Annotated in this window: 104 protein-coding genes, 1 pseudogene and 3 riboswitches (1 of these 108 running past the window's edge); of the genes and pseudogenes, 88 read left to right on the forward strand and 17 right to left on the reverse strand. The window is 29.7% G+C overall.

Annotated elements, in window-relative coordinates; genetic code table 11:
- The 13 genes from metG to AB4Y15_RS00405 all read left to right on the forward strand — a co-directional run.
- Positions 1-126, forward strand: the 3' portion of a protein-coding gene (metG, locus tag AB4Y15_RS00345; RefSeq protein ID WP_427337721.1) for a methionine--tRNA ligase. The gene continues 1821 nt to the left of window position 1, outside the view; 126 of the gene's 1947 nt are visible here — the last part of the coding sequence; the start codon falls outside the window, past its left edge; it ends in the stop codon at positions 124-126.
- Between the two features lie 66 nt (positions 127-192).
- Positions 193-960: a TatD family hydrolase gene (locus AB4Y15_RS00350; RefSeq protein ID WP_427337722.1), complete on the forward strand. Its 768-nt coding sequence runs from the start codon at positions 193-195 to the stop codon at positions 958-960.
- Positions 961-1154: 194 nt separating this feature from the next.
- A complete protein-coding gene (locus AB4Y15_RS00355) occupies positions 1155-2507 on the forward strand; it encodes a hypothetical protein (RefSeq protein ID WP_427337723.1) in 1353 nt (450 codons plus the stop codon).
- 216 nt (positions 2508-2723) lie between these two features.
- Positions 2724-3605 carry a peptidoglycan-binding domain-containing protein gene (locus AB4Y15_RS00360; RefSeq protein WP_427337724.1) on the forward strand — a complete coding sequence of 294 codons (882 nt, stop codon included), beginning with the start codon at positions 2724-2726 and terminating at the stop codon, positions 3603-3605.
- A gap of 90 nt (positions 3606-3695) precedes the next feature.
- Positions 3696-4178: a hypothetical protein gene (locus tag AB4Y15_RS00365; protein ID WP_427337725.1), complete on the forward strand. Its 483-nt coding sequence runs from the start codon at positions 3696-3698 to the stop codon at positions 4176-4178.
- Positions 4179-4274: 96 nt separating this feature from the next.
- A complete protein-coding gene (locus AB4Y15_RS00370; protein WP_427337726.1) occupies positions 4275-4607 on the forward strand; it encodes a hypothetical protein in 333 nt (110 codons plus the stop codon).
- 242 nt (positions 4608-4849) lie between these two features.
- Positions 4850-5875 carry a resuscitation-promoting factor gene (locus AB4Y15_RS00375; RefSeq protein ID WP_427337728.1) on the forward strand — a complete coding sequence of 342 codons (1026 nt, stop codon included), beginning with the start codon at positions 4850-4852 and terminating at the stop codon, positions 5873-5875.
- 161 nt (positions 5876-6036) lie between these two features.
- A complete protein-coding gene (gene rnmV / locus AB4Y15_RS00380) occupies positions 6037-6573 on the forward strand; it encodes a ribonuclease M5 (RefSeq protein ID WP_427337729.1) in 537 nt (178 codons plus the stop codon).
- On the forward strand, positions 6574-7443 hold the full coding sequence (rsmA, locus tag AB4Y15_RS00385) for a 16S rRNA (adenine(1518)-N(6)/adenine(1519)-N(6))-dimethyltransferase RsmA (RefSeq protein ID WP_427337730.1): 870 nt from the start codon (positions 6574-6576) through the stop codon (positions 7441-7443).
- A 61-nt stretch (positions 7444-7504) separates the two neighbouring features.
- Positions 7505-8761: a DUF7922 domain-containing protein gene (locus AB4Y15_RS00390; protein WP_427337731.1), complete on the forward strand. Its 1257-nt coding sequence runs from the start codon at positions 7505-7507 to the stop codon at positions 8759-8761.
- Positions 8762-8861: 100 nt separating this feature from the next.
- The gene (locus tag AB4Y15_RS00395) at positions 8862-9239 is read left to right on the forward strand and encodes an ArsR/SmtB family transcription factor (protein WP_427337732.1); all 378 of its coding nucleotides are present in this window, start codon (positions 8862-8864) and stop codon (positions 9237-9239) included.
- Positions 9240-9423: 184 nt separating this feature from the next.
- Positions 9424-9648 (forward strand): glutaredoxin family protein, encoded by a 225-nt coding sequence (locus AB4Y15_RS00400; protein WP_427337733.1) that lies wholly within the window; start codon positions 9424-9426, stop codon positions 9646-9648.
- Between the two features lie 164 nt (positions 9649-9812).
- The gene (locus AB4Y15_RS00405; protein WP_427337735.1) at positions 9813-10040 is read left to right on the forward strand and encodes a glutaredoxin family protein; all 228 of its coding nucleotides are present in this window, start codon (positions 9813-9815) and stop codon (positions 10038-10040) included.
- A gap of 36 nt (positions 10041-10076) precedes the next feature.
- Here AB4Y15_RS00405 and AB4Y15_RS00410 read toward each other — a convergent pair whose 3' ends face one another.
- Complete coding sequence (locus AB4Y15_RS00410; protein ID WP_427337736.1) at positions 10077-10262, reverse strand: DUF1858 domain-containing protein; 186 nt, start codon at positions 10260-10262, stop codon at positions 10077-10079.
- Between the two features lie 261 nt (positions 10263-10523).
- Here AB4Y15_RS00410 and AB4Y15_RS00415 point away from each other — a divergent pair, with 261 nt between their 5' ends.
- On the forward strand, positions 10524-10889 hold the full coding sequence (locus AB4Y15_RS00415) for a phage holin family protein (RefSeq protein ID WP_427337738.1): 366 nt from the start codon (positions 10524-10526) through the stop codon (positions 10887-10889).
- 33 nt (positions 10890-10922) lie between these two features.
- On the opposite strand, the gene AB4Y15_RS00420 is transcribed toward AB4Y15_RS00415, so the two are convergent.
- Positions 10923-11189: a DUF1657 domain-containing protein gene (locus AB4Y15_RS00420; RefSeq protein WP_427337739.1), complete on the reverse strand. Its 267-nt coding sequence runs from the start codon at positions 11187-11189 to the stop codon at positions 10923-10925.
- A gap of 219 nt (positions 11190-11408) precedes the next feature.
- Entirely contained in the window at positions 11409-12011 is a 603-nt protein-coding gene (locus AB4Y15_RS00425; RefSeq protein ID WP_427337740.1) for a hypothetical protein, read from the reverse strand.
- Positions 12012-12191: 180 nt separating this feature from the next.
- On the opposite strand from AB4Y15_RS00425, the gene AB4Y15_RS00430 reads away from it, so the two are divergent.
- The 6 genes from AB4Y15_RS00430 to AB4Y15_RS00455 all read left to right on the forward strand — a co-directional run bounded on the left by AB4Y15_RS00430 (position 12192) and on the right by AB4Y15_RS00455 (position 17531).
- Positions 12192-12869: a response regulator transcription factor gene (locus tag AB4Y15_RS00430; RefSeq protein ID WP_427337742.1), complete on the forward strand. Its 678-nt coding sequence runs from the start codon at positions 12192-12194 to the stop codon at positions 12867-12869.
- Positions 12866-14362 carry a sensor histidine kinase gene (locus tag AB4Y15_RS00435; protein WP_427337743.1) on the forward strand — a complete coding sequence of 499 codons (1497 nt, stop codon included), beginning with the start codon at positions 12866-12868 and terminating at the stop codon, positions 14360-14362. The genes AB4Y15_RS00430 and AB4Y15_RS00435 overlap by 4 nt, the downstream gene beginning before the upstream one ends.
- A 100-nt stretch (positions 14363-14462) precedes the next feature.
- On the forward strand, positions 14463-15431 hold the full coding sequence (locus AB4Y15_RS00440; protein ID WP_427337744.1) for a cation diffusion facilitator family transporter: 969 nt from the start codon (positions 14463-14465) through the stop codon (positions 15429-15431).
- 62 nt (positions 15432-15493) lie between these two features.
- A complete protein-coding gene (locus AB4Y15_RS00445) occupies positions 15494-16180 on the forward strand; it encodes a cytochrome c biogenesis CcdA family protein (protein ID WP_427337746.1) in 687 nt (228 codons plus the stop codon).
- Positions 16181-16201: 21 nt separating this feature from the next.
- Positions 16202-16786 carry a TlpA disulfide reductase family protein gene (locus AB4Y15_RS00450; RefSeq protein ID WP_427337747.1) on the forward strand — a complete coding sequence of 195 codons (585 nt, stop codon included), beginning with the start codon at positions 16202-16204 and terminating at the stop codon, positions 16784-16786.
- A 4-nt stretch (positions 16787-16790) separates the two neighbouring features.
- Entirely contained in the window at positions 16791-17531 is a 741-nt protein-coding gene (locus tag AB4Y15_RS00455) for a prolipoprotein diacylglyceryl transferase family protein (protein WP_427337748.1), read from the forward strand.
- A 603-nt stretch (positions 17532-18134) separates the two neighbouring features.
- Here the strand turns inward: AB4Y15_RS00455 and AB4Y15_RS00460 are convergent.
- The gene (locus AB4Y15_RS00460) at positions 18135-18698 is read right to left on the reverse strand and encodes a hypothetical protein (RefSeq protein ID WP_427337749.1); all 564 of its coding nucleotides are present in this window, start codon (positions 18696-18698) and stop codon (positions 18135-18137) included.
- A gap of 236 nt (positions 18699-18934) precedes the next feature.
- Here AB4Y15_RS00460 and AB4Y15_RS00465 point away from each other — a divergent pair.
- The 6 genes and pseudogenes from AB4Y15_RS00465 to AB4Y15_RS00490 all read left to right on the forward strand — a co-directional run.
- Positions 18935-19273, forward strand: a pseudogene (locus tag AB4Y15_RS00465) (heavy-metal-associated domain-containing protein); the annotation flags it as partial.
- Positions 19274-19414: 141 nt separating this feature from the next.
- Positions 19415-21256, forward strand: a complete 1842-nt coding sequence (locus AB4Y15_RS00470; protein ID WP_427338130.1) for a copper-translocating P-type ATPase — start codon at positions 19415-19417, stop codon at positions 21254-21256.
- A gap of 127 nt (positions 21257-21383) precedes the next feature.
- Positions 21384-21593 (forward strand): heavy-metal-associated domain-containing protein, encoded by a 210-nt coding sequence (locus tag AB4Y15_RS00475; protein ID WP_427337750.1) that lies wholly within the window; start codon positions 21384-21386, stop codon positions 21591-21593.
- A 16-nt stretch (positions 21594-21609) separates the two neighbouring features.
- Complete coding sequence (locus AB4Y15_RS00480) at positions 21610-21873, forward strand: metal-sensing transcriptional repressor (RefSeq protein ID WP_427337751.1); 264 nt, start codon at positions 21610-21612, stop codon at positions 21871-21873.
- Between the two features lie 130 nt (positions 21874-22003).
- Positions 22004-22161, forward strand: a riboswitch (M-box (ykoK) riboswitch).
- A gap of 220 nt (positions 22162-22381) precedes the next feature.
- Positions 22382-23716, forward strand: coding sequence for a magnesium transporter (mgtE, locus tag AB4Y15_RS00485; RefSeq protein WP_427337752.1), 1335 nt, complete (start codon positions 22382-22384; stop codon positions 23714-23716).
- Between the two features lie 139 nt (positions 23717-23855).
- Complete coding sequence (locus AB4Y15_RS00490; protein WP_427338132.1) at positions 23856-25313, forward strand: aminotransferase class I/II-fold pyridoxal phosphate-dependent enzyme; 1458 nt, start codon at positions 23856-23858, stop codon at positions 25311-25313.
- Positions 25314-25402: 89 nt separating this feature from the next.
- Here AB4Y15_RS00490 and AB4Y15_RS00495 read toward each other — a convergent pair whose 3' ends face one another.
- A complete protein-coding gene (locus tag AB4Y15_RS00495) occupies positions 25403-27202 on the reverse strand; it encodes a heme NO-binding domain-containing protein (RefSeq protein ID WP_427337753.1) in 1800 nt (599 codons plus the stop codon).
- Positions 27203-27396: 194 nt separating this feature from the next.
- Here AB4Y15_RS00495 and AB4Y15_RS00500 point away from each other — a divergent pair, with 194 nt between their 5' ends.
- Positions 27397-28836 (forward strand): N-acetylmuramoyl-L-alanine amidase, encoded by a 1440-nt coding sequence (locus tag AB4Y15_RS00500; RefSeq protein WP_427337754.1) that lies wholly within the window; start codon positions 27397-27399, stop codon positions 28834-28836.
- Positions 28837-28958: 122 nt separating this feature from the next.
- Positions 28959-29243: a Veg family protein gene (locus AB4Y15_RS00505; protein ID WP_427337755.1), complete on the forward strand. Its 285-nt coding sequence runs from the start codon at positions 28959-28961 to the stop codon at positions 29241-29243.
- A gap of 170 nt (positions 29244-29413) precedes the next feature.
- Here AB4Y15_RS00505 and AB4Y15_RS00510 read toward each other — a convergent pair whose 3' ends face one another.
- Positions 29414-29920: a hypothetical protein gene (locus AB4Y15_RS00510; protein WP_427337756.1), complete on the reverse strand. Its 507-nt coding sequence runs from the start codon at positions 29918-29920 to the stop codon at positions 29414-29416.
- Positions 29921-29937: 17 nt separating this feature from the next.
- Positions 29938-30495 (reverse strand): zinc metalloprotease, encoded by a 558-nt coding sequence (locus tag AB4Y15_RS00515; protein ID WP_427337757.1) that lies wholly within the window; start codon positions 30493-30495, stop codon positions 29938-29940.
- A gap of 902 nt (positions 30496-31397) precedes the next feature.
- Between AB4Y15_RS00515 and AB4Y15_RS00520 the strand changes: the two genes are divergently transcribed.
- Positions 31398-32201 (forward strand): L,D-transpeptidase family protein, encoded by an 804-nt coding sequence (locus tag AB4Y15_RS00520; RefSeq protein WP_427337758.1) that lies wholly within the window; start codon positions 31398-31400, stop codon positions 32199-32201.
- Between the two features lie 80 nt (positions 32202-32281).
- Here the strand turns inward: AB4Y15_RS00520 and AB4Y15_RS00525 are convergent, their stop codons facing one another.
- A complete protein-coding gene (locus AB4Y15_RS00525) occupies positions 32282-32773 on the reverse strand; it encodes a hypothetical protein (RefSeq protein WP_427337759.1) in 492 nt (163 codons plus the stop codon).
- Positions 32774-32976: 203 nt separating this feature from the next.
- Between AB4Y15_RS00525 and AB4Y15_RS00530 the strand changes: the two genes are divergently transcribed.
- From AB4Y15_RS00530 to AB4Y15_RS00545, 4 genes are read left to right on the forward strand one after another with little or no spacing between them, the layout of a single operon-like run.
- Entirely contained in the window at positions 32977-33507 is a 531-nt protein-coding gene (locus tag AB4Y15_RS00530; RefSeq protein ID WP_427337760.1) for a signal peptidase I, read from the forward strand.
- Between the two features lie 3 nt (positions 33508-33510).
- Entirely contained in the window at positions 33511-34047 is a 537-nt protein-coding gene (locus tag AB4Y15_RS00535; protein WP_427337762.1) for a TasA family protein, read from the forward strand.
- 55 nt (positions 34048-34102) lie between these two features.
- Positions 34103-35344 (forward strand): S-layer homology domain-containing protein, encoded by a 1242-nt coding sequence (locus AB4Y15_RS00540; RefSeq protein WP_427337764.1) that lies wholly within the window; start codon positions 34103-34105, stop codon positions 35342-35344.
- 48 nt (positions 35345-35392) lie between these two features.
- The gene (locus tag AB4Y15_RS00545; RefSeq protein ID WP_427337766.1) at positions 35393-36043 is read left to right on the forward strand and encodes a hypothetical protein; all 651 of its coding nucleotides are present in this window, start codon (positions 35393-35395) and stop codon (positions 36041-36043) included.
- Positions 36044-36092: 49 nt separating this feature from the next.
- Here the strand turns inward: AB4Y15_RS00545 and AB4Y15_RS00550 are convergent, their stop codons facing one another.
- Entirely contained in the window at positions 36093-37628 is a 1536-nt protein-coding gene (locus tag AB4Y15_RS00550) for a Na+/H+ antiporter NhaC family protein (protein ID WP_427337768.1), read from the reverse strand.
- Between the two features lie 226 nt (positions 37629-37854).
- Positions 37855-38038: riboswitch (Lysine riboswitch) on the reverse strand.
- A 371-nt stretch (positions 38039-38409) separates the two neighbouring features.
- Between AB4Y15_RS00550 and AB4Y15_RS00555 the strand changes: the two genes are divergently transcribed.
- The 9 genes from AB4Y15_RS00555 to AB4Y15_RS00595 all read left to right on the forward strand — a co-directional run bounded on the left by AB4Y15_RS00555 (position 38410) and on the right by AB4Y15_RS00595 (position 47507).
- Positions 38410-38949, forward strand: a complete 540-nt coding sequence (locus AB4Y15_RS00555; protein WP_427337769.1) for a helix-turn-helix domain-containing protein — start codon at positions 38410-38412, stop codon at positions 38947-38949.
- A 43-nt stretch (positions 38950-38992) separates the two neighbouring features.
- The gene (gene speD, locus AB4Y15_RS00560; protein ID WP_427337771.1) at positions 38993-39421 is read left to right on the forward strand and encodes an adenosylmethionine decarboxylase; all 429 of its coding nucleotides are present in this window, start codon (positions 38993-38995) and stop codon (positions 39419-39421) included.
- A 348-nt stretch (positions 39422-39769) separates the two neighbouring features.
- A complete protein-coding gene (speE, locus tag AB4Y15_RS00565) occupies positions 39770-40642 on the forward strand; it encodes a polyamine aminopropyltransferase (RefSeq protein ID WP_427338133.1) in 873 nt (290 codons plus the stop codon).
- The gene (gene speB, locus AB4Y15_RS00570) at positions 40632-41483 is read left to right on the forward strand and encodes an agmatinase (RefSeq protein ID WP_427337773.1); all 852 of its coding nucleotides are present in this window, start codon (positions 40632-40634) and stop codon (positions 41481-41483) included. Before speE ends, speB begins: the two co-directional genes overlap by 11 nt.
- A 311-nt stretch (positions 41484-41794) precedes the next feature.
- Positions 41795-42979, forward strand: a complete 1185-nt coding sequence (locus tag AB4Y15_RS00575; RefSeq protein ID WP_427337775.1) for a dicarboxylate/amino acid:cation symporter — start codon at positions 41795-41797, stop codon at positions 42977-42979.
- A 554-nt stretch (positions 42980-43533) separates the two neighbouring features.
- Positions 43534-45108, forward strand: a complete 1575-nt coding sequence (locus AB4Y15_RS00580) for a DUF3794 and LysM peptidoglycan-binding domain-containing protein (RefSeq protein WP_427337777.1) — start codon at positions 43534-43536, stop codon at positions 45106-45108.
- Positions 45109-45199: 91 nt separating this feature from the next.
- Positions 45200-46051, forward strand: a complete 852-nt coding sequence (gene ispE / locus AB4Y15_RS00585; protein ID WP_427337779.1) for a 4-(cytidine 5'-diphospho)-2-C-methyl-D-erythritol kinase — start codon at positions 45200-45202, stop codon at positions 46049-46051.
- 13 nt (positions 46052-46064) lie between these two features.
- On the forward strand, positions 46065-46766 hold the full coding sequence (locus AB4Y15_RS00590) for a GntR family transcriptional regulator (protein ID WP_427337781.1): 702 nt from the start codon (positions 46065-46067) through the stop codon (positions 46764-46766).
- 3 nt (positions 46767-46769) lie between these two features.
- Complete coding sequence (locus AB4Y15_RS00595) at positions 46770-47507, forward strand: nucleotidyltransferase family protein (protein WP_427337783.1); 738 nt, start codon at positions 46770-46772, stop codon at positions 47505-47507.
- Positions 47508-47890: 383 nt separating this feature from the next.
- Here AB4Y15_RS00595 and AB4Y15_RS00600 read toward each other — a convergent pair whose 3' ends face one another.
- From AB4Y15_RS00600 to ribD, 5 genes are read right to left on the reverse strand one after another with little or no spacing between them, the layout of a single operon-like run.
- Positions 47891-48136, reverse strand: a complete 246-nt coding sequence (locus AB4Y15_RS00600) for a hypothetical protein (protein WP_427337785.1) — start codon at positions 48134-48136, stop codon at positions 47891-47893.
- Between the two features lie 2 nt (positions 48137-48138).
- Complete coding sequence (ribH, locus tag AB4Y15_RS00605; RefSeq protein WP_427337787.1) at positions 48139-48612, reverse strand: 6,7-dimethyl-8-ribityllumazine synthase; 474 nt, start codon at positions 48610-48612, stop codon at positions 48139-48141.
- Position 48613: 1 nt separating this feature from the next.
- Positions 48614-49828, reverse strand: a complete 1215-nt coding sequence (locus tag AB4Y15_RS00610; RefSeq protein ID WP_427337788.1) for a bifunctional 3,4-dihydroxy-2-butanone-4-phosphate synthase/GTP cyclohydrolase II — start codon at positions 49826-49828, stop codon at positions 48614-48616.
- A 13-nt stretch (positions 49829-49841) separates the two neighbouring features.
- On the reverse strand, positions 49842-50501 hold the full coding sequence (locus AB4Y15_RS00615; RefSeq protein ID WP_427337789.1) for a riboflavin synthase: 660 nt from the start codon (positions 50499-50501) through the stop codon (positions 49842-49844).
- Entirely contained in the window at positions 50494-51600 is a 1107-nt protein-coding gene (gene ribD, locus AB4Y15_RS00620) for a bifunctional diaminohydroxyphosphoribosylaminopyrimidine deaminase/5-amino-6-(5-phosphoribosylamino)uracil reductase RibD (protein ID WP_427337791.1), read from the reverse strand. Before ribD ends, AB4Y15_RS00615 begins: the two co-directional genes overlap by 8 nt.
- Positions 51601-51688: 88 nt before the next feature.
- Positions 51689-51806: riboswitch (FMN riboswitch) on the reverse strand.
- A gap of 179 nt (positions 51807-51985) precedes the next feature.
- Between ribD and AB4Y15_RS00625 the strand changes: the two genes are divergently transcribed.
- From AB4Y15_RS00625 to kamE, 24 genes are all read left to right on the forward strand, one after another.
- Positions 51986-52549 carry a biotin transporter BioY gene (locus AB4Y15_RS00625; RefSeq protein ID WP_427337793.1) on the forward strand — a complete coding sequence of 188 codons (564 nt, stop codon included), beginning with the start codon at positions 51986-51988 and terminating at the stop codon, positions 52547-52549.
- A gap of 17 nt (positions 52550-52566) precedes the next feature.
- Positions 52567-53556 (forward strand): biotin synthase BioB, encoded by a 990-nt coding sequence (bioB, locus tag AB4Y15_RS00630; RefSeq protein WP_427337794.1) that lies wholly within the window; start codon positions 52567-52569, stop codon positions 53554-53556.
- Positions 53557-53558: 2 nt separating this feature from the next.
- Positions 53559-54287, forward strand: coding sequence for a dethiobiotin synthase (gene bioD, locus AB4Y15_RS00635; protein ID WP_427337796.1), 729 nt, complete (start codon positions 53559-53561; stop codon positions 54285-54287).
- A 1-nt stretch (position 54288) separates the two neighbouring features.
- Positions 54289-55635: an adenosylmethionine--8-amino-7-oxononanoate transaminase gene (gene bioA, locus AB4Y15_RS00640; protein ID WP_427337798.1), complete on the forward strand. Its 1347-nt coding sequence runs from the start codon at positions 54289-54291 to the stop codon at positions 55633-55635.
- A 90-nt stretch (positions 55636-55725) separates the two neighbouring features.
- Complete coding sequence (locus AB4Y15_RS00645; RefSeq protein ID WP_427337800.1) at positions 55726-55941, forward strand: CLC_0170 family protein; 216 nt, start codon at positions 55726-55728, stop codon at positions 55939-55941.
- A gap of 11 nt (positions 55942-55952) precedes the next feature.
- Entirely contained in the window at positions 55953-57503 is a 1551-nt protein-coding gene (locus tag AB4Y15_RS00650; RefSeq protein ID WP_427337802.1) for a spore germination protein, read from the forward strand.
- A gap of 22 nt (positions 57504-57525) precedes the next feature.
- A complete protein-coding gene (locus AB4Y15_RS00655; RefSeq protein ID WP_427337804.1) occupies positions 57526-58635 on the forward strand; it encodes a GerAB/ArcD/ProY family transporter in 1110 nt (369 codons plus the stop codon).
- The gene (locus AB4Y15_RS00660) at positions 58628-59776 is read left to right on the forward strand and encodes a Ger(x)C family spore germination protein (RefSeq protein WP_427337806.1); all 1149 of its coding nucleotides are present in this window, start codon (positions 58628-58630) and stop codon (positions 59774-59776) included. Before AB4Y15_RS00655 ends, AB4Y15_RS00660 begins: the two co-directional genes overlap by 8 nt.
- An 87-nt stretch (positions 59777-59863) precedes the next feature.
- Complete coding sequence (spoIIR, locus tag AB4Y15_RS00665) at positions 59864-60538, forward strand: stage II sporulation protein R (protein ID WP_427337808.1); 675 nt, start codon at positions 59864-59866, stop codon at positions 60536-60538.
- Positions 60539-60797: 259 nt separating this feature from the next.
- A complete protein-coding gene (gene sleB / locus AB4Y15_RS00670; protein WP_427337810.1) occupies positions 60798-61502 on the forward strand; it encodes a spore cortex-lytic enzyme in 705 nt (234 codons plus the stop codon).
- 17 nt (positions 61503-61519) lie between these two features.
- Positions 61520-62890, forward strand: coding sequence for a germination protein YpeB (gene ypeB / locus AB4Y15_RS00675; RefSeq protein WP_427337812.1), 1371 nt, complete (start codon positions 61520-61522; stop codon positions 62888-62890).
- Positions 62891-63014: 124 nt separating this feature from the next.
- Positions 63015-63188: a small, acid-soluble spore protein, alpha/beta type gene (locus AB4Y15_RS00680; protein ID WP_069650516.1), complete on the forward strand. Its 174-nt coding sequence runs from the start codon at positions 63015-63017 to the stop codon at positions 63186-63188.
- Between the two features lie 165 nt (positions 63189-63353).
- Positions 63354-64160 carry a glutamate racemase gene (murI, locus tag AB4Y15_RS00685; RefSeq protein WP_427337814.1) on the forward strand — a complete coding sequence of 269 codons (807 nt, stop codon included), beginning with the start codon at positions 63354-63356 and terminating at the stop codon, positions 64158-64160.
- A 14-nt stretch (positions 64161-64174) separates the two neighbouring features.
- Positions 64175-64591: a YwiB family protein gene (locus AB4Y15_RS00690; protein WP_427337816.1), complete on the forward strand. Its 417-nt coding sequence runs from the start codon at positions 64175-64177 to the stop codon at positions 64589-64591.
- 10 nt (positions 64592-64601) lie between these two features.
- Positions 64602-65723 (forward strand): DALR anticodon-binding domain-containing protein, encoded by a 1122-nt coding sequence (locus AB4Y15_RS00695; RefSeq protein WP_427337818.1) that lies wholly within the window; start codon positions 64602-64604, stop codon positions 65721-65723.
- Positions 65724-65737: 14 nt separating this feature from the next.
- Positions 65738-65902 (forward strand): XapX domain-containing protein, encoded by a 165-nt coding sequence (locus AB4Y15_RS00700; protein WP_427337820.1) that lies wholly within the window; start codon positions 65738-65740, stop codon positions 65900-65902.
- Between the two features lie 18 nt (positions 65903-65920).
- Positions 65921-66082, forward strand: a complete 162-nt coding sequence (locus AB4Y15_RS00705) for a DUF1427 family protein (RefSeq protein WP_427337821.1) — start codon at positions 65921-65923, stop codon at positions 66080-66082.
- A gap of 76 nt (positions 66083-66158) precedes the next feature.
- Positions 66159-67544, forward strand: a complete 1386-nt coding sequence (locus AB4Y15_RS00710) for a sigma-54 interaction domain-containing protein (protein WP_427337823.1) — start codon at positions 66159-66161, stop codon at positions 67542-67544.
- A gap of 232 nt (positions 67545-67776) precedes the next feature.
- Positions 67777-68814, forward strand: coding sequence for an L-erythro-3,5-diaminohexanoate dehydrogenase (gene kdd, locus AB4Y15_RS00715; RefSeq protein WP_427337824.1), 1038 nt, complete (start codon positions 67777-67779; stop codon positions 68812-68814).
- A 107-nt stretch (positions 68815-68921) separates the two neighbouring features.
- Entirely contained in the window at positions 68922-70184 is a 1263-nt protein-coding gene (gene kamA / locus AB4Y15_RS00720; protein ID WP_427337826.1) for a lysine 2,3-aminomutase, read from the forward strand.
- 178 nt (positions 70185-70362) lie between these two features.
- Positions 70363-71397, forward strand: a complete 1035-nt coding sequence (gene kamB / locus AB4Y15_RS00725; protein ID WP_427337828.1) for a lysine 5,6-aminomutase reactivase subunit KamB — start codon at positions 70363-70365, stop codon at positions 71395-71397.
- A 1-nt stretch (position 71398) separates the two neighbouring features.
- Entirely contained in the window at positions 71399-73033 is a 1635-nt protein-coding gene (gene kamC, locus AB4Y15_RS00730) for a lysine 5,6-aminomutase reactivase ATPase KamC (RefSeq protein ID WP_427337830.1), read from the forward strand.
- A 22-nt stretch (positions 73034-73055) separates the two neighbouring features.
- Positions 73056-74612: a lysine 5,6-aminomutase subunit alpha gene (kamD, locus tag AB4Y15_RS00735; protein WP_427337832.1), complete on the forward strand. Its 1557-nt coding sequence runs from the start codon at positions 73056-73058 to the stop codon at positions 74610-74612.
- Complete coding sequence (kamE, locus tag AB4Y15_RS00740; protein WP_427337833.1) at positions 74612-75367, forward strand: lysine 5,6-aminomutase subunit beta; 756 nt, start codon at positions 74612-74614, stop codon at positions 75365-75367. Before kamD ends, kamE begins: the two co-directional genes overlap by 1 nt.
- A gap of 72 nt (positions 75368-75439) precedes the next feature.
- Here kamE and AB4Y15_RS00745 read toward each other — a convergent pair whose 3' ends face one another.
- Entirely contained in the window at positions 75440-76321 is an 882-nt protein-coding gene (locus tag AB4Y15_RS00745; protein ID WP_427337834.1) for a hypothetical protein, read from the reverse strand.
- A 1057-nt stretch (positions 76322-77378) separates the two neighbouring features.
- On the opposite strand from AB4Y15_RS00745, the gene AB4Y15_RS00750 reads away from it, so the two are divergent.
- The 9 genes from AB4Y15_RS00750 to AB4Y15_RS00790 all read left to right on the forward strand — a co-directional run bounded on the left by AB4Y15_RS00750 (position 77379) and on the right by AB4Y15_RS00790 (position 83550).
- Positions 77379-78062 (forward strand): hypothetical protein, encoded by a 684-nt coding sequence (locus AB4Y15_RS00750; RefSeq protein WP_427337835.1) that lies wholly within the window; start codon positions 77379-77381, stop codon positions 78060-78062.
- A 304-nt stretch (positions 78063-78366) separates the two neighbouring features.
- Complete coding sequence (locus AB4Y15_RS00755) at positions 78367-79020, forward strand: hypothetical protein (RefSeq protein ID WP_427337836.1); 654 nt, start codon at positions 78367-78369, stop codon at positions 79018-79020.
- A 27-nt stretch (positions 79021-79047) separates the two neighbouring features.
- Positions 79048-79710, forward strand: coding sequence for a hypothetical protein (locus tag AB4Y15_RS00760; protein ID WP_427337837.1), 663 nt, complete (start codon positions 79048-79050; stop codon positions 79708-79710).
- A gap of 130 nt (positions 79711-79840) precedes the next feature.
- On the forward strand, positions 79841-81031 hold the full coding sequence (locus AB4Y15_RS00765) for a hypothetical protein (RefSeq protein ID WP_427337838.1): 1191 nt from the start codon (positions 79841-79843) through the stop codon (positions 81029-81031).
- Between the two features lie 87 nt (positions 81032-81118).
- A complete protein-coding gene (locus AB4Y15_RS00770) occupies positions 81119-81514 on the forward strand; it encodes a hypothetical protein (RefSeq protein WP_427337839.1) in 396 nt (131 codons plus the stop codon).
- A gap of 82 nt (positions 81515-81596) precedes the next feature.
- On the forward strand, positions 81597-81830 hold the full coding sequence (locus AB4Y15_RS00775) for a helix-turn-helix domain-containing protein (RefSeq protein WP_427337840.1): 234 nt from the start codon (positions 81597-81599) through the stop codon (positions 81828-81830).
- 205 nt (positions 81831-82035) lie between these two features.
- Positions 82036-82473: a type VII toxin-antitoxin system MntA family adenylyltransferase antitoxin gene (gene mntA, locus AB4Y15_RS00780; RefSeq protein ID WP_427337841.1), complete on the forward strand. Its 438-nt coding sequence runs from the start codon at positions 82036-82038 to the stop codon at positions 82471-82473.
- 80 nt (positions 82474-82553) lie between these two features.
- Complete coding sequence (gene hepT / locus AB4Y15_RS00785; RefSeq protein WP_427337842.1) at positions 82554-82955, forward strand: type VII toxin-antitoxin system HepT family RNase toxin; 402 nt, start codon at positions 82554-82556, stop codon at positions 82953-82955.
- Positions 82956-83127: 172 nt separating this feature from the next.
- On the forward strand, positions 83128-83550 hold the full coding sequence (locus AB4Y15_RS00790) for a hypothetical protein (protein ID WP_427337843.1): 423 nt from the start codon (positions 83128-83130) through the stop codon (positions 83548-83550).
- A gap of 129 nt (positions 83551-83679) precedes the next feature.
- On the opposite strand, the gene AB4Y15_RS00795 is transcribed toward AB4Y15_RS00790, so the two are convergent.
- On the reverse strand, positions 83680-84000 hold the full coding sequence (locus AB4Y15_RS00795; RefSeq protein WP_427337844.1) for a peptidoglycan-binding domain-containing protein: 321 nt from the start codon (positions 83998-84000) through the stop codon (positions 83680-83682).
- A 659-nt stretch (positions 84001-84659) separates the two neighbouring features.
- On the opposite strand from AB4Y15_RS00795, the gene AB4Y15_RS00800 reads away from it, so the two are divergent.
- Entirely contained in the window at positions 84660-85301 is a 642-nt protein-coding gene (locus AB4Y15_RS00800; RefSeq protein WP_427337845.1) for an MBL fold metallo-hydrolase, read from the forward strand.
- 135 nt (positions 85302-85436) lie between these two features.
- Here the strand turns inward: AB4Y15_RS00800 and AB4Y15_RS00805 are convergent, their stop codons facing one another.
- Positions 85437-86048, reverse strand: coding sequence for a hypothetical protein (locus AB4Y15_RS00805; RefSeq protein WP_427337846.1), 612 nt, complete (start codon positions 86046-86048; stop codon positions 85437-85439).
- A gap of 466 nt (positions 86049-86514) precedes the next feature.
- Here AB4Y15_RS00805 and AB4Y15_RS00810 point away from each other — a divergent pair, with 466 nt between their 5' ends.
- The 12 genes from AB4Y15_RS00810 to AB4Y15_RS00865 all read left to right on the forward strand — a co-directional run bounded on the left by AB4Y15_RS00810 (position 86515) and on the right by AB4Y15_RS00865 (position 115319).
- A complete protein-coding gene (locus AB4Y15_RS00810; RefSeq protein ID WP_427337848.1) occupies positions 86515-92763 on the forward strand; it encodes an IPT/TIG domain-containing protein in 6249 nt (2082 codons plus the stop codon).
- Positions 92764-92866: 103 nt separating this feature from the next.
- Complete coding sequence (locus AB4Y15_RS00815) at positions 92867-95548, forward strand: S-layer homology domain-containing protein (protein ID WP_427337850.1); 2682 nt, start codon at positions 92867-92869, stop codon at positions 95546-95548.
- A gap of 100 nt (positions 95549-95648) precedes the next feature.
- Complete coding sequence (locus AB4Y15_RS00820) at positions 95649-97148, forward strand: S-layer homology domain-containing protein (RefSeq protein ID WP_427337852.1); 1500 nt, start codon at positions 95649-95651, stop codon at positions 97146-97148.
- Between the two features lie 436 nt (positions 97149-97584).
- Positions 97585-98511: a protease complex subunit PrcB family protein gene (locus AB4Y15_RS00825; RefSeq protein ID WP_427337854.1), complete on the forward strand. Its 927-nt coding sequence runs from the start codon at positions 97585-97587 to the stop codon at positions 98509-98511.
- A gap of 270 nt (positions 98512-98781) precedes the next feature.
- On the forward strand, positions 98782-103155 hold the full coding sequence (locus tag AB4Y15_RS00830; RefSeq protein ID WP_427337855.1) for a S8 family serine peptidase: 4374 nt from the start codon (positions 98782-98784) through the stop codon (positions 103153-103155).
- A 274-nt stretch (positions 103156-103429) separates the two neighbouring features.
- The gene (locus tag AB4Y15_RS00835; RefSeq protein ID WP_427337856.1) at positions 103430-104848 is read left to right on the forward strand and encodes a S41 family peptidase; all 1419 of its coding nucleotides are present in this window, start codon (positions 103430-103432) and stop codon (positions 104846-104848) included.
- A gap of 341 nt (positions 104849-105189) precedes the next feature.
- Positions 105190-106791, forward strand: a complete 1602-nt coding sequence (gene pyrG / locus AB4Y15_RS00840; protein WP_427337858.1) for a CTP synthase — start codon at positions 105190-105192, stop codon at positions 106789-106791.
- A 487-nt stretch (positions 106792-107278) separates the two neighbouring features.
- Positions 107279-109786 carry an S-layer homology domain-containing protein gene (locus AB4Y15_RS00845; RefSeq protein WP_427337859.1) on the forward strand — a complete coding sequence of 836 codons (2508 nt, stop codon included), beginning with the start codon at positions 107279-107281 and terminating at the stop codon, positions 109784-109786.
- Between the two features lie 138 nt (positions 109787-109924).
- The gene (locus tag AB4Y15_RS00850) at positions 109925-111118 is read left to right on the forward strand and encodes a TolC family protein (protein ID WP_427337860.1); all 1194 of its coding nucleotides are present in this window, start codon (positions 109925-109927) and stop codon (positions 111116-111118) included.
- 65 nt (positions 111119-111183) lie between these two features.
- Positions 111184-113058 (forward strand): S-layer homology domain-containing protein, encoded by a 1875-nt coding sequence (locus AB4Y15_RS00855; protein WP_427337861.1) that lies wholly within the window; start codon positions 111184-111186, stop codon positions 113056-113058.
- Between the two features lie 77 nt (positions 113059-113135).
- Complete coding sequence (locus tag AB4Y15_RS00860) at positions 113136-114800, forward strand: S-layer homology domain-containing protein (RefSeq protein ID WP_427337862.1); 1665 nt, start codon at positions 113136-113138, stop codon at positions 114798-114800.
- 135 nt (positions 114801-114935) lie between these two features.
- Positions 114936-115319 carry a response regulator gene (locus AB4Y15_RS00865; RefSeq protein WP_427337863.1) on the forward strand — a complete coding sequence of 128 codons (384 nt, stop codon included), beginning with the start codon at positions 114936-114938 and terminating at the stop codon, positions 115317-115319.
- The last annotated feature ends 24 nt before the right edge of the window (positions 115320-115343 follow it).

Below are 115343 nucleotides of genomic sequence, written 5' to 3' on the forward strand. Positions count from 1 at the left end.
AATTTAAAACCAATTAAATTAAGAGGTATTGAGTCACACGGTATGGTTCTTGCTGCAAGTAAAGGTAAAAAGTTAACATTGGCAACTGTATTAGACGAAATAAAGAGTGGAGCAAGAGTTCAGTAATAATGTAAAATTGAAAATTTAAAATGTAAAATTATTTAGTGAAGAAAGATAATAGGGGAGAGAAATATGTTGATAGATAGTCATGCACATTTGGATGATAAAAGATTTGATAAAGACAGAGATAAAATTATTAAAAATTTAAAAGATAATGATGTGTCGATAGTCATAAATCCCGGTGCTGATTTAGCGTCGTCTGTAAAGGCTGTTGCTTTAGCAGAAGAATATGAAAATATTTATGCGGCAGTTGGCATACATCCTCACGATGCTAAAACTATGGATGAGGATACAATAGAGGTTTTAAAGTCATTATTAAAAAAAGATAAAGTTATAGCTGTAGGAGAAATAGGGTTAGATTATCATTATGACTTTTCACCAAGAGATATACAAAAAAAGTGGTTTAGAGAGCAGATTAAATTAGCAAAGGAATTTAATTTACCAATTATAGTACATGATAGAGAAGCACATAAAGATGTATATGACATATTGAAAGAAGAACAAGATGGTACATTAAGAGGTGTACTACATTGTTTTTCTGGTAGTGTAGAAATGGCAAAAGAATATATAAAAATGGGATTTTATATATCTTTTGCAGGGCCAGTTACTTTTAAAAATGCAAAAACTCCTAAAGAAGTGGTAAAGGCTATAGATATTAACAGAATACTGATAGAAACAGATTCGCCATATCTTACACCACATCCGCATAGAGGAAAGAGAAATGAACCTTTATATGTAAGATATGTTGCTGCAATGATTGCAGAATTAAAAGGGATGACTATTGAAGAAGTTGCGCGTATTACTGCTGAAAATACAAAGAGATTATTTAATATAAATTAAAAACGGCTTTTAGCCGTTTTTTTTTTGCTCTGTTGAATTGAAGTTTTAAAGTAATATTGTAGAACTTAAACATCATATTTAAAAGAAAGTAAATAAGTCAAAGTGAAATATTTACTTTTTTAAAACATTATGTTACAATAATGAAAAATTGTATAAATCTACTATTTATGAGAATTTATAAAAGGGGAGTTGTGATGATAAAGAAAAATAACAAAAAGACTATAAATCTTATTATTTTCATAATATTAATTATTTTAATCTTAACATCATGTTCTAATAGTAAGGAGTCTTTAAATGTGAAGATAAAAGGATCACAAGAAGAACAAAAAGAACAAGAAGATAAAATGCAAGATTTAGAAGAAGAGAAAAAGATTAGAGGTATAAAAAGCAGAGATGCAAAATATGTGGAAGAAAAACTATTAGATTATGAAATCAAGAAGATATCAGATATAGAGTTCTACAGTCTATGTGCATATAAGTTAGCATGTGAATTGGTAGGTGATGAGTTATGGTATATTGGATACGAAGAAGAAAAAGACAGATTAAGTATCGATTCAATAAATATTAAAACAGGAGAACACAAAGTGCATAAGGTAATATCAACTTCTTATGACAGAATATATTATGGAGGTGAAAATATTTGGTTTAGTTTAGATTTTAGTTTTTGTTTAGATGATTTAAGGGAAAGAGCAAAAGTACCTTTATTGAGATATAATCTGAAAGAAGGGAAATTTTATGAATATACAAAGAAAGAGTTGCTGAACGTATCTTATGCTACAGTATTTGAAGATGGTAGATATGCTTGGGTAGGGAGTGAAGGAGGCATTATAAAAATAGATTTAAAAAATAATTCTATTAAGACAGAAAATAAATATGGGAAATATGTAATGAGTATAATTGGTGATTCAGAACGTATATGGATTGGTTCAATAGGGTATGAAAAAGAAGGAGGAGTGAAAGAAATAGATAAAGATGGTAACATTATAGCAGTCTATAATAGATCTAATTTTCTAATAGATAATTTCGTTGTAGATTTAATTTTAGATAAACACGATAATCTCTGGATAAACTGGGGCGGAGAGGGATATGCAGGAGTAACTTGTCTAAATTTAAAGACAAAAGATAGTAAACATTTTATGGGATTTATAGATGAAAGATTTTCTCCAGAAAAGATGATTGATATTTTAGATGAATATAATGGTTTTTTGTGGATGGACGAAGAGGGAGTACTATGGGCTACGGCAATAGATAATAATGAGGATTTTAAAGATGATTTATGCTATTTTGACTATACAATTAACGATTGGAGAAGATACCATTTTGTACCTAGAGGTAGTAGTTACACCGCATCATCTTTTGGGGAGTATGCAATTATTGGTTGCGGTTGGAAGAATGGGGTAGTGTTATTTAATAAGCGTACCGAAGAATTTAACTGGATAAATAAAGACTGGGATGTAGGAAAGATTTTTAAGATAGGAGAGAAAGAATTTTTGCTACTTACAGATGAAGGCGTTATGAAGATAAAGTTTTTTGATAAGCATAATTAAATATTATTGAAGATAAAATGGTGGAATTGAGGTAACTTTATTCCACCATTTTTTTATGAAGTAAATTAAGTTTTGTTGAGTATATTTTTATAGATTTTATAAAAATTTTAAATTAATGGTTTATATTTTGATATGAAATTGGTTTATATATAGTGAGAGTGATTAACCGGTTAAAAACTCTCGATAAAATAAAAATAAAAAAAGGGAGATGATTTTATGGCTATTAGATTACAAAATGGTGTTCAACAAATAAGAAGTTTCAATTTTGAAAGTGATGAAGATGAATTTTATATTTACTTTGAAGAAGACGGAAGAGCAAACTTCTGGTCGTATCCTATTAAAGAGGATACAGATATAAAGATGTATTTGTATGAAGATTCAACACTTATAGAAATGGCAACTAATAGAAATAAAACTAATCGTAATGTCTTAATTGAAAATCGACGAGTAAAAGCCAATAAGAAGTATAAAATCAAATTAAAACATGTAGGCGGCCCTATTGGCGATTATAAAATTAAAGTTCGTCAGACATCAGTAGATAAAGGAAGCAGTAATGAAAAATTTGATTTAGGCATAAAAAGAATCTATTATAAATACACAGGCAATCCAGAAAATTATGGTAATGAACATGCAGTAATTTCAGATAGTTATAAAGAGGCAGAGAATGGAACAGTCTTTGAATTAGGAAGAGAAATAAAATTTAAAGTAGAAGTTAAAAATTATACAGATTTTAAAAAACCAAAATATAAAGTAGTAGTATACGATGAAGACAATAATTTGCTCGATTGTGATTTAAATGAGACTCCTAGTATAAGAGGAGATAAGATAAATAATGCATATTTATATGTAACCATAAAAGAACCTGGACGTCAGAAACTTAAGTTTGAGATCATACCAGAAGAGAGAGGTTGGGAAGATGAAGATAATAAGGATAATTGTATATATAGAGAATTTGTTTGGAAAGATAGCAGTGATATAAATACGGGAGATGATATAAAAGATGCGCAAACATGTTTACTAAAAATAGGATTTAATATAGGTAAAGTAGATGGTAAATGGGGTATTTTAAGTACTACTGCAACTAAAGCCTTCCAATAAATTAAAAAATTAAAAATAACAGGTAAACTCGATTCCGAAACATTAAGACTCTTAAGAGAATCCGTTAGGAATAAAGAGAAATTAGAATACTTGGCAGAAGAATATTATAGAACAGCAGAGAAATCGAAAGCAGGTTTTATCAGATTATTAGAATTTGGTATTGGATATCTAGTTATTAACAATCCTAATGGGAATGAGAGTTGGGGAACTCCAGATACAATTAGATCTTTAGTAGATGCTGCTAAGAAATGGGCTAAAAATAATAATATTTTACTTCAATATAATGATATTAGTTTGAAAGAAGGAGGCGGATTTCCACCACATAAAGGGCATAGAAGAGGAAGAGAGGTAGATATTAGACCTATTAGAAAAGATGGTAAAGTAGGCTCTATAAAAATTGGAGATTCGAATTACGATAGAGCTAAGACAGAAGAATTTATTAAAATACTTTTAAAAGATCCAAATGTTAGATTAATATATTTCAATGATGAAGAAATAAAAAATAAATATAAAGATAAAGTTAAAAAGAAAAAAGGGCACGATGATCACTTACATGTGGCATTTAAGAATTAGCAAGTTATATGAAATGAGAAAAGACCCCAGTAACGTAAATTTGCTCCTTTCATATAATGTTATTAGGCAATATTAATTGCATAAGGAGTTGATTAAATGAGAAGAGATTGTGATAAAGATTATCCAAAGGATAAAGACAAATGCCCAATGATGCCGATGCATCCGATGTATCCAATGTACCCAATGTACCCAATGTATCCGATGATGCCATATGGTGAAGGTAATCCAATGATGCCAATGTATCCTATGTACCCAATGTATCCAATGTATCCAATGTATCCAATGTATCCCCCAATGATGGATGAAGAAATGGACATGGAAGATATGGAAAAAATGTATCCAATGTATCCGATGTATCCAATGTACCCTATGTATCCAATGTATCCAATGATGCCAATGTGTCCGCATCGTATGATGCCTGGTATGTAGAAAATGTTATTAGGGTTAAATGCTAATAATTAGTATTTAGCCCTAATTTTTATGTTTAGGATAAATTACTACAGAAGTACAAGAATATAAGTGTATATTTGGGAAATAATAACTTTTAAGAAGCAAAAAATAGCAAAGAAATAGTAACATTTGGTTCTAAAGGTGTAAACATCTAATAAATTTGACAAAAAATAATATTTACAATACAATACATTAAAACTCTAAGTTTTGGAGGGGTTGAAATGAGTATAAATTTCATCAATAAGAAAATATTGCTATCATTTATTATATTATTAATTCCGCTGATAGTTATTTTGGGAATTTATAAAAGTAGCGTAAAAGAAGTCAGTGTTATTATAGATGGTAAGGAAATGCATTATAAAACTACAAAGGAAACAGTTGAAGAACTGTTTAACAAACTCAATATAGATTTGAATAAGGAAGATTATGTTAGTGTAGGACTTGATGAAAAGATTAAAAATGGTATGGTAATAGAGATAAATAAAGCTGCTTCTTTAGAAGTTTTTCTAGGAAATAGAGCTATAGAAGTTAAAACGTTAAAAAAGACTGTTAAAGAGGTACTAGATGAATTGAGCATTGCATATGACGAAGATGATTATATTATGCCAGGATTAGATAGTGATATTGTAGATGGTATGAAGATAAAAGTTATTCAAATAAATAAAGAAACAGTTTTGAAAACAGAAGTGATACCATATGAAAAAATAATAAAATATAATGATAAGCTTGAAAAAGGTAAAGTTAAGAAGATACAGTCTGGTAAGAATGGTATTAAGCAGATAGAGATTAGCAAAATTTATAGAAATAATAAGTTAATTTCCGAATATATATCTGGTGAAAGAATAGTACAAAAATCTGTTCCACAGATATTAGAAATCGGGACTAAAGATTATTTTGTTTCATCAAGAGGAAATTTTAGATTTAAAAAAAGTATAATTATGAGTGCTACAGCTTATGATTTATCATACGAAAGTACAGGTAAAAAACCTGGTGATAAGGATTATGGAATTACAGCTATGGGTACTAAAGTTAGACGTGGAGTAGTAGCAGTAGATCCAAGAGTAATTCCTTTAGGTACAAAATTATATATTAAATCTTTAGATGGTACTAAAGACTATGGTTTTGCTATAGCTGAAGATACAGGAGGAGCAATAAAAGGTAATAAAATTGACCTTTTCTTTGAAAGTAGAAGTGAGGCTTTAGCTTTTGGAAGAAGAAAGGTAAAGGTTTATATTTTAAGTAATTAGTATAGATTATTATCATATCTTCTTGTCTATAAATTCAAGCGGCTTTTGCCGCTTTTTTTGATAGGTATAATGAGCCTATTCTCTATTTTACTAATAAATTTGACATCTTTAGGTTTATAAAAGATAATTTAAGATAGTTAGATTAGCAAGGAGGTTAAAAAATGATAAAAGAAGTAATTGTGGTAGAAGGAAAAGATGACATAGCAGCCGTGAAAAGAGCAGTAGATGCAGAAGTTATAGCAACTGGAGGATTTGGATTATCGCCAGAAACTATGAAGAGAATTAAGACAGCTGCTAAAAAAAGGGGAGTTATAATATTTACAGATCCTGATTATGCAGGAGAGAAGATACGAAAAATAATTTCCAAAGAAATTAAGAATTGTAAACATGCTTTTCTACCTAAAGAGAAGGCTGTTAAAGGAGATAATATAGGAATTGAAAATGCTTCTAAAGAAGATATTATAATAGCGTTAAAAAATGCAAGAGTTGAATCAATAGATGAAAGGAATGAATTTACTAAAGAAGATATGATAAAATATGGACTAGTTGGACATCCTAATTCCAGCAAAAAAAGAGAGGAGCTAGGAAAAATATTGGGTATTGGATACTGCAATTCTAAACAATTTTTAAAGAGATTAAATAATTATGGAATAACTAGAGAAGAATTTATAGAGTCAATTAGGAGGATTGAAAAATAGATGAGTGAAAGAAAGTTGTATTCCCCTAGAGTAATTAAAGAGATAATAAATGAATATGGATTTGCTTTTTCAAAGAGTTTAGGGCAAAATTTTTTAATAGATAAAAATATCATAGATAAAATATGTGATGGAGCAGAAATAAAAGAAAGTGATCAGATAATAGAAATAGGCCCGGGGATAGGGACTTTAACACAGGAATTATGTAAGAGGGCAAGAAAAGTTGTAGCAATAGAAATAGATAAAAATTTATATCCTATACTTAAAGATAATTTATCTAGTTATGATAATTTCTATTTAGTTGAGGGAGATGTGTTAAAAATAGACCTTAATGCATTAATATCTAATTATTTTGATAATGATGGAGAAATAAAGGTAGTTGCTAATTTGCCATACTACATAACAACACCGATTATTATGAAATTATTAGAAGAAAAGATAAGAGTAAACAAGATAGTAGTAATGGTTCAAAAAGAAGTAGCGTTAAGAATGAAAGCTAAACCTGGTTCTAAAGATTATGGTGCACTCTCTATTGCAGTACAATATTATTCTGAACCTCAGATAATAGTTAATGTACCTAAAAATGTATTTATGCCACGTCCTAATGTTGATTCGGCTGTGATTATGTTAAATATATATGAAAAACCAACTGTTGAAGTGAAAGACGAGAAACTTTTATTTAAAATTATTAAAGCTGCATTTAGCAAGAGGAGAAAAACTCTAGTTAATGCATTAAGTTTAGGAGAGCTAGGTATAGCTAAGGAAGATATAATATCTATACTAAATGAGTGTAATATTGATGTAAAAACTAGAGCAGAAAATTTGAGTTTAGATGAGTTTGCAAAGATAACTAATTCTATTTTAAGTAAATAGTTCACTATTCCCCCTTATACACATATATTTATAATAAGATGTTGGAAAGGGGGAAATAACATTGTATGAAAAGCAGGTCTATATGAGGAAATTTGTAATGCTAGAATCCAATGATGTAGGATACTTAAATAATAAAAATAACCTAAAAGGATATGCTAAGATAGAGGTCAGAAGTGGTAGAGGAAAAATACAGTTAAATATAGAAGAAACTAAAAATATAGATGAAAATGGTATATACGTTGGCGGTTTACTTTCTGTTATTGATGAACAGCTGATAAAAGTAGAGATGGGCAATATTGTATTAAATGAAAATGGTAAAGGAAATTTATTGTGGAAATTCAATCCAGAATCAGTAGGAGGAACAGGTATCTCTATTGATAAATTTAATACAATATTTGTTCAGCTTTATAGAAATAATAGTGAAGAAATAGTAATTCCTTTAGTAGGTTATATCAGAAATAAGGACGATTCTATTAATAAATTAATTAAAGATATAGAAATTAAAATGAATGGTCGACGTGAAATAGAAAAAATAGATAAAACAGAAGAGGTAGAAAATATTGATGATAGAACATACGAATTAAACAATATAACAGAAGAGAGTGTAGAGGACGATTCTATAGAACATGATGAAATTCAAGTTGAGAATGAGCAGGTACTTATTCAAAATGAAACTGAATGTGAACAAAATGAAGATGAATATTTAGAAATAGAAAATGAAGAAGATATTTTCATAAAAGATGAAGAAGTAGAAAATACAAGTGAGCATAAAACAGAGGAAGTTAGATATAAAACAAATAATAATGATGAGTATGGACATTCTATTAATTTGAATTATGATTATACTGAAAGTAATAGAATTTATAGCAGACATATAGCTAATTATTCTTTGAGTATATTAAAATTCTTTGAAAAAGTTAATCCTTTAAGAGAGGAACTGAAAGGATATACTTGGTGGGAAATAGAATATGATAAAAAGAATATTTATAGAGGGTTTTTACCTTTTTATAACTATATAGTTAACACCTATTATCCATACCAACTTAATTTTAAAAATATAACCTGCCATAATTTAATTAGAAAGTATGGGCATTATATATTTGGTATTGTAGAAGAAAATGGAGAGATTAAATATTATGTTTATGGTATCCCTGGCAGATTTGCTAAAGATGAACAACCTTATAGAGGAATGACTGGATTTACTACATGGATACCGAGAAAAGGTAGGAATAGAGAGAGAATAGGTTATTGGTTACTTCATATTGATGCTATAAATGGTAGAATAGTAAGTCCTCTAAGACCAACTTATCCTAGATAAATTTTAGCCCATTTAACAGGAGTTGTTTTTTTAGTTGAAATGTTGGGAATAATTAGATTATGATATAGTTAACGATGTGTTTTGGTTGAGGAGGATTGTAATGTGTAGTAAAATGAACAGAGAAAATAAAGAAGCTGAATGTCAGGTAATTTGTCCAAACGAAAATATTGTTAACAAGGTAAAAAAAGAATTATTAAATGATGAAATAATCGTTGAATTATCTGATATATTTAAAGCATTGAGTGATCCAACTAGACTTAAAATAATAAATGCACTTTCAAATAGTGAATTATGTGTATGTGACATTGCAGCTATATTAAACATGAGCCAGTCTGCTATATCACATCAATTAAGAATATTAAGGAATTTAAGACTGGTAAAATATAGAAAGGACGGAAAATCGGCAATTTATTCGCTTGATGATGACCATATACTTCAACTATTCAATCAAGGACTAGAGCATGTAAAACATGGGTAGAATAAAAATGTGAAATTGAAAATGAAAAATGTAAAATTAAATAAGGACTATTGGCTAGCGGCTACTGGTGATTAAGACTAATGACTATTAAAAATATTGATTAATTTTTAGATTAAAAAGGATATTTCAGGGTATTAAAAGAAATAATTTATAATATAGTTTGATAAAAAAGGAGGAATTTTTTATGGCAAATGTAATAATTTATACTAGTAATACTTGACCACATTGCATAACTGCTAAGGAATACCTTTCGGGTAAAGGTGTAAACTATATAGAAAAGAATGTGCAAACAGATCCAGCTGCTAGAAGGGAACTTATTAAGATGGGATTTATGGGTGTTCCAGTTATAATTGTAGATGGCGAAACTATAGTTGGTTTTGATAAAAATAGATTAGATCAGTTATTATAGAAACTCCGGGTTTCATACCCGGAGTTTGAATTTGGTAATACTTTTTACGGTTTAATTATTATATTAAGAAAAATTAATATTTTTTAAAAGAAAAAACTTGATTAAATATACCCTAATGGGGTATTCTTATGTTAGAAAATATAATATCATAGGAGGTTAATATTATGGCTGATATAACAATTTATACAAGCAGTACTTGCCCACATTGCTATGCTGCAAAAGATTATTTCAATTCAAAAGGATTAAGTTATACTGAGAAAAATGTATCAGTAGACCCTCAAGCAAGAAAAGAGCTTATAGAAATGGGTTATATGGGAGTTCCTGTTATAATAGTTAACGGAGAAACTATTGTAGGGTTCGATAAAAGTAGATTAGAAGAAATATTAAAATAAAACCCAACTAGAATTTCTAGTTGGGTTTTATTTTGCCTATTTATTTAATTCTTTTAGTAATTCTTCAAGGTTAATACCATGAACCATAGCTGCTTGTTCTAATGACTCCATTTGTGAAGAAGGGCAGCCTAAGCATCCCATTCCGAATCTTAATAATATTTCTGCAGCTTCTGGTTTAACTCTTAATATTTCACCTATAAGCATATCTTTTGTTATAGCCATTTAAATTCCTCCTTCTTAAAGTGTTCAATATAATCATAACATATTTTTTACTTTTTTGTGTGACTAAAATCACAAATTACTTTAATTTTAGCAATAATTGACCAGATTTAACTTGCTGTTTTTCGGAAACTAATATACTATCAATTTCGTCACTTTTTTATCTAATCAAAAGTGTAGATAAATATAATTTACGTAATTTGACAAAATATCTTGCATAAAAAATAAAAATAAAAGTGAAAATATAACTAAGGAGGTGGTTTGATGTCAGATAGAGAGAAAACAAATAATCAAGATATTAGTATAACTAGTGTTATACTTAGAGTAATATTGACATCAATAGTAGTTTGGATAGCGGCTTTTCTAACGCCTGGATTTAGTATTAGCAATTTGTGGAGTTTAATTTTATCAGCAATAGTAATAGCTGCATTAAATTATATTATAGAACAATTTGCAGGAATTGACGCATCACCTTTTGGGAGAGGATTGACAGGATTTATAGTAGCAGGAGTAATTTTGTATGCTACTAAATTTATAGTTCCAGGTTTTAACATTTCTGTTGTTGGAGCAGTTATTGGAGCTTTAGCAATAGGTATAATAGATATGGTAGTACCAGGGAGAGTATTTTAAAAGGTCGGCAAATGCCGACCTTTTTGCTAATTATTATTTTTTTTGAGTATTTTGTGTTGTGTTGTTTTGTTGATTACTTGTTGGAGTACCTTGCGACTCTTGCATATATTGAGGTTCTTCGTTTTTAACGAAATCTACTCTGGATTGTAACATTTGTGATATATTTTCTATTTGTGAAGATAATTGATTAAACATTTGTTTAGCTTGTTGATCTTGTGTATCTAATGAGAAAGTTTTTAAATCAGCTGCTAAACTTTTAGCACTACTCAAAACCTTTTCAAGTTTATTAATTGTTGTCATAATTAAAACCTCCTTTAACATACTAATTATAGTTTTTGCTAATTATCTGCAATGTATATCTATAAGATTATAGTAATCAATGAAAAAAACAGATATAAATTCATTAAATAGAAATTATGAATAGTAATCGTAAAAAATGAGATTATAAAAACGGGTTGTAGAAAAATCTAAGATTTTTCTACAACCCGCTTTTATAAATTTTTCTATTTAATATAAGCACTACATATTTGTTTGCTGCCAATATGGACAATTATTTCTATTAAATCCGTTATTGAATCTATTATTTGATTTATTTCCTCTGCCAAAACCTCTTTTTCCAGCAAAACCTTTTTTTCCAGCCCAAACAGGTCTATTATTTTCATCCCTTAATTTAATCTCTTTATCCTGAGTTTTTATTGAGAATGGTACAAATATAGTAGTTTCTTGATTATTTACATTAAATGTTCTGTAAAATCCTTTGATTTCAATTTCCATATCTTTTGCAAGATTTAACTCTTTAAAACTATCCATAAAAACTATTCTGCCTAGATGAACATTTACGAACTTATTGTCATCAGTAGTTATATCTATACTGAAAGGTGGATTAGTTGTATTGATATTTGATATTTTACCTTTAATAGTAGTTAAATCATTTTCAGTTAAAGTATAAGCATATTTTCCATCAGTAATATTAGGTTTTCCAAAGCCCATATTCCATCCATATCTTACTGGTTGATTTAGATTAGATTGTTCATCTAGGCTATCTGCAAAAGCTAGACCTGCTGTGGCAAATATTGATAAAGCTAAAATAGATGTTAAAAAGATTAGTTTTTTGTTTTTCATTTTGAAAAACCTCCTTTTAATTTTTTTGTTTAATTTTTTTCTGTGATTTTATTTTATCCTTTATATGTGACAGTTTTGTGACAGTTTCGGTAACTCTCGGTGAAATGAATATGGCTTATCAACGGTATGAAAATATATAGTATAATAAAATCAAATTAACTTAATTTGGAGGTGTATAGATTGAATAGCGTTAAGATTCTTATTGTTGAAGATGAAGACAGAATGAGAAGGCTGATAGGAGATTATCTAAAAAAAGAAGGGTATATTGTAATAGAAGCTGAAGATGGAAAGTTGGCATTAGAAAAATTTTTTAATGATAATATAGATTTAGTTATACTTGATATAATGCTGCCAGAATATGATGGTTGGACTGTTATGAGAGAGATCAGAAAAGAATCAAATGTGCCTATTATAATTTTAACTGCAAGAAGTGAAGAATCAGACGAATTATTTGGATTTGAACTTGGAGCTGACGAATATGTTACAAAACCATTTAGTCCTAAAGTATTAGTAGCAAGAGTTAAGGCTTTACTTAGAAGAAGTAATTCTTTTTCTGAAGAAGATATATTGAAAATCGGTAGTTTGGAGTTAGATTTAAATGGTCATAGAGTATTTAATAATGGAGTTGAAATAAAATTGACTCCTAAGGAGTATGAACTGTTGGTTTACATGGTTAAAAATAAGGGGAAAGCTTTAAGTAGAGAAACTATATTAAATGGAGTTTGGGGATATGATTACTATGGAGATTTGAGGACAGTAGATACTCATATTAAAAGACTTAGATTAAAACTTAAGGAAAACAGTCATATTATTGAAACGGTAAGAGGAGTTGGATATAGATTAGAGGTGAAAGAATGAAAAGGTCATTAAAAACTAAATTGTTTTTAAGTATTTTATTATTAACTTCAATAATTTTAAGTTTAGTATGGTTTTTTAATGTTAAGTTTTTAGGTTCTTACTATATAGAGAGGAAAAAGGACAATTTAGTATCATATAGCAATTATATTAAGAACATATATAAAGGTGATATAGAGAAAATATACGATGAGTTAGAAAAAATAGAAAATCTAATAGGTGGAAACATTACGATAGTGGCAAGTAATGGAGAAATAGAATATCCTATATCATATAAACCACAGTACGGAAGACAGGGAAGAGGATTAATGAGAGGTGGTTTAGGTAAATATATTTCTATTTCAAAAGAAGATTTAAAAAATGTATTAGCAGGTAATACTGTTATAAATATTTCTAAACATCCAAAATTTGATATAAAAATACTTTCCGTTGCTGCTCCTTTGAATGACAATAAAGTATTAATAATTCAATCATCTGTAGCATCAATTGAAGAAGGAATAGACATAATTAAGGACTATTATATATACATAGCAATTGTTTCCCTAATAATTGGCATAATATTGACCTTTATACTTACGAAGATAATTACAGAACCTATTGTAAGGTTAAACAAGGTAGCACGAAAAATGGCAAATTTAGATTTCAGTCATAAATATAAGGTTGTAAGCAGAGATGAAATAGGGCAGTTGGGAGAAAGTTTGAATTATTTATCTGAAAAATTAAGTTTTACAATAGATGAATTGAATAAAGCAAATGAAAAGTTAAAAAAAGATATAGAAAAAGAAAGACAATTAGATAGAATGAGAAAGGAATTTATTTCAAATGTTTCTCACGAATTAAAAACTCCAATTGCTCTTATTAAAGGGTATGCAGAAGGGCTTAAAGATAACGTTATAGAGGATATTGAGAGTAAGAATTTCTATTGTGAAGTTATTATGGATGAGGCTGAAAAAATGAGCAAATTAGTCAAAGATTTGCTTGACTTATCACAGTTAGAATCTGGTCATTATTCATTAAATAAAGAAAAATTTGATATATGCAAGCTTGCAGATAAAGTTTTAAATAAATATAGTCCGATATTTAAAGAAAAAAATATAAAAGTTAGCATACAAAAAGATAATGATAAAATATGCGTTAATGGAGACAAAGTAAGATTAGAACAGGTTTTAGTAAATTTTATTAATAATGCTTTAAATCATATAGGTGCAGAAAGAGTTTTAGAAGTTACTATTAAGCAATTAGCTAATAAAGTAATTGTAAGCATTTATAACAGTGGAAGTTTTATACCTGAAGACGAGATAGACAGAATATGGGAAAGTTTTTATAAGATTGATAAGTCTAGAGCTAGAAAATATGGTGGAACAGGCTTGGGATTATCAATAGTAAAAAATATTTTAAAGCTTCATAATAGTAATTATGGAGTAAGGAATATAAAGAATGGGGTTGAATTTTGGTTTGAATTAGAATCATTATCAATTGATAATAAAAATTGTTAATACATACTCTTAAATATCATTGAAATTTAGGGGTTACATTTAGTTGAAGTATATAATATAATGTAATATATCAATATCAATTGAAAATGGGGTGTGATTATTGAAGAATAATGTAGTAGACGAAAATAAAAGATATAAAATTGCAAGCAGGGTAACGTGGATAACAATAATTTTAAATGTAATACTGGCTGTAGGGAAAATAATTGTAGGTCTTATTTCTAACTCAAATGCTATATTAGCTGATGGAATTCATACGATTTCAGATATAGGAAGTTCAATTGGGATTGTTATAGGTTTTTTTATTGCGAAAAAACCTGAAGATGAAGAACATCAATATGGGCATGAAAAAGCTGAAACTATTGCGGCATTTTTACTTTCATTGATGTTGATTGCAGTGGGAGTAAAAACAGGAATTTCTTCTTTGAAACTTATGTTATACCAAACTACAAGAATACCTGCTATAGAAGCTATTTGGGCAGCTGGTATATCGATAATAGTTAAAGAACTTCAATTTAGAATGGTTATGAACGTTGGGAAGAAAATTAATAGCAAGGCATTAATAGCTGATGCATGGCATCACAGGTCAGATGCTTTATCATCTATAGCAGCATTGTTTGGAGTTGTTGGAGCTAGAATGGGCTATCCATTACTAGATCCTCTGGCTGGATTAATAGTATCTATAATAGTTGTAAAGGTTGGAGTTGAATTTTTTATACATGGATATAATGAGTTGATGGATGTATCGATTGAAGAAAGTAAATTGTATGAAATTGCAGAAAGATTAATGAAAAACACTAATATAAAAAATATAAATGATATTAAAGTTAGAAAACACGGTTCAAAAGTATATGTTGATATAAAAATTTGTGTAGATCCTGATATAACAGTTTATATGGGACATAGTATAGCTGAAGAGGTTGAAGAAGAAGTTAAGAAAAGTTTGGATAATGTAAAAGATGTTATGGTGCACGTGAATCCTTGTTCAAATCATGAAGAAACAAATTGTTTAGTATGTAAAAATAAAACAAGTAAATATGTAAGTAAATGGAATACAAAAGATGAGGAGTAGAGTCTTGTTAAACATACCTCTGTATGGTATAATCAAATAAACAAGAATTTAGGAGGAGAAAAATGACCGATGTATCAATTCCTATAGCGTTTAGTGCAGGAATTCTTTCTTTTTTATCTCCATGTGTACTTCCTTTAATACCAGCGTATATAACGTATATTACAGGTACTGCATTTGAAGAAGAGCTTGCAAATAGGAAGTTTTTAGCTGTATCTAGAACTTTGGGATTTGTTATTGGTTTTACTATTATTTTTATGATAATGGGAATTTCAGCAAGTCTTGTTGGACAAATGTTTATTAAGTATAAAAGTATATTTACTAGAATTAGTGGAATATTGATAATATTTTTTGGATTAAATATGATGGGTTTTAAGTTTGGGTTTTTAAATAGAGAAAAAAGAGTGAAAATTCCTAAGATTACCAATTGGTTTAGTTCAATACTTATGGGAATGGCTTTTGCTGCTGGATGGACTCCGTGTATAGGGAGTGTGTTAGCAACTATATTGATCTATGCAGGGACGACTGCTACCTTATCTAAAGGGTTTTATTTATTATTATCTTATTCTATTGGATTAGCAATTCCTTTTATTTTAACTGCACTTCTTATTAATCAATTTAGTAAGTTTTTAATTAAGTTTGAAAAAATTATCCCATATATTATGAGGATAAGTGGTGTCATAGTAGTTAGTTTTGGTGTATTAATATTTTTAAATAAAATGTACTTAATTTCGAATTTTTTTCTTAGATAGAACCGGATGGAGGTATGGAGTATGAATAAAAAGCTTGTTATAGTAGTTGTTTTAGCTATAACTTTAGTGGCTGTTTTATCTTATGTATCTTATAATACAGTACCAAATAGTATTAAAGAAGACAGTTCAAATGAAGAAAAAATAGAGATTGAAGATGAAAGTTTAGTAGAAGAAGTTCTGCCAATGCAAATAGGAAGTATTGCACCAGAATTTACTTTAGAAACTTTGGAAGGTAAAATGGTTTCTTTAGAAGATTACAGAGGGAAAATTGTATTAATAAATTTTTGGGCTACATGGTGCCCATATTGTGTAAAAGAAATGCCAGACTTAAACAGATTATACCTTGAAAACAAAGACGATAACTTTGTAGTTTTAGGGATAGATGTTGCAGAGAATAAATCTAAAGTAGAAAACTTTGTAAAGGAAGGAGGATATGAATTTCCTATTTTATTAGATAAAACAGGTAAAGTTGCTCAAAATTATCTAGTTAGTGGTTTACCTATGTCAGTTATGATAGATGAAAAAGGAAGGATTAGAGCACTACACTTAGGTATGATGACATATCCACAGATGAAGGAAATGTTAGATAGTGTAAGGAGCAAGTGATAGTATGAATTCTTACTTTTTTATATATAAATCAATAGGGATTAGTTGGTTTTTGTTTTTGACCATAATTTCAATATTTATTAGTTATTATATAACCATTTATATAGGTAAAGATAGAGGGCTTAAGAAAGATGAAGTAGACGATATGTTTTTTATATTGGTTATATCGGGATTTATCGGAGCTAGATTAGGTTATGTTGTATTTAACTTAGATTTATACAAGGGACATTTGGAATATATTTTCTCTATAAATCATGTAAATCTAAGCTTATTTGGAGGGGTTATAGCAGGTCTGATTACACTGATAATTGTATCAAAGAAAAATAAATTTTCTTTTTATTATTTGTTTAAAATATTTCTTATTCCATTTTATTTTAGTATGTCTTTAGTAATATGGTCTTTGTTTTTTGAAGGTCGTTTGATTGGTAAAGAGTATAGTGGGTTTTTATCCATATACCATTTATCTGCTTACAGACATCCAGTTGTACTTTATTTGTCGCTTATATTTATCGTTGGATTAGCCATAGAAGCAATAAACATAACAAAATCTTCTATCTTAAATAAATTAAGGAAGATTTTGTTGAAATCCAATACGGAAATTATATTAAAAATATCTACAATAATGAAGGATAATAATTTCCTATGGATTATAAAAAGAGGAATTTTGGGGAAGTATGTTTCTTATTTAGTTTTCGTTTTAATTTTGGTAAGTTATTATTTAATTAGGACAAAATTAGCAATTTAATATGAGAATAATTAAAACGGATTGACTTAAACTAATAAATATATTAGAATTATGTTTAGAAAATACCCTTATAGGGTATATAAATTAATAAAGATAAACTTATATATGAAAATAAAGTTATTGCTTATGCATAAGGCTTGTTTTCATAATAGTTATGATAGGAGGATAGTAATGAAGGTAGAAATAACACAAGTGGCTCAAGAGAAATTAAAAGAAATAATGGATGAAAAAGGAGCAGCATCTCAAAGTGTAAGGATATATATTGCAGGCTTTGGATGAGGTGGTCCAAGTTTTGGGCTTGCTCTGGATGAGCAGAAAGAAAATGACGAAAGCTATACAGTAGGGGATATTAAATTTGTAGCAGATAAAGATGTTACTTCTCAATTTGATTATTTCAATATCGATTATTTAAATGACTGGTTAAGAAGAGGATTTTATATTACTACAAATGGAGGATATTCTTCTTGTTAATTTAAAGGCAGAACCTTTTGGTTCTGCTCTTTTTCTTTTGAAAATAATTTTAAATATAATTTCCATTTATGGATATGGGCAAAATCTTCCTTATAATTTATTTAAATCGAAGATTTTATTCTAAATATAAAATTATTTTTTAAAAATAGTATATACAAAAACGTCAATTCCATCTATATTTTCTGCTGTAGCTTGTAGTTTGAAATTTGGATTTAATCCATTTACAAATGCTTCTTTCCAAGTCCTATCTAAATCGTATATTATACTATAATTTATTCTGCACTCTCTCCAGGTATCAATTAAAACCTGTTTTTTTACATAGAATTTTATTATATTATTGTCTTTATAAGTTATATTATAACTGTTGTTTAAACTTTCTTCGAAGTTATAATCTTTAATTACTTTATAAATATCTTCTGCCGATTTTATATTGCAATTTTCCTTTATTTTTTTTCCCCAATTATAACCATGATGTTCATATACATATGTTGTCAATTCTAATCCTGCTCTTTTCCAATTATTTAATGCGGCTTTTACTAATTTTAAATAGTTATTCTTTTTATTTTCCTCAAGAAGAGTAAATTTCTTAATTAGTGGGTTGATAACATCATTTGGGAAATTGATTTTGAACACTTTTATTATACTATTTTCCATGTCTTTCAAAAGTTCTAGTCTTATATTTTCGTTATTATGCAAAATATCACCTTCTTGTAATACATAAATGAATAGCTTTATTGTTAGACTATTTTTAAATCTATTTTTATGGTAACCAGAAATTTATTAAATATCATGCAAAAAATTATTTGATTAAAAGAAAGTAGTATGCTACAATAAAAATACACCCCACATGGGGAGGGGTAGAAAGGAGGATATTGATGGATTATAAAAAAATAACTTTAAAAATAGAAGGTATGACCTGAGCATCTTGTGCTAAAAGGGTAGAGGATGCTCTATCAGGATTAAATGGTGTGAAATCAGCAGTTGTAAATCTTATTGCTGAAAAGGCTACTATAGAGTATGATTCAAAAGTACTTAATATAGAAGATATAGTTAAATCTATTGAAAAAACGGGATATAAAGTGCCAACTAGAAATGTTAAGCTTAAAGTTGAAGGTATGACTTGTGCTGCTTGTTCTGCAAGAGTAGAGAAAGCATTAAACAAAATAGATGAGGTAAAAAATGCAAATGTAAATCTTACAATGGAAAAAGCAACTATTGAAATTTATGAAGGAGCCATTGAAGTTACAGAACTTATTAGAGTTATAGAAAGAGCAGGCTATAAAGCTTTTGAAGAAAATAAAAAAGATGAAGAAGATAGTAAAAAAAGAGAGAAGGAAATAAATCATTTAAGAAGACTTTTTATAGCATCTGTAATATTAAGTATTCCGTTATTATCGACAATGTTCTTTCATATGGCAGGAATACACACTATATTAGACAATGGATATGTACAGCTTGCATTGGCTACTCCAGTACAATTTATTATTGGATATAGGTTTTATAAAGGGGCTTATCACTCTTTAAAAGGTGGAGGAGCCAATATGGATGTTTTAGTGGCTTTAGGTACTTCATCAGCGTATTTTTATAGCCTTTATAATTTGATTGTAGGAGTTAAAGAATATTATTTTGAAGCATCTGCAGTTATTATAACTTTAATTCTATTAGGAAAGATGCTAGAAGCGATTGCTAAAGGTAGAACATCTGAAGCCATAAAGAAACTTATGAATCTGCAAGCTAAAACGGCTAGAGTAATAAGAGATGGAAAAGAATTAGACATACCTGTAGAAGAAGTTGTGGTTGGAGATATTGTAGTAGTACGTCCTGGAGAAAAGATTCCTGTTGATGGTGTTGTTATTGAAGGGAATTCTTCTGTAGATGAGTCGATGCTTACAGGAGAGAGTATTCCTGTAGACAAAAAAGAAGGGGACGAAGTTATAGGAGCTACAATAAATAAACATGGAACATTTAAATTTAAGGCTACAAAGATAGGGAAAGATACAGTATTATCACAGATAATCAAATTAGTAGAAGAAGCTCAAGGTTCAAAAGCTCCTGTACAGAGATTGGCTGATAAGGTAGCAGGTATATTTGTACCAGCTGTTATAGGGATAGCTGTTCTAACTTTTGTAATATGGTACTTTGTAAATGGAGATTTTGCTAATGCTTTAATTAATGCAGTAGCGGTATTAGTTATAGCTTGTCCTTGTGCATTAGGGCTTGCAACTCCAACTGCTATAATGGTTGGTACAGGTAAAGGTGCAGAAAATGGTATACTGATAAAAGGAGGAGAATATCTAGAAAAAGCACATCAGATAAATACACTAGTATTTGACAAAACAGGAACTATAACAAAAGGTGAACCAGAAGTAACAGATATAATAAGTTTTAATAAATCAAAAGAAGATATTTTAAAGTTTGCAGCAATTGCCGAAAAAGCATCTGAACATCCTTTAGGGCAAGCTATTGTAAAAAAAGGTGAAGAAAGTGGTATAAAATTGATTGACCCAGAAAGGTTTAATGCAATACCGGGTCATGGTATATTTGCGGTTGTAGAAGGTAATGAGATATATTTGGGTAATAGAAAATTAATGAAAGACAAAAACATTGACATAAAAGATATTGAAGATGAAATTGTAAATCTTGAAAATCAAGGTAAAACTGCAATGATATTATCGGTAAATGGTAGAGTAGAAGGAATTATAGCTGTTGCAGATACAGTAAAAGAACATTCTAGGGAAGCTATTAAAGAGCTTAAATCAATGGGTATAGAAGTTTATATGATTACAGGAGATAATGAAAGAACTGCTAAAGCCATAGCTAGAGAGGTAGGTATAGAAAATGTAATAGCTGAAGTTTTACCTGAACATAAAGCACAGGAGGTAGAAAAATTAAAAGCACAAGGTAAAAAAGTAGGTATGGTTGGTGATGGTATTAATGATGCTCCAGCTTTGGCAAAAGCTGATATTGGTTTTGCTATTGGTACGGGTACAGATGTCGCCATAGAAGCTGCTGATATAACCTTGATGAAAGGTGATTTGAGAGGTATAGTATTAGCTATTAGATTAAGCAGAAAAACTATGAGGACTATAAAACAGAATCTTTTCTGGGCGTTTTTCTATAACACTGCAGGAATTCCTTTAGCTGCTTTAGGATTTTTAAATCCTATGATAGCTGGTGCAGCTATGGCTTTTAGTTCTGTTTCAGTAGTATCAAATTCTCTAAGATTAAAAAGATTTAAAGGACAAAATCTTTGATTAAAATAAATTTAAGGAAGATTTTGCCTATATCCATTGCGGAAATTATATTTAAAACTATCCACAATTTAATAAGGAATAATAATTTCCTATGGATTATAAAAAAATAAAAGAAAGGGTGTATCTTATGAAAAAAGTATTATTTATTGAGGGAATGAGTTGTAATCACTGCGTTATGGCAGTAAAAAAAGCTTTAGGTGAAGTCGAAGGAGTGGCATCAGTAGAAGTAGATTTAGAAAGTAAAAAGGCAGTAGTTGAACTTTCTAAAGAAGTAGAAGAAAATATATTAAAGGATGCAGTAACTAAAGCAGGATATGAAGTTGTAAATATTCAATAGTATGGGGAGAAATGCTATGAATGAAGGTAGAAGAAAAGCATTAAATTTGCTTAAAACTTCAAAAGGTCAGATTGAAGGTATAATAAGAATGATTGAAGAAGACAGATATTGTGTTGATATCTCTAAGCAAATACTCGCTGTTCAAGCGTTGCTTAAAAAGGCAAACTTGAACATAATAGATCAGCATATAAAACATTGTGTAAAAGAAGCTGTTCTTAAAGGAGAAGGTGACGAAAAAATTGATGAAATTATTAACATATTAGATAAATATGTAAAGTAGAAAGAACAAAGTTACAAATGTGTAGACAAAATATAGATACTAATTACGGTTGCGGCTTTAAGCCGCATTTTTTTCTTGCATTTATCCATATTTTCGAATATGATATAAGTATACTTAAATATAATTTTAATATGAACCTGGTTAGGAGAGGCTACTATATAGAAATACGCCACTGCCCAGAAACATCCAGAGATGCCAATGGGTAAACAGGGATAATCGAGAAGGTTATACCTAATGTGGCTGGGTTAAACCCTAAGCTATATAGAGCTAAAACCCAACAGGTGAAAGGCATACCCTTCACTTGTTGGAGGGTTTTTTTGATGTATTAAAATAATATTTTTCTGTAATACTATAATTGCTTGTTAAATCGAAGATTTTGTTTTGAAAGGGTGGTGATGGTTATGGACTCTGGTCCTATACCTGGGATTAACTTTAAAAAATTTATATCAAGAGGAGCCATAACCTTGCCACTTAGGAGTGTGTGGCTCTTCTAAAAGGAGGGAGATAAATGAAGGAAAGAATTACCAAACTTATAAACGAAAAAAGATATGTTGAAGCCAAAAAAGAAGTCACAAAACTGAATGTAGTAGACATTGCAGAACTTTTGGAAGAGCTGGATAAAAATTCGTATTTAATATTATTTAGAATATTACCTAAGGACATGGCGGCTGAGGTATTTTCATATTTATCATATGAACAGCAGAGATATATTATAGATTCGATAACAGACAAAGAGATAAAAAATATAGTAGATGAGTTGTTTTTTGACGATATGATAGATATTATAGAAGAGATGCCAGCAAATGTTGTAAAGAAAATACTTAAAAATACAAAAGAAGAAGAAAGACTATTAATTAATCAGTTTCTAAATTATCCAGAGAATTCAGCTGGAAGTCTTATGACAATAGAGTATGTTGACCTTAAAAAAGAAATGACAGTAAAAGAAGCAATAGAACATATAAAAAAGACGGGCGTTGATAAAGAAACTATATATACTTGTTATGTTACAGATAAAAATAGAAAACTAGAAGGATTAGTATCTTTGAGAAAATTAGTTATAAGTGATGATGATAAAACAGTCGACGAAATAATGGAGAGAGATATAATATATGTAAATACTCATGATGACCAAGAAGAGATAGCTTATCTATTTAAAAAGTATGATTTAATGGCAATTCCTGTTGTTGATAAAGAAGGTAGGTTAACAGGTATTATTACAATTGACGATATAGTTGATGTTATCGAGCAAGAAAATACAGAGGACTTTCAAAAAATGGCAGCAATGTCTCCATCAGAAGAAGAATATCTTGAAACTAGTACTTTGTCATTAGCAAAACATAGGATTACATGGCTTTTAATCCTTATGATATCTGCTACTTTTACAGGAAGTATTATTAGAAGATTTGAAGAAGTATTACAGTCTGTTGTTATATTAGCTGCATATATTCCTATGCTTATGGATACGGGAGGAAATGCTGGAGCTCAAGCTTCTACATTGATAATAAGAGGGATGGCTTTAGGTGAGATAGAAATAAAAGATATTTTGAAAGTTATCTGGAAAGAATTGAGAGTTAGCACAGTAGTAGGAGTTATTTTGTCCTTAGTGAATTTTATGAGAATTTATTTTATAGATAAAGTTAGTTTAAAAGTTGCAATAACTGTATGCTCAACATTGTTTTTTACTGTTGTTCTAGCTAAAATAGTTGGAGCTATGCTTCCAATAGGAGCGAGAAAATTGAAATTAGACCCAGCTATTATGGCTAGTCCTTTAATAACTACAATTGTAGATGCGGTTGCATTAATACTATATTTTTCAATGGCGTCATGGATAATGGGATTATAAAAGGGGGATTTGCCCCCTTTTTTTTCTAAAATAAAACAAGTACAATTTAATGTTTTAAAACGAAATTTTTTTCTTGTCTTGACATAAAAAAAGTACTAATGTAAAATTTGGTCTAAGTAAATTTATTTAATTAGAGGTGATGAAATTGGTTCTAGATCAAAATAAAACGCCGTTATTTGATGCATTGAAAGAATATCATGAAAGAAATGTTATTCCATTTGATGTTCCAGGGCATAAACATGGTAAAGGTTTAAAAGAATTTGCTGACTTTGTTGGTAATAAAGTATTAGAAATAGATGTTAATTCAATGAAGCCACTTGATAATGTTAGTAATCCAATTGGAGTAATAAAAGAGGCTGAAGAGTTAGCAGCTGAAGCATATTGGGCTGACCATGCATTTTTTCTTGTTAACGGTACTACATCAGGAGTACAGGCAATGATTATGAGTGTTTGCATGCCTGGCGATAAAATTATATTACCGAGAAATGCACATAAATCGGCAATAAATGGGCTTATATTAAGTGGAGCACAACCTGTATATATACAGCCTGAAATAAATAATACTCTTGGGCTTGCCATGGGAGTATCTTTAGAGAGCGTAGAGAAGGCAATAGCTAAACATCCAGATGCTAAGGCTATATTTTTAATAAACCCAACATATTATGGAGCTACATCAGATATTAAAGAGATAGTGAAATTAGCACATAAGCATGGTATGGCAGTTTTAGTTGATGAAGCACATGGAGCACATTTTAAGTTTCATCCAGAATTGCCGTGTGATGCAATGGAATTAGGAGCGGATATGTGTGCTGTTAGTATTCATAAAACTGGAGGTTCATTAACTCAAAGTTCGCTTTTATTGTTGAAAGAGGGATTAATTGAGAAGAAAACGGTTAGAACCGTAATAAATCTTATGCAGACAACTAGTGCGTCATATTTACTTATGTCAAGTATAGATGTGGCAAGGAAAATGCTGGCAGTACATGGAGAAGAAGTACTTACTAGAGTATTAAAGCTCTGTAGAGATGCGAGAAACGAAATAAATAATATAGATGGATTATATGCCTTTGGTAAGGAGTTAGTAGGAACACCTGGAGTTTATGACTTCGATGAAACCAAGTTGGGTATAAATGTTACAGGACTTGGTATTACAGGATTTGAGGCTTATGATATATTGAGAGACGAATATAATATACAAGTTGAATTGGGAGACGTTTTTAATATATTAGCTATAGTAAGTGTTGGAGATACTGAAGAATCTTTAAATGCATTAGTTGAAGCACTTAGAAGTATGAGTGTAAAATATAAAGGCAATAAAAAGAGATATGAAAATGTCATGTTAGAAAATCCTGAAGTAATAGTTTCACCAAGAGATGCATTTTATAGCAGTAAGAAAGTTGTAAGATTAGAGGATGCTGAGGGAGAAATAAGTGGTGAATCAATTATGGTTTATCCTCCAGGAATTCCTATCGTAACTCCTGGTGAGAGAATTAGTAGAGAAATAATCGAGTATATAAAATTATTAAAGAGTCAACATAGTTTATTGCAGGGAACAGAAGATCCTTATGTAGAATATATTAAGGTATTGGGAATGTAGTTAGAGACTGTTGTTTTTATTTTCACAGATTTTAAAAAATAAGTTTGTCAATAGTCTGTAAATCTAAAAATCTGCCATTTGGCAGATTTTTAGATTTTGTATTTTGATAAATCCTTTTTAAATTCATCTGTAACTTTTTTAAATTCATCAATATAATCCATCATTTTCTGTATTTCTTGTGTATAAGTTGTAACATTTGCACTAACTTCTTCTGAAGAAGCAGAATTTTCTTCGGCTATAGCAGCTAAAGCTTCTATATTTGATGAAACCTTATTAATAGATTTTGTTTCTTGTGTTAACTGATCTATCATTTCTATAAGAGATTGAGAAACATCTTGTATTGCTAAAACTACACTATAGTTATCACTTGCTACTTTTGATAATTTATTGTTTTCATCGACTAAAACCATATACTGTTTTTCAATTTGCTGTACAAGAATATTAATATCATTAATAAATGTTAATAAATTATTATTTATATCATTTACTGCTTTTTTAGATTGTTCTGCTAAAGTCCTTATTTCTTGAGCTACAACAGAAAAACCTTTACCCATCTCTCCAGCTCTTGAAGCTTCTATTGATGCATTTAGAGCTAAAAGATTAGTCTGATCTGAAATAGCTTCAACTGTTTCTACAATTTTATTTACATTTTTAGCTTTTTCTTGGAGTTTTAGTCCACTTTCTTTTACTTTAGAGAATTCGTGTAAAACAGATTCCAAGCTGACAGAAGTATTTTTTAGTTCCTTATATCCATTATCTATTTTATTTACAGTATCTAGTAGAATATTTTTGTTTTTATTTTCTTTATTAACAATATCATTTAAAGTTTTTATATTATTATTTAACAAGTATGCAGCTGTTTCAGTTTCCTGTGCTTGGTTGATTGCTCCTTCAGCAACCTGTTCAACAACTTCAGAAATTTCATTAGAAGTATTGTCCATATTTTTTGAAATTTCATTAAATTTATTGCTAAATACATTAAGTTCATCAGTCATGCCTTTAAAGCCTACAAAATCACTTTTAAGTATACTGATATATTCATTTAAACTTTCGTTTATATCTTCAAACATATCTTTAGTAACAATTTTTACTTCTTCAGAGAAATTTCTTTCTTTTAACTGTTCCAATCTAGATAAAATACTCTTTTTAGGTAAAAACAATAAGCTTGATATAAAATAAGGAACAATAAAACTCCAGATTAACCAAAATAATTTTGTTGAAATATGGCTTGTACTCTCTATAAATAATATAGGCAAACCTATTAAAATAGAGCATGCAACTGCAATTTTTAATTCTATTTTTTTAATAAAACCGAATGACAATAATCTATTTGGTAGATAAGATTTATAATAATAAATTTCTTTTGGGAAGGTTATATGTAATTTTGTAAAGTCATTTCTTTTTTCAAGTATATCTATTGATATATTTTCATTAAAATATTCTGCTGCACCTTCTATTAGTCCGTGTAGATATCCAAACATTCCTCTAGGAGAACTGTATGTCATTTCGGCAGATTTTTTACCTACTGCTTTGACATTTAAAATAGGAGGTTTTGCTCCCGGTATTTTTTCTGTCATAACTACATGAACATCATACATAGATTTTAAAAATGAATATAAGTTTTCATGTTGAAAGAAAGCTGGATAATCTTGAGAGAAAGTTTTTATGTTGTCTTTACCTATTTCTTTCCAAACGTCATATGTAGTTTTATTTAATTTTTCAGCGATGTATTCTACGATTTTTTTAGGATAGCTATCTTCAACATCTTCAGTTGGTTTAAATATTTTATTAGGGTCTAAACCTGCATTTGAAATTGCTTCATTTGTAAGATCATCACCATAAAGTTTTCTAGAAGTTTTAATCCAAGTAGAAACTATTGTACCTTTCATATCAATTAAATCCCTCCTTAAAAAATATGCAAAATATGTTTACTTCTAAAGTAAACATATTTAATTATTTAAAATATTTATATAATTCACGACAAACTTTATCTATACATACTATATATTATACCAACCTATATTTCAAGTAGACTAAAATATTACTTTTATGTACTTAAGTCTGCACAAAGGGGTGACAATAATTGATTGATGATAGATTTATATATTTGAAAATATATTCTAGTAGTGAAAAGAGAATTATCATAAAAAAGTTAGAGGAAACTGTGAAATGTGTAGTAGCAGCTCAGATTCCTAATTCTATTGAAAACATACATCCAGAGTTTGTAAAAGTTCAAGTAATACTGGCTAGAACAAATTTGGTAAGAAAAATGAGAATGTTTGGTGGAGAAGGATGCTTAAAATATTCAGGCTGTGATATATGTGATGAAGGGCATTGTATTGCTATTTCATATGAAGATGAACTTAAGGAGAAATGGGAGAACAGATATAATAGTATAATGAGAGCTATTGAAGATAGCATCAAAGCTACAGAGGGATTAGTAATAACTATGAATAATAGACCTATAATAGCAAAATTCCATAATACGTGTGGAGGTTCTACTGAAAACTCAGAAAATGTTATAGGAAATAGAGTAATGTATTTGAGGAAAGTGTTATGTGATTATTGTTTAAATTCTTCTAATTGGGAAGGATATAAGGAAATTCCGATAGAAGAAATTGAAGAGAAACTAAAAGTAAGGTTTCCAAATTTGACACCAACGCTAAAAATTGATATGAAGGGTTTTATAGAGGAAATAGACAGAGATGAGGATGGAAGAATAACAAGCATAAAAATAGGTGGAAAGGTGTTTAAAGGTATTGAAGTTAAGGAAATATTGGAGCTTGATTCTACTAGATTCAGTATCGCACCTAAGATACTTGGGGTCAAAACTCGCGGACAAGGAGATGGTTTAGGACTTTGTCAGCATGGAGCAAATCAAATGGCTTTAATGGGTTTTAAGTTTGAAGATATTATAAATTATTATTTTACAGGTGTTGAAATTAAAAAAATTTGGGAACCGTGTATAAAAAAGCCTTTAAAAGAGAGAATATTAGTAATTGACCCTGGACACGGGGGAGATGATAATGTCGGAGTGAAAGGCCCTGGTGGATTGATGGAGAAGGATGTGGTTTTAAAAATAAGTAAAAGATTAAAAGAGCTTTTAGAAAATTTAGGAGCGACAGTTTATTTAACTAGAGATGAGGATGAGTATGTATCTTTAAATAGAAGGGCAGAATTAGCTAATAAAATCAGGCCCAATTTTTTTATAAGTATTCATCTTAACTCTTTTTCTAATTCATTAATTCGAGGGTGTGAAATGTATTACTACAAAGGGGATAGGGAAAGTCGGAGATTAGCTGAATGTATTATCAATAGTATGGTAAAAAATCTTGATGTAATAAATAGAGGGATAAAAACGGCAGCCTTTTTCCTTCTAAGAGAGGTAGGTACAAGTTCGCTTCATATAGATATTGATTATGTAACTAATCCTGAGGTTGAAAAGCTACTCCAAAATAATGAATATATCGATAAAATAGCAGAATCTATTACTCAAGGTATAGTGGAATATTATAAGTTTTAGAGAATATGATGAGGATTATTGTGTTAATTAGCCGAATTTAGAATTTGACAAACTTAATTAAAACTAGTATAATTAATTATTTGACTTTTTTGTGACAATATGATAATATTTATATGTATATTTTGAAAGAAGGTGATTGCTTGGTAGAAAAGAATTCTCTTGATAAGATTAGGGAGAATGTTAAGTCTTATGTTGGAGAAAAAGTAAGATTGAAGGCTAACAAGGGCAGAAAGAAGACGACTATAAGAGAAGGTGTATTAGAGAGTGTTTATCCAAGCATATTCGTAGTAAAGATTGATGGAGGGTATAATACAGTAAGACGAGTATCATATAGCTATTCAGATATACTTACAGAGACAGTTGAAGTAATAGTATGCAGAAATGAGAAGAAAATACAAATTAGTTAATTAATAATTAAGTAAACCGCCATATTCTGGCGGATTTACTTTTTTATGGTATGCCGGGCATGCGTAACAACTAGGTGGTGAAAGTTCACTGTGACTGTGGGGGTTAACATGCCAATACCCATAATCTTTTGTTGTTCTCAAAAATGGGGGAAATTTTAGAGGTAGTTATTTTATGGTTTTATTTTTTCTTTTAATTCTTTTTCAAATTGATAAATATCTTTCAACTCCTTAGGCTTGACCATATTATATACCTTTCCGTTATTAATGCAATATTTTCCATTTACTCCACCTACCATTACTAATTTACCATTTTTAGATTTTCTTAAAAAAAGGATATATTTCTTGCCCTTTTGCATTAATGGATGATTATCGATAATCATTTTTTCATTTCCATCCTGAGTTACTATTAATTCTTTTGCTTTTATCATGTCTTTTGGTATTTTATAATATTTTGTTACAACAAAGACGTAATCCGTTAAAGGAATATCCTTATGTTCTCCTATCATATATTCTTTAATTTTTTCTGCTATTTCACCCTTGACAATTATATCTGAATTCTGGATAGTTGTATCTAAATCATATATAGGGTAAATTGCAGAGATTTTTGTTTTTTGTGAACATCCATACAGTAAAATGGAAACTAATATGGTTATTAGGAAAAGTTTGTTTTTATTCATTTTTTTACCTCCCATTATTATTTATATATTAATCCAAATCCAATATTATCTTCATTAGTAACGTTTCTTATTCCATTAGCGTAGCCATACATTAACTTATCATCATTTTTTGGTTCATATAAATCATCTAGACCAAAAACATGACCTATTTCATGTGCTGCAATTGTAATCCATTCAGCTTTAGTGTATTTATCTTTATAATACTCATTAAATTTTATACTCCATCTATTGGGATGTTGTTGCTGTACATAATAAAAAGTACATAATCCTACCCATGTAACGCTATCGTCAATTACGTCGTCAATATAGTTAAATGAGTTAGATACTTTTTCTATATTAAAATCTATGTTAGTTTCATACTCAAATTTCCAAATTCCAAGCTCAAAAATTTCATTCCAATATAAATTACTTCCACCTGAAATGTAATCAGTATTTTTAGATTCCCAATGGCTTCCTTTGTATAAATATCCTAAATCTTCACTTCCAAAAGGGTCTAATTCATGTGCTAATATTACATTAGAATAAACCGTTAATATTATAATTATACATAAGCATAAAATAGTTTTTCTCTTCATACCTAAAACCTCCCATAATTATTGAGTATTGTCAAAGATTTTCATATAATCTTCAATTTATTGATTTATCTAAAATTATATTAATTATCACCTCCCTAAAATTTAATTATTATCCAGTTACAAAGCCCTGCAATCGTTTATGAAACTATAATTATTTAATATATTTTATTTCAAAGAGTTTAATCTGTAATAATTTTTTTTAAGAACTTTATATATACTTAGGCTTTTTGAACAATATATCGGTATTAGTTCATTAATTTTTATTAAGTTCTATCAGAAATGCTTTTAAAATATTGCTTGTCCTAGAATTTGTCCTCTTTAAAATCTTTGATTATTAAAAAAATTTATTATGAATTATATTTTATCTAATATAGATTATACATACATATATATGGAATGTAAAATATTTTTTTCTTATAATGTAATTAAATTTATATACAAGTAAAAATTGGTTAAAACAATGAAGCATAGTATCTTGTTCTAGTAGCAAAATCTTCTTTATGCAATGCAGTAAATAGCAATATTGCTATTCCTAGAATGGAATAGTTGCTGAAAGTATAGAAAAAACAATTAGAAATCTAGGAATATTAGGTAAGATGAGTACTAATATTACTAAATTATGAGTAGATAAATCGAGTAAGAGGTATATGATTAAATCATCTATTTCCTACTTAATTAGGAAAGTTAATAGTCTCTAGTTAGCGACTATTAGTTTTTTGTTGTTTGCTATTCGATTGTCGAAAAGCGAAGTACCAATAGTTAATAGACAATAAATAATTTTAAATTTTCCATTTTCAATTTTAAATTTAATCTTATAATTTTATATAATATTAGTCTAAATAATTTAGTATAATAAATAAAAAAACTTCTATGTTTGAGTACATAATAAAGGGGATGGCCTAATGGGGAAGAATCTGATATTTATTATAATTTTGTCAATCGTGTTGTTGACTGGTTGTAAAGAAAGTGTATTAAAACAATCTAATATAATTGAAACTTCTAAAGCAGATGAAATTGAAAATGAAGAAAATATTGAAAAAGATAAGGAGCAAAAAGATGAAAAAGAAGCTACAGAAGAAGAAGCAAAAATATTTATTGGACAAGCTCTAGATACTATAGATAGGGATGGTTTTATTGAAGTGTATAAAGAAAAAGATGAAAAGAGTAGTATTATATATAGGCTTAAAGATTACGAAGAAGTTAAATTATTGGAAACTTTACCTTATGGATGGTTTAAAGTAATGCTAAATGATGGAAGAATAGGTTTCGCTGATGCAAGATATATAAGAGCTAAAGAGATACCTCCTCATCAGTATAATGAAAAAACTAAAGGGTATGTTTTGATTTTTAATAATGATGAACAAATATTAAGAATTTATAAAGATGGAGAATTGATAAAAAAATCTTTAGCATCTAGTGGTACATGGGATCACTTTACACCAAAAGGTATATTTAAGATAGAAGAGGGAAGAAGAGGAAAATGGTTTTATACTCCTAGATTCAAGCAGGGAGGTAAATACTGGGTTGGTTTTAAGGGAACGTATTTATTCCATTCTGTTCCTTTCACTGAAGATGGTAAGATAATAGAAGAAGAGAAAGAAAAATTAGGTACACCAGCTAGTCATGGCTGTATAAGACTTCCTGTTGATGTAGCTAAATATATTTATGAAAACATTCCTGCAGACTCTTTAGTGTTGATATATTAATGTATGATTGTTCATTCAGAAGAGATGATAGCAAAACAGCCTTTTAACTCTGAATAAAAGAGTTAAAGGCTGTTTTTAGTCTAATATCGTGAAATATCTTTTTGTAGTCTTTCTATAGCGTTTAAATCTTTACTTTTAAATAAAATGACCATATTCTTTTTGTTATATATCTTGTAGTAAGTCTTATCATTTTTAAATTGTGTGTAATACAAATTAATAAGGGATATTTCTAAATTTTTTTCGAATTGAAAAAGACCAGACTTAGAATTAACTAAATTATCAAATGTATTTTTGGCATCTTTTACTGTCTTGAATGTAAGCATAATAAAATCAACTTCTGAATTGTCAAAATTTATTTTTTTCCCTATAGCATTTTTTATATTATTAGAGTCGTAATAGTTTGAAATATCTAAATCAGAATATTTATAATCTAGATTAGTATTTATATGTTTTTCTGCCTTTTCAATATTTTTCAAGAAATTAAATTCGAGTACAAACATATCACTATATATGTACTTATAAATTAAAATAATTGATAAAATTACAACGATTAAACTGATAATCTTTTTCATCTCTATTCTCCTTCCTAAATATTTCTATATAGAATAGTAATATTAAATACCTTTTTTTATATTCTTGTTTATTTTAAATTTTCCTTTATAAATATAGAAGAATTTGTAAATAACATACAATTTTTTTATATTATAAGAGTATGAATAATAAAAAAACTTGGACATATAATGTAATGTAATATACAAGGACAAGAGGGATTTTTATGAGAGAAAAAATTTTAAGGTGGATATGGAATATAGTAGTATTTCTCTTGATAGCATCTATATTATCACTATTTTATACAGGGATAAAACATAAAAATGATAAAAATTATATACCTTCAGTTTTTGGAATAAAATTTATGACTGTTCTATCTGGAAGTATGCAGCCTAATGTTGAAGTTGGGGATTTAGTTGTTATAAGGCCTATAGTACCTAAAAAAATAAAAAAAGGAGATATTATTACATACAGATTAACTGACAATATATTTATTACACATAGAGTTATAGGTATCATACACGATAACAATGAGTGTTTATTTATAACTAAAGGTGATGCTAATAACGTTAAAGATGATGAAAAAATTAATTCTGGTCAACTGGTAGGTAAAGTATTTTTAGTTATTCCTAATGGAGGATATATACTTTATTTTTTGAAAAAATCAATAGTTTTTACTTTTTTAATATTAATATTATTAATTATATTTATAAGAGGTGAAATAAAAATATTTTATCTTAAGAAAGGAGGAGTTTAACATTTGAAAAAAAGATTAGTTTTAATAATGCTATTAATAGGTTTATTGGCTTTTGGAATAGGGATGGGAACATATGCATGGTTTACAAGTAGTGTTGTAAGCACAGATAATGTATTTAAAACTGGTACATTAAAAATAAAAAATCCTGGCAATGGAGTGTTTGCTACAGGAATATTAGACGTTAAAAATATTTATCCAGGATGGGTTGGAGAAAAGAGTATAACAATAGAAAATGCAGGGACACTAGATTTTAAATTCAAGTTAATCAATGTAACTTTAAAATCTTCTAATGATGATAATGGAATATTATATAATGGTAATCCTAGTCTTGAAATAAGTTTTGATAATCAAACATGGTATAGAGTTAGTGAAATAAGAGATTATAACTTTGGGCAGATAACTACTGATCAAGGTACAAAAACTATTAACGTCTACTACAAATTGCCAAGTGATGCTGGAAACAGTTATCAGGGGAAATCTGCTACTTTAGAATTTAATTTCATAGCTACACAAATAGAAAATACGGGTTGGTCAGAATAGTATTGGTTGCATAGAAACATCGATATATGAGGTGGTGAAAGAAACAACTTAAATAATGAAAATATTAACTAAAAATATAATATGTAAGTTTTTGATATTAATAATTGTAATAAGCTCGATACTGTTTGTAAATCAAAGTATTGTTCATGGAGAGAATACTCCTGATGTTATATTATACATACATGGAGAAAAGTCTATTGGAGGACCGATATTCCATCAAAGGGGAAATTTGGTTGATGAGTATTTAGCTCCTGGGGTTACAGTTTCAGGAACTTTAAGGATTTATAATAATTATTCAGAGAGAATAAAAGTAAAAAATTTAGCGTTGACAATAAAGTTAGAGAAATCACAAGGGGATAAATACTATCAAGTTAAGGATGAAAATTTATACAAAGTGTTTGCAAAGAATATGAAGTTAACTATTAAAAGAGGAAAAATGCTGATATTTACTAAAACTATATATAATAAAAGTTTTTATGAAATGATATATAAGAAAAATAATGAAGATTACAAGGGATATGATTTACCTGTATTAGACCGTTTTAATATAAATAAAAATGATTATATAGATTTAGAATACATAGTACATATGAATGAAAAAGCAGGAAATGAATTGCAGGGTATAAAAGCAACTGTGAATTTCCTTATAAATGTAAATGAAAACCCTGTTTATCAAGGTGGTTCTGATTATAATCCGCCAAGTAGTGGAAAAGGGTCAGAAGATGAAAAAGAGACAGGGCAGAAAACTAATGAGGAATTTATTGATATTGAAGGACATTGGGCAAAAAACTGTATTCAAGCACTTATAGAACATAATATAATAAAAGGCTATCCTGATAAAACGATAAGACCTGACAATTTTATAACAAGAGCTGAAGCAGCTGTTCTTATTTGTAGAGCTTTAAGCTTAGAAGAAAAAAATAAACTTTTTACTGGTTATATAGACTCTATACCTAAATGGGCTAGAGGTTATGTAATAGCAGCGACAGAAAAAGGTATATTTGAGGGATATCCTGGTAGAATTTTTAAGCCTAATAATAAAATCACTAGACAAGAGATGGTAACTGTGCTAATGAGAGGCTTTAATAAAAAATTGAAAAAAGAAATAGAAATTAATTTTGAAGATGAAGACGATATTCAAGATTGGGCATTAGGGCATGTGAAAGCGGGAATATATCATAAAATAATAGAAGGTTATCCAGACAATACTTTTAAACCGAATAATAGTATTACAAGGGCTGAAGTATTTACTATGATATGTAAGCTATTAAAATATCATGATAAGCATGCAAAGTAGATTTTTAGAAATGATAACCAAGCCAAATGAGGTGATAGTAAATTAAAAATGAAAAAAAGTAAAAAACAAAAAGTAAGTAAAACTATCTTAAAAGTGATAGGATTTATTACTACAGGGATTTTAATATCTATGATTTTATCAATAAATATGGATACATATTCTTGGTTTACAAGTAAAACGGCATACGATATGAATGTAACTGCAGCTACAACTGATGATATATTGGAAGAAATAGAAATTGAGAAAATCAATCCAGAAGAGATTATACTTAAAAAGAATTTAATAGATATAGAACCAGTAATATATTTTAGTGTAGAGGGAGAGATATCAGAATATATTTTACACATAAATCCAATAAGACTTAAAACTCACGAGCGGTATATAATACCTATTAATGTAACTGTAAATTTACAACAGATTATGGATTTACTAATGAAGAATAAAAAGCGAATTTATGGTACAATAAAAATTAAATATTTGAATGAATATATTGATGAAGAGAGAAATATAGAATTTACTAGAGAATATCTTTTAACGAAGCTTCTTAATAGATTAGGTATACAATATTTAGATGTAGATAATGAATATGAAAAGGAAGAATATTTGAAAAAAGTAATGATGTATATAGCTGAAGAAGGAGAATTGCAGAGTAACGAGTTTTATAAAACCGTAATTGAAGAAGTGTATGGAAACGAGTAAAAATTAGGCTAACAGTCAGCGGATGATGACTGTTAGCCAATAATTTTGTTTATTCTTCAGTAACTTTACTACCGAAGAAGTATAATATACCAAACAATACTATTGTACCAATTGAAAGTGAAATATAAGGGTTAATACCGAAGCCGACAGGGATAAACCCTACTAAAATGGCTACTAGTGCTACTGTTAAGGCATAAGGTAATTGTGTTTTTACATGTGCTATATGATCGCACGCACTAGAAATTGATGACATAATAGTTGTATCGGAAATAGGAGAACAGTGGTCTCCAAAAACAGCGCCAGTTAATACGGCTCCGATAGTAGGAATTAATAATTCAGTACCTCCTAATTGTACAGCTAGAGGTATAGCCAAAGGCATAACTATAGAATTAGCTCCCCAAGATGTACCAGTTGAGAACGCGATTACTGCTGGTATTATAAACATCATTAGAGGGAGTAAATAAGGCGGAAGCGAACTTTTTGCAATATTAGCTATAAACTCAGCTGCTCCAAGCTTATCGTTAATTCCTCCCAAAGACCAAGCTAATATTAATATTATAGATGCAGTTGTCATAGATTTAACACCAGACACCCATGCATCCATAATTTCTTTTAATGATAATAATCTTTGTAACAGAGTCATAATAACAGCAATTAAAGTTCCTCCAAAAGAAGCCCATAGCAAAACTACACTAGAATCGGCGTTTTCAAAAGCATCTTTTATAGAGCCACTTTCAAGACCTCCACCATTAATATATAAACCTACTATTGTTATTAATAAAACTGAAAGAATAGGGATTACTGCATTATACCATCTTTCATATTTTATATTTGAATTAAATGTTGACACTTCATCAGAAACTAGAGGTGTAGCATTATCATCTAATACTTTTCCTGTCTTATATGTCCTTTTTTCAGCTCTAGCCATGGCTCCAAAATCGCGTCCCGTAAATATTATTATTAGAACAAAAACTAAAGCTAACAAACTATAAAATCTATATGGTATTGTTTGTAAAAATACACTATATGCATTTAAATCTATATTAATTTTAGCCAAGCTATCTCTTATTAATCCAGTTTCAAAACCAACCCATGTTGATATTAATGCTATACTTGCAACTGGAGCAGCAGTTGAGTCAACAATATAAGCTAATTTTTCTCTAGAAATTTTCATCTTATCAGTAATACTTCTCATAGTATTACCAACGATTAAAGAATTGGCATAGTCATCAAAGAAAATCAACATACCCATTAACCAAGTTGCAAACAATGTAGACTTGTTATTTTTTGCTTTTGAAACTATAAGGTTAGCAATTCCATTTGTACCTCCATTTTTACTTAAAATACTTATAAGCCCTCCTATAGAAAGGCAGAAAATTAAAATAGATGCATTCCAAGTATCAGCTAATGAACCAACAATATATGTGTTTAACGTTTTTGCAAAACCAATTAGTGGATTAAATCCGGCTAAAATAGTAGCACCAATGAAAACAGATATAAATAGCGATAAAAGAACTTCTTGAGTAATCCATGAAAGGATTATTGCTATTATTGCTGGTATAATTGAAAGCCATCCATATTGCATAAATATTCCTCCTTTGTATTTATTAATTCGTATTTAGCTATTCGTTATTTGCTATTCGAAAAGCGAGAAGCTAGTAGCCAATAATTAATTTTAAATTTTACATTTTCAATTTTTAATTTCTTGCATCTGTTTCCTGTTTTTAGATAATAAAAAAACACCTGATAGGCTTATCAGGTGCTACTTTCAAAAAAAGCATAGACCAAGCCCATCCCTCCTTTTTTGCCCAGTGTGAGATAGCGCTCCATCAGGATATCGGGCAATTATCCTGATGACAGTCCTACACCTATTCGATGCAGGCCCAGCCTTAGATTTTGGATATCTAAGACTTCGGCGACAGCTCCTTTCACTATATTTCATAGGCTTCCGGCCTCCATATAGCTACTCTTAGATGTCGCGCCTCTACCTCACCCCTTTGAGGGATGAGGTCATATTAAGTTGTGATATATTATAATCTAACATGTATAAATATAAAAGTCAACAGTTAATTGTTGGGAGAGAGAAATTAATAAATTATTAACTAATTAACTATTGACATTTAAAAAAAAAGTAGTATATTTATTATATGTAAACTTAAAGTTTAGTTTTATAATCCATATGAAATTATATATCTTATTAAATATAGATAAGAACAGGTGTAATTTCCGTTTATGGATTTCAACAAAATTCACCTAAATTTATTTAAACGGAAATTTTGTTATTAAATTAATGATAAAATTTTTTTGTCATTCAGTTTAGCATTTTTAAACTTTTCATATAGTATTATTTGATTAGGGGTGTGATTGTGGATATTGGTAATAAAATAAAAAGGTTAAGAATGTTGAATGGGTTGACTCAGCAAGAACTAGCTCAAAGATGTGATTTAACCAAAGGTTTCATATCACAAATTGAGAGGAATTTGACATCACCGTCCATTGCAACATTAATGGATATATTAGAAGCTCTAGGAACTGATATTAGGAACTTTTTTAATGAAGTTGAGAATGATAAAGTTGTGTATACAAAAGAGGATATATTTTCAAGCGAAAACGAAGAATTAGGGCATATTATCGAATGGCTTATTCCTAATGCACAAAAGAATAACATGGAGCCTATACTTCTTACGTTAGAAAGTGGAGGAAAGAGTAATGTAGAGAATCCCCACGAAGGAGAAGAATTTGGATATGTTTTATCGGGAAGTATTTATTTAAATTTAGGGGATAACAAATATAAGGTGAATAAGGGAGAAAGTTTTTATTTTAAGTCAGATAAGAAGCATTTTATTGAAAATAGTTTTAAGAGAAAAGCTGTTGTACTTTGGGTAACTTGTCCACCGAGTTTTTAATAAGATATGAAAATTAATATTCTTTATAGAAAGGAGAAGGCTTATGAAAATAGAACAATTAGGAAGACATATTTTAGCAGAGTTTTATAACTGTGATAGGGATATATTAAATGACCATGCCTTAATAGAGAAATATATGAATGAAGCAGCTATTGAAGCAAAGGCAACAATAGTAAAGAGTGTATTCCATTTATTCAATCCATGGGGAGTAAGTGGAGTTGTAGTAATACAAGAATCTCATCTTACAATTCATACTTGGCCAGAATACGGATATGCTGCAGTTGATTTATTTACATGTGGAGATGAAGTAGATCCATGGATTGCTTTTGATTACTTAAAAGAAAAATTAAAAGCTGAAAAAACAGAAACACAAGAAGTTCCAAGAGGAATAGTAGAGAAAATAAAAAGATTTTCAGATGGTAAATTAGATGATATAAAAGTTAAACACAAACCAGAAGTTGTAAGTGCATAATTTTTAATTTATGAAAAAAAATAAAGCCGAGGGCAGTCTCGGCTTTAGAGTTTGTTGGCAAAATTAAATTCGATAATAGATTGAAAAATAACGCTCATAGACAAAACTTTAGAGAAAACTAAGATTCATAATTTTGAAAAATCCTAACGCACCTAATCAAGACCTCCTGTCTTGTAGGATGCTGGTTTGACATCCTGTCAAACCTACGGATTTTTCTAAAATTATTCATCAAGTTTTCATTGCTAAAGTTTTGTAATTATTCGCTCTTATTTTTCAATTATGTTTACAGCCTGTAAAGCCGAGGGCAAATCTCGGCTTTAGAAATTATAAGAGCAATAAATAACTAACATAAGGAGGAATCTTGAAAAGGAATTATGGTTTACTGAAAAACATACTGATTATGCTAAATTCTCTTTTAAAGTAAAAAAACATCTTTATTCAGAAAAGAGTCCTTTTCAACAAGTAGATTTTATAGATACATATGAATTTGGCAAGGTGCTTTTATTAGATGGGCTTGTTATGGTAACAGAAAAAGACGAATTTATATATCATGATATGATAACTCATGTTGCTATGGCTACAAATCCTGAAATTAAAAGGGTTTTAGTTATAGGTGGTGGAGATGGTGGTACAGTAAGAGAGTTAACTAGATATAATACAATAGAAAAAATCGATATGGTTGAAATAGATGAATTAGTTGTTAAAGCTTCAAGAGAATTCTTACCACTAACTTCATCTAAACTAGATGATGAGAGAGTAACTTTATACTTTGAAGATGGAATAAAGTTTGTAGAAGATAAGGAAAACGAATATGATTTAATAATTGTAGACTCAACAGACCCAATAGGACCAGGAGAAGGATTATTTACTACAGAGTTTTATAAGAATTGCTATAAGGCGTTAAGTGATAAAGGTATACTTGTTAATCAAAATGAAAGTCCTTACTATGAAAGAGATGCTAAGGCTATGCTAAGAGCAACAGGAAAATTAAAGAAAATTTTCCCTATAGTAGAAGTATATCAATTCCATATGCCTACTTATCCATCAGGACATTGGCTATTTGGATTTGCATCAAAATCATTACATCCAATTAAAGATTTCAAACCAGAAGAGTGGAAGAAATTTAACCTAAAAACTAAGTATTACAATACAGACATACATGTAGGAGCATTTGCTTTACCAACTTACGTTAAGGAGATGATTGAAGCTGGTGCTAAATAAAAATATCCATACATTTATAGGATTTGATAGTGAATATGAAGATTCACAAATAGTAGTATTTGGAGCCCCCTTTGATGGAACGACTTCATTTAGACCAGGAACGAGATTTGCTCCTGCTATAATGAGAAATGAATCATACGGATTAGAGACATATAGCCCATATCTTGATAGGGATTTGACTGATATAAAAGTTTATGATGCTGGTGATTTAGAATTTCCATTTGGTAATACGAAAAAAGTATTAGATATGATAGAAGAGTTTACTAAAAATGTTTTAAATGATGGAAAGATACCTGTTATGATAGGTGGAGAGCATTTAGTAACTTTACCATCTGTTAAAGCAGTTTACGAAAAGTATAAAGACCTTTATGTTTTGCATTTTGATGCCCATACAGATTTAAGAGAGGATTATATGGGTGAAAAGTTATCACACGCAACAGTTATAAGAAGAGTTTGGGAATTTCTCGGAGATGGTAGAATATATCAATTTGGAATTAGATCTGGTGAAAGAGAAGAATTTGAATGGGCTAAAAAGCATACAAAGATGACTAAATTTACCTATGAGGGCCTTGAAGATGTAGTAAATGAGCTAAAAGGGAAAAAAGTCTATATTACTATTGATTTAGATATTTTAGATCCATCGGTTTTCCCTGGGACTGGTACACCAGAGCCTGGAGGAATATCGTTTAATGACATGATGGATATCATTGGTATTTTAAAGAATTTAAATATTGTAGGAGCCGATATTGTAGAGTTATCTCCACATTATGATAATAGTGGAGCTTCAACTGCTGTTGCATGTAAAATACTTAGAGAGCTAGTTCTTGCGATTAGCAAATAATTTTAAAGCGGCCATTGGCCGCTTTAAAATTATTTTACTTAATAAATTGAAAGAAGTTATCATATTTTTTAGAAATCTTAATTTTTATTATGCTAAAAAAATACCTCCTTAAAAATATCCTAATCATATAAATAAAAGAAATTTATCAATATTTAATAAAATAAAGATAAAACTTTTTGTCAAGTTTGAATTTTCAATAGACATAATATTATGGATAATAATAAATTGTTGCATTTTATTAATAATTATTATAAAATATTAGAAATAAAATTTTGAAAATACAGAAAAATATAAAAAGAGTGGTGATAAGTATGGAAGAAAAGAAAATAGGACTATTGCCTAGATTAATTGCTGGAATTATTTTAGGAGTTATTATAGGACTAATTTCAAGATCTATACAAGTATACTTTCTAGTAAGAGTATTAAGTACATTTACAAGCATTTTTGGCAATTTTCTAAAATTTATTATTCCTTTAATAATTATAGGATTTGTTGCACCAGGTATAGCAGAATTGGGTAAAGGAGCAGGCAAATTACTTGGGATAACAGCCGGTATAGCATATATTTCTACGATAATATCGGGAACAATAGCCTTTTTTCTAGGTTCTACTATACTTCCAAATATAATTAAAGCAGGTGAAGTAGCTCAAAAATCGGCAATTAAAATAGAGCCTTATTTTACGATTGAAATGCCACCTATAATGGGGGTAATGACTGCTTTAATCTTTGCTTTTATATTAGGATTGGGAATGGCAAATATAAAGGGGAAATCTTTATTTGGAACGTTAAAAGATTTCCAAAATATAATTGAAGGTGTTGTAAGGAGAATATTGATTCCATTCATACCTGTTCATATTTCAGGTATATCTGCAAAATTAGCGGCTACAAATGAAATATTTAAAACAATTAAGGCTTTTTCGGCTGTTTTTGTATTGATAATAATTCTTCAGATAAGCTATATAATTATTCAATATGTAGTGGCATGGCTAGTGAGCGGTAAAAGCCCGTTTAAATCCATTAAAAATATGTTGCCAGCATATTTTACAGCACTTGGTACACAGTCTTCAGCTGCTACCATACCTGTAACTATTCAATGTGCTAGAAAAAACGGAATATCTGAAGATGTTATAGATTTTGTCATACCTTTAGGTGCTACTATCCATTTGGCTGGAGATACTATTACATTAGTGCTTGCATCTATGGGGCTTATGATGATATCAGGTACTATTCCTACATTTGAAATGATGTTCCCATTTATATTAATGTTAGGTGTAACGATGGTAGCTGCACCTGGAATACCTGGTGGTGGAGTATATGCTGCATTAGGTTTATTAGAAAATATGTTAGGTTTTACAGCTGCTCAACAAGGATTGATGATAGCTATTCATTTTTCACAGGATAGTTTTGGTACAGCTACAAATGTTACAGGAGACGGTGCTATAGCTTTAATAATTGATAAGATAGCGAAAAATAGTAAATTAGATAAAGGTGTTTAGATAGATGCCAAACCCACGATTTATTTAATCGTGGGTTGAGTTTGTTGACAAAGTAAAATTTTTAAAAATATATGAAAATAAAAGTGAATACTTGAAAGAATTTAGTTAAAAAAACTAGGTGAAAATTTTTGAGAAAATCCGTAGGCTTAGCAGGACGCTAAGCCAGCATCCTACAAGACAGGACGTCTTGATTAGGTGCGTTAGGATTTTCTAAAAATTTGAGCCTTTAGTTTTTTCTAAATTCTTTCGTATGAATGTTATTTTCATAAATATTTAAAAAGATAAGATTGTTAATAGTCTGATCCCACGATTTATTTAATCGTGGGTTAAATTTTTTTGTAGTAATTTTTTGGGACATTTTAACATAAAATTTTTCATAGAGAAATAATAATATAATAGGCTTTGAATTAGGGATTGGAACAAAATCTTCGATTTAAATAAATTAAGGAAGATTTTGTTGAAATCCATAGACGGAAATTAATTTTAAATTATCCACAATTCATTAAGGTTTAATAATTTCCTATGGATTATAAATAATTGAAAGGGGGATGAAGATGGCAGTTGAACTAATCAAAGATTTACTCAAAATAGAAGAAACGATAGGGAGAGAAGAAGTTGAGACATTAATTGAGGATGAAATATCATTATCGGAAGTTAAATCTGGTATAAAAAAGATACTTAATATTGACGGAGAGATAGAAACTTTAGAAACTAAAGCTGTTAAGGATAAAGTATTAATAAATGGAATAATTAAATACAATATACTATATGCTGCGGATGATGAAAATTTAACTATTCAGAGAATAGAAGATTCAACTAATTTCCAAGAAGAAATTTTAATTAACGGTGCAGAAGAAGAAATGAATGTCGACATTAAAACAAACATAGAACATATAGACTGTAATTTAATAGACAATAAAAAAATGTCTGTTAAGACTGTATTACATTTTAATACCAAAGTTCAATCATATAGCAATATAGAAGTAGTAAAAGATATTCAAGGAGTTGAAGGAATACAAACTTTAAAAGATTACATAAGATATAATGATATTGTAGGAAGTAATACATCTGATACTTTGGTAAAAGAAGCATTTGAATTATCTGAAGATATGCCAAGTATAGAACATATACTTAAGTTAAAAGTAAAGGGGTATGAAAAGGAAGTCAGGGTGGTTGAAGATAAGGTAATAGTGGCAGGAGTAGTTGAATGCTTAATAATATATTATAGTGAAGATGAAGAGAGTAGAATAAATCACGTTAAGTATGAAATTCCATTTACACATTTCGTTGACTTACCGGGTGCAGTTAAAGATATGAATAACAAAGTAAACATAGAAATTTCTAATGTTGAATATGATATAAGAGAGGATATAAGTGGCGAAAAAAGAGTAATAGATATAGAAGCATTTGTAAAAGTAAGTGCTAAAGTATTTGAACAAAGAGAAAAAGAAGTAATATTAGATTCATATTCTACAAAGAGAAAGTTTAAATTAGTTAAAAAAGAAGTAGATGTATTAGAAAATATAGGAGAAAGTATATCTAAAGAGCTTGTAAAAGGAGTAGTTAATTTACCACAGAATTATGAAGGTATTGAGAGTATATGCGATTTAATGGCAAAACCTGTATTAACAGATTATAGAGTTGTAGAAAATAAATTAATAATTGAAGGCTTACTTGAAACAGATGTATTATATGTTGGAGAATCTACAGGGGAAATAATGAGTTTCAAAGAAGAAATACCGTTTAAATCTTACGTAAATGTAGATGAAATTAATGAAGATATGGATATTGACATTGACCTTATGATGGATAGCTTAAAATTTAACAGAGTTAATTCACGTGATATTGAAATAGAAGGTATTGTAAAAAATAATGTTAAGGTTGATAGAATTAAGAAGATTGATATTATAACAGAGATTGAAGAAGATGATAAAGTAATTGATTTAAGTAACAAACCTAGTATAACCATTTATATAGTTCAAAAAGGTGATACATTATGGGATATAGCTAAGAGGTTTAATACCACTGTTGATGAGTTAATAAGTACAAATGATATTATAAATCCTGAAAATATAATGCCAGGTGAAAAAATTATTATTCAAAAACAAATTGAAGTTGTGGAATTTTAAGAAGCTCTAAGGTCTGCCTTAGAGCTTTTATTAATGACTAAAGAAGGATTTTTCTATAAAATATATAATATATAGATAAGGAGTTGATATTGTGAGAAAAATAGAAGTAGAAGCTCATGCCAAAATAAATCTTTCATTAGATGTATTAAGAAGAAGAGAAGACGGGTATCATGAAGTTAGAATGATAATGCAGCAGATTAGTTTAAAAGATATTATACAAATTGAAGAGTATAGTGGTAATGTAATCATAGAAACGAATGAAAGGATGCTTCCTACCGATTCCACAAATCTTGCGTATAGAGCTTGGGATATTTTATCTAAAAGATTCAATATTAATAGAGGAGTTAAAATAAAGATAGAAAAGAATATACCTATAGCTGCTGGTTTAGCAGGTGGAAGTGCAGATGCAGCGGCTGTATTGAAAGGTTTAAATGAATTATGGAATTTAAACCTTAAAGAAAAGGATTTAATGGATATAGGATTAGAAATTGGAGCTGATGTTCCTTATTGTATTATGGGGGGAACAGCATTAGCTGAAGGTATAGGAGAAAAACTAACTAGACTAAAGAGTTTTAAAAATAAACTTGTTCTCATAGCAAAGCCTTCGATACAAGTTTCTACAGCATATGTATATAAAAATTTAAAAATTGAAGATATAAAAGAGCACCCTGATATAGATAATTTGATAAAAAATATTGAACTAGACAATGTGAATTTTGTAGCTAAAAATATGATTAATGTATTAGAAACAGTAACTATCAATAAATATCCTATTATACAAAAAATAAAAGAGCATATGATGAGATTTAATGCCCTAGGCAGTTTGATGAGTGGTAGCGGGCCTACTGTATTTGGTATATTTGATAACATTGATGATATTATAAAATGCAAAGAAGAACTTGAAACATGGATTGATAGGGTGCATATAGTTAGAACTATCTAGGGGGGATATTTTTTTGAATAAGGATTTAGATAAGCTTAAACTACATGACTACAAGCCTCTTAGGGAAATTGTATTTGAATCTTTAAGAGAGGCAATAATAGATGGGAAATTAAAACCTGGTGAAAGGTTAATGGAAGTGCAATTAGCAGAAAAGTTGGGAGTAAGTAGGACACCTGTAAGAGAGGCAATAAGGAAATTAGAACTTGAAGGATTAGTGATTATGATTCCTAGAAAAGGGGCATATGTTGCAGATGTATCTATAAAGGATATATTAGAGGTTTTAGAGATAAGAGCTTCTCTTGAAGGATTAGCGGCTCAATTAGCGGCGGAACGAATAACAGATGATGAACTTGAAGCTTTAAGAATAAAAGCTAGAGAATTTGATGAATGTATAAAAAACAAAGATATAAAATGTATTATACAAAAAGATGTAGAGTTTCATGACATTATCTTTAAAGCTACGAGAAATGAAAAACTTATAGCAATTGCTGAAAGCTTAAGAGAACAGGTGCAGAGATTCAGGATTATATATATGACAGAATATAATGGATCAACTAAGTTATCTGAAGAGCATAGTAAAATAATCGAAGCAATAAGCAAAAGAAAACCAAAGGAAGCAAAATATTATGCAGAAATTCATATAGAAAATGCTGAAAACTATATTATTAAAGTGACTAAATCTAAAATGAATAAAAGGACAAGTGGGGTCGAGTAGGGAATGATTAACGGTATAATATTAGCTGGAAAGTCAGAAAAAAAGTTAGATGGGGAATATACAAAAGCACTTGTAAATATTAATGGGAAGCCTATGATTTCTTATGTAATCAAAGCATTAAAGGAATCTGGAGTAATAGATAAAATAGTTGTAGTTGGAGATAGAGATGAACTTGATAAAATTGGGTTTGAAGATGTGGAATTTGTGATTCAGGACAGAGGTTCAATAATAGATAATGTAATTGCAGGGGTAGATTACTTTAAAGAAGACTCTATGGTACTAATATCTACCTGTGATATTCCACTTTTGACGGCTCAAGCCGTATATGATTTTGTAAAGAAATCATTAGAGTCTAAAGCAGATATTTGTTATCCAATAATTGAAAAAAGTGTTTGTCTTGAAAAATATCCAGAGGCAATTAGAACTTATGCCAAGCTTAAAGATGGCTATTTTACTGGTGGGAATTTGATGTTAATAAATCCAAAAGTTTTAGATAGATGCATAACAAAGGCAAAACAAATGATAGAATATAGAAAAAATCCCGTAAAAATGAGTAAAGTATTAGGATTTACTTTCTTATTGAAACTTGTTGTTGGCAGACTTACTATTGAGAGCGCAGAAAAAAGAGTATCTAAAATTTTAAGATTGAAGCCAAAGGCAATAATAACACCATACCCTGAGATTGGAAATGATGTGGATAAACCCGAAGATTTAAATATGGTTGAAAAATATTTAAGTTGAATTGAGGGCTAATAGCCATCAGACCGTTGACAAACTTATCTTTTAAAATATTTTATGAAAATGAAAGCGAATGCTTGAAAGAATTTAGTTAAAAAACTAGGTGAAAATTTTTGAGAAAATCCGTAGGCTTAGCATGGACGCTAAGCCAGCTTCCAGAGTCAGGATGACTCATTGGAAGCGTTAGGATTTTCTAAAAATTTGAGCCTTAAGTTTTTTCTAAATTCGTCCGCATGAGCGTCATTTTCATATATATTTCACTTTGTCAACAAGCTAAGAGGGCTAAATAGCCCTCGTATTGTGTTTTTATAAATTTTAATTTACTTTAAAATAAAACGTAGCAAGCATTATTCAAAAATTCAATTAAAAGTTAAAAAATAGTTAAGTTATCTTATATTTATATATATAAAAGTAAATAATGTTAGGATAATTAAATTTATAACAATCTTTATTAGATTTTTATTTTGTGATAATAGTTCAGTAAAAACTTCAAATATAGAAACAGCCATTACTGCTATAAGCATATAAACTAGATTTTTCTGATTAATAAGAGTCAAAACTGCTGCAATTGTCGAAACCATATATAATGGATATCTTATTAGATTAATATAATTACTATTCTTTTCGTTCATTTTTATTCATTCCAAACTCCTTCCTTTAAAAGGTTTGCCATTTCAATAGCAGTTAAAGCAGCTTCATAGCCTTTGTTACCAGCTTTTGTTCCAGCTCTTTCAATAGCTTGTTCAATAGTATCTGTAGTTAAAACGCCAAATATCACAGGTACTTCAGTATCTAAAGACACTTTTGCTATACCTTTTGAAACTTCGCTTGCTACATAGTCAAAATGAGGCGTAGCCCCTCTTATTACTGCTCCTAGACAGATTACTGCATTATATTTTTTAGATTTAGCCATTTTTTTAGCTATTAGCGGAATTTCAAAAGAACCAGGAACCCAAGCTACTTCAATATCTTCTTCATTTACTCCATGTCTTCTTAGTCCGTCTAAAGCGCCAGAAAGAAGTTTACTACTTATAAATTCGTTGAACCTACTTATTATAATTCCAAACTTTAAATCTTGGGCAATTAATTTACCTTCATAGATTTTCATGTTATTCTTCCTCCTTTAAAAATTCTAATATGTGTCCCATCTTTTCCTTTTTAGTTTTTAAATAATATTTATTTTTTTCATTATAGCTTACTTCAAGAGGTATTCTTTCAACTATTTTAAGTCCATAGCTTGATAAGCCAGAAAGTTTTTTCGGATTGTTTGTCATGAGTTTTATATTTTTAACTCCTAAATCTACAAGTATCTGTGCTCCGACTGTATAATCTCTCAAGTCTTCGGGAAAACCTAAAGCGAGATTGGCTTCTACTGTATCCATACCTTTATCTTGGAGGACATATGCCTTTAACTTATTTATTAAACCTATTCCTCTTCCCTCTTGACGTAAGTATATTAAAACACCTTTGCCTTCTTCATTAATTTTTTTCAATGCAGCTTGTAATTGTTCTCCACAGTCGCATCTCATTGAACCAAAAGTATCACCAGTAAGGCATTCAGAATGAATTCTTACAAGTACAGGTTCATCTCCAGCTATATTGCCTTTTACTAAAGCTACATGATGTTCGTCGTTTAATTTATTCTGGTATCCAATTATTTTGAATTCTCCATATTTTGTAGGCATATCAGCTTCTGCAACTTTTTCTATTAAAATTTCGTTTTTTCTTCTATAGGCTATTAAATCTGCTATAGTAATTATTTTGAGATTATGTTTTTTTGCAAATTCCATAAGTTGTGGAAGTCTTGCCATACTACCGTCATCATTCATAATTTCACAAATTACACCTGCTGGATATAAATTAGCAAGTCTTGCAAGGTCTACTGCAGCTTCCGTATGTCCAGCTCTTTTTAAAACTCCACCTTGTCTTGCTTCGAGAGGGAATACATGACCTGGTCTTTTAAAATCTTGAGGTTTAGCGTTTTTATCTAAAACTTTTTTTATAGTAAGAGCTCTTTCAAAAGCTGAAATACCAGTTTTAGTTTCTTTAGCATCTATTGATATCGTAAAGGCAGTTGAATGTGAGTCAGTATTTTCGCTGACCATCTGAGGTATATCAAGTGCTTTAAGTCTTTCAGAAATTATAGGCATGCAGATAAGACCTCTGCCGTATTTTGCCATGAAATTAACTGCTTCTGGTGTAACTTTTTCTGCAGCCATTACGAGGTCGCCTTCGTTTTCTCTGTTTTCATCATCTACTACGATAATCATTTTGCCCTGCTTTATATCTACTATAGCTTCTTCTATAGTATTGAATTTAAACAAATTTATCACCTCTTTATATAAATCCATGTTCTTTTAAGAACTTTATATCTATATCTTTGTCATCCTCTTCCTTTTTATTGTGAATTAATAGCTTTTCAACATATTTTCCTATCATATCGCATTCTAGATTGACTTCATCACCTAAAGATTTTTCTATAAGCGTTGTAACCTTTTTAGTATGGGGGATTATAGATACTTTAAATACTTTATTATCAATGTAAGCTACTGTTAAGCTAATCCCGTCAATAGCGATAGAGCCTTTATAGATGATATATTTCAACAATTCTTCAGGAGGTTTTATAGTAACCCATACTGCATTATCTTCTTTATCGAATGACAGTATTTTACCTGTTCCATCGATATGGCCACTTACCAAATGTCCTCCTAATCTGTCACCTAATCTTAATGCTCTTTCTAAATTAACTTTACTTCCTGGCACTAGATTTTTTAAATTGCTTCTTTTCATAGTTTCAGGCATGACATCTACGCTGAATGTATTATCAGTAAAATCTGTAACAGTTAAACATACTCCGTTTGTGCTAATACTATCTCCAATCTTTATATCTTCTAATACTTTCTTTGCTTTTATAACTATTTTCACAGATTTAGTTCCTTTTAAAATCGATTTAACTATACCTACCTCTTCAACAAGACCAGTAAACAAGTTAATCACCTTCTTTATTTCGTATATATCCTTCTATCATAATATCTTCATCTAACTTATGAATTGTAATATTATCTATGTAAAAAGAGTCTTTTACAAATGGAATACCATCTCCGTCAACAGGAGTTTTGGATAGATGACCTCCGATTATTTTAGGTGCTATAAAGAAGTTTATTTTATCAACTATATTAGATTTTAAAGCAGAGTAATTGAGAGTTCCTCCACCTTCTAGAAGAATGCTGTCTATACCCATTTCACCCAGCTTTTTCATAAGATAATTTAAGTCCACTCTGCCGTTTATAGTTGGTGTGGTCAGGACTTCTACCCCTAGCTCTTTAAGTTTTTTTGTTTTGCTCTTATCAGCTAAAACGGTGGTGGCTACTATAGTTCTTGCATTAGATACATCTTTAACTACTTTTGCGTCTAAAGGTATTCTGCACCTGCTGTCTACAATAACTCTTACAGGGTTTTTCCCTTTAAAATTCTTTAACCTTACTGTAAGTTGAGGATTATCAACTATGATTGTATTTATTCCTACCATTATGGCACTGTATCTGTGCCTTAATTTATGAACGTACTGCCTGGAAGTTTTACCAGTAATCCATTTAGAATCAGAAAACTTTGTAGCTATTTTTCCATCTAGAGTCATTGCAGTTTTCATGAGGCAGAAAGGAACTTTAGTTGTAATATATTTTATAAAGATTTCGTTAAGTTTTCTTGCTTCATTTTCTAGTATTCCTATTTCTACTTCAATTCCATTATTTTTAAGTATCTCTACACCTTTACCAGAAACTAAAGGATTAGGATCTAATGTTGCTATAATAACTTTTTTAATACCGCTGTTTATTATTCTGTTAACACAGGGAGGAGTTTTTCCAAAATGAGAACATGGTTCTAAAGTTACATACATGATTGAATTTTCTGGATTTTCAACAACTGAATTCAAAGCTTCAACTTCTGCATGATTTCCGCCAAAGTATTTATGATAGCCCTCACCTATAATACTGCCATTCTTAACAATGACGCAGCCTACCATTGGATTAGGATTTACAAAGCCAGCTCCTTTTTCTGCTAATTCTAATGCTCTTTTCATGTATTTTATATCCATTATCAATCACCCCCCATACATAAAAAATAAAGCCCTGAAGTTTTAACTTCAGGGCATAAAATTTCAGAAAATATAGAACATTTTGCAACATTTCCTTCTCCCATCCAGACTATACTGTCGGCTCTGGAATTTCACCAGATCAACCGCTATTGCGGCTCGCGGGCTATACCGCCGGTCGGGAATTTCACCCTGCCCTGAAGGAAATATATATTCTTTATATTTAATTGTTTAAATAAAGCATATCATTATTAGATTTTAAAATCAAGTTTTTTTAATTTATATCAAATTAAAATGTCAACCATAAAAAATAAAAAGGTTGACAATATGTTTTGGTTTATATTATTATATTTACAGTTATATACATTAAAGAAAAGGAGGCATAGTCATGAGAATAAAAATACGCAATATGATTTTAGTGTCTTTATTTGCAGCATTAACGGCAATAGGTGCTTTTATTAGAATTCCTACTCCTATAGTACCTTTTACGCTCCAATTTCTTTTTTGTGCCTATGCTGGTACACTTTTAGGTTCGAGATTAGGTTTAATTTCTCAACTTCTATATGTAGGAATAGGTTTAGCAGGAGTTCCTATATTTACAAAAGGAGGAGGTATTTCTTATATTTTTCAGCCTACTTTTGGATATTTGATAGGATTCATATTATGTGCATATGTAATTGGTAAGCTTACAGAAAATCTTAAAGAGATTACATTTATAAAATATTTTATAATCGTAGTTACTGGACTTATGATTGTTTATGGTATTGGAGTTCCATATCTATATTTAATTGTAAATTACTATTTAGGAAAGACTATGACATTTGGACAGGCTATATATGCAGGTTTTGCTCTATATATAGTGCCAGATTTACTGCTTAGTGCTTTAGTAGCATTTACTTCAGTAAAGGTAATACCTATTTTGAAAAAATTAGGGTATATAACTAGAATATAAGAAAAGGGGAATAAGTTATGAAAGAAATTATATCTAACATTATTGAAAGAATTTTAAATGGTGGTCAGATTTACTATGATGAAGCAGTAGAAATTGTTAATATAGATGAAAAAGATATTGAAACATTAGAGATATTATTCAAAGGTGCGAATGCAATAAGAGAAAAGTTTGCAGGTAGAAAAGTTGATTTATGTACTATAATGAACGTAAAATCTGGAAGATGTTCTGAAGATTGTAAATTTTGTGCTCAATCTGTTTATTATAATACTGGAGTTATGGAATACGGATTATTAGATTATGATAAGATTTTAAAAAGAGCAAAAGAAATGGAGAAAGCTGGTGCTCACAGATTTTCACTTGTAACTAGTGGTAAAGGCATTAAAGGTAAAGATTTTGAAAAAATATTAGATATTTATAGAAGATTGGTTAAAGATACTAGTTTGAAACTATGTGCTTCTCTTGGAATTATAAGCTATGAACAGGCTTTAAAGCTGAAAGAAGCGGGAGTATCAATGTATCATCATAACATAGAAACGAGCAGAGAATATTATAAAGAGATTTGTACAACTCATTCATATGAAGAGAGAATAGAGAGTATTAAAAATGCGATGAAAGCAGGGCTTAAAATCTGTTGTGGCGGGATAATAGGTATGGGGGAAAGCAAAGAAGATAGAATAAAAATGGCATTTGAAATTAGAAATCTAGGAGTAAAATCGATTCCAATAAATGTATTAAGTCCAATCAAGGGAACACCTTTAGAAAATAAAGAAATACTGTCGCCTTTTGAAATACTAAAGACAATGGCTCTGTATAGATATATAATACCAGATGGCTATATAAGATATGCTGGTGGAAGAATGGCTTTAAAAAACAAACAAAATATAGGTTTTAGAGCAGGAGTAAATGCTGCATTAGTAGGAGATTATTTAACTACAATAGGAAGCAATATTGAAGAAGATAAAAAAATGATAATACAAGAAGGTTTAGATATAGGAAAGGGGTATTAAAATTGGGGAAAGGATTATTTATCGTAGGAACTGATACTGATGTAGGAAAATCTGTTATTACTGCAGGGTTAGTATATATTTTGAGAAAAAATGGAATAAATGCATGCAGTTTTAAGGCCGTGCAAAGCGGTGGTATTATCGAAAATGGTAGACTTATTTCAGGTGATACTGTATTAGTTAAAAAAGTATGTAATTTAGAAGAAGATGAAAATTTAATGAATCCTTACTGTCTAAAGATACCAGTATCTCCTCATCTTGCAGCAAAGATAGAGGGAATAGAGATTAGCAAAAAAAAGATATTAGATACATATAGAAAATTATCACAAAAATATGAATACATAATCGCTGAAGGTAGTGGTGGCATAATTGTACCTATAATAGAAAATAGGTACTTTATATATGATTTGATAAAAGATTTAAATCTTCCGATTATAATAGTTTCGAGGGCAGATGTAGGGACAATAAATCATACGGTTTTAACTGTAAAATTTGCAGAAAGTATAGGCTTAGATATTAAAGGAATTATTATAAACAGATATACAGGCAAAATACATGAGAGGGACAATATTGAAACAATAAAAAATATAACTAAAAAGGAAATCTTAGCAGTAATAGATAACATAAAGGATTTTGATTTTAATAGCAATAATTTTGAAAGTTTAAAATCTGAATTTGAAAAGAAAATAGATGCAGATAGAATATTAAGTTTATTTAACGAAAAGGGGTATTAAAATGAATTCAATGCAAATCAAAGATTTAAGGTACATATGGCATCCTTGTTCTCAAATGAAAGATTATGAAGATTTCCCTCCTATAGTTATAGAAAGGGGAGAAGGAGTATTTTTATATGATATTGAAGGAAATCGCTATTTAGATGCTATATCATCTTGGTGGGTAAATCTTTTCGGACATAATAATAAAAGGATAAATAAAGCTATTAAGAATCAAATTGAGAAATTAGAACATGTTATTTTTGCAAATTTCTCACACAAACCTGCAATTGAATTAGCAGAAAGGATAGTAAATATAACTCCAGAAGGTTTGAATAAAGTCTTTTTTGCCGATAATGGTTCATCTGCTATAGAAGTAGCATTAAAATTAAGTTTTCAGTATTTTCAGCAAATAGGAAAGATTAAAAAGACTAAATTTGCTGCTATAACTAATGCTTATCACGGAGAAACTCTAGGAGCTTTATCTGTTGGTAATATAGATTTGTATAGCAAGATTTACAAACCATTATTATTAAATACTTTTAAAGTTGAAGGACCAGATTGTTATAGGTGTAAATATAATTTATCTAGAGAAACTTGTAGTGCGGAATGTTTTGAACATATGGAAAAAACTATTGTCAAACATCATGAAGAAATAGCTGGTGTTGTAATCGAACCTATGGTTCAAGGGGCTGCAGGAATGAAAATATATTCTCCTGTTTATTTAAAAAAACTTAGAAAAATATGTGATGAGTATGATATTCATCTTATAGCTGATGAAATAGCTGTTGGATTTGGAAGAACAGGGAAGATGTTCGCTTGTGAACATGCAGGTATTTCGCCAGATATTATGTGTTTATCGAAGGGATTAACGGCTGGATATTTACCTTTATCACTTACACTTATGACTGATAAGATATACGAGGCATTTTATGATGAATATACTACTTTAAAAGCATTCCTGCACAGTCATAGTTATACGGGAAATCCGATAAGTTGTGCTGTAGCTTGTGAAACATTAAACATATTTGAAGAAGAAAGTATTATAGAGAAAAATAAGATTAAATCAGAACTTATTAATGAAAAGGTTAAAGAGCTTTTGCTAGATATCCCGTATGTAGGTGAATTTAGAAAAATCGGAATGATAGGGGCTATAGAACTTGTAAAAGATAAAGATACAAAAGAGAGTTTTGACTGGAGAGAAAGAGTTGGATATAAAATTTATAGAATAGCTTTAAAATACGGAGTTTTATTAAGGCCTCTAGGAAATGTTATATATTTTATGCCCCCTTATGTAATAAATGATGAAGAAATAGAACTAATGGTTAATGTTGCAAGAAAATCTATTAAAGAGTATTTTGGGTTATAATCCTCATTTTATGAGGATTTTTTTTGTATAACATTATATATTATTGCAAATATTATATTTAGCAAAAATGTGAAAACAAGAGGTGATATTTTGGATTTAATAAAGTCAGTAATAAATGAATTTAAAGAGATATGTAGCTTATATATGGTTTTTTTAATAGTGTTTATAGGTTTATTTACATATTTTGTCGATGGAATGCATCTAAGAGCTAAGGGGAATATGAAAGAATCGAATTTAGCAAAAATAATAGGAATTATATATATAATTGGAGGGCCACTATTTTACTCTTTACTTAAGATTTTATAAGGAGGAGCTAAATGCCACTTAAGAAAAGAAATAAAAAAGAAGATTCTAAACGAGAAAACAGCATATCTATATCAAAAGATATAGACATAAATTTAAAAAAGATAAAAGAGATATTGAAGGATTGTGATGATATAGTTTATAGAGAATTTACAGTTGGGGAAAGACAAAATTTTAAATTTGCAATTGTATATGTAGATGGTCTTACTGATAAGATGCTAGTAAGCGATTATGTATTAGAATCTCTTATGCATCAGGCTAGAGGGTTAGAACCTAATCCTAATAGCGTTAAGAACAATTTATATGAATTAGTTAAAAAGGGGAACATTGCAATTACAGAATTAAAAGAAGTAGAAACTTTAAATGAGGCAATAGACAATGTACTAGCAGGTGAAACAATACTGCTTATAAATAGATATCAAAAGATTATAATCGTATCATCTCGTGGATGGCCTATAAGAGGTTTAGCTGAACCTGAGACAGAGACTGTAATAAGAGGGCCGAGAGATGGCTTCGTAGAAACGCTTAAAGTCAATACTACATTAGTTAGAAGAAGAATAAGAGACCCTAGACTTAAAATAAAAAACATGCAAATTGGTAGGAGGTCTAAAACGGATATAGCTGTACTTTATGTAGAGGATGTAACAAATAAAGATCTTGTTGAAGAGGTTATAAAGAGGCTTAAAACTATTAGAGTAGATGTAGTTTTAGAGAGCGGAGTTATAGAGCAGTTTATAGAAGATAATTGGATATCACCTTTTCCGCAGGTAGAAAATACAGAAAGGCCTGATGCTGTAGCAGCAGCCTTATATGAAGGAAGAGTTGCTATACTTATTGATAATACACCTTTTGCACTTATAGTTCCAGTAACTATAGGTACTTTATTACAGTCTTCTGAGGATTACTATGAAAGGTGGATTATTACTTCATTAGTAAGATTATTAAGGTATATTGCCGCTTTAATGGCTTTACTACTGCCTTCTATCTATATAGCAGTTACAGCTTATCATCCGGGTATGCTTCCAACTCAGTTAGCCTTATATTTAGCAGCTACAAGAGAAGGAGTTCCATTTCCAGCAATAATTGAAGCATTTATTATGGAGGTTACTATAGAACTCCTTAGGGAAGCTGGTATGAGATTATCAGGACCTATTGGTACTACTATAGGTATAGTTGGAGGTTTAGTAATAGGTCAAGCTGCTGTTGAAGCAGGAATCGTGAGTCCTATGATGGTTATTATAGTTGCATTAACTACTATAGCATCATTTGCTATACCTAACTATAATATTGCAACAGGTTTTCGATTTGTAAGGTTTGGAATTATGATTTTTTCAGCAATTTTAGGTTTATACGGTATAATGCTGGCTTTACTCATATTAGGAAGCCATTTGGTCAGATTAGAAAGCTTTGGAGTACCTTATATGTCGCCTTATGTATCTTTTAGTGAAACATATAGTGACCTGAAGGACAGTATGGTTAAACTACCTATTCAAATCATGAAAAGAAGACCTAAATTTACAAATGTTTACGATAAAGACAGAATATTTTCTGACAGCGAAGAATAAGGGGTAAGAAGGTGCATAAATAATGCTTAAAGGCAATGATAAGATATCAGCAAATCAAGTGATGTTTATTTTGCTTACGACAATCATTGGAGTAGGAATATTGTCACTTCCTAGGAATGCTGCTCAAAAGGCTAGTACTGATGGATGGATTTTAATAATATTAGGTGGAATTACTGCATGTATTTTTACTGCAGTATCGGTGAAGTTAGTCAAATTATTTACAAATAAAACTATAGTAGAGTTTGGAAGAGAATTAGTTACAACTCCTGTATCTAATGTTATTTCAATTATACTTTTTATTCACTTTGTTATATTTTCTGCCTTTGAAATAAGAATCTTTGCCGAAGTTGTTAAAATGTTTCTATTAGATGATACTCCAACAGAAATTATTATAATTTCAATGCTTTTAGTTAGTGCATATTTAGTAAGAGGAGGAATAGAAGGATTAGCTAGGATGGCAGAGCTAATACTGCCTATAGTTATTATACCTGTATTTTTATTACTGTTATCTTTGATACCAGATTTAGATTTTACTAATCTTTTACCGCTCTTTAGAACAAATCCGTTAGATATTATCAAATCTGTCCATATAACTTTTTTCAGTTTTATGGGATATGAATTGATATTACTTATTTCAGCTTATGTAAAAGATACTGAGAATCTTATGAAATTCAATATTTTATCAATATTAATTGTAATGTTTGTTTATATAGTTTTTTTTGTAGTGTCATTAAGCAGGTTTGGTGAAAACGAAGTAAAGCATTTACTATGGCCAACATTATCTCTTATGAAAACGATAGATTTACCAGGAGCTTTTATTGAAAACATAGAGGGTATAGTAATGGGACTTTGGGTTTTATCGGTATTTGCATCTTTATCTCCATTTTATTACTCTGCTGCTTTAATTTTGTGTAAACTATGTAGATTAAAAGAACATAAATATTTTGTATTGCCGATAATGCCTTTTATTTACATGTTATCTTTAGCTCTTGATAATATAGCATCAGTTTATGATGTTATGGAAAAGATTACTAGTTATTTAGGAACTTCTGTAGTTGTAGTTATACCGGTTGTTTACTTAATTGTAGCTCTGATTAAGAAAAAAAGAAAGAGGGCTGCTAATAATGGTTAAGTTAAGTAAAATAATTATCATTTTAATGTGTGTGATAATCCTTGCAGGATGTTGGGATAAAGTCGAGATAAATGACAGAGCTTTTATTTCAGCAATAGGAATAGATGTTCAAGGACAAGGGGAAGAGATTGGAAAAAAAGAAGTTGGATATAAGAAATTTATTGTAACTTTTGTTTTTCCCAATGTTAAGGCAATTAGAAAAGGTGGTGGCGGTGAAGAACCTAGATTTATTTTAAGTAGTATGGGGCAAAATATATTTCACGTTTCTAGAGAACTAACAACTAGATCTAATAAAACAATGTTTTTTGGACATACTAAGGCAATAATTATTGGAGAAAAAGTTGTTAAAGATAGCGATACATTAAAACAAATATTTGACGAGCTTGAGAGAACTCATGAAATGGGTAGAAAAGTAGGTGTTTTTATATCTCAAGGAGAAGCAAAAAAGGCTATAGAAATAGAGCCTAGTTTAGAATCAGTTACAGGAACATATTTGGTAGGATTATCTAAAGCAAAAGAAAAGAGTTCTAGATTTACTCCAAAGACTATTGGGGATATTTTACCAGATTTACATGATAGTAAATGTACTTTAATACCAAGAATAGTGCCTGCTGATAAAGATATAAAAGTTGCAGGAGCTGCTGTAATTAGAGATTATAAGTTTGTAGGATGGCTTGGTGAAGTAGAAAACAGAAGTGTAATGTTTATAACTGATGAAGTCAATTCTGAAGATATAATTGCAATAGATGATAATGTTATGATATCATATTTTGTTTCAGATTCAGAAGTCAAAAAAACTGGTAAGATGGAAAATGAGCAAATAATAGTGAATATAACTGTGAGTATGGAAGGTGCTTTGCAGCAATATAAACTTGAAACGAAAAATGATGTTTTAGATGATAAATTGTTGAAAAGATTAGAAGGGGTAATTGAGAACAAGGTAAAAAATGAAATCGATGGTACTATAGAAAAAATACAGAAAGAATTCAAGGCAGATGTAATTGGAATTGGAGAATATTTATACAAATTTAAACCAGATATTTGGGATAAAGTTAAAGATGATTGGGATGATGTATTTCCAGAAGTAAAGATAAAAGTTAATGTAAAAGCTAAGATAAGAAGGATAGGAATGACTAAATAATAATGCTTAGAAGTATGTTTAAAAAAGAAAAAAATAGTTAATACTTATAGTAGTTGGATAATTTGTCTGGTGCAGGAGGTATTATAAATGGTACGTTATAAAAAAATATTATCTTTTGTATTAATATTTGTATTACTTATTGTTAGTAGCATAGTTTTTTTAAGTGATGTATATAAAAATAGAGAAAGTTATAAAAATAACTTGATACGTTTTCATGTAATAGCTAATAGTGATTCACCTGAAGATCAGCAATTAAAACTGAAAGTTAGAGATAGAATAATTAATGAAATGAATTCAAAATTTGAAAAAGTATCTTCATTAGGTGAAAGTAAAAAAATAATTTTAGATAATCTAGATACAATTGAGTACATAGCAAAAAAGCAGATTAGAGAAGCAGGTAAGAATTATGATGTAAATGTGCAATTTGGAGAGTATGATTTTCCTACAAAGTCATATGGGAACTTTACTTTACCAGCAGGGAAATATCAAGCTGTTAGAGTTGTAATAGGAGAAGGTAAAGGTAAAAATTGGTGGTGTGTTATGTTTCCGCCATTATGCTTTATCGATATTACTCATGGAATTACAAATAGCAAGATAAAACAAGAGTTAAAGGGAGTATTGACAGAAGAAGAATATAACATGATAATAAATGCTAATAATGAACGGGAAGTACCTTTGAAACTTAAATTTAAGGTAGTCGAGCTTCTTGAAAAGAGTAAATTAAGATTTGCAAAGATGCTCGTTGGACTAGGTACTAGATAAAAATTTAAAATTGAAAATGTAAAATGTAAAATTATTCTGCGAGCTTGTTGACAAAGTAAAATATTTTATGAAAATGACGCTCATGCAGACGAATTTAGAAAAAACTAAATTCTTTCAAGCATTCGCTTTCATTTTCATAAATATAAATTTGTCAACAGTCTGTATGCGACCTTAGGTCGCATTTTTTTTTTGAATAATTACCCATATTACTACAGAAAATATTAACACTTAGATAAAAAACTAGAGAGGAGGATATTAATTGAAAAAATTAGTTTTATTATTGAGCATATTTACATTAATATTTTTTTCTGTATATACAGCTTATATCGATACAAGTGTTACATCGGCTTATAAAGCTTATGCAATAAGTAGAGTTTTATATTGGGGTTCTAGAGGAGATGATGTAAAACAAGTTCAATCTAGATTACTTAAATGGGGTTATTATACAGGAAGAGTGGACGGTATATATGGTGCTGGAACATATAGAGCAGTCCGTAGATTTCAAAGAAAGAATGGTTTAAAGGTAGATGGTGTGGTAGGGCCTCAAACAGCTGCTGCACTTGGCATTGGCTTTAGACGCGCTACTAGAGGTGCAGCTAGAAAAGTAACGAGAGACGATAATGTATATCTATTAGCAAGAGCCGTACATGGCGAAGCAAGAGGAGAGCCTTATATAGGTAAAGTAGCAGTTGCTGCAGTAATATTAAACAGAGTTGAACATCCATCTTTTCCAAATACTATAGCGAGTGTTATCTATCAACCTGGAGCTTTTACAGCCGTTAGTGATGGTCAGATAAATTTAACACCAGATAAGGATTCAATACGAGCTGCAAGAGATGCTATGAACGGTTGGGATCCATCTTATGGTAGCCTTTATTATTGGAATCCTGCTACAGCTACAAGTAGATGGATATGGTCTAGAAAAGTTATAGTAAAAATTGGTAAACACTGGTTTGGTAAATAGAAATGGAGGTGAAATTATTGAAAAATAGAAGATGGTTTTTACCTGGGATATTGGCTTTAGCTTTTATAGTTGTTTTAGTATGGGGATTTGTTCAATACGAGACAAAAAATGACTATAAACAAATGTTGAATAATGAATATCAAAGGCTTTTTTATGATATGAAAGACAATGTCGAGAATGTGCAAGTAAACTTATCTAAAGTTCTTTTAGCAGAATCAAAAGATTTAAATATTTTACTTTTATCACAAATTTGGCAGCATGCTTTAACAGCACAAGAAAAACTTTCACAAATGCCTGTAAGTCATAAAGATTTAAGTAAAACAGAAAAATTTCTTAATCAAGCAGCTGATTACTGTTATTCTTTAATACAGGCTTATCTAGACGGGAAACCTATTACAAGCAAACAAAGACATGCACTATTTGCACTTCAGGATAATGCAAGTTACTTAGCAGATGAATTGTCAAACCTACATAATAAGATTATGAAGGGTCATTTGAATTTTAATTTGGTGAGAAGACGTGAAGATAGAGAATTAGATAAGGCAAATGAAAATATTATGGATGCAAGATTAACTAAATTTGAAGAGAAGATTACAAATAATTATCCAGAATTAATATACGATGGGCCTTTTTCTGACCAAGTTCTCAATGTAAAACCAAGAGGATTAAAAGGGGATATTGTAAACGTTGATGAAGCAAAAGATATAGCGAAAAAATTTGTAGGGATTAAAAAAGTAAGGAAAACAACTAAATTTGAAGAAGGAAAGAAGAGTAATGCAGCAAATATAGAAGCATATACATTTAGTGTATCTCCAGAAAATACGAGTAAGGAAAGAGCTATTTATATAAGTGTAAGCAAAAAAGGCGGCAAAGTAATATGGATGATGAATCCTAGACCTGTAGATAGAGAAAAACTTTCTGTTAATGATGCATTAAAATACGCTAAAAAATTTTTAGAAGAAAAAGGTTATAAGGGCATGGAACCTAACTATTCATTAAAATTTGATGGAGTTGTATTATTTAATTTTGCATATAAGGATAATAATGTTACGATATATGCAGATAACATAAAAGTAAAGGTAGCGTTAGACAATGGAGAAATAGTAGGGTTTGATGCAGCTGCTTATCTAAAAAGTCATTACGATAGAAATTTACCAAAGCCTAAACTTACAGAAGAGGAAGCAAGAGACAGGGTAAAATTAGATTTTGACATTGAAAATGTAAGGTTAGCCTTAATACCGAAGAATGGTATAAAAGAAGTTTTATGTTATGAGTTTAAAGGAAAATATAAGGGTTCTAATTTTATAGTATATATTAATGCTGAAACAGGTAAAGAAGAGAAAATACTTAAAGTAATAAGAGATGAAAATGGAATTTTGATGATATAGTATATAGAATGATGTCAGATGGCAGCAAAAAAATTTTGTGATAATCTGTAATAATATTTGTTATAATTACAGAAAATATTAGTAGATGGTAAATGCCATCGACTCCAACCTAGGGAGGAATATTGTGGCCAAAAAAGGTTTAATGTCAAATAAATTAAAAGAGGAGATTTCAAAACAGCTGGGGTTATATGACATAGTAAAAAAAGAAGGATGGGGAGCAGTATCTTCTAGGGATTGTGGTAATATAGTAAGGAAAGCTATAGAGATAGCAGAGAAGAATATGGTGCAGGGAGTTTAATCTCCCTGTATTTTCTTTTGATATTTATAATTTTGGCGTATAATATTTATATATATAAGTTATCCGTCATTCGTTATTCGATATTCGTTTTTTCGGCAATCGAGTAAAATTTTATATTTTACATTTTCAATTTTACATTTAATTAATAGAGTCGGGAGGTAAAGTATGGATAATAGGCCGATAGGGGTTTTTGATTCAGGCATAGGAGGGCTTACAGTTTTAAAAGAAATTATGGAACAGCTTCCTAATGAGGATATAATATATTTTGGAGATACTGCAAGAATACCTTATGGAACTAGATCTAAAGAAACAGTAATAAAATATTCATTTCAGTGTATAAAATTTCTTTTGAGTAAGAATATAAAGGCTATAGTAATAGCATGTAATACAGCTAGTGCAATAGCATTAGAACCTGCAAGGGAAAAATTTGATGTGCCAATTATCGGAGTAATTGAACCTGGAGCTAAAGCGGCAATATCTGCAACAAGAAACAATAAAATAGGAGTAATAGGAACTTCTGGCACTATAAATAGTGAAGCTTATCAGACTTTGATTAGAAATATGGATAAATCGGCCGAGGTAATAGGAGTTGCTTGTCCGCTATTTGTGCAAATAGTAGAAGAGGGATGGGAAGATACAGATGTTGCTATGTTAGCAGCTGAAAAATATTTAATGGAATTGAAGGAACATAACATAGATACCTTAGTATTAGGCTGTACGCATTATCCAATATTGAGATATACATTAAGCAAAGTGATGGGGAAAGGAGTTTCTTTAGTTAATCCAGCATTCGAAACAGCTAAGGCAGTTAAAGAAATGCTTATTTTAAATAATATGTTAAAAGATTCTACAGATAAACCAGAGTACAAATTTTATGTTAGTGATGATCCAGAAAAGTTTAGAAGAATAGGTGGCAATTTCTTGAGAAGAGAAATTCAATCCATAGAAAAAGTCAATATAGAAAATCTCTAGAAAGGTTGGAAAGTATGAAGGATGTAGTATTAAAAATAAAAGGGATACAAAAGAATTTAGATGGTGAAGATAACACGATAGAACTGATTACCGAAGGGAAATTTTATAAGAAGAATGGAGCATATTATTTAGTGTATGAGGAATCTAAAATTTCAGGCATGGAAGGAGCTACAACAACTTTAAAAATACAGGACGATAAGATATTAATGAAGAGATTTGGAACTAGCAATTCAAAATTGATATTTGAAAAGGATAAAAAACATAAGACAGCTTATCATACTCAATACGGAGATTTTGATATGGAAGTTACAACGAATAAAATTGAAGTCAATATTTCAGATTTGGGTAAAGGAAGCATCAAATTGTCATATAGATTAGTCATTTCAAATACAGTAGAAAGCATTAATCAATTGATTATAAATATTAGTTAGAGGGATTGTTATGAAAAAGATAAACGATATAATAGATTTGTTTAAGATTAATATCATTAAAGCTTTAAAAAAGGAAAATTGGGACTTTAACATAGATTTTGATGTTACAATTCCTGAAGACTCAAGTTTTGGGGATATATCGACCAATGTATCATTAAAATTAAGTTCATATTTAAAAAAATCCCCTAGAGAAATAGCTGAAATTATTATAAAGAGACTTGATAGAAATTTATTATATGTAAATAAAATTGAAATTGCAGGGCCAGGATTCATAAATTTTTATTTAGATGATACTTGGATAATTAAAATTGGCGATATGATATTAAAAAATGGTGTAGATATATTAAAAAAAGATAAGCGCGAAAGTTATCTATTACATTTAACATCAGATGATTTATTAAATGAAAATGACAATAATAGAGCTAGTGCTTATGCATATGCACTTTTGAATATTTTAAGATTAAAGGGTAATAGAGTCTATTTAACTAAGACAATCAAAAATGACAGATTATTAGATTTAAGAAATTTTAACCATATAATCAATATTTTCCCTTATGGACATTTGAAAAATTTATGTTATAATACTAAAGGTGAAACTATTGAAGTTGGCAATATATCACTGCATAGTGGGAAAAAGAGGCTTAATAAAAATATTAAAAGCTTAATAGGTGAAAAGAAGTTCAATTTTTGGGCTCTATCCAAAACTGCCAAGCGAAATATAAGTGTTCCCCTAGACTTAGCTCTTATTAATACTACAGATAACCCTTATTTTTTTGTTAGTTATGTTTATGAAAGAGCTAATAATATAAATTCTATATTGGAAAGAGAAGGCTATAAGATAGACGATAATTTAGAAGACATGTCTTTTAACTTGGTTGAGGGTAAAAAAATAATATTTAAAATCTTGGATTTAGAAAAGGTAATGGAGGAAGCTATAGGGTTTAAAGAACCGTATAAGCTTTTCAATTACCTTTATAATTTTTGTGCATATTTTTATGAATATAATAGGAAACTTTTTATTAGAGAGTTTGAAGAAAAAGATATTTTAGGTAATATGTATATACTCAATGTAATAAAAGTTTTTGTTTCTAAAATGTTAGATGTTCTAACAGTTAAGGTATTTGATATATAGGGAGGTTAGACTTTATGTCAAAAATTGATATAAAAGAAATGGCATTGTCATTAGTTACAGGAATGTTAGTAGGTATTGTGTTTAAAGCCTTAAAATTCCCTTTACCTGCTCCACCTAATATACCAGCATTTATGGGTGTTTTTGGAGTTTGGTTAGGTGCAACTTTAGTAAAAAATTAGAGAAAGGTAAGTGATAGTATGGATATAATGTTAATTATAAAAGCTACATTAGCAGGAACAATTTTAGGTGCTATCTTTAAGAAGTTTAAATTACCTCTTCCTGCACCACCAGTTTTAGCTGGAGTTATAGGTGTGTTAGGGGTAGTGTTGGGTGGAATGATAGCAGACAAGATATTCTAATTTGGGGGAAAAGGCACTCAATGAGTGCCTAATATTTGGCATTAGAAGCCGAAAATTCGGCAGAGGGGGAGATTGGGTGAGAAAGCTTTTTTTCAGAGAAAATATTTTTGAAATATTGGATTATTTAGATGAGGGTATTCACATTATAGATAATAGAGGAAATATTGTTTACTATAATAAGGCTGCGCAAAGATTAGATGAAATAGAAGGGGATAAAGCTATTGGAAGACATATATTAGAAATTTATCCTTCATTGACATATGAAACTAGTACGCTTTTGAAGGTAACTAAGACAGGGCAGCCTATATTTAATGTTGAGCAGACTTTTGTAAATTATAAAGGTGATAAGATTACTACGATTAATACATCATTGCCAATAAAGGCAAATGGTAAAATAATTGGAGCTTTAGAAATATCTAAAGACATTACTCAAGTTAAAAGACTGTCTGAAAAAATTGTAGATTTGCAGAAAGAACTTTTTAATGATAATAGAAAAAAGTCTAATAAAAATAAACAAACGGCAAAATATACTTTTGTGGATATAATTGGACAGAGTGAAAAAATGTTGAGGCTTAAAGCTCTGGCTTTGAAGGCTTCTATGGTGTCATCTCCAGTTTTGATATATGGTAAAACAGGGACAGGAAAGGAGCTTTTTGTGCAGTCAATCCATAATGCGAGTCCTAGAAGAAATAAGCCTTTTATTGCTCAAAATTGTGCAGCATTGCCATCAGGTCTGTTAGAAAGTATATTATTTGGAACTGTTAGAGGTAGTTTCACAGGTGCAGAGGATAGACCAGGGTTATTTGAACTCGCAAATGGTGGAACACTTTTTTTAGATGAAATTAATTCAATGCCTTTAGATTTACAGGCAAAGCTACTTAGAGTTATTCAAGATGGCAGTATAAGAAGAGTAGGAGCAGTAAAGACAATTGATGTAGATGTTAGAATTATTGCTGCTATTAACGTTTCTCCAGATGAGGCTATTGAAAAGAAGCAAATAAGAAAAGATTTATATTACAGACTTAATGTAATTACATTATGTCTTCCTGAACTTAAAGAGAGAACAGAAGATATTCCTTTATTGGTAGAGCATTTCATAGATAAATATAATAAAGTTTTAGGAAGAAATGTTAAAGGTGTTTCAAAAGATGTTATGGATTCATTCTTAAAGTATTGTTGGCCAGGGAACGTTAGAGAACTTGAGCATGTTATAGAAAGTATAATGACTCTTCATGATATAGAAGAAATACAACTTAAGCATTTACCAATGCAGTTTAAAAAAACCAAAAAAAAGTCAACTACTATAAGACCTTTAAGAGAAATACTTGAGGAAACAGAAAAAAGTATAATATATGAGGCTCTAAACAAAACAGATTGGAATATAACTAAGACCTCTAAGTTAATTGGAATACCTAGGCAGACATTGCAGTACAAGATGAGGAAATACAAATTGAAAAGATAAACATGAGTGCAAAAAAATGGGCATTAAAACAAAAAAACGGCTTCTAGCCGTTTTTTTTTTTTTTGTTTATGAAAATAATTAGAACTTTTAGCTGGATTTGTAGCAAAGAATTAATCTTACATTTTACATTTTCAATTTTAAATTTTAATCTAGTACCAGCTCCCGAATAATTGGCATACTCTTTGCATAAATAATTATTCGGTAACAAAATAAAAAAGAAGGGGGAAACAGAATGAAAAAAGGATGTCCATACGGAACTCACAGAGTAATTGAACCTAAGGGGGTGTTACCTCAACCTGCATTAAAAATTGATAACAATATGGAAATCTATGATAACGAAATACTAATTGACGTGCAAACATTAAATATAGATTCTGCAAGTTTTACACAAATTAAGGAAGAAGCAGGTGGAGACATAGAGAAAATTAAAGAAATAATGATGAATATAGTTAATACAAGAGGTAAGCATCAAAATCCCGTAACAGGTTCTGGTGGTATGTTAATCGGTAGAGTTGAGAAAATAGGGCCAGCTTTAGAAGGAAAGACAAATCTTAAAGTTGGAGATAAGATAGCTACATTAGTATCATTATCATTAACTCCTTTAAGAATAGATGAAATACTAGAAGTAAGAAAAGATATTGATCAAGTAGATATAAAGGGAAAAGCAATACTATTTGAAAGTGGCATTTATGCTGTATTGCCAGATGATATACCAGAAAATCTTGCATTATCTGTATTAGATGTTGCTGGTGCACCAGCTCAAACAGCAAAGTTAGTTAAGCCTGGGGATACAGTATTAGTTATAGGTGGAGCAGGTAAGTCTGGTATGTTATGCTTATATGAAGCTAAGAAAAGAGTTGGAGTAACTGGTAAAGTAATTTGCTTAGGATATACTCAAGAGAGCCTAGATAGAGTGAAGAAGGCAAACCTAGCAGATTATTATATTAAAGCAGATGCAACTAATGCCGTAGAGGTCATGGAAAAGATTAAAGAAGTTACAAATGGAGAGATGGCGGATATAACTATAAACTGTGTAAACGTTCCAAATACTGAAATGGCAAGTATATTGGCGACAAAAGATGATGGCTTAATCTATTTCTTTAGTATGGCTACTAGCTTTACTAAAGCAGCATTAGGAGCAGAAGGGGTAGGAAAAGATGTAACTATGATTATAGGAAACGGATACACAAAAGGACATGCAGAAATTGCTCTACAAATAATGAGAGAAAGTCAAGCTTTAAGAGAGATATATGAAGAGTTGTATGCTTAGATGGTAGATACTAGTTCGAGTGAGAACATCAAATGGGGGAATAGCTGATAGCTATTGGCTGTTAGTAGTATTTTCTATTAACTATCAATTTAAAAGGGGGAGATCTTGTGGTAAATTTCAGAGATATTGAACTTTGGAAAAATGTAACAGATGAAGAATGGAACGATTGGAGATGGCAGGTAAAAAATAGAATTACAGATGTTGAAGATCTTAAGAAAATTATAAACTTAACAGAGGAAGAAGAAAGAGATATAAGAGAAACATTAAAGAAATTTAGAATGGGTATAACGCCTTACTATGCTTCTCTTATGGATAAGGATGACCCTAAATGTCCTGTTAGAATGCAAGCAGTACCTACAATAATGGAAACTCATACGAGCTTGGCAGATATGTTAGATCCATTACATGAAGATACAGACTCACCAGTTCCAGGCTTGACTCATAGATATCCTGATAGAGTACTTTTACTTATAACGGATCAGTGTTCTATGTACTGTAGACATTGTACAAGAAGGAGATTTGCAGGGCATCAAGATGCAGCAATGCCAATGGATAGAATTGAAGCAGCGATTGAATATATTAGAAAGACGCCTCAAGTAAGAGATGTTCTTCTATCAGGTGGAGATGCTTTGTTAGTATCAGATGAAAGATTAGAGGCTATTATCAAAAAGTTAAGAGAAATACCTCATGTTGAAATAATACGTATAGGTTCACGTACTCCTGTTGTATTACCGCAGAGAATTACAGATGACTTAGTTAATATGCTTAAGAAATATCATCCAATTTGGTTAAATACACACTTTAATCATCCAAAAGAAATTACAGAACAGTCAAGGAAAGCTTGTGAAAAACTAGCTAATGCAGGAATACCATTAGGTAATCAATCTGTATTACTAAGAGGTGTAAATGACTGCATACATGTAATGAGAAAGTTAGTTCACGAATTGGTTAAAATTAGAGTAAGACCTTACTATATATATCAATGCGATTTATCTATGGGTATAGAGCATTTTAGAACTTCAGTTTCAAAGGGAATAGAAATTATCGAAGGTTTAAGAGGACATACTTCAGGTTATGCTATACCTACATTTGTTGTAGATGCTCCTGGTGGGGGAGGGAAAATACCTGTAATGCCTAACTATGTAGTATCTATGTCGGCTAATAAAGTAATTTTGAGAAACTTTGAAGGAGTTATAACAACTTATACTGAACCTGAGGATTATAAATCTGAATGTAATTGTCTTGTATGTAGAGGAGAAGAAGAGCATAAACTTACAGGGGTAGCTGGGCTTTTGCAAGGCAATGATATATCACTTGAACCAACTAAGTTACAGAGAAGAGACAGAGCAAAGAATAGGGGACAGGGATAAAAAATTAAAAATTGAAAATGTAAAATGTAAAATTAGTTAACAGTTAACAGTGGACACTTGACAGTTAAGTTTTAATTTTAAATTTTCAATTTCACATTTTATATTTTGCTCCCTGCCCTCCTGACAACTGTTTTCTGGTGACTGTGGCAACTGCCAACTGATATGTGAGGTGCTGAAGGTGAATCTTATAGATATTATATACAAAAAATATAAAACGGTTTCGATTGTAGGCATGGCAAAAAATGCTGGGAAAACTGTTACATTAAATAAACTGATAGAGGATGCTTATGATAGAGATATTATATTAGGTATAACTTCTATTGGGAGAGATGGGGAAAGTAAAGATATAGTTACAAATACCGAGAAGCCTATGATATATGTTCCAGAAGGAAGTTTTGTAGCTACTCTAGCTGAAAATTTAGACAAAGGAGATGCGAAACTAGAGATTATAAGGGTTACGGAGTACAAGACGCCAATGGGGGAAGTGGTTGTAAGCAGGGTTAGATGCGGCGGATATTTACAAATAGCAGGGCCTCAAACTAATAGGGGGATTAAAGAAATAAGTGATTTTATGTTATCTTTGGGAGCGGAAATTGTTTTGATAGATGGGGCTATAGATAGAGTTTCTTCAGCATCACCTTCTGTTTCAGAGGGGACTATTCTGGCTACAGGAGCGGTTATAAGTAGAGATATGAATAGAGTAATTGAAGATACGGTTCATACGGTAAGGCTTTTTAATCTTGAAAGTATTACAGATATTAATGAGAAGGCTGTTATTAAAGAAATAATAGAAAATGAGAGAATAGGTATTGTAGATAGATTTCTTAATATACAGTATCTTGATATAAAAACTGCTATAAATAGTGGGAAAGTAATCGGTTCGGAAATTAAAGAAGATACAAAATATGTAGTATTTCCAGGGGCTTTGGTCGGAAAAACTTTAATTGATATTATAAGTACCACAAGATTATTTAGGCAGGTTGAGTTTATTGTCAGAGATGGGACTAAGATATTTATCGCTTCAAAAGAATGGTTAAAGTTCATGAAAATGGGGGTTAAAGTTAAAGTTTTAGAACCTATAAATACATTAGCTGTAACGATAAATCCATATTCTCCACAGGGTTATTATTTTGATAGTTATGAATTCTTAAAAAAAATGCGTATGTTTATTAAAGATATACCCGTTTTCGATGTTATGTTAGGAGATGAATGAAATGAGTTTTTTATTGGATGATGCAACAAAAAAGGTAATAGGTTTTAATTATGTAGTAGACAAAATAAAAGTAATAACTCCATTTGGTTATCAATTAAAAGAAAAATTAAAGCCATATATGCCTGGAGAAGAGGATATATTAAAAGGCGAGTTAGATAAAGTAGAAACTTTAATAAATTTAATTAAAAATAATGACAAAGAATTTGTTCGTATCAAGATACTCCTTGAACATTTTAAAGATTTGAGTAATTCAGTTAAAAATGCAGTTAAAGGAAATACTTTAACATTAATAGAATTGTTCGAGATAAAAAATTTCGTCTTTCTTTTAAGGCGGCTCTATGAAGAAACTTCAAAGCTTGATTGGGACATACCTTTAGATATGAGGATTAAGAGAATTGAAGAGCTAGAGGCCCTATTAGACCCACGAAACGAAGGTATAATGACATTCTACATATATGAAGAATATTCGGACAAACTTAAAGAAATTAGAGAACATAAAAAGAAACTTAAAGAAGATATAAAGAGTGAAAAGAAAAAAATAAGAGAAAAAATAAAAAAAGACTTAAAGCTTAATGTGAATTTAAAAGGAGAAGTTATTGTATCAAAAGACGATACTGAATTAATAAAAAAAATTGGGGAATATCCTTTTCTAATCTATTCTTCAGAAACTTATATGAATATTAAATATGTAATTAAATCGACTCCAGTAATCGATAGTTTAGAGAAGGAGTTAGAAGAAGTAGAACGTATGGAAGAAGAGGAAGAATATAAAGTTAGAAAAGAATTGTCAAAGGAAATATGTAGATTTAGCAGCGATTTATTAAGTAATATGAATGCCATCGGGAAATTAGATTTAACAATTGCAAAGGCATATATGGCAATAGATATTGATGGGGTTAAACCTAAAGTAAAAAATGAATATTCAATAAACATAGTAGACGGAAGACATATTGAAGTTGAGGATTTTCTTAAAGAAAACGGAAAATCATTTACTCCAATAAGCATCAATTTGTCAGAAGGAGTTACTTGTATTACTGGTGCCAATATGGGAGGTAAGACTGTTACTCTTAAACTTATTGCATTATTGTCTGCAATGGCACAATATGGGCTATTTGTTCCGTGCAAAAGAATGGAATTAGGGCTTAACGGATTTATACATGTATCTATAGGTGATTTACAGTCTATTAATAAGGGTTTAAGTACATTTGGGGGAGAGATAAGTAAACTTAAATATGCATTAAGTAAAAAAGATGACAGAGGACTCATTTTATTAGATGAACTTGCAAGGGGAACAAATCCAGAAGAAGGATATGCAATATCTAAGGCGATAGTAAAATTTTTAAAAGATAGTAAAAGCATAACAGTAATAACTACACATTATGACAACATAGCGAATTCAGATGATATAGTTCATTTCCAAGTAATAGGCCTTGCTAATGTTAATTATGATGAATTAAGAGAAAGACTTTTAAGCGATAAAATAGATGGGATTGAAGTCATAAGTCAGTATATGGATTATAGATTAAAAAGGGTAACTAATAAGAGCCAAGTTCCTAGAGATGCAATAAATATAGCAAGATTAATGGGGCTTGATGAAGAGATACTTAAAGAAGCAGAAGAAATATTAAAAAATTAAAAGTGTAAAGGGGGTATTGTTTATGAAAAGCAAGTTAAATCTTGATCCGAATGTAATAAATAGTGCTAGAGAAGCTGCAAGGGGTATAGCCGAAGATGTTCAGGAATTTATTGATAGACATACTACAGTTTCAATAGAAAGAACTGTTGCCAGATTATTAGGTATAGACGGAGTAGATGAAATAGAAAAACCACTTCCAAATGTTGTAGTAGATAACATTGTTGAAGGAGGAGGTCTTCCTTTAGGAGCGGCTTATTGGATAGGTAATGCTATAGTCCAAACAGGAGATGATCCTCAGACTATAGCTGAAAAGGTAAGTAGAGGAGAATTAGACTTAACTAGATTACCTATTGCAAGTATAGATAAGATTGAGGAAGCTGTATATCCGATAGCAGTTGAAGTAGTAGAGAGAATAAAGAAAAATAGAGAGAAAAGAGAAGAATATATAAAAAGGTTAGGAGAAGGCAGAAAGCCATATCTCTATGTAATAGTTGCTACAGGGAATATATATGAAGATGTTATTCAAGCACAAGCAGCCGCTAAACAAGGAGCAGATATAATAGCAGTAATTCGTTCGACAGCTCAGAGTTTACTTGATTATGTTCCATATGGACCGACAACTGAAGGTTTTGGTGGGACTTATGCTACTCAAGAAAACTTTAGAATTATGAGAAAAGCTCTTGATGAAGTAGGAGAAGAAGTAGGAAGATACATCAGGTTGTGTAATTACTGTTCAGGACTTTGTATGCCAGAAATTGCAGCAATGGGAGCACTTGAAAGACTAGATGTTATGTTAAATGATGCATTATATGGTATTCTTTTCAGAGATATCAATATGCAGAGAACTCTGATAGACCAGTATTTCTCAAGAATTATCAATGGATACGCTGGCATTATAATAAATACGGGAGAAGATAACTACTTAACTACAGCTGATGCTGTAGAAGAAGCTCATACCGTATTAGCATCTCAATTTATAAATGAGCAGTTTGCACTAAAAGCAGGTATACCAGAGGAACAAATGGGACTTGGACACGCATTTGAAATGAATCCAGCCATTGAAAATGGATTTTTATGGGAGTTAGCGCAGGCTCAAATGGCTAGAGAAATATTCCCTAAGGCACCACTTAAATATATGCCACCTACAAAATTCATGACAGGTAATATTTTTAAAGGGCATATACAAGATGCAATGTTTAACTTAGTATCAATAATGACACATCAGGGAATACAATTACTCGGAATGTTAACTGAAGCTATTCATACACCACATTTACATGACAGAATGCTTTCTATTGAAAATGCTAGATATATTTTTAATAATGCTAGAAATTTGGGAGATGAGATAGAATTTAAAGAGGGCGGAATAATTCAGACTAGAGCACAGGAAGTATTGAAAAAGGCAGAAGAATTACTTAAAGAAATTCGAAGAGAAGGATTATTCTCAACTATAGAAAAAGGTAAATTTGGTGGAGTAAAAAGATCAAGAACAGGTGGAAAGGGACTAGAAGGGGTTGCTACTAAAGCAGAAAATTACTACAATCCATTCATCGAGTTGATGCTTGGAGGTGATAGATAATGGCTATGGAAAAAGTAGATTTAACGAGGGTAAAGCCGTATGGAGATACATTAAACGATGGAATGATGCAACTTAGTTTTACTCTACCTGTGCCTTATGGGGATGAAGCGGACGAAGCTGCGAGAAGATTAGTGAAGAAAATGGGCTTGGAAGACCCAAATGTAGTTTATTCTTGCGATTTAGGGGTAGGGTATACTTATTTTATTGTTTATGGTAAATGTCAACATACTGTGGATTATACAAAGATAGAAGTACCTAAAGTTGATGTAGAGGTAATGGATAAATATGAGGTAGAAGCATATATAAAAGAAAATATCAAGAGAAATGTGGTAGTTGTGGGAGCTTGTACTGGAACAGATGCTCATACTGTAGGAATTGATGCAATAATGAATATGAAGGGATATAACGGTAACTATGGCCTTGAAAGGTATGAGGGTATAGAAGCATATAACTTAGGAAGTCAAGTTCCTAATGAAGAATTAGTTGCAAAGGCTATAGAACTAAATGCAGATGCTATATTAGTATCTCAAGTAGTAACTCAAAAGAACGTTCATATTCCTAACCTTACACAGTTAGTTGAATTATTAGAGGCTGAAGGCATAAGGGATAGAGTTGTATTGATTTGTGGTGGACCGAGAATTTCTCATGAGTTGGCAAAAGAGCTCGGATATGATGCGGGATTTGGGCCAGGTACTTATGCTTATCACGTAGCTTCATTTATCGTAACTGAAATGGTAAGAAGAGGTTTAGTATAATAGCGAAAGCGTGTTAAAGATTAATATCTTTAACACGCTTTTTTTCGCAGGTTACTTACAAACTATTTCTCTTTAATTATTTATATTGTTATTTATGTATTTAATATTTTTTATTTCTTCTAAGAAAATAGGTAATACTCTTTCTTTATTTTTCAAAAAATATGACAACCGTACAATAGCACTGTTTTTGTTATCAACGTAAAACAAGAAATAATCATTTCTTTTACCATATTCATTAGTTTTGCTTCCTAAATACTCGTTATAGTGTTGTAATTCTTTTTCTTTTTTTACTTGTAAAGGTGGAGGGTAATCTTCAACAAATTTTTCAGCTAATAATTTAACTTTCTTAAAATCGTTACTAGTTTCAGTTTCTATTTCAAACGGTATTAAGTTTATAGTTTCTGTATTATCATTTAATTGAAATTCAGTACCATCTTCAAATTCAACTACTTTAATTAAATCTGATATATACATTCCAAAGTTAGTAAATCTAATCTTTACAAACTTTACTGTCTTTTCTTCATCGTGGATGATAATATTTTTCTTTTCATTGCCATCATATTCCTTGCAATTTGGAAATAGATTTATACGATTTTTTACTTCTTTTGTCTCTAATGTGTTAAATATATTTTCAATGTAATTTAAATCTAATTCCATATTATGTATTTTGTATATTGCTGAATTTACTGTTTCTTCGTAGCTTGTAATATTTTTTTCTTTATTTATAATCTTTTTATAAATATAATTTATAACTATTATATATTTTTTATTCAAAACTTCGATTTTTAATTTAGAATATGTTTCTTTATCTGTAAAATTTATTTCGTATATTTCTCGCAAAGGTACTGTATCTGGAATGTCAGTTGGCTTCACTTCTTCTATTTGTAGTTGTTTAAAGTATTCTAAGAAATCATTTACAATTTTTTCATTATCTTTACTGTATTTTATGTTCACTTTGTCTCCTATCTTTTTTTCTATATTTACTTTATCAAATTGTAGATTTGTATAACATGATATTATAACATCATTAAAAGAACCTTTGGTTTTTTTTGTATCTGATAAATGATTGTTAGTACAACTTGTAAGTAAGTATAATACTATAGGGAATATAGCTAAATATACAATTATTTTTTTTTTTTTGTATTCATTAATTTTCCTCCCAAACTTGATATGAAATTATTTACATTCATACAATCATTATATCCTATATATTGTTTGTTTTCCATATTTTAAGTATAAATATACTTAACGAATGAAATATAAAATAAGGATTATTATAAAATAATTTAAATATGTATTTAAGTTTCCCAAAAATTAAATAGCAAAATAGTTCAGATTCTGTAAATTAAAGGTTTCAAAGAGGATTAGTTGTTGTAATTCTTTGTATTTACACTTTGGAATAAGGTTATTAATACCAGTAGTACTTTTTTGTAAAATATCATATATTCCATCAGCTATTTGATAATAAACAAACTTTAAATTTAAAATATTCTTCCATTCTCCATCTTAATAAATATACTTTAGTTATTGTTACTACTATTTGTTTATCATCTGATTTCATATTTGTATTTTTACTTTTAAAAGAAAGTTTGTATTTACTTTTAAAATTAGAGAGTCAGAAAGGTAAAATTAACAGGTTAGAGGTTAATGAAAACAAAATAAACTAAGAATAAATATAACCCAAAAAGAAGGAATATTATTAAATTTATATAAATATTATGATAAATATAAAATGAATATTCTTAAGAAAAATATCTTACTATTGATTGAAAAATTGGCGATTATCAATCTATATCGCCAATTTTCAAAAGGTGGAAGATATATTGTTAATAAGAATATTAGGGTAATTATACATGTTTAGGATCATTATTCAGCCACTAAAGATTTAAATTGTCTGATTAAGAAATTGAAAAAGTATGCATTTGACATGAAAAGACTAAAAGATTTATATTGATTTTTAAGAATAGGAAGAATTCTATCTTAAAGTATAAAATGGAGGAATATTAAAATAATGAAAATATCAAAAAATATAATTTTAACTATTAGCGTTAGTTTAATAATTATTATTTTTATAATAATGTTGCTTTTAATGAAAAATAATATATTTGATGATGTTCAAAATAATAATGGAAAAGATTATATTATTATCAAATCTAATGGGGAAACCCTTTTATTTAACAGAAAGGATGTTAATGAATTAGATAAATATTTAGAAGGTAGTTTCGATCCAGCAACTGAGATTAATAGAATGAGATTTACTTATTTAAAAAAAATTAATGGTACTCAATATTACTTAATTCATTACGGAGGAGGTGTAAAATTACAGAACAATCTCTTAGTAAAAAAAGATTGTTCTGATAAAGTTACTTCTAAATTAATTTCAGAAGTTAGTTTCTACCAGAATTTTAAAACATCTCCTAATAAGCAATATATAGCTTTTCTTTTTGGTCGAAATGAAGGAACTGTGGTATTAAGGAACAATTTAGTAATTGTAGATTCTACAACTTTAGAAGAAATAAAAATAGATAAAGTGATTAAACCATTTAAATATGCAATATTAGAATATAGATGGATAGATAATGAAGTTTTAGAAGTGATTATACCAGATATTGAAAGTTGGGATTTTAATACTTTAGAAGAATGGTTTAGGTCTAGTCAAAGACAAACTCGTAAAATTAAATTAAAAATATATTAAAAATAATCTTAAATACAATAACTCCAACTTAAAGACTTTAAGTTGGAGTTATTGTATTTGTGCCGGGCATGCGTAACAACTAGGGATAGATAGGGAAGGACTGAACATTAGGGAGAAATATAGACTTCAACCGGTTAGGAGAGTGGAAATTCCGAAAATAGTAAGGATTATTATAGAATAATTTAAATATATAACATTGATTTACAAAATCAATATGATAAAATATAAGCAATGGTAATATTTTACTTAAAAGTAATAGAATAAAAGTAAGTTATTTCAAAAATTGATTGAAGGAAGGAAGAATATGATGAAAAGAAATATTATAGTTTTAGCAGTAACACTTATTTTATTAACAACAGTTGTATTTATTAGTAATCATAAAGAAAATGGAACTTTTGAAAGGCCAGTATCGAATAGATACGACAATGAAAAATCAGTAAGTGATATAAGTAATGAATTTAAAATTAATAATGTTTCTATATTTGATACTACTTACGAACAATTAATAGAAATTATGGGAGAGCCTATAAATGCAACTTGTATCCAAGATGAGATCGTAATAGTTAACTATGGTTATTTTAGTATTTTATCTTATGAAGGTGTAGAGTTTGTCATGAATTCAGATGATGGTTTTAATCTAGCTAATGGTATTGTTACAGAAATAGATATTGTTAATACTAACGTTTCTACAACAAGGGGAATTACTATAAACGATACTAAAGAAAAAGTTAAGAATACGTATTCAATAGGAGAGTTTTATCCTTTAGGAAATAACAATGAATATCCTATACATCTAAGTTGTATAAAAGGTTTTAGGAGAGGAAAAAGTGAAATAAAAATAGACGAATACGATGAATATTGTTATATACAAAGTAAAGATAGGCCGATAGCACTTATTTTTTTATTTAAAGATAATGTTGTCAAGAGAATAATGTTAAGACATCTAACCGCTGGTTAGTAGGAATAGATAAGAGGGGGAAATATAATGAAAATATTAAAGACAATTATAATTTTATTCATTATTTTTACGCTTGTTGTAGGCTGTAATGATAAAGAAAATATTTTGAAAGAAAGAGACTTAATTGATAAAAATATTGATAATGATGTTGAAAATGTTTCAGAAATAAATGACAATACTATAAATCGTCCAGAGACAAAAGAAATTACTTGGGTTACAGAAGGGGAGCAAAATACAGAAGTTTTTCAATTAGTTAATATATCAACTTTGCCTTTTACAACTTACGTTCCTAAAAAAGATTGTACTATAACTTCAACCGAAGACAAACTGGTTATTAATTGGAATAATATTGGATATATAGAGGTTACATTTCTACCTAAGGGGACAACTGAACAGAAAGCTATAGATTATATACAAGAAATAGTAAAAAGATATCCTCAAAGTGAGAAAGTTATAAAAAAATCTCCAATGATTAATGTTTTCTATGAGATGAGAGACTTACCAAAAGACAGTAATGTTCTAAAAGTTGCTTATACTTTATTGGGAAATTATAATGATAGATATTTTATTATATATTGGCATATAGACGATATGGGAAATGGAGAACCATTTGGAGGGCTTTCATATCAGATTTTCAAAGAATGGCGTTGGAAAGATACAAATAAGCCTCTAAACTATCTATTTGAGTAAAATTTTTGATTAAATAAACTAACATTAAACTTAAAATTATCTACAATGAGAAAATGAATACAATAAAATATAAACATTAAAAAATAGTCAATTGGGGGGATTTAAAATTAATAAATTAAAAATCTTAATATTGTTTATAACTTCTATTATGCTTATAGTAACAGGCTGCAAAAGTGATATTAATAGTGTAAACCTTAAAAATAAGAACATAGAAGATAAGTTTAACGATATGAAAGTTGATAAGGCTTTAAGATTTAAAGAATTAATTAGGGGGAAACCTATATCAATATTCTACTCTGTAAATGTTATAAATGATTATGTTACATATAAAGACTTAAAAGGAGATTTAAACATCTATAATATTAAAAGAAATATAAATTATAATCTAAATAAATATATAAGTAATATGGATAGCACTTTTAATATTTTTTACATAGATGATGAGCATATTTATATTTCAAAGATGATTGATGATTTTTCAACTCTGCAAATAACTAAACAAGGTATATATTCTAATAACAAGAAAGAATATAAAATTGACTTAAAAGGTGGCGAATGTATTCAAGTTGAATACTATAATGGATACATCTATTGTTTTATATCGGGATATGATAATAACCGAGCAGTCATATTAAAAATAAAAGAGGGTAGGATTCAAGATATTATTTTATTGAATGAAGATTATTCAATATCTGAATCTCCAATGCCATTAATAATATGGAATAATAAATTATATGTAAAATTAGATGCTAAAACAGTATATGAACTTGTCGATAATAAACTGATATATGAGGATAGTTTAAGATTTTATGATGATATTTGTTATAAGGTAGAAGACAATAATATAACTATTTTTGACAAAGACAGAAATATTATAAAAGAAATTAAATTACCTGTAGATGGGGGCGATACAGTTTCTGAAATATTTTTAATCGATAAAAATGAGAATTTAACAGCATTAGGAGATTTAGAGTCTATATATATTTTTACTCAAAATGATAATTATGAAGTTCTTAATCTTGAAACAGTACATATGAACATAGGGAAATTTATAGGTGATAATTTTTTTATGTATGCAAAAGGTAAAACTTTGAATTTGTTTGATTTAACTACAAAAGAAAATCGTGAGATATTCCATTTAGAAGAACCAATAAGTTATTTAGACGTATTTGATATAGATGAAAATACATTTAATGTTTTAATTATAGGAGGTGGAGTAGGGGGAGGGGGATTATATATATACCAATTAAAAAAAGCTAAAAAAGACCTTATAGGGTTTCTCTTTTCTTTTAATTTGATTTCTATACAAATATTACCATAAATGTCGGGGGGAATCTTTTGAGATGAACTTAAATAATTATAGTCTTTTTAATAATTGTAGAGTTTTACAATATATACGTTCAGAGGTATGGTGAGGGGGGATAAAAAGTTAGAAGATGAATTTAATGATTATTTATTTAGAACTTATCTAGTTAGCTATATAAAAAAGTCGATAAAATATATATCATATAAAATTAAGGCAAAAAGAAAATCATTAAATGAGAAAGAAAAAATGACTTTAAATGTTACTGATGAAGAATTCCAAGAAGAACGGATATATACAATTAAAGATAATAGTATAGATTATGTAGAGATGATAACTAAACCTGGTAAAACAATTGATTTTAACAGTATAGTAAATGATAAAAGGATATTGAATGCTATAGATAGATTAACAGATAAGCAAAAAGAAATTTTATATAAATGTATAATATTAGATTTAGACGAGGAGATAGTTACGAGGAACTTGAAGATTAGCATATAATCGGTTAACAAAACTAAAAATGCAACTATTAGGAATATAAGAAAGCTAATGATTTCTATAACCTTGTAGGAGGTGTATAGATGTGGACAATAATATAGATAAAAGGCTATTTCAATCAGCTAAAGAAGGAGATGAAGAGGCTTTAGAACAGTTATTGATATTATTTGATCCAATTATATATAAAAGTAGTTTTATAGATAATAAATTTGATGAAGATTGTTATCAGGAGCTTAGAATTAAATTAATAGATTGCATAAAAAATTTCGAATTTAATGGGATAAAAAGCATTTATACTTACTTAAATATTGAAGAATAATTTCTCATTCTAATGAATCTATAAAACAGCATGTTTATTAAGTAGATATGCTGACAGAAGATAGGATAAATTTTCTTATCTTCTGTCGATTCGGTTCATTTCCATTAAGAAGAGCTAATAAGTTATTTTTAATAAAAATTCTTGTACACATAACTTCTTTAATATAAAATTAGATACAACTTATTTACAGGGTGGTTGAGTTATTATGAACATATTAGAGGAAATTAAAAAAGTTTTATTCAGTAAGGGAAATATAGTATTTGCATATGTATTTGGTTCTTATGCTAGAAATACTATGACTGAAAATAGCGATATAGACATTGCAATATATTTAAAAGATAAAGAGATTAGTATAGATGATTATTTATCTTTAAAGGTAGAATTAGAAGATAAAATTAAAAAAGAAATAGATCTTGTAATATTAAATGAAGCACAACCTTTAGTAAAGCATGAAGTGTTTATAGAAGGAATAAGGTTGTTCTCTAGAGATGAGACATTAGAAAGTAATTTCAAAGTTCATACAGTTTTTGAATATGAAGATACTAAAAAACTTAGAGAAAAATTTTATAATAGTATGATAGAGAATTTAAGAAAAGAGGTTAAAGATAATGGTCAAAAGGGATGTAATAAAAGAAAGACTTAATCAGTTAATAACTTCATTAGAAGAAATAAAGAGATATCAAAACTGAAGGGTTTTTAGAGGATGATATAGCACAGGATGTGGTGGAATATAATTTTTTTATTGCTATTAATATGATAATAGATATGGCCATGCATATAGTAACAGATGAAAGATTAGGTTATGCTAAAACATTTGGTGAAGCTTTTGAGATATTGCATAAAAAAGGCTATATATCTAGAGAAGAATTAGATACTTATAGGAGTATGATGGGGCTTAGAAACATTTTATTACATGAATATATAAAAATTAATAAGAAACTTGTTTATGATGTGATGCAAAATAGATTAGATGATTTTGTTATATTTTTTCTTCAAGGATTATATAACTCTATAATTGGACGTAATATTATGATATTTCTAAAAGCAATTTTAGCAGTCGTTATCCTATGTTTGCTATGTAGGATATTACTTATCTTTATTGCTAAGATCAATGGTATAAAATAACATATATTTTGTTATAGAATTAACAAATACTAAATTATTCAAGGGCTCAAATCGCTTTCTATGCAGTATAAGAAATTGAACTTAACTTAATGAACCGGAGACAAAAGAAATTACTTGAGTTACAGAAGGAGAGCAAAATACAGAAGTTTTTCAATTAGTTAACATACCAACTTTGCCTTTTACAACTTACGTTCCCAAAAAAGATTGTACTATAACTTCAACCGAAGACAAACTGGTTATTAATTGGAATAATATTGGATATATAGAGGTTACATTTCTACCTGAGGGGACAACTGAACAGAAAGCTATAGATTATATACAAGAAATAGTTGAAAGATATCCTCAAAGTGAGAAAGTTATAAAAAAATCTCCATTGATTAATGTTTTCTATGAGATGAGAGACTTACCAAAAGACAGTAATGTTCTAAAAGTTGCTTATACTTTATTGGGAAATTATAATGATAGATATTTTATTATATATTGGCATATAGATGATATGGGAAATGGAGAACCATTTGGAGGGCTTTCATATCAGATTTTCAAAGAATGGCGTTGGAAAGATACAAATAAGCCTCTAAACTATCCATTTGAATAAAATTTTTGATTAAATAAACTAACGAAAATTAAATTTAAAATTATTTATAATTAATAAAGCATATGATTTTCTATGAATTATAAAAAGCATTAGGTTATTATTGATAGAACCTAATGCTTTTTATTTTAATTAAGGATTTATAGTTGCAGAAGTCTTACCTTTACCTTTTATTAATTTTGTTAGTTTTGTCCATGTATTACAACCGACTTTTCCATCGATAGTTAAATTGTAATCTTTTTGGAGATTCTTAACTGCAGTTTCTGTACCTGGACCAAATTTTCCATCTAAACCTCCATCTGTATATCCTAGAGTATTAAGTGCATCTTGTAATACAAATACACATGTGTTTTTAGAACCTTTAGATAACATTATATATCCTATATTACAAGCAGAAGGTCTTAATCTCTTATCAATATGCACCCAATTTGGAGCAAGAGATTGTGGTTCCACATACTCAAATACTCCTAAAGAACTTGCTAGTTTACGTAAATCTTCTCTTTCTTTTGGTGAAAGGTTCTGCCCGCAATCTATAGCTAATCCTGCATAATGTTGAGATTGATAACTGTGACCACCTTCCCATATTCTTTTAAAAGCATAAGGAACATATATACTTTTTCGCTACTTACTCCTAAGAGTATTCCATGCTTCCATAAATCTCTTATGTGTCCAAAGAACAGAAGATTTTGAACTACCTCTAAATTCCTTTACTTTTAAGGTGTCGTTTACTACATAAGGCATAGTATCATTTAGTGATAAATTGTATTCTTCGAACTCTTAATATAATTTTTTAATCTTTTTAATAAGACTTTTCTCTGTTGGCCAACAGTTTCGTCTTACAGTATATAAGAACAATCTAAGTTGTGAAAATTCAAGCATAAACATAAAAACAAAAAAATTTTTAATTAATAAGAGAATTTTTGAATGGAAATAAAAATAAAAGTTTATATTATCTAAGAGTAGTGCTAAATGGTAGTAAATATCTTAAAAAGTTATAAGAAGTATAGCATTGATTTGCAAAATCAATATGATAAAATATAAATAGTGGTAATATTTTACTTAAAAGAGATAGAATAAAAATAAGCTAATTTTTTGAAATAAGGAGGGGTTGTATGAAAGTCAAATATTTAGGGCATGCATGTTTTAAAATCACTACAAATAAAGGGATAAGGATAATGACAGATCCGTTCGATGAAACTGTAGGCTATGAAATACCAAGAGATGAAGTTGATATAGTAACTACGAGCCATGACCATTTTGACCATAACTACATCAAAGGACCTACTGGGGATTTTGAAGTAGTAAATAAGGTAGGGAATTTTTATGTAAAAGATGTGCCAATTACAGGGGTTGCTACTTATCATGACAAACAACAGGGGAGCGAAAGAGGAAGTAATGTTGTATACATATTTACGATTGGGGACTTAAGAGTATGTCATCTAGGAGATTTAGGACATATACCAGACAGTAAACAGATAGAAGCTATTGGCAAAGTAGATGTATTAATGATTCCAGTTGGAGGAGTATATACGATAGATGCAGATGAAGCAAAAGAAGTTGTAGACCTTATAAATCCTAAAATAGTCATTCCTATGCATTATAAGACAGAAGATTTAAAATTTGAATTGGGAAGTTTAGATAAATTTACAAAGTATTTTGATAATGTGGAAAAGGTAAATTCTCAAGAAATAGAAATTAATAAAGATGTTATTTCTAATGCAGAAAAGAAAGTTATTGTGCTAAGATATAAATAGGGCAATGGGCACACAATTTGTGTGAAAACTCGAAATTTATTATTCAAATGTATATATAATTTTATAAATTATGAGTAGATAGATTTTAAATGATAAAAACGTGGCAATTTTGATTGTGCCACGTTTTTTTAAAATTTAATTTTTTAATTTTTCTATCTTTTCTTCTAATTCTTTTACTTTCATTTTGCCATTAAACATTGGAAAGGTATTCTCATCAATAATCATTTCATAATCATCACTAAAATTAGAAAATTTTTCACTTTTAACTTTTATTTCCCCTTGAATATTACTTGCAAGATAGTAAAATGGATCCCCAGTATTTTTATTTAAGAAAAAAACAACTCTTTCTCCTTCTCTAATGTCTGTTATATAATCTTTCATGAAAGTTTCTTCATTAATTATACGACCTACAACTTTACCTATTCTAATTTTGCTTCCTTTAGATAAAGCACCTTTAAGTGATTTGTCTACTTTTACATCCATTCTTACAACTATTTTTTTAACAGATATATTAGGATTAGAAGTTTCTAGCGGAATTTCTTTAGGTTTATAAATTTTTTCCACTATACCGATGACTATAGCATCACTTTTTTGTACTAACTCATCTGTAGTATTAAATGTACGTTCTAAACTATATGCTTTTGGTTTATCATTATCTATATTAAAATGTGCTATTAAAAAAACTGTACCTATTAAAACAATAGCTATTATTAAAAAAGTATTGATATTTTTTCTAAAAATTCTCATAGTATCCTCCTTCTATCTAGTTAAATTTGTTTGTTTAAATTCTTTTATTTGTCCAATCTTCAAATGTTATGAATTTATTTGTGCATGTTTTTGTCATTATTTTAGTTCATTTACTAAATACACCATACCATATTATCTTGATATTTGTTAATAATGTTTTTTTATCACAATTTATCATATTTTAGAATTATATCACTAATTATCTAAATTCTAACGGTTATGTATAGTAGATTGTACCATTAATTTTTGACAAAAACTCACTAATATTCATAAGAAACAAGAGAACGGCAGAGTGTGTGAAAACCAATCAACAAAGAAGATATAATTAATCAAAATTAAATGGTATAATAGAGTAAAAGAAGTGCTGAGCTTAATAAAATCAAAGAATTAATATTATCTTCTTAAAAAATCAAACTATTTTGCCGATATAATATAAAGATGATACTAATGATTCGGAGGTATGGGTATGAATAGATTAAAAAGGATTTCTTCTATAATTTTAGCTATAATACTTACAATTACATATGTCCCATATTTAGATATGGCAGGCTATTCAGCAGATACTTTAAGTATAGATTCTATAACTCCAGATAAAGTTTCTGCTGGAAATGGTAAAATTGTAACCATTACTGGTACAGGGTTCGGTAATGATAAGGCAGAAATTTCAATAAAGATAATATATGATGGAAAACCTACTAGTGTTGACTTAATAAGCGATAACATATTATCGATTAATGATACTGAAATTAGTATAAGAATACCTGGGTCGGATGGATACATAGGGGGAGCTTATTTATCTATAAGTAGAACTGGTTGGGGGTCAGCTTCCATACCTTTCGAATATATAAAAGATCCTAGTATAGGAAAGATTATTACAAATACAGAGATAAGGATTGAAAGAGATGCTGATGGAAATGTAATAAAAGATCCTGATGGTTCAGTAAAAAGAAGTAAAGAAACATATTTAGAGATCTATGGTTTCAACTTTAATTTACCTGGCAATAATGACAACATTGAAGATTATATTGAACTAGAAAATAAAGAAAGCACGATGGCAGCTCAAGTTATCTATCAAAGTGAAGGCTATATAAAGGCAAAGCTGCCAGAAAACTTTGTATATGGAGATAGTTATAATATAACTATAAAAAATAAATTTGGAGGTTCAGCTACTAGTGAACAGACTATTACGTTAGCAGAACATGATATTACACAACTTTCAAACTTAAAAGTTAATATAGGTAGTACATTAACTATATACGGTATAAATTTTCTTACAGATATAGATAGTATAAGTGTATATATTGGCGATGAAAATGGGGAAAAAGAAACAGTCATAGAATCAGTATATTCAGATCGCATAGATATTATAGTTCCTCAAGTAGCTACTAATCAATTTCAAAATGTAAAAGTTGTAAATGAGGTTCAAAAAACAGCAGTAACTTTATTAGATGAATTAGAAGTTTTACCATCCCCAACTCCTTTTACAGTATCTGCGATTACACCAAATGCTGGTACAAAGCAAGGTGGAACAGAAGTAAGAATAGTTGGTACAAACTTGACTCCTGATATGAAGATAATGTTCGGTGAAAATTATGCGACTAATGTTGAACTTGATACAGAAATGAGCACAGACGGTATAACAGTTTTAAAGGCAATAACTCCACCATCTGATACAATTGGAGCTGTTGATGTGAAGGTAATCAATCCTGTTGATAATGGAGAATTTATTTTAGAAAAGGGATATAGATACACAGAGGTAGAAAATTCATTAGTAGTTATAGATATAAATCCGACTGAAGGTTACGAAACAGGCGGGGATTTGGTATCTATAACAGGGCTTAACTTTCAAAGGACTAAGGAAAATGATAATGGCGATATAGTTTCTGATGAAGTTGAATTTTCATTATCTGAAGATAATAAGATATTGACATTAAAAAGTGATTTAATTACGGGATATCCTAAACCGGGAACTAACGAAGTAGTAGATGTAATTAGAGTTAGAACTGTTAAAGTATACTTCGGTGGAGAATTAGCTGAAATACAGTTAATTGAAGAAAATGGTCAACTCGTTCCGACTATAATAAATAAAGATACAGGTCAGCAGGTTTTGAGAGTTAAATCTCCACAGGTTGCACTAAAACCGAGGGTAGACACTCCTGTTGATATCTCTGTTGAAATAACGACTAAATTTATAGATGCAAATAATAACGATACAGTTATAGATCAATTTACAGAAAAAGAAGTAGCTTTAAGACAGTTTATATATAAACCTGTTCCGAGTGCACCAGAGCTTAAGTATGTATATTTGTATAAAGTAAATGGATTACCTTTGATAGATGATAATTCACAAATGGCTAAAGGTCCTGCTGGAAGTAAAATATATATATATGGTTTAGATTTTAGACCTGATGCAAAGGTGTATTTCTTTAAAGAAGATGGAAGGCCTTTAAACGAACTTCTTGTATCGAGTAATGAGGGACAAGTAGTTTCAGTTGATACTTTACAAGGAGCTTTAAATGGGAAGACAATCAATAGAATAGAAGTAATTGTACCAGACATAAAAGAATTAGGACCTGTTACGGTTTTAGTAGAAAATGCAGATGGCGGAAGGACAAAGACGATAGCTGAGTTTATAGAAGAAGGAAGTTATACTGATAAAGAATTAGAAGTCAGACAGTTTGAATATATTTCTACACCAATAATAAATGAAGTATCACCTAATTATGGTTCTACTAACTATACAGAAAACGGACAAACAGTCACAATGAATCCTTTAGTTGTTATAAATGGAGATATGTTTTTAGTAGAAGCAGAAACTGATCAAAACGGAGAAACAACTATTAAAAAACCTTATGTGTATGTTGTTCCTAGAAGCATAACAACACAAGAAATAGAAAATGCTCATTACAATAACCCAGATGCGATTCTTAAGTATAGAGGAGAAGTCTTAGAGGTAACAACAGAAAAAGACAATAAACTTATTGAATTAGATGGAGTTAAAGATAAACTAGGAAATAGAATGGTAGTTAAAATGCCTTCTGTAAATGAAGATAATGGAGGTTATAGAGATATTATAGTTATAAATCCAGATGGTGGAATTAATAGAGTGGACGATGCTTTTGAATATAGAAAGCCTGAAAGTAGGCCAGAAATCATATCTATTAAACCTGATAAAGGTAATATATCAGGTGGCGAGAGAGTAGTAATCACAGGAAAGGATTTTGACTATGATCCACAAGAGGTACTTATTATAGTAACTATAGATGGTGAACAAGCACAGATTGAAAAGATAGAAAGAAGTATATCAGGAGCAGACAATACTGTAGAAGTAACTATAATTACTCCAAGGGGAACAGAAGGTAAAAAGATTGTGCAAGTTATAAATCAAGATGGCGGTACTGCTCAAGGATATTACACATATACAAGAGTTTATACTAATCCTGTTATAAAAACGATAGCACCATCTCATGGTGGCCCATTGACAGAAGTAATTATTAAGGGAGATGATTTCGTTCTACCTAATCCAGATTCACAGGATGAAGACGAGAAGCATGGTACTAGAGTGTTCTTTAATGACTATGAAATTCAAACTAATATAGCAGATGAAAATGGTACAATAATAGAGGATGTTTATGTTATAGACAAAGAGACCATAAGAGTAGTTGTTCCTGACGGTTTACCCTTAGGTCTAAAAGATGTAACGGTAGTAAACCCAGATACAGCCAAGTTTACTGTAAAAGATGGATTTAACTATTTAAAACCTCAAAGCAATCCTACTATTACTTCGATATCTCCGAGCGAAGGTTCGAAAGATGGAGGGACTATAGTTACTATAGAAGGTACAGACTTTATGGAAGGAATTGAAGTGTATTTTGGAGAAAAGAAAGGTATCAATCCAATAGTAAATGGAGATGGAACCAAGATATTTGTTACTACACCAGATTATGAAGTGGATGAAAAGATTACCGATAGAGTTTCTGTACCAGTTACTGTTGTGAATTTTGATGGAGGCTCTGATACTGTACGCGATGGATTTACATTTAAAGTGCCAGGAAGTTTTCCAACTATAGAAAAGATAGATCCACAAGTAGGCTCAACTGCCGGTTACGATACTATAACTATTATAGGTACTGACTTCAGATATTCAGATTTAAACAGTAACGGTAAATGGGATGAAGGAGAGCCTCTGCCTAAAGTGTACTTCAATGGTATAGAGGCATTAGATGTCCAATACTCTAGCTATAAGGTGCTAATAGTTAAAACTCCACCATATTTAGAACCTAGTAAAGTAGATGTTATATTAGTTAATCCAGATGCAGGTACTTTTGTATTTAAAGATGGATTTACTTATGAACAATCTAAACCTGAAATAACTAGCATAACACCTGATACTGTTACAAAATTAGGCGGGATAGAATTGACTATTCTAGGTAAAAACTTTATCGACAGAAACAAAATAAATCCTGATAATTATTTTGGTGGAGAAAATATAGACTTAGAGGTTATCTTTGGAGATGAATACGATTATACACCTATTGTAGGAGGACATGGAATTGTAGAAGTAGGAAACCTGCAGGTTGAATATGACAATAGAGATGTAGAAGCTGAAAACAATGTATTTGTAAGATTAGATAATGAGGAAAAAATATCTTTCAATCTTAAAGAAGGACAGACTAGAATAATAACTCTTCCAACTGGTTTAGATGAAACAAAATTAGAAGGTATAAAGATAGAACTTAAAGATAACAAGTTGATGGTTACAAGAAGGTTGTCGCCAAGAGTAGAATATATAGATGAGAATACATTAGTTGTTGTAACTCCTCCACAAGATACAATAGGAGAAAAGAAAGTAAAAGTTGTGAATATAGATGGGGGTACAGGAGAGGGAGTAATAGAAATAAAAAATCCTAGCAGTCAGCCGGTAATAACTGATATAGAGCCTAAAAGGCCTATTTATAAAGCTGATTCTGAAGAGGTAGATTATTATGTTGTTGAATCTACAATAGATGGAGGATTAACGTTCACTATTGAGGGAAGTGATTTTAGAAAAGGCGTAAGAGTAATGATAGGCAGTGAAGAGGCAGAAATAATAAGCAGAAGCAATGAAGATGACAAAATAGTGGTAAGGTCACCTGAAGGAAGGGAAATAGATATAAATAAGCCACTGCGTATCATAGTTATTAATGAAGATGGTGGAATTGCTGATTCATCACTTAAAGAAGGACTGCCAATATACTATGTATATAGAATAAAAGAAAGCAATCCAGTAATAGACGGAATTACCCCAAACAGAGGAAGTGCAGCTGGTGGCGATAGGATTACTATTACGGGTAATGACTTTAGAATAGAGAATATTACAGTAAGGATTGGAGCGAAAGAAGCAACTGTAGTACTAGAAGAGTCTTCATACAAAGAACTAGTTGTAATAACACCTTCAAGTGACATTTTAGGTCCTGTAGATGTATTTGTTAGAAATGAGTCAGCTTTAGGGGAGGTTGTTTTAAAAAATGGGTTTACTTATTATTCGAATCCGACTATAACAGATATAATACCTGATGAAGTACATTTCACAGGAGGACAAAAGGTTACAATTAAGGGTACTATGTTTATGGAAGGTATAAAAGTATATATTGATGGAGAAGAAGTTAAGGATGTAACGTATATAGATGAAAATACAATAGAAATAGTAACTCCAGAAGGGGAATTAGGGTATAAGGATGTTAAGATAGAAAATACTGATGGGGGTTCTTTTGTAGCAATTCAAGGTTTAAACTATATTTTACCTATACCTTCAGAACCTACAGGATTTTCTGCATATCCTGGACATGAACGTTCTATAGTTTTAAAATGGAGTGAAACTGAAGGGGCAGAAAGGTATAAAATATTTGGTAGGAAAAAGGGAGAAGATGAGTATAAGTTTATAGCAGAAACTTCTGAGCTTGAGTATTATATTAAAGATTTAGAGGAAGATACTAAATACTATTTTAAACTATGGGCTGTAAATAAATACGGAGAGTCAAAGGGGTATGCATATGCATATGCTACTACATTAGATTCAAATGAAGATGAAGGAGACAGCAAATACGAGGACGAATCTGTAACTACTGAAAGTACGATAAAGAATTCGGCAGGCAATATTTCTGTAATATTACCAGAAAAATATGCAATAAGTCAGTATACAGTAAGACTAACTGATAAAGATTTTAAACAGATAGAATTAACTATACCATTGAAAGTAGTGATGGATAACTATGGAAGTCTGATTTTAAGATCTAATGAAGTATATTTAAACATACCATTTTATAGTTTAAGAACAGGTTTAATAAATAAATGGCCAAGAACCCCAGATGACGATTCTAATGTTAAAGTTATAGTAACTCGAATGCCTAAAGCAGAAAAACACATGATATCTAAAAAACTCAAAAGAGGTGAAAAACTTTTAACAGACGAATTTAAAATACAATTTATACTTCAGGAAGGAAAAGATATCATACCATTTGAAATGTATAGTTATGTAAATATTGCACTTATTGTTAATAAAGAAAATCTAGATAAAGAAAGAATGTATTTAGGAATAGTTGATATTGAAAAAAATGAGATCGATAAATATGAATCTTCAATTTATCAAGTATTTGACTACACTCGTATGAAATGGGTTTATTTTGTTGAGGGGAAAATAAATAAAGAAGGTAAATTTGTAGTAGGGTACAGATAATAGGGAACAGAGGACAGTGTCCTTGTTCCCTGTTCTCTAAATTAATTTTACATTTTGTATTAGTTCCCGGTACCTAGTACCTAATTTAAAGCGAGGTGTCAGAATGAAGAAAATAATAGCTTTATTAACGGCAGTAATAATGGTTGTTTCAATAGTTTCTGTCTCTTATGCAGCATCAGGGCAAGAAACATTAGCCTATGAAGGATTGCCTACTTATAAGGAATTATATAACAATATTAACTTTACAGATATAGAAGATCATTGGGCAAAGGATTCTATATACAGAATGAGTAGTCTCTCAGTAATAAAAGGAGATGGATATAATAAATTTCATCCTGATAGCATTTTGACAAGAGAACAGGCTATAGCTTTATTAGTGAGGCTATTGGGCCTTAGCTCTCAAGCGCAAATTTTAGGTGAAAATTCTATTAAGAATATGGATACAGGAGGATATAAAATCCTTACTCCAAATGATTATTGGTCAAGAGGATATATAGATGCGGCACTTCAAAACAATATAATTACTCAAGAAGAAATTGACAATATTTTGACTTTGACAGAGGAAGAACAAAATAATTTAGAATTAGAAGTTGAAAAAAACATAATTTCATATGAAACAGATCCTAATTTAACGGATAATCAAATAAAAAATATAGAAAGCCAATTGAGAGAAAAGATAGAGAAAAAATATACATGGAAAAAGCCTGTAGATAGAGAACAGGTGGCTATATGGGTATCTAGAATACTAGACTTAAAACCAATTTATGGACAAACACAGCAGAAAATATACAACTTAAAAGATTGGCAGAAAATAAAAACTACGAATATACCTATTATAGAAGCTCTATTACAAAAAGGTGTAATGAGTGGTGATGACAAAGGGTATTTTAATCCTAAAGGTTATCTCAAAAGGGCAGAAATGGCTAAATTATTAGATAATATATTTGAAGATTTTTTACTTAAACAAGGGTATAAAATAGGTACCGGTTTAGTAGAAAGAATAGATAAAAACTATCAAGTGGATGAGGAGACTACTATTGAAAAGAAAATATTTAGAATAAAAGATGATAAAAATAATATTTTAAACTTTATAGCTCAGGAATCGGAAACAGATATCTATGACAGAGGATTTTTAGTTTATAAAAATGGCAAGTTAACTAAACATAATGAATTAAATGAATATGACTATATAAAGTATTATATTAATCCTCAAAATAATGTTGTCTTTGTTGAGGTTTTAAATAACATACCTGCTTTACTTGAAGGAACGATAGAAAAAGTTGGTGATAATCAAATTACGGTTAAAGACTATTTAGGAGGTATTCACAGTTTTAATATAATTCCTGGAGTCGATATAAGAGTAAATGATAATAAAGCCGAGCTAAGTGACTTACTTTATGGACAGGATGTAACATTGACGATTAGTGGTGGGAAGGTAATAAAGATAGATGGATATATAGATATTGAAGAGGAAGGATATATTCATCCAGGAGATAGAATATTTGTCGGGAAGGTTCTTTATATTGATAGCCAGAACAATAAACTGACTTTATTAAAGGATAATAAAAAACACGAATTTATCATTAAGCCGTATGTTCCAGTAATAAAAGGAGATACAAATATTAACTTAAGCAGTATAAAAGAAGGAGACATAGTAAAACTTGAATTTGACCAATACGAAGGAAATGTGCCTATAAAAGTTAGTGTTTATACAGATGACAGGCAATTTAAAAATATTTTTAAAGGGAAGTTAAGCTTTGTAAACTTAGGCAGAAATGAAATTATTTTAAGTGATGTATATTATTATCAACATGCAAAATGGCTATACAAAGATGAAAGTATAAAACTAGCTTTAGATTCTAATGTAGAGATTTATTCTGATGGTTTAAATGTTCCAAAAGAAAATCTTAAACAGTATTTAGGAAAAGAAGTATATTTAGCTACTGATGAGAAATATGGTAAAGAAGAAGCGTTTAAGATCATATTGAAAAACGGATATGAGAGAGACTATTATAATTCAATACAAAATATTGCTTATGGTCAGAATAAAATAAAAGTAGATTATAATGAGATTTATTATGATGATAAGGGGACTATAATTATAAAAGACGGAAGAGTAATTCATCCATATAATCTAAATGAAGGAGATGATATTTACGTAATATCTCAAGGAAAGGATAAATACACAGCTGCATTAATTTCAGTTGAAAACATACCATCAACAGGACTTGTTATATATAGAGGAAGAATTGATGAAATAGATCAGTATAGATTTGAACTTGATGATTATGATATTTTAGAGGATAACAATTGGGATTTTTCTACAAGACAAATAAGCTTTGATATTAGTGAAGATACAAAAATTTTAGATACAAGGGAAGATGACCCTATAGAGATTTCGGTAACCGATTTTACTAACAGTAGATTTTTAAAAGGTAAATATTTAGTAAATAGCTATTATGGAGAATATGCCTATGTTGTTAAATATGATTCTATGGTAATAGCAATGAATATTATAGATGAAAATACTAATCCGAAGATAATCACAGTAGCAGATGTGGATAATGTGGATAAACTTGCAAAATTAATTTCTTTGAAGAATGTTAGAGATTGGAATCAGCTTAAAGGTATTTGGAATATTAATAACACAATATTTACTCTAGATGTGAATAAAGCATTAATCATAAAAGAAGGACGTAATATAACTATTAACGATATATCACCAGGTGATAGTTTATACATTTTGAGAAATAATAATGTTGGGTATATAGTGGTGGTTAGGTAATATAACAGGGAATAGTTAATAAATGTTTTACATTTTTTATTTTAAATTTTAAATTTTTGAAACTAGTACCAAGTACTAGTTTCAAAAGAGGGGTGTCATAATGAAAAGAATAACAGTTATACTAGTATTAGCACTAATGTTTAATTCGTTTACAGTTTATGCTAAAGTAAACAATGCAGGATTTGAAGGTGGTATTCATAAAAATGAAATGGATTATAAGAAAACTAAACAGTATAAAGAAGTAATTTTCTTAACTGGTATACCTATTCTTTTAGAAGGAAAGGTTGCAATAAAGATTAAAGACAAGAAACTAGAGTACAAATATGAATTATCGAGTAAAGATGGACAAGTTACTTTAGAAAGAGATATAGAACTAGAGAGGATAATAGATGATAGTTCTCATCCGAGTCAAGTAATTGAAGTCAATAATATATTAGATTATGATGAAGAAATTGTAGTAAAAGATAATGGTAACAAGACAATTTATACATTAGTAGATTATCAGTTTCACAACTCGACTATAGATGATAACCAACCTGTTGTTGCTTTTTATTCAGGTAACTGGGTGGGAACTAAGACATATTCAATTAACAAAGATGAAGGACAAGTTGTAGTAGAAATTACAGGAAATATATATGGTTATGACCATTACTGGGGAGCAACAGAAACTCAAAAAATACATAAAGACATAAATTATAGTTTAAATTCAGGAGATACTACTTTAAATTGGTATGGATATGCAGATATAGATGTTTCATTTAATAGGACTAAAAATATTGAGTATTTTGAGAATGCTGCATATTTATCCAGTTTTGATGGTGGATATACTCTTACAGAGAAAGAAGAAACGATAATGGAGTATAAATACGATCTTCCATATTTAATTAGAGCAGATCAGGATTATGTTGTGGCAAAGTTAAGAAATAGAGGAAATGGTGTAGATAGATTTGAAACTCATCCTACACAAAAGAAAATGTATATTCCTAAGTTTGAAGATATAAAAGGATATTGGGCAGAAAAGGATATTAAGAAACTAGCAGGTCTTCAGATAATAGATACGAATAATAAATATTTTGGAGGTAATTTGCCAATAGAGAGGCAAGAATTTGCTAAGTGGATAGCTAAAGCAGTAAAGCTGGTTAAAGAGGAAAAAAAGCCAAAGAGGTCATATGTAAAAGAAGAGGTTAATCCTCCAGTATTTAGTGATGTAACTAAAGAAAATCCTGATTATGAATATATTAAAGTAATAAAAGAAAAAGGAATAATGAATGGAGTAGGAGATAATAAATTTATGCCAAAAGGCAATTTGACTAGAGCACAGGCTATAACTATAATAATCAGGGCATTAGGGGTAGAAAGACTAGCTCCAAATCCACCATTTACAACAAGATTTAAAGATGATGAAAAAATACCTAAATGGGCTAAAAAAGCAGTATATGTTGCAGAACAAATAGGACTTGCTGAAGGTAGTCCTGAGGGATATTTTTATCCAAATGATTATATGACACGAGCAGAAGCAGCAGTTTTCTTAAATAGATTTATTAGCTATTTACAAGAAGACTTTAAGACATATTATAGAGATATGATATTAGGATATTAGGATTTGAAAATAAGAGCATTTCTAACAGACTATAATACTGAATTATTGGCTAACAGCTGTTGGCTGTCAGCTGTTAGCCTGTTTTTTATAATCCATAGGGAATTATAATAAAATCCCATATTTTAAAAAATTAATGTTGATTTTATTGAAACTTTGTCTAGCATGTTTACATGCCAGAGTCGTTATAAACTACTTTAAATTGTGGATAAATTCAAATATAATTTCCGTTTGTGGATATGGGCAAAATCTTCCTTAATTATTTTAATCGAAGATTTTGTTCTAAAAATAAATTACTTTACCAACAGTTTTGGAACATTTTAATGTGCTTTTTTGTGAAAATTTGTAATCATAATGAAATATTTGCTTTGAATTTTAGTGATATAATAAAAACAAAAAGATATAATTATTAATATTATATTAGAAGAGGGGGGGTTAAATGTTTAAAAAATGCTGCTTAGTTTTAATCATTATAAATTTATTGTTTTCTAGTGCTGCCTTTTCTGCCGCTGACTTTAGTGAGAAGTTAAATGGACATTGGGCAGAAAAATTAGTAGATGAAGATTTTATGAAAATTCATTTTGCTTATTTAACAAAGGAAGATTATTCAAATTTTATTCCTGACAAACCAATCTCTAAAGGTGATTTCTTAGTTTCCCTATATAGTTTGATTAAAACTTCTGATTTATTACAAACTGGTTCTGAACAAGAAGACATTTTAAATGTTATTAATTATTTTAAAATAAAAGGAATTTTAACAGATGAAAACGTTTCAAGTGAAGAACAGTTATTGCGTAAAGAAGCGGTTAAATGGATTGTTGAGTGTTTGAAGCAAAATGGGGGAGTGGAAATAGTTGAAAAACATGAAAATCCTTTCATTGATTTAGACGGATTAACTGATGAATATATTACTCCAATTTTGGAAGCTTATGATTTGGGGCTTATAAAAGGGTATTCTGACAGCAGTTTTAGACCTAATGATACTGTGTCTCAAGTTGAGGCTATTATACTTTTACAAAGATTAGAGGAAGAGTTGAAAATGAACAATAAATCTATTTCATTTAAAGTTATTGAAAATAGTAGAACTTATAGTGAAATAAAAAAAGATATACAGATTGAAGAGCAAGATGATAAAGTTATAGTAACTATTTCAAAACAGTTTCCAAATTCGGGATATAGTATAGAGGTTAATAAAATTCAGAAAATGCCCGATGGGAATTATAATATCTATATTGGCATAAAACAACCTGATCCTAAAAAAATGTATTTACAGGTGATTACTTATTGTTCTATTACAATAGAAATTGATAAAAATGATTTGGGAAATCCACCATATCAATTTAATGTTGTTTGGCAGGGATTATAGATCTACAAAATTTTAAGAGCCAGAGCTTAAGCTTTGGTTCTTTTTATATGTATCATTAAAGTATACAGATAAATAAAAAAATTCAAAATTTTTTTCTAAAAAAAGAAGGTATAAAAGAATTTTTATAGAATAACTACTTACGTTAGCTAATTTGATTTGTTAATTAATCCCAAATATATTGGTAAGGGGGGTGATTAGTTGACGTAATGGAGTGAAGTGATGGGATTAATTAACAAAATCGGTTAAAGCATAATTATGGAGGGGTGTACTTTGAAAAATAAAAAACTATTATCGCTAGTAATTATTTTTGTTATTTTATTTAGTATGGTATCTGCTGGATTTGCTACTGAGAATTCTTCTATAGTAGCTGAAGATGATGATATAAAAAATATAGAAGAAGTTAAAATTTTAAAAGAACCAGTAGTTAATCCCGAGATTCAATTAATGAATGTAATTAATTTTGTAGAAGAGAAACAACAGGAGTTAGGTAGCAATAATCCATATTTATACAATAACAAGATAAGGCTTATCATTCAGAATGATGGAAAAAATATAAAAAATGAATTAATAAAATCAGGAGCAAAGGTTATACAACAAATAACAAAAGATTTATATGCTGTAACAATTCCATTGAATAAAGCTGATAAGTTATTAAACATTGAAGGTATTGAAAAGATCTCTTTAGATAAAATTTACACATTAGACCCAAGAGAAAAAGAAGGTTTTGAAGATATTAAGGCGGAAATAGAGAAAGTTACTCCTAAACTATTTACAACGTTAGATGATACTAAAGCTGATACATTTAGAGATACTCATGAAGTTGATGGTACAGGAGTAACAATAGCTGTATTAGATACAGGAGTTGACCCTGGTCATGAGATGCTTCAATGGACAACTAACGGAGAGATAAAGATAATAGACTGGCAAGACATGACAACAGAAGGGGATATATTAGCTAGTTACTCTACTGTTGTAGAATCAGTTTATGGTGAAGTATACAAACAAGTTTATATGCCAGATTTAGGTTTAGATACAGTAAACTTTATAGTACCAGATGAAATTACAGTAGGCGAAGCTGTATACATGGGTACTTTATATGAAGGTATATTCCCGAATGAGAGATTGTTCGGGCGCGAAGAAAATTGGTTAGGTAAAGAAGATCCAACAGGTTTTGACTTTAACTTTAATGGTATAAAAGAAAGTTATCCAATTCTTGTTGCAGACCTTGATAAAGATGGAAATTACGAATCAGTATATGTTGATACAGACCTAGATGGTGACTTTACAGATGAAGTTAAATTAATACCATATAAAGATGGAATACAAAATGAGAATAAAAGGTATGTAGCTAAATTCCCAAGAGAAGACAAACCAGACGAGACAGTAAACTTTGTTTTAACATATGTGCAAAAAGACTCTAAAGGAGTTCATTTAAACTTAGGTTTTGACGGAGGTACTCATGGAACACATGTAGCAGGTATAGCAGCGGGTAATAGCCAAGAAATCGAAGGTTTTACAGGTGTTGCGCCTGGAGCTAAAATAATGGTTATAAAGGTATTGGGATCAAATGTTGGAGGAGCAATGAGCCACATTATAGACGGTATGATCTATGCAGCAGTAAATGGTGCAGATATAGTAAATATGAGTCTTGGATCATCACCAGATATTAATGATGGTTCTAATTTAGAAGCAATATATGCGAATCTTTTAACTGAAAAATATGGAACAGTATTTTGTATTTCAGCGGGTAATGAAGGACCAGGTATAAATACAATAGGAGCACCAGGAGATGCAGATTTAGCTATTACATCTGGAGCATATATTGAGGAAACAACTTGGAGGGAAGATTATAAATACGATGTTCCAGGAGAAATGTTATGGTATTTCTCATCAATAGGACCAAGAGAAGATGGGGCTATAAAACCAACAATTGTTTCACCTGGTTCAGCTTTATCAAGTATACCAGATTGGGCTGGAAAATATGCGGTATATCAAGGAACAAGTATGTCATCACCACATACAGCAGGATTAGTAGCATTGCTTACTGAAAGTGCAAGAAAAGATGAAATTGCTGATAGAATAGATATACATTTATTAAAAGAAGCATTAGAGCAAACAGGCAGAAAGCTTGATGGATATCTTCCTGTTGAACAAGGTGGAGGACTTGTTGATGTAGTAGCAGCATATGACTATATCAAAGAAAAAGTTAATGGAACTAAATATGATATTAGTATAAATACAAGTTATAGTGAGAAATTAAATTACTCAACAGGTATTTATGTAAGGAATGGAGAGGTACCAAGAAAAGTTATAGTTGAAATAACTAATAATGAAGATAAAGATATAACTTTACAATTAATTAAACAAAGTGATGCTTCATGGTATAGTTTGTCAACTGACAAAATAAATATACCAGCGGAATATTCAGTTAAATTCTCTATATACTTCGATACAGAAATTGAACCAGGATTATATAGTGATGTTATTAAAATAGATAGTCCAGATACTGTATTAATAGATGGAGAACTTCCAATTACTATAGCAAAAGGACAGGATTTAAATAGTAGAGACTTATATTCGACTGTAATTAAAGGAGAAGTAAAGACTGCTAAATACGATAGAAATTATATAAATGTACCTAAAGGAATAGACAAACTTGTAATAGAATTAAAAGCTATAGAAAATTCAGAAGGACAGTTTGGAAGAATAAGAGCAATACCTTTTGATCCTAATGGATTTGAGAAACATCCATATATTGGATATGCAGGCTTGGGAAATGAAGATCCTACTAAACCACTTGTATATGAAATACAATATCCACAATCAGGAAATTGGGAAATAGATATTTATGCAAGTACTATGACTGGAGATTTACAGAAAGAAGTATATGGAGAAGCTTCTTATACAGCAGCTTATGAAATAACTGTTAGATTTGAAGGAATAGTAGCAAACCCTGATGGTATTGATGAAAAGATTGAAGAAGGAAATAAGATGTATAAGAGTATAGAATTTACTAATCTTACTGGTGAAGAGAAAAATATCTTAGTAGAAGGTACAAATCTAGTAGATCTAATAAATCTACCAGAGCCTGAAGAGATGTTAATTAAATTTGGTACTGGGGAAGATTGTGATGCAACTGAAGGCTATTTAGATAAAGTAGTTATTACAGAAGATGATCCGAATTTCTTGTTTAATGTTGCAATTGAATCAATAACATATCCTAATGAGGACGATTTTGATTTATATTTATTCGATAGTAAATTTAATACAATTGCTTATGATGCAGATGGAGATGCTTCTGAAAAGATAAGCATTTCTGGTTTACCTGCAGGAACATATTATGTTTATATTGAAAACTATGCTGCAGCTGGAGATCCTACAACAATAAAATATACTAAACAAATAGTTAACATTAGTGATGCAGATCCTGAAGCAATTGTTAAATTTGATGAAACATCTACTAAAGTTAAGCCAAATGAAAGCATGGTTAAGAGTGCTGAAATTAGTGTTCCGAATAAAGTTACAAATTATGGAGGATTAATTTTAGTTAAAGATGTAGATGAAGGAACTATTTTAATCCAACTTCCAGTTAATGTTGAAACTTCTGAAGGAAGTTCAGGAAGCTCATATGTTAGTTTAGGAGGAGGAAGCACAGATAGTACAACTGACACAGAAGAAGAGTCAGAAATAGAAGAAAGTGTAGTAACAGAAGTTATTCCAGTTAATGGAGGGCAAGTTCAAGATTCTGAAGGAAATGTAGAACTTACATTTGAAGAAGGAACATTTGATGATGAAGTTAAAGTAACAGTTAATGTAATAGATGAAAAAGATGTAGAATCACAAGCAAGTGATGAAGCAGTAAGAGTTACTCGAGTTTATGAATTTAAATCAAGTGTTGAAAGATTCAATAAACCAGTTAAAGTTAAATTTAAATATGATGAATCTAAGCTTAATGGTGTAGATGAGGAACTACTAGGAGTTTATACACTGAATGAAGAAACAGGTAAGTGGGAGTATGTAGGAGGTAAAGTTGATAAAGATAATAATGTAGTAATAGCTGAACTTAAGCATTTTAGTAAATATGCTTTAATGGCATTTACTAAAACATTTGCTGATATTTCTGGACATTGGGCTGAACATGAGATAAGAGTTATAGCAGCAAGACGAATAGTTGATGGTAGAGATGGAATAAACTATGATCCTCAAGGAACTATTACAAAAGCCGAGTTTGTTAAGACAATAGTTTGTACTTTAGGATTAGAGAAGGAAGAATATTCAGGAACATTTACAGATACTAAAGATGCATGGTTTACAGGATATATAGAAGCGGCACTTAAGGCTGGAATAATCAGCAAAACAGATGAAACTTTCAATCCAAATGCAGCAATAACTAGAGAAGAAATGGCTGTGATAGTAGCAAATGCATTAAAATATGTTGATGCTACTAAGGCTATAGTTTCTGAACTTACATTTGAAGATAAGGATGAAATTTCAGAAACAGCTAGAGAAGCAGTTTCAATTGCATTTAATAACGGTATAATCAAAGGTAGAACTACAACAACCTTTGTACCACAAGGAACTGCAACTAGAGCTGAAGCTGCTACAATGATTTATAGATTCCTAAAAGTATTAGACAGAATATAAAAAATTCCCGACGGAATATTCCGTCGGGAATTTTTATAATCCATAGGAAATTATAAACTACTTTAAATTGTGGATAAATTCAAATATAATTTCCGTTTATGGATATGGGCAAAATCTTCCTTAATTTATTTAAATCGAAGATTTTGTTCTTGTACTACCTAAAATCTATGTTTTGATAGTTGATAGCTGAGAAATAAAAAAGCAATAATTGATTAGAGGATATTTATATAATGCATAGAATATTTTATATGATATTTAGAAAGGAGATGGGGCAATGAATTATAAGAAGATATTTAAAAGTTTTACTATGGGTATACTTATTAGTTTAATTATTGTGACTATGACACTTGATTTTGCCTATGGAGTAAATAATGAACCAAATCAAAAGATCAAAATTAACAAAGACTTAGAATACCTAAGACAGATAATTGAATTTATCAAAGCAAATTATGCAGGAGAGGTTACAGAAGAAGAACTTATAGAAGGAGCAATAAAGGGAGTTTTCAGTAAACTCGATAAATATAGTAATTATTATTCACCAGAAGAATTTAAAGAATTCAATACATCTGTATCAGGCAATTTTGGAGGAGTAGGAATTCAGATTACTGAAAAAGACGGATATATAACAGTAATATCACCTATTGACGGGACTCCTGGAGCAAGAGTAGGAATAAAGCCAGGAGATAGAATTGTTACGGTAGACGATATTGACATTAAAGGCGTAACAATAGATAAAGCGACATCATTGATTAGAGGTGAACCTGGAACACAGGTAAAATTAGGAGTAATAAGAGAAGGTGTAGATGGTATTATTTATTTTAACATAACTAGAGAAATAATAAAGATAAATCCAATTACATATAAAATTATGGATAATGGAATAGGATATATAAGAATATCGCAGTTTAATAGTAATACCTTTGAGAATTTAAAAGATATATTGAAGATATTTGATGAAAAGAATATAGAAAAATTAATTATAGATTTAAGAAACAATCCTGGAGGATATCTTGATGAGGTTATAGATGTACTTCAATTTTTTGTTCCTAAAGGACCTGTTGTTCATATTAAAAAGGCAGATGGAACTATTAAAACATATAATTCAAACTTAGAAAAACCTAGGTATAAACTAGCAGTATTAGTTAATGGTGGTAGTGCTAGTGCATCAGAAATATTTGCAGGAGCAATTCAAGATTCAAAGGCAGGTATAATAATAGGAACTACAACTTATGGTAAGGGTACAGTACAGACTGTTGTACCGCTTATAGATGGTGGAGGTATGAAAATCACAATAGCAGAATATCTGACTCCAAATATGAGAAAAGTCAATGAGGTAGGTATTAAACCAGATATAATAGTAGAAAATACATTAGAGCCTAAAGTAGATTTATCAAAAATCCCTACTTTAGATAAAAAGCGAAAGCCAACAGTTGGAGTTGTGGGACTAGATGTATTGGGTGCAGAGATGATATTAGAAATATTAGGGTATAAAGTAAATAAACCAGATGGAATATTTGATGAAGTAACATTCGAAGCAATAAAGAAATTTCAAAAAGACCAAGGATTATATAGCTATGGAGTATTAGATTTTACTACTCAAGATGCTTTAACTAAAGCTATTATTGAATATGCAAAGCCAGATAATGTAGATAAACAGTTGCAAAAAGCTGTGGAAGTGCTTTTAGAAAAATAGAATATGTAGAATTAGAATAAAGTATAGTAAAAAGAACAAAATCTTTGATTCAAATAAATCAAGGAAGATCTTGCCTATGTCCATTACGGAAATTATATTTTATATCCATAATTTAAAATATATATAATTTCCTATGGATTATAAAAAAAGCATGTGAGATTAACTTGCATGCTTTTTAATTTGTTATTTTAAGTATAATCTGTATTATCAAAACATTGACATATTTCTTAACGTAAGATAAAATACTATAGTTATGTAGGTATAAGACAAAAAAAATTTTACATATATAGAGGACACATAAAATATGTTGTTCTATGCATTTTCAAAAAGGAGGTCGTCAAATGCCAACCAAATACATCTTCATTACAGGCGGTGTGGTATCTTCTTTAGGAAAAGGGATAACTGCTGCTTCTCTTGGACAGCTATTAAAAAGCAGAGGACTTAAAGTTACTATTCAAAAATTTGACCCTTATATTAATATTGACCCAGGTACTATGAGCCCATATCAGCACGGTGAAGTATTTGTAACAGATGATGGAGCAGAAACTGATTTAGACTTAGGACATTATGAAAGGTTTATAGATATAAACCTAAGCAAAAACAGCAATGTTACAACAGGTAAAATCTATTGGTCTGTAATTAAAAAGGAAAGAAAAGGTGATTACTTAGGAGGAACAGTTCAGGTAATTCCGCATATAACAAATGAAATCAAAGAAAGAGTATTTAGAGTTGCAAAAGAAAAAGAAGTAGACGTAGTCATTACAGAGATAGGTGGTACAGTTGGTGATATTGAGAGTTTACCATTTTTAGAAGCTATAAGGCAAATAAAGTATGATGTTGGTAGAGAAAATGTAATGTATATTCATGTTACATTAGTACCATATTTAGCTAAAGCAGGCGAACTTAAGACTAAACCAACTCAACACAGTGTTAAAGAGCTTAGAAGTATAGGTATACAGCCAGATGTAATAGTATGTAGAACTGAAAGACCACTTTCACAGGAGATAAAACAAAAAATAGGATTATTCTGTAATTTAGACCACAACAATGTTGTGCAGAACCTAGATGCAGAAACACTATATGAAGTGCCATTAATGTTAGAAAAAGAAGGACTTCCTCAGATGATTATAAAACATTTAGGACTTAAATGTGGTGAACCAGACCTAACAGAATGGGAAAAAATAGTAGATAGACTTAAAAATCCAAAAGGAAAAGTAAAAATTGCATTAGTAGGGAAATATGTTGAGTTAAAAGATGCATATATTTCTGTGGCAGAAGCATTGAGACATGCAGGTATAGCAAACGAAGTAGAAATAGATATAAATTGGATTCACTCAGAGCAAATTGATGAAAATAATTGTGATGAACTTTTAAAAGATACTGACGGTATTCTTGTGCCTGGTGGTTTTGGAGATAGAGGAATAGAGGGTAAAATATGTGCAATAAAGTACGCAAGAGAAAACAAGATACCTTTCTTAGGAATATGTCTAGGTATGCAAATGGCAGTAGTGGAATTTGCAAGAAATGTAGTTGGACTTAAAGGTGCTCACAGCTCAGAACTTGATCCGAATACAAAATTCCCAGTTATAGATATTATGCCAGAACAGCAAGATATAGAAGAAATGGGCGGAACAATGAGATTAGGCTTATATCCATGTAAACTAGTTGATGGAACTAAGGCTAAAGAGGCTTATAAAGAAGAATTAATATATGAAAGACATAGACATAGATATGAGTTTAATAACGAATTTAGAAATAAACTAGTAGAAAAAGGGCTAGTTATAAGTGGGATTTCACCAGATGAGAGATTAGTAGAAATAATAGAGCTAAAAGATCATCCATGGTTTGTAGCATCACAATTTCATCCAGAATTCAAATCACGACCAACTCGCAGCCATCCATTATTTAGAGAATTTATTAAAGCAGCTATTAATAGTCGATAGGTACTAGCTACTTGGTATTATGGATTGGGTACTTGGTACTAGGTACTAGAGAATAGAAAAAGTTATGATGAAAAGAAGGTATTTCTTTTACTGATGAAGAAATACCTTCTTATTATGCAGGTTAAAATATAGATTTTTAAGGAGAGTTTCTTCATCGCACCTAGAAGTACTTAGTTGCAATTTTATTGCAATCAAACTGTAACATAATTGTAATGGTAAATTACCTATTTTTAATATATAATAGGTAATGTAGCAAGACAAATAAAATTACACAATATTACAATTTTATTACAATAAAACTTGTACCATTGACTGATTATTTAGTCAATGCTATAATTAGTGATATGATATAGGCATTGTCTTAAAACATGCCTTGAAATCATGTTAGACTGGTTAAGAAGAAGTTACAGTCTAACTACATATTTTAAAAATTTTAAACTTCTTCATAATTAAAATTTAAAATACAAAAAGGAGGAGGACTCTAACAATGAAGAAGATTTTATCTCTAGTTTTAGTACTTTCATTAGTACTTGGAGCATTCAGTTTTGCTTTCGCAGCTACTCCAAGTGATGTTGAAGGTACAAAATATGAAGATGCAGTTACTAGATTAGCTGCACTAGGTGTTTTAAACGGTTATCCAGATGGAACATTTAAACCAAACAATTCTATTACAAGAGCAGAATTTACTGCTGCAGTTATAAGAGCATTAAACTTAAAAGCAGCAGCTGATGCAGCTAAAGGTGCTACTCAATTTACTGATGTTCCTGCAGATTATTGGGCATCAGGATATATCAACATAGCTTCAAAATTAGGTTATGTTAACGGTATGGGAGATGGAACATTTGCTCCAAATGCTCCTGTAACTTATGAACAAGCAGTAACATTAATCATGAGAGCATTAGGATATAAACCTGCTGCTGAGGACAGAGGTGGATATCCATTAGGTTACCTAGCATTAGCTGAGGAAAAAGGTGTAACTGATGGTGTAGATGGAGTAATTGGTCTTGCAGCTCCAAGAGGAGTAGTAGCTCAATTATTAGACAATTCATTAGATGTAAAAATGATGGTTCAAACAGGCTATGGTGACTTAAAACAATACGAAGAGTCAGACAAAACTCTTCTTGACAAATTAGGTTTAAGTACTGTTGAAGCTCAAGTAGTTTCAGTAGATACAGACAAAAGAGAAATAGTAGTAAATGAGGAAAAAGATGGGGCTTATACAGAAAAAGAAGAATATAAAGTATTAGATGGAATTAAACTTGCTGGATTAGAGAATGCAATAGTGAGATTATGGATTAAAGGCGGAGAAGTTTTAGACATTACAGTTGAGTCAACAGTTAAATATGACTATATAGCTGCGATTAATGGAGATACTAAAGAAAAAGAAGTAGAAGTTGAAAAGTTAGAAGATATTAAACTTCTTAATGAAGGCAAAACATATGATATTGCATTAAATGACAAAGACGAAGTAATAGCTACAATATACAAAGACGGTTCTAGGTTAGATGGAACTGACAAATTAAGCAGTGGATTATTTGCTAAATTTGTATTAAACGGAGACGAAATAGTAGCTATTGAAGCTTATAATCCACAAGAAGCTGGTTTAATCAGCGATATAACAGACAGCAAAATAGTATATACTAAAGGAGACAAGACTAAAACAATAAGAGATTTAGATGATGCTGATGAAATTATAGTAGTTATAAATGGTGAGGCAGCTGATTATAAAGATCTTGAAGAAGGTATGTATTTCGACTATGATGAGTATGCTTCAGGTAAGTATATCATAGTAGCAACAGACAAGAAAGTAAAAGGTGAATTTGATAGAATAGACGATGATGATAAACAAATAAGAATAGATGGAGAATATGTTGACGTAGCGGACAATGTTTACATGTCAACAGATGAAGGAGAAAATTACGGAAGTGCAGTATCAAGTTTAGATGATTTAGATAAATTATTTGATAAAGATGTTGTAGCATTATTAAACAACCAAGGAGATGTTGTTTACATTTCAGCAGACGTTGAAGAGGATACAACTACATTCTATGGTTTTGTAGTAGCTAAGGATGATTTCAGCCAGAAGATAAGAGTAGAGAAAGTAGTAGACGAAGGAATCGACGAAGTAACTTACGAAGTATCAATACCTAGCGATGAAACTATTAAGTATAGTGATTTAACGGCTTATAGTGAAAGTGATTTAACTAGTAAGATAAATTCATTCTATAAGTTCACTATCGATGAAGACAATGAAATAGTTAAAGCAGAAAAGGTTAATGTAACAAATTATACAGGTGATGAATTTAATTCTAAATATGATTACATTGAATTAGAAGGTAATGCAGGTAAGATTTATGTAGATAATGCAACAATATTTGACTTAAGCGATTTAGCAAATAACGGTGTTGGATATGTTAAATGGGAAGATATTGAGAAAACAGTTGGAGATGACCTTAATGTAGTATTTAGAGCTGATGATATAAGAGCTAATGTTGTACTTTTAATAAATGTACCTAGTGGTTTAGGAGAAACTAAAGAATATAAAGTTGCATTTGTTTTAGACAGAGATAAAATAGCTTCAAGTGGATACAAATATGAATATGAAGTAGCTACTCCAGATGGAACAGAAACATACAAAGCAGAAGACCAAAAAGATGAAAATACAGTAATTGTTTATGAATTATTATCAGATGACGAAATTAAGATTGTAGCTAGTGCAGTATATGACAAGATGAGTGATATAACAGTAGGAGAATTTAGTGCTGCAGAAGGTACAGTTGATGAGGATTCAATTTCAGGCGACTTCTTTGATGTATCAGGAACAACTTATAAAGTTGCTGATGATGTGTTAGTATACAGAGTAATAGTTGAGGATGGAGAGGCTACATTTGAAGAAGCAGATCTTTCAGACATTGATGATGAAGGAACTACTAGAGATACATTATACTTCTTAATGGAAGATGGAGTAGTTAAGGTACTATTCTTTAAAAGATAATTGAACAAGGAAGTACGGGCCGAATGCCCGTACTTTTTTTTAAAAAAAATCGAGGATTTTGTTCGAATTGAAAATATTGACAATATGCATTAAATGGGATAATCTTTTATTAAAGGGTATATAAAAGGGGGCTTTGAAATGAGGAAAATATTATCGATATTGGTTGCTTTTGCACTGTTATTTTCAGTAGTTCCTATAGGTTACTGTACTGACGATAGTGATAATAGTCAAAAAGTAATGAGTTTTAATTTGCAACAAGCAGTAGATTATGCACTAAAACATAATAGAAATATTTTAATTCAAGATTTAAATGTGAAAAAAGCAGAACTATTTTATAAGAAGGAAATGAAAAGGCTAGATAAATACGAGGACTATAAAGAAGAGTTAAAAAATATGACACCTGAAGAGAAAGCTTTGTTGCCGGGAGAAACACCGATGCAAATTATGGAACAGAAGAAAATCGATATGGGAGTTGCCAAACGTGCAATAGAGTTAAATTTCCAAATAGCTAAGTGGAATAAAGAGATAAAGCAGAATGAGATAAAATATGATGTAGAAAAGGCGTATTATGATTTGATGCAAGCTGAAAAGAGCATGGAAATAGCTAAAGAAAGTTTAGAATTGGCTAAAAAACAGTATGAACAAAGTAAAAAGATGTTCGAACTCGGACTTTTATCAAATCAAGAACTTTTAGAAATGGAGTGTGCTGTTTCTCAAGCTCAGACAGCCTATACATCAGCACAAATGAATTATCAGTTTCAAAGAGTAAATTTCAACAATATTTTGGGATTGCCATTAAATCAGGAAGTAAAACTTGATGGAACTGTTCAATATGAAAAGCATGATGAAATAAATTTGGAAGATTCTATAGAAGAAGCATTCAAGAACAATGCAATGTTAAAAGTAGCAAAAGAAAAGACAGAATTGACAAAATTAGTGTTTAAAGCAGCAGAAGCGATATATCCTAAAAATACATACAAATATAAAGAATATGAGATAGAACTTGAAGAAGCTATAAAAAATCTAGAAACGGTAGAAAAGGGAATAGAAATGGAAGTGAGAATGGCTTATCTTAAACTTTTGACTGCTGAAAAACAAATTAAAACTTGTGAAATGACAGTAAAAAAATCAGAAGAAGCATTAAGATTGGCAATGTTGAGCTATGAAGCCGGACAAAAAACGCCAAATGATGTTACTAAGGCGAGAATAGAACTTATGAAAGCAAAAAATGATTTGGCAAATCAGATTTATAATTATAATATTGCATTGCTTGACTTCAAATATAGTATAGGACTGGGCAAAAGACAATTACCAGAAATATATTTAAAATAGATAAATGGAAGGGGAATTCCTCTTTTATTTGTTATAATCTATAAGAAAGAGGGTGTATTTTAAATATGAAACTTTTTAAAAAGATAGTGAAAGTAGTGTTATTTTCAGTTTTGATATTTAGTTTGAATTTAACTAACATTTCTGCATATGCTCAAATATTTACAGATGTACCAGATAATTATTGGGCAGAAGAGTACATAAAAAAAGTAAAGGATTTAGGGATAATTACAGGATACCCGGATGCTACATTTAAACCTACTAAAGAAGTTACAAAGTCACAGGCTTTAGTTATGATTTCAAGGCTATATAAATTAGATGATAGTACAATTGAAACTATAAAAAACAAATATAAACATCTGTTAGATGAGTTAAAGGTTGAACCATGGGCTTATGAAGGCATTGCTGTTGCCCTACATAAGGGTATAATTTCAGAAGAAGTTTTAAAAGAGTATTATAAAAGTGGAAGGGCTAAAATGCCAGCTACTAAAGAAGAAATATGTATATTTCTTACGAGAGCTATGGGGCTTGAAGATGAAGCAAAAAGTAAAACTATAATAGTATTGCCTTTTAAAGATGCGGAACTTATTCCTGCACAGGTTACACCATATGTAGACATGATGATACAAAAAGGTATAATCAATGCAAAAGGTGATTCTAAAGGTAAATTTAATCCTAAAAACTCTGTAAATCGTGCAATAATGGCAAAGATGCTTTCGATAGCTTATGACTATATTGACAAAAACGAGGAGAAACAGCAGATTTTAGTGGAAGATACTGTAACAGTATCAGGGACTATATCAAGTATATTGAAAGCTACTAATGAAATGTATGTTACTATTGAAGATGAGAATAAAGAGAAGAATATATATAAAGTTAATTCAGATACAGATATAACATTAGATGGAAATAGGATAAAATTCACTGAACTGGTAGAAGGTTTAATTGTTGAGGCTGAAGTTACAGATAAAAATAAAATAGTATCAATGAAAGTCAAAAGTATAGAAGAAGAATATTCAGGTAAAGTGAAGTCTTTAGCTCTTACAACCCCGGCAATACTTACAATAGAATATAAAAAAGATGGAGGGGACGAAACGAAAGCTCTTTATCTAGCTAGAGATGTAAAAGTAATTTTAGATAATAAGAAGTCATTTATTTACAAAATCAAAGAGGGCGATTTAGTTAAATTAAAAGTTAAAAATAAAAAAATAGTTGAGATTGTAGCAGAAAGTAAAGATAAACATATAACAGGTATTATAAAAGATATAAAGTATAATCCAGAGCCTAATTTAGTAATTGAAGATGAAAATGGTGAATTATATGAATTTCCTATCTATAAGAGGGCAGATATAGAAAGGAACGATAAAAATGCAGAAATTACTGACTTGAGAAGAGGCGACAGAGTAGAGATAGATGTCGAATATAATGTTATAAAAGAGATTGAAGCAAGAGTGATTAAAAGAGAAGATGAAGGTACGATTAAAGAAATACTTATTGCTGATAGACCAAAAATAACGATAGTTAACGAAGAAGGTAAAGAAGTGTCGTATTACATATCTAAAGATGCCGATATAGATATTGATAATAAAAATGGTAATATATACGATTTGAGACTTGGTTACTTTGTTGAAGTAGATATTGAAAGTGATGAGATAATTTCAATGGAAGTAGAACCTAGAGAGCAGAACGATAGGTATGAAGGAGAGATAGAATATTTAAATGATGATGCAGAAGTTATAGTATTGTCTGTAATTAACTATAATACAGGCAAAAAAGAGGTTGTTCGTATAGATGTAACTAAATTTACATCTTTTATAGATAGTGATGGAGATAGAATAAAATTTAGAAATCTACGAAAAGGAGATAAAGTAATAGTAATAGGAAATTTTGATGGTGGAATATTTACTGCTAAAACTGTAATAGTAACACAAAAAGCTAGATAAAATAAAAAAACACCCTAAAAAGACTAACACACCCTCCGAATATATATTACAAAAGAAAAATAAGGAGGGTGTTTGTTGTGTTGAAAAAGGTTGTATCATTAGTAGTAGTTTTTACTATGTTGTTTTCAATGACTATTTCAGTTTCGTTTGCAAAGGGCTGGGATAAAGATAAAAGTTGGAAGGTTGAAAAGGTGTTTAAAAAGTTTGACCCAACAGTATTTTTAACTAATAAAGTATTTGATGACTTAGAAGGCTATTCATGGGCTAGAAAAGCTATCGAAAAAATGGCTAAAAAAGGCCTTATAGAAGGATATGGCAAAGGTATATATGCTCCTAAAAAACCTGTTACAAACTTAGAAACTATAATAATGTGTTTAAGAATAATGGGATGGCAAGACCAAGCAAAATTAGTAAAAGTACTTCCAAAAAAATATAAAGGTAAGAAAGTAGGCGAATGGGCGAAAGGTTATATAAAGGTAGCGTATGAAAAAGGAATACTAGACGATGTAGATATGATGTATTTCAATCCACAAGGACCAGCTAAAAGGCATGAGGTAGCTAAATATGTAATAAGAGCATTAGGTTATGAAGAGGAAGCATTAAAGCATATGAAAGACGAGTTACCATTTATTGATGCTCCAGCAGTTCCGTTAGGTTCAGTTGGATATGTATATTTAGCCAACGAGTTAGGATTAATGAATGGAGATCCTCAAAAAAGATTTAACCCTATGGGTACTATGACTAGAGCTGAAATGGCAGTACTATTTTCAAGATTGGATGATAAAGTAGACAGTAATGTAGATGACAAAGAGATAATAGGAGTAGTTGATGGAATATATGAAGAGAATTTAGTACTTAGAATAGATGGAGAGTTAAAATTTTTTATTGTAGATGAAAATGCTATAATCTATGATGGTGAAGAAAGAATAGATTTTTCAGATATTAAAAAAGGATATAGAGTAAAAGTAGAGTTAGAAAATGAAAAAGTAGTATATATAGAAGTTTTAAGGAATGATGATTTTGTTCAAAAAATAATAATAAGGTATACAGGCGAAGTAAAGGAAATATCTAAAGTAGAGCCTAGAAGAATTGCTGTTCAAGTAAAACATATGCTTGCTATATTCGATGTGTTAAAAGGTGCTAAAGTTAAATTCAGAGATGAAAAAGGAAAGTTCGAGGATATTAATATAGGAGATACAATTACAGTAGTAGTTGATAAGCAAAATAGAATAAGAGAAATTTTCGTTCACAGAGAAAGAGTTGGAATTGAAGATGAAGAGAAAATAGAGGATGTAAAAGAAGTAGATGAGTATGAAATAGAAGGTATTTTAACATCTATAGATGAAGATAGCATAAAAGTAACTGTATCAAAAGAAGTATATGAGTTTAATATAGATGAAGATGTTAAAATTAAAATAGAAGATGAAGAAGCTGATTTATCAGATCTTGTAGAGGGAATGGAAGTAGAAGTTAAGGTTGAAGATGGAAAAGTAGAATCAATAAAGGCTAAAGCACTAGAATTAGAGATAAAAGGAAAGATAATTGCTATAACTAATTATGATTCAGGAGTAAAATTAACAATTCAAACTGATAATGAAGAATATGAATATATGGTTAGTGAAGATGTTGAAATAGAAGTTGATGAAGAAAAAGATATAACAATTGATGATTTAGAAGTTGGGCAAGAAGGAGAATTTAAGATTGTTAACAACTTAATAGTAAAGATTTCTATTGAAGATTAAAAGCGACCAAAAATTATTTGGTCGCTTTTTGTGTAAAAACTTAAAAAAATTTTCACAGAAATCATTAGATAAGAAGGAATAATTTAACATATGTAGAATATATTATTTATTAACGGGTTACAGGGGGGAATTTTTTTGAGAAAATACAGGCTTCTTTGTGTAGATGACCAGGAAGGTATAAGAGCCCTGTTAGGAGAAATTTTTAAAAACGATTATGATGTTATAACAGTAGAAACAGGGATTGAAGCAATAAAAATGGTGAGTGAGTTTAGACCTGATATTGTAATATTAGATATGAAGCTACAAGACATGAATGGGGAAGAGGTATTAAAAAATATACGGAGAATTGATGAGAGCATTTGTGTAGTAATACTTACTGGTTATGTAGACATAACACAAAACAGCGACTTTGATGTAGTTAGGCCAGATATGATTGTTCAAAAGCCCTTTGATGTATTCGAGTTAAAAGAAGAAATTAATTCACTAATCACAGAATATTTTGCTGTAGCGGTTAGCTAGAAGAATAATTAGTTTTATTAAAAT

Origin of the sequence: Caloranaerobacter longqiensis (assembly GCF_050286925.1) — a bacterium.
GTDB lineage: Bacteria > Bacillota > Clostridia > Tissierellales > Thermohalobacteraceae > Caloranaerobacter.

Bases quoted from the DNA above. Each gene is read 5' to 3' on its own strand.
- AB4Y15_RS00530 (WP_427337760.1), top strand. From the start codon at position 32,977: ATGAGAGAAAAAATTTTAAGGTGGATATGGAATATAGTAGTATTTCTC.
- AB4Y15_RS00540 (WP_427337764.1), top strand. From the start codon at position 34,103: ATGAAAATATTAACTAAAAATATAATATGTAAGTTTTTGATATTAATA.
- speD (WP_427337771.1), top strand. From the start codon at position 38,993: ATGAAAATAGAACAATTAGGAAGACATATTTTAGCAGAGTTTTATAAC.
- AB4Y15_RS00845 (WP_427337859.1), top strand. From the start codon at position 107,279: ATGAAGAAGATTTTATCTCTAGTTTTAGTACTTTCATTAGTACTTGGA.
- rsmA (WP_427337730.1), top strand. From the start codon at position 6,574: ATGAGTGAAAGAAAGTTGTATTCCCCTAGAGTAATTAAAGAGATAATA.
- AB4Y15_RS00445 (WP_427337746.1), top strand. From the start codon at position 15,494: ATGACCGATGTATCAATTCCTATAGCGTTTAGTGCAGGAATTCTTTCT.
- kamE (WP_427337833.1), top strand. From the start codon at position 74,612: ATGGCTATGGAAAAAGTAGATTTAACGAGGGTAAAGCCGTATGGAGAT.
- AB4Y15_RS00355 (WP_427337723.1), top strand. From the start codon at position 1,155: ATGATAAAGAAAAATAACAAAAAGACTATAAATCTTATTATTTTCATA.
- AB4Y15_RS00470 (WP_427338130.1), top strand. From the start codon at position 19,415: ATGGCAGGAATACACACTATATTAGACAATGGATATGTACAGCTTGCA.
- AB4Y15_RS00580 (WP_427337777.1), top strand. From the start codon at position 43,534: ATGGCAGTTGAACTAATCAAAGATTTACTCAAAATAGAAGAAACGATA.
- AB4Y15_RS00405 (WP_427337735.1), top strand. From the start codon at position 9,813: ATGGCTGATATAACAATTTATACAAGCAGTACTTGCCCACATTGCTAT.
- AB4Y15_RS00625 (WP_427337793.1), top strand. From the start codon at position 51,986: ATGAGAATAAAAATACGCAATATGATTTTAGTGTCTTTATTTGCAGCA.
- AB4Y15_RS00450 (WP_427337747.1), top strand. From the start codon at position 16,202: ATGAATAAAAAGCTTGTTATAGTAGTTGTTTTAGCTATAACTTTAGTG.
- AB4Y15_RS00545 (WP_427337766.1), top strand. From the start codon at position 35,393: ATGAAAAAAAGTAAAAAACAAAAAGTAAGTAAAACTATCTTAAAAGTG.
- AB4Y15_RS00755 (WP_427337836.1), top strand. From the start codon at position 78,367: ATGATGAAAAGAAATATTATAGTTTTAGCAGTAACACTTATTTTATTA.
- AB4Y15_RS00705 (WP_427337821.1), top strand. From the start codon at position 65,921: ATGGATATAATGTTAATTATAAAAGCTACATTAGCAGGAACAATTTTA.
- AB4Y15_RS00395 (WP_427337732.1), top strand. From the start codon at position 8,862: ATGTGTAGTAAAATGAACAGAGAAAATAAAGAAGCTGAATGTCAGGTA.
- AB4Y15_RS00655 (WP_427337804.1), top strand. From the start codon at position 57,526: ATGCTTAAAGGCAATGATAAGATATCAGCAAATCAAGTGATGTTTATT.
- AB4Y15_RS00475 (WP_427337750.1), top strand. From the start codon at position 21,384: ATGAAAAAAGTATTATTTATTGAGGGAATGAGTTGTAATCACTGCGTT.
- AB4Y15_RS00410 (WP_427337736.1), bottom strand. From the start codon at position 10,262: ATGGCTATAACAAAAGATATGCTTATAGGTGAAATATTAAGAGTTAAA.
- AB4Y15_RS00510 (WP_427337756.1), bottom strand. From the start codon at position 29,920: ATGAATAAAAACAAACTTTTCCTAATAACCATATTAGTTTCCATTTTA.
- rnmV (WP_427337729.1), top strand. From the start codon at position 6,037: ATGATAAAAGAAGTAATTGTGGTAGAAGGAAAAGATGACATAGCAGCC.
- kdd (WP_427337824.1), top strand. From the start codon at position 67,777: ATGAAAAAAGGATGTCCATACGGAACTCACAGAGTAATTGAACCTAAG.
- AB4Y15_RS00515 (WP_427337757.1), bottom strand. From the start codon at position 30,495: ATGAAGAGAAAAACTATTTTATGCTTATGTATAATTATAATATTAACG.
- AB4Y15_RS00600 (WP_427337785.1), bottom strand. From the start codon at position 48,136: ATGAACGAAAAGAATAGTAATTATATTAATCTAATAAGATATCCATTA.
- AB4Y15_RS00360 (WP_427337724.1), top strand. From the start codon at position 2,724: ATGGCTATTAGATTACAAAATGGTGTTCAACAAATAAGAAGTTTCAAT.
- AB4Y15_RS00760 (WP_427337837.1), top strand. From the start codon at position 79,048: ATGAAAATATTAAAGACAATTATAATTTTATTCATTATTTTTACGCTT.
- AB4Y15_RS00550 (WP_427337768.1), bottom strand. From the start codon at position 37,628: ATGCAATATGGATGGCTTTCAATTATACCAGCAATAATAGCAATAATC.
- AB4Y15_RS00370 (WP_427337726.1), top strand. From the start codon at position 4,275: ATGAGAAGAGATTGTGATAAAGATTATCCAAAGGATAAAGACAAATGC.
- AB4Y15_RS00700 (WP_427337820.1), top strand. From the start codon at position 65,738: ATGTCAAAAATTGATATAAAAGAAATGGCATTGTCATTAGTTACAGGA.
- AB4Y15_RS00350 (WP_427337722.1), top strand. From the start codon at position 193: ATGTTGATAGATAGTCATGCACATTTGGATGATAAAAGATTTGATAAA.
- ribH (WP_427337787.1), bottom strand. From the start codon at position 48,612: ATGAAAATCTATGAAGGTAAATTAATTGCCCAAGATTTAAAGTTTGGA.
- AB4Y15_RS00690 (WP_427337816.1), top strand. From the start codon at position 64,175: ATGAAGGATGTAGTATTAAAAATAAAAGGGATACAAAAGAATTTAGAT.
- mntA (WP_427337841.1), top strand. From the start codon at position 82,036: ATGAACATATTAGAGGAAATTAAAAAAGTTTTATTCAGTAAGGGAAAT.
- AB4Y15_RS00455 (WP_427337748.1), top strand. From the start codon at position 16,791: ATGAATTCTTACTTTTTTATATATAAATCAATAGGGATTAGTTGGTTT.
- AB4Y15_RS00810 (WP_427337848.1), top strand. From the start codon at position 86,515: ATGAATAGATTAAAAAGGATTTCTTCTATAATTTTAGCTATAATACTT.
- mgtE (WP_427337752.1), top strand. From the start codon at position 22,382: ATGAAGGAAAGAATTACCAAACTTATAAACGAAAAAAGATATGTTGAA.
- AB4Y15_RS00650 (WP_427337802.1), top strand. From the start codon at position 55,953: ATGCCACTTAAGAAAAGAAATAAAAAAGAAGATTCTAAACGAGAAAAC.
- AB4Y15_RS00595 (WP_427337783.1), top strand. From the start codon at position 46,770: ATGATTAACGGTATAATATTAGCTGGAAAGTCAGAAAAAAAGTTAGAT.
- AB4Y15_RS00415 (WP_427337738.1), top strand. From the start codon at position 10,524: ATGTCAGATAGAGAGAAAACAAATAATCAAGATATTAGTATAACTAGT.
- AB4Y15_RS00825 (WP_427337854.1), top strand. From the start codon at position 97,585: ATGTTTAAAAAATGCTGCTTAGTTTTAATCATTATAAATTTATTGTTT.
- AB4Y15_RS00820 (WP_427337852.1), top strand. From the start codon at position 95,649: ATGAAAAGAATAACAGTTATACTAGTATTAGCACTAATGTTTAATTCG.
- AB4Y15_RS00770 (WP_427337839.1), top strand. From the start codon at position 81,119: ATGGTGAGGGGGGATAAAAAGTTAGAAGATGAATTTAATGATTATTTA.
- AB4Y15_RS00480 (WP_427337751.1), top strand. From the start codon at position 21,610: ATGAATGAAGGTAGAAGAAAAGCATTAAATTTGCTTAAAACTTCAAAA.
- bioA (WP_427337798.1), top strand. From the start codon at position 54,289: ATGAATTCAATGCAAATCAAAGATTTAAGGTACATATGGCATCCTTGT.
- AB4Y15_RS00850 (WP_427337860.1), top strand. From the start codon at position 109,925: ATGAGGAAAATATTATCGATATTGGTTGCTTTTGCACTGTTATTTTCA.
- AB4Y15_RS00750 (WP_427337835.1), top strand. From the start codon at position 77,379: ATGAAAATATCAAAAAATATAATTTTAACTATTAGCGTTAGTTTAATA.
- murI (WP_427337814.1), top strand. From the start codon at position 63,354: ATGGATAATAGGCCGATAGGGGTTTTTGATTCAGGCATAGGAGGGCTT.
- AB4Y15_RS00375 (WP_427337728.1), top strand. From the start codon at position 4,850: ATGAGTATAAATTTCATCAATAAGAAAATATTGCTATCATTTATTATA.
- AB4Y15_RS00855 (WP_427337861.1), top strand. From the start codon at position 111,184: ATGAAACTTTTTAAAAAGATAGTGAAAGTAGTGTTATTTTCAGTTTTG.
- kamD (WP_427337832.1), top strand. From the start codon at position 73,056: ATGAAAAGCAAGTTAAATCTTGATCCGAATGTAATAAATAGTGCTAGA.
- AB4Y15_RS00495 (WP_427337753.1), bottom strand. From the start codon at position 27,202: ATGAAAGGTACAATAGTTTCTACTTGGATTAAAACTTCTAGAAAACTT.
- AB4Y15_RS00800 (WP_427337845.1), top strand. From the start codon at position 84,660: ATGAAAGTCAAATATTTAGGGCATGCATGTTTTAAAATCACTACAAAT.
- spoIIR (WP_427337808.1), top strand. From the start codon at position 59,864: ATGGTACGTTATAAAAAAATATTATCTTTTGTATTAATATTTGTATTA.
- AB4Y15_RS00520 (WP_427337758.1), top strand. From the start codon at position 31,398: ATGGGGAAGAATCTGATATTTATTATAATTTTGTCAATCGTGTTGTTG.
- AB4Y15_RS00525 (WP_427337759.1), bottom strand. From the start codon at position 32,773: ATGAAAAAGATTATCAGTTTAATCGTTGTAATTTTATCAATTATTTTA.
- pyrG (WP_427337858.1), top strand. From the start codon at position 105,190: ATGCCAACCAAATACATCTTCATTACAGGCGGTGTGGTATCTTCTTTA.
- AB4Y15_RS00420 (WP_427337739.1), bottom strand. From the start codon at position 11,189: ATGACAACAATTAATAAACTTGAAAAGGTTTTGAGTAGTGCTAAAAGT.
- AB4Y15_RS00835 (WP_427337856.1), top strand. From the start codon at position 103,430: ATGAATTATAAGAAGATATTTAAAAGTTTTACTATGGGTATACTTATT.
- AB4Y15_RS00490 (WP_427338132.1), top strand. From the start codon at position 23,856: ATGAAATTGGTTCTAGATCAAAATAAAACGCCGTTATTTGATGCATTG.
- AB4Y15_RS00805 (WP_427337846.1), bottom strand. From the start codon at position 86,048: ATGAGAATTTTTAGAAAAAATATCAATACTTTTTTAATAATAGCTATT.
- bioB (WP_427337794.1), top strand. From the start codon at position 52,567: ATGAAAGAAATTATATCTAACATTATTGAAAGAATTTTAAATGGTGGT.
- AB4Y15_RS00660 (WP_427337806.1), top strand. From the start codon at position 58,628: ATGGTTAAGTTAAGTAAAATAATTATCATTTTAATGTGTGTGATAATC.
- AB4Y15_RS00575 (WP_427337775.1), top strand. From the start codon at position 41,795: ATGGAAGAAAAGAAAATAGGACTATTGCCTAGATTAATTGCTGGAATT.
- kamC (WP_427337830.1), top strand. From the start codon at position 71,399: ATGAGTTTTTTATTGGATGATGCAACAAAAAAGGTAATAGGTTTTAAT.
- AB4Y15_RS00815 (WP_427337850.1), top strand. From the start codon at position 92,867: ATGAAGAAAATAATAGCTTTATTAACGGCAGTAATAATGGTTGTTTCA.
- AB4Y15_RS00425 (WP_427337740.1), bottom strand. From the start codon at position 12,011: ATGAAAAACAAAAAACTAATCTTTTTAACATCTATTTTAGCTTTATCA.
- ribD (WP_427337791.1), bottom strand. From the start codon at position 51,600: ATGGATATAAAATACATGAAAAGAGCATTAGAATTAGCAGAAAAAGGA.
- AB4Y15_RS00435 (WP_427337743.1), top strand. From the start codon at position 12,866: ATGAAAAGGTCATTAAAAACTAAATTGTTTTTAAGTATTTTATTATTA.
- AB4Y15_RS00695 (WP_427337818.1), top strand. From the start codon at position 64,602: ATGAAAAAGATAAACGATATAATAGATTTGTTTAAGATTAATATCATT.